Origin of the sequence: Thermaerobacillus caldiproteolyticus (assembly GCF_013761245.1) — a bacterium.
Taxonomy (GTDB): domain Bacteria; phylum Bacillota; class Bacilli; order Bacillales; family Anoxybacillaceae; genus Thermaerobacillus; species Thermaerobacillus caldiproteolyticus.
Genome location: NZ_JACDUT010000001.1, coordinates 57,318 through 172,660, shown reverse-complemented (window position 1 = coordinate 172,660; position 115,343 = coordinate 57,318). Strand labels below are relative to the sequence as shown.

At 41.1% G+C, this 115,343-nt stretch carries 124 protein-coding genes, 3 pseudogenes and 1 other annotated feature (1 of these 128 only partly in view); of the genes and pseudogenes, 102 read left to right on the top strand and 25 right to left on the bottom strand.

Features of this window, described 5'->3' with window-relative positions; all coding sequences use genetic code 11:
* The 3 genes from splB to HNR31_RS00905 form a co-directional block, all read left to right on the top strand.
* Nucleotides 1-243, top strand: the 3' portion of a protein-coding gene (gene splB / locus HNR31_RS00915; protein ID WP_181554372.1) for a spore photoproduct lyase. 783 nt of this gene lie to the left of the window's left edge; 243 of the gene's 1,026 nt are visible here — the last part of the coding sequence; the start codon falls outside the window, past its left edge; it ends in the stop codon at nt 241-243.
* A gap of 92 nt (nt 244-335) precedes the next feature.
* Complete coding sequence (gene mntR / locus HNR31_RS00910; protein ID WP_181554371.1) at nt 336-764, top strand: transcriptional regulator MntR; 429 nt, start codon at nt 336-338, stop codon at nt 762-764.
* Nucleotides 765-851: 87 nt separating this feature from the next.
* Complete coding sequence (locus HNR31_RS00905) at nt 852-1,739, top strand: patatin-like phospholipase family protein (protein ID WP_181554370.1); 888 nt, start codon at nt 852-854, stop codon at nt 1,737-1,739.
* A 17-nt stretch (nt 1,740-1,756) separates the two neighbouring features.
* Here HNR31_RS00905 and HNR31_RS00900 read toward each other — a convergent pair whose 3' ends face one another.
* Nucleotides 1,757-2,104, bottom strand: coding sequence for an SA1362 family protein (locus HNR31_RS00900; RefSeq protein WP_181554369.1), 348 nt, complete (start codon nt 2,102-2,104; stop codon nt 1,757-1,759).
* A gap of 25 nt (nt 2,105-2,129) precedes the next feature.
* Nucleotides 2,130-3,077, bottom strand: coding sequence for a DUF1385 domain-containing protein (locus HNR31_RS00895; protein WP_181554368.1), 948 nt, complete (start codon nt 3,075-3,077; stop codon nt 2,130-2,132).
* 186 nt (nt 3,078-3,263) lie between these two features.
* On the opposite strand from HNR31_RS00895, the gene HNR31_RS00890 reads away from it, so the two are divergent.
* The 31 genes from HNR31_RS00890 (at nt 3,264) to HNR31_RS18500 (ending at nt 28,332) form a co-directional block, all read left to right on the top strand.
* Entirely contained in the window at nt 3,264-3,785 is a 522-nt protein-coding gene (locus HNR31_RS00890; RefSeq protein WP_181554367.1) for a YqhR family membrane protein, read from the top strand.
* Between the two features lie 72 nt (nt 3,786-3,857).
* Nucleotides 3,858-4,316 carry a type II 3-dehydroquinate dehydratase gene (aroQ, locus tag HNR31_RS00885; protein ID WP_181554366.1) on the top strand — a complete coding sequence of 153 codons (459 nt, stop codon included), beginning with the start codon at nt 3,858-3,860 and terminating at the stop codon, nt 4,314-4,316.
* Nucleotides 4,304-5,365, top strand: a complete 1,062-nt coding sequence (gene pepQ, locus HNR31_RS00880; RefSeq protein WP_181554365.1) for a Xaa-Pro dipeptidase — start codon at nt 4,304-4,306, stop codon at nt 5,363-5,365. Before aroQ ends, pepQ begins: the two co-directional genes overlap by 13 nt.
* Nucleotides 5,366-5,392: 27 nt before the next feature.
* Nucleotides 5,393-5,950, top strand: coding sequence for an elongation factor P (gene efp / locus HNR31_RS00875; RefSeq protein ID WP_181554364.1), 558 nt, complete (start codon nt 5,393-5,395; stop codon nt 5,948-5,950).
* 126 nt (nt 5,951-6,076) lie between these two features.
* Nucleotides 6,077-6,358, top strand: a complete 282-nt coding sequence (locus HNR31_RS00870) for a YqhV family protein (protein ID WP_181554363.1) — start codon at nt 6,077-6,079, stop codon at nt 6,356-6,358.
* Between the two features lie 64 nt (nt 6,359-6,422).
* A complete protein-coding gene (spoIIIAA, locus tag HNR31_RS00865) occupies nt 6,423-7,349 on the top strand; it encodes a stage III sporulation protein AA (RefSeq protein WP_181554362.1) in 927 nt (308 codons plus the stop codon).
* Nucleotides 7,346-7,858, top strand: a complete 513-nt coding sequence (gene spoIIIAB / locus HNR31_RS00860) for a stage III sporulation protein SpoIIIAB (protein ID WP_181554361.1) — start codon at nt 7,346-7,348, stop codon at nt 7,856-7,858. The genes spoIIIAA and spoIIIAB overlap by 4 nt, the downstream gene beginning before the upstream one ends.
* A gap of 18 nt (nt 7,859-7,876) precedes the next feature.
* Complete coding sequence (gene spoIIIAC / locus HNR31_RS00855; protein WP_027407755.1) at nt 7,877-8,083, top strand: stage III sporulation protein AC; 207 nt, start codon at nt 7,877-7,879, stop codon at nt 8,081-8,083.
* Nucleotides 8,084-8,101: 18 nt separating this feature from the next.
* Nucleotides 8,102-8,488, top strand: a complete 387-nt coding sequence (gene spoIIIAD, locus HNR31_RS00850; protein ID WP_181554850.1) for a stage III sporulation protein AD — start codon at nt 8,102-8,104, stop codon at nt 8,486-8,488.
* A 20-nt stretch (nt 8,489-8,508) separates the two neighbouring features.
* Nucleotides 8,509-9,684, top strand: a complete 1,176-nt coding sequence (gene spoIIIAE / locus HNR31_RS00845) for a stage III sporulation protein AE (protein ID WP_181554360.1) — start codon at nt 8,509-8,511, stop codon at nt 9,682-9,684.
* A gap of 13 nt (nt 9,685-9,697) precedes the next feature.
* Nucleotides 9,698-10,303 (top strand): stage III sporulation protein AF, encoded by a 606-nt coding sequence (gene spoIIIAF, locus HNR31_RS00840; RefSeq protein ID WP_181554359.1) that lies wholly within the window; start codon nt 9,698-9,700, stop codon nt 10,301-10,303.
* Nucleotides 10,304-10,308: 5 nt separating this feature from the next.
* Entirely contained in the window at nt 10,309-10,920 is a 612-nt protein-coding gene (spoIIIAG, locus tag HNR31_RS00835; RefSeq protein WP_181554358.1) for a stage III sporulation protein AG, read from the top strand.
* Between the two features lie 18 nt (nt 10,921-10,938).
* On the top strand, nt 10,939-11,520 hold the full coding sequence (locus tag HNR31_RS00830; RefSeq protein WP_181554849.1) for a SpoIIIAH-like family protein: 582 nt from the start codon (nt 10,939-10,941) through the stop codon (nt 11,518-11,520).
* A gap of 191 nt (nt 11,521-11,711) precedes the next feature.
* Nucleotides 11,712-12,224, top strand: a complete 513-nt coding sequence (gene accB / locus HNR31_RS00825; protein ID WP_181554357.1) for an acetyl-CoA carboxylase biotin carboxyl carrier protein — start codon at nt 11,712-11,714, stop codon at nt 12,222-12,224.
* A gap of 15 nt (nt 12,225-12,239) precedes the next feature.
* The gene (gene accC / locus HNR31_RS00820; RefSeq protein ID WP_181554356.1) at nt 12,240-13,592 is read left to right on the top strand and encodes an acetyl-CoA carboxylase biotin carboxylase subunit; all 1,353 of its coding nucleotides are present in this window, start codon (nt 12,240-12,242) and stop codon (nt 13,590-13,592) included.
* A gap of 15 nt (nt 13,593-13,607) precedes the next feature.
* Nucleotides 13,608-14,006, top strand: a complete 399-nt coding sequence (locus HNR31_RS00815; protein ID WP_181554355.1) for an Asp23/Gls24 family envelope stress response protein — start codon at nt 13,608-13,610, stop codon at nt 14,004-14,006.
* 213 nt (nt 14,007-14,219) lie between these two features.
* Nucleotides 14,220-14,618: a transcription antitermination factor NusB gene (gene nusB / locus HNR31_RS00810; RefSeq protein ID WP_181554354.1), complete on the top strand. Its 399-nt coding sequence runs from the start codon at nt 14,220-14,222 to the stop codon at nt 14,616-14,618.
* Nucleotides 14,619-14,636: 18 nt separating this feature from the next.
* Nucleotides 14,637-15,503 (top strand): bifunctional methylenetetrahydrofolate dehydrogenase/methenyltetrahydrofolate cyclohydrolase FolD, encoded by an 867-nt coding sequence (folD, locus tag HNR31_RS00805; protein WP_181554353.1) that lies wholly within the window; start codon nt 14,637-14,639, stop codon nt 15,501-15,503.
* Between the two features lie 13 nt (nt 15,504-15,516).
* Nucleotides 15,517-16,872, top strand: coding sequence for an exodeoxyribonuclease VII large subunit (gene xseA, locus HNR31_RS00800; RefSeq protein WP_181554352.1), 1,356 nt, complete (start codon nt 15,517-15,519; stop codon nt 16,870-16,872).
* Nucleotides 16,865-17,098: an exodeoxyribonuclease VII small subunit gene (locus HNR31_RS00795; protein WP_181554351.1), complete on the top strand. Its 234-nt coding sequence runs from the start codon at nt 16,865-16,867 to the stop codon at nt 17,096-17,098. Before xseA ends, HNR31_RS00795 begins: the two co-directional genes overlap by 8 nt.
* 4 nt (nt 17,099-17,102) lie before the next feature.
* Nucleotides 17,103-17,996 carry a polyprenyl synthetase family protein gene (locus HNR31_RS00790; protein ID WP_181554350.1) on the top strand — a complete coding sequence of 298 codons (894 nt, stop codon included), beginning with the start codon at nt 17,103-17,105 and terminating at the stop codon, nt 17,994-17,996.
* Nucleotides 17,997-18,209: 213 nt separating this feature from the next.
* Nucleotides 18,210-20,102 (top strand): 1-deoxy-D-xylulose-5-phosphate synthase, encoded by a 1,893-nt coding sequence (gene dxs, locus HNR31_RS00785; protein ID WP_181554349.1) that lies wholly within the window; start codon nt 18,210-18,212, stop codon nt 20,100-20,102.
* 3 nt (nt 20,103-20,105) lie between these two features.
* Nucleotides 20,106-20,951, top strand: coding sequence for a TlyA family RNA methyltransferase (locus HNR31_RS00780; protein ID WP_181554348.1), 846 nt, complete (start codon nt 20,106-20,108; stop codon nt 20,949-20,951).
* A gap of 53 nt (nt 20,952-21,004) precedes the next feature.
* Complete coding sequence (ahrC, locus tag HNR31_RS00775; protein WP_181554347.1) at nt 21,005-21,454, top strand: transcriptional regulator AhrC/ArgR; 450 nt, start codon at nt 21,005-21,007, stop codon at nt 21,452-21,454.
* A 19-nt stretch (nt 21,455-21,473) separates the two neighbouring features.
* On the top strand, nt 21,474-23,195 hold the full coding sequence (recN, locus tag HNR31_RS00770; RefSeq protein ID WP_181554346.1) for a DNA repair protein RecN: 1,722 nt from the start codon (nt 21,474-21,476) through the stop codon (nt 23,193-23,195).
* Between the two features lie 123 nt (nt 23,196-23,318).
* On the top strand, nt 23,319-24,608 hold the full coding sequence (gene spoIVB, locus HNR31_RS00765) for a SpoIVB peptidase (protein WP_181554345.1): 1,290 nt from the start codon (nt 23,319-23,321) through the stop codon (nt 24,606-24,608).
* A gap of 324 nt (nt 24,609-24,932) precedes the next feature.
* Complete coding sequence (spo0A, locus tag HNR31_RS00760) at nt 24,933-25,715, top strand: sporulation transcription factor Spo0A (protein ID WP_181554344.1); 783 nt, start codon at nt 24,933-24,935, stop codon at nt 25,713-25,715.
* Nucleotides 25,716-26,329: 614 nt separating this feature from the next.
* A complete protein-coding gene (locus HNR31_RS18510) occupies nt 26,330-26,479 on the top strand; it encodes a tyrosine-type recombinase/integrase (protein WP_258560987.1) in 150 nt (49 codons plus the stop codon).
* A gap of 392 nt (nt 26,480-26,871) precedes the next feature.
* Nucleotides 26,872-27,075, top strand: coding sequence for a class I SAM-dependent methyltransferase (locus tag HNR31_RS18505; RefSeq protein WP_258560986.1), 204 nt, complete (start codon nt 26,872-26,874; stop codon nt 27,073-27,075).
* A 24-nt stretch (nt 27,076-27,099) separates the two neighbouring features.
* Complete coding sequence (locus HNR31_RS00750) at nt 27,100-27,774, top strand: class I SAM-dependent methyltransferase (RefSeq protein ID WP_309505573.1); 675 nt, start codon at nt 27,100-27,102, stop codon at nt 27,772-27,774.
* A gap of 354 nt (nt 27,775-28,128) precedes the next feature.
* Nucleotides 28,129-28,332 carry a hypothetical protein gene (locus HNR31_RS18500; protein WP_258560985.1) on the top strand — a complete coding sequence of 68 codons (204 nt, stop codon included), beginning with the start codon at nt 28,129-28,131 and terminating at the stop codon, nt 28,330-28,332.
* A gap of 694 nt (nt 28,333-29,026) precedes the next feature.
* Here the strand turns inward: HNR31_RS18500 and HNR31_RS00740 are convergent.
* The 7 genes from HNR31_RS00740 to HNR31_RS00705 all read right to left on the bottom strand — a co-directional run bounded on the left by HNR31_RS00740 (nt 29,027) and on the right by HNR31_RS00705 (nt 37,464).
* Nucleotides 29,027-29,518: a hypothetical protein gene (locus HNR31_RS00740; RefSeq protein WP_220129347.1), complete on the bottom strand. Its 492-nt coding sequence runs from the start codon at nt 29,516-29,518 to the stop codon at nt 29,027-29,029.
* Nucleotides 29,519-29,778: 260 nt separating this feature from the next.
* A complete protein-coding gene (locus tag HNR31_RS00730) occupies nt 29,779-30,198 on the bottom strand; it encodes a hypothetical protein (RefSeq protein ID WP_181554341.1) in 420 nt (139 codons plus the stop codon).
* 411 nt (nt 30,199-30,609) lie between these two features.
* Entirely contained in the window at nt 30,610-31,593 is a 984-nt protein-coding gene (locus HNR31_RS00725) for a polysaccharide biosynthesis protein (RefSeq protein WP_181554340.1), read from the bottom strand.
* A 172-nt stretch (nt 31,594-31,765) separates the two neighbouring features.
* The gene (locus HNR31_RS00720) at nt 31,766-32,392 is read right to left on the bottom strand and encodes a DUF1796 family putative cysteine peptidase (RefSeq protein ID WP_181554339.1); all 627 of its coding nucleotides are present in this window, start codon (nt 32,390-32,392) and stop codon (nt 31,766-31,768) included.
* A 482-nt stretch (nt 32,393-32,874) separates the two neighbouring features.
* A complete protein-coding gene (locus HNR31_RS00715; RefSeq protein ID WP_181554338.1) occupies nt 32,875-33,798 on the bottom strand; it encodes an NAD-dependent epimerase/dehydratase family protein in 924 nt (307 codons plus the stop codon).
* 1,373 nt (nt 33,799-35,171) lie between these two features.
* Nucleotides 35,172-36,065: a hypothetical protein gene (locus HNR31_RS00710; RefSeq protein ID WP_181554337.1), complete on the bottom strand. Its 894-nt coding sequence runs from the start codon at nt 36,063-36,065 to the stop codon at nt 35,172-35,174.
* Nucleotides 36,058-37,464, bottom strand: a complete 1,407-nt coding sequence (locus HNR31_RS00705; RefSeq protein WP_181554336.1) for a glycosyltransferase family 4 protein — start codon at nt 37,462-37,464, stop codon at nt 36,058-36,060. The genes HNR31_RS00710 and HNR31_RS00705 overlap by 8 nt, the downstream gene beginning before the upstream one ends.
* 2,532 nt (nt 37,465-39,996) lie before the next feature.
* Between HNR31_RS00705 and HNR31_RS00700 the strand changes: the two are divergent.
* From HNR31_RS00700 to HNR31_RS18490, 4 genes and pseudogenes are all read left to right on the top strand, one after another.
* Nucleotides 39,997-40,089 (top strand): annotated as a pseudogene (locus tag HNR31_RS00700) (sporulation transcription factor Spo0A); the annotation flags it as partial.
* 284 nt (nt 40,090-40,373) lie between these two features.
* Nucleotides 40,374-40,823 (top strand): MarR family winged helix-turn-helix transcriptional regulator, encoded by a 450-nt coding sequence (locus HNR31_RS00695; RefSeq protein ID WP_220129346.1) that lies wholly within the window; start codon nt 40,374-40,376, stop codon nt 40,821-40,823.
* 15 nt (nt 40,824-40,838) lie between these two features.
* Nucleotides 40,839-41,504 carry an MFS transporter gene (locus HNR31_RS18495; protein ID WP_258560984.1) on the top strand — a complete coding sequence of 222 codons (666 nt, stop codon included), beginning with the start codon at nt 40,839-40,841 and terminating at the stop codon, nt 41,502-41,504.
* Entirely contained in the window at nt 41,477-42,022 is a 546-nt protein-coding gene (locus HNR31_RS18490) for an MFS transporter (RefSeq protein WP_374058283.1), read from the top strand. The genes HNR31_RS18495 and HNR31_RS18490 overlap by 28 nt, the downstream gene beginning before the upstream one ends.
* Nucleotides 42,023-42,068: 46 nt before the next feature.
* On the opposite strand, the gene HNR31_RS00685 is transcribed toward HNR31_RS18490, so the two are convergent.
* Nucleotides 42,069-42,206 (bottom strand): YycC family protein, encoded by a 138-nt coding sequence (locus tag HNR31_RS00685; protein WP_181554335.1) that lies wholly within the window; start codon nt 42,204-42,206, stop codon nt 42,069-42,071.
* Between the two features lie 133 nt (nt 42,207-42,339).
* On the opposite strand from HNR31_RS00685, the gene HNR31_RS00680 reads away from it, so the two are divergent.
* Nucleotides 42,340-43,074 (top strand): glycerophosphodiester phosphodiesterase, encoded by a 735-nt coding sequence (locus HNR31_RS00680; protein WP_181554334.1) that lies wholly within the window; start codon nt 42,340-42,342, stop codon nt 43,072-43,074.
* 3 nt (nt 43,075-43,077) lie between these two features.
* Here the strand turns inward: HNR31_RS00680 and HNR31_RS00675 are convergent, their stop codons facing one another.
* Nucleotides 43,078-43,335 (bottom strand): DUF2627 domain-containing protein, encoded by a 258-nt coding sequence (locus HNR31_RS00675; protein WP_181554847.1) that lies wholly within the window; start codon nt 43,333-43,335, stop codon nt 43,078-43,080.
* Nucleotides 43,336-43,476: 141 nt separating this feature from the next.
* Here HNR31_RS00675 and HNR31_RS00670 point away from each other — a divergent pair, with 141 nt between their 5' ends.
* The 12 genes from HNR31_RS00670 to HNR31_RS00615 all read left to right on the top strand — a co-directional run bounded on the left by HNR31_RS00670 (nt 43,477) and on the right by HNR31_RS00615 (nt 60,256).
* On the top strand, nt 43,477-45,549 hold the full coding sequence (locus HNR31_RS00670; protein WP_181554333.1) for a sigma-54 interaction domain-containing protein: 2,073 nt from the start codon (nt 43,477-43,479) through the stop codon (nt 45,547-45,549).
* Between the two features lie 135 nt (nt 45,550-45,684).
* Nucleotides 45,685-46,590, top strand: a complete 906-nt coding sequence (gene yqiS / locus HNR31_RS00665; RefSeq protein WP_181554846.1) for a phosphate butyryltransferase — start codon at nt 45,685-45,687, stop codon at nt 46,588-46,590.
* Between the two features lie 27 nt (nt 46,591-46,617).
* Nucleotides 46,618-47,721 carry a branched-chain amino acid dehydrogenase gene (bcd, locus tag HNR31_RS00660; protein WP_181554332.1) on the top strand — a complete coding sequence of 368 codons (1,104 nt, stop codon included), beginning with the start codon at nt 46,618-46,620 and terminating at the stop codon, nt 47,719-47,721.
* Between the two features lie 53 nt (nt 47,722-47,774).
* Nucleotides 47,775-48,902 carry a butyrate kinase gene (buk, locus tag HNR31_RS00655; protein ID WP_181554331.1) on the top strand — a complete coding sequence of 376 codons (1,128 nt, stop codon included), beginning with the start codon at nt 47,775-47,777 and terminating at the stop codon, nt 48,900-48,902.
* Nucleotides 48,903-48,918: 16 nt separating this feature from the next.
* A complete protein-coding gene (lpdA, locus tag HNR31_RS00650; RefSeq protein WP_181554330.1) occupies nt 48,919-50,340 on the top strand; it encodes a dihydrolipoyl dehydrogenase in 1,422 nt (473 codons plus the stop codon).
* 22 nt (nt 50,341-50,362) lie between these two features.
* Nucleotides 50,363-51,358, top strand: coding sequence for a thiamine pyrophosphate-dependent dehydrogenase E1 component subunit alpha (locus HNR31_RS00645; protein ID WP_181554329.1), 996 nt, complete (start codon nt 50,363-50,365; stop codon nt 51,356-51,358).
* A 13-nt stretch (nt 51,359-51,371) separates the two neighbouring features.
* A complete protein-coding gene (locus HNR31_RS00640; protein WP_181554328.1) occupies nt 51,372-52,355 on the top strand; it encodes an alpha-ketoacid dehydrogenase subunit beta in 984 nt (327 codons plus the stop codon).
* Between the two features lie 175 nt (nt 52,356-52,530).
* Nucleotides 52,531-53,847 (top strand): dihydrolipoamide acetyltransferase family protein, encoded by a 1,317-nt coding sequence (locus HNR31_RS00635; RefSeq protein ID WP_181554327.1) that lies wholly within the window; start codon nt 52,531-52,533, stop codon nt 53,845-53,847.
* Nucleotides 53,848-54,020: 173 nt separating this feature from the next.
* On the top strand, nt 54,021-56,069 hold the full coding sequence (locus tag HNR31_RS00630) for a methylmalonyl-CoA mutase family protein (protein WP_181554326.1): 2,049 nt from the start codon (nt 54,021-54,023) through the stop codon (nt 56,067-56,069).
* Complete coding sequence (gene scpA, locus HNR31_RS00625; protein ID WP_181554325.1) at nt 56,062-58,257, top strand: methylmalonyl-CoA mutase; 2,196 nt, start codon at nt 56,062-56,064, stop codon at nt 58,255-58,257. Before HNR31_RS00630 ends, scpA begins: the two co-directional genes overlap by 8 nt.
* A complete protein-coding gene (meaB, locus tag HNR31_RS00620) occupies nt 58,254-59,378 on the top strand; it encodes a methylmalonyl Co-A mutase-associated GTPase MeaB (RefSeq protein ID WP_181554324.1) in 1,125 nt (374 codons plus the stop codon). The genes scpA and meaB overlap by 4 nt, the downstream gene beginning before the upstream one ends.
* 332 nt (nt 59,379-59,710) lie before the next feature.
* Nucleotides 59,711-60,256: a hypothetical protein gene (locus tag HNR31_RS00615; protein ID WP_181554323.1), complete on the top strand. Its 546-nt coding sequence runs from the start codon at nt 59,711-59,713 to the stop codon at nt 60,254-60,256.
* Nucleotides 60,257-60,505: 249 nt separating this feature from the next.
* Here HNR31_RS00615 and HNR31_RS18485 read toward each other — a convergent pair whose 3' ends face one another.
* On the bottom strand, nt 60,506-60,634 hold the full coding sequence (locus HNR31_RS18485) for a hypothetical protein (protein WP_258560982.1): 129 nt from the start codon (nt 60,632-60,634) through the stop codon (nt 60,506-60,508).
* Between the two features lie 311 nt (nt 60,635-60,945).
* Between HNR31_RS18485 and HNR31_RS00610 the strand changes: the two genes are divergently transcribed.
* From HNR31_RS00610 to HNR31_RS00585, 6 genes are all read left to right on the top strand, one after another.
* Nucleotides 60,946-61,383 carry a BrxA/BrxB family bacilliredoxin gene (locus HNR31_RS00610; protein WP_181554322.1) on the top strand — a complete coding sequence of 146 codons (438 nt, stop codon included), beginning with the start codon at nt 60,946-60,948 and terminating at the stop codon, nt 61,381-61,383.
* Between the two features lie 224 nt (nt 61,384-61,607).
* The gene (locus HNR31_RS00605; RefSeq protein ID WP_181554321.1) at nt 61,608-62,399 is read left to right on the top strand and encodes a transporter substrate-binding domain-containing protein; all 792 of its coding nucleotides are present in this window, start codon (nt 61,608-61,610) and stop codon (nt 62,397-62,399) included.
* Nucleotides 62,400-62,471: 72 nt separating this feature from the next.
* Nucleotides 62,472-63,131, top strand: a complete 660-nt coding sequence (locus HNR31_RS00600; RefSeq protein WP_181554320.1) for an amino acid ABC transporter permease — start codon at nt 62,472-62,474, stop codon at nt 63,129-63,131.
* Nucleotides 63,124-63,846: an amino acid ABC transporter ATP-binding protein gene (locus tag HNR31_RS00595; protein ID WP_181554319.1), complete on the top strand. Its 723-nt coding sequence runs from the start codon at nt 63,124-63,126 to the stop codon at nt 63,844-63,846. Before HNR31_RS00600 ends, HNR31_RS00595 begins: the two co-directional genes overlap by 8 nt.
* Before the next feature lie 58 nt (nt 63,847-63,904).
* Nucleotides 63,905-64,939: an aromatic acid exporter family protein gene (locus HNR31_RS00590; protein ID WP_181554318.1), complete on the top strand. Its 1,035-nt coding sequence runs from the start codon at nt 63,905-63,907 to the stop codon at nt 64,937-64,939.
* A gap of 6 nt (nt 64,940-64,945) precedes the next feature.
* Complete coding sequence (locus HNR31_RS00585) at nt 64,946-65,449, top strand: L,D-transpeptidase (protein ID WP_181554317.1); 504 nt, start codon at nt 64,946-64,948, stop codon at nt 65,447-65,449.
* Between the two features lie 247 nt (nt 65,450-65,696).
* On the opposite strand, the gene prli42 is transcribed toward HNR31_RS00585, so the two are convergent.
* Nucleotides 65,697-65,792: a stressosome-associated protein Prli42 gene (prli42, locus tag HNR31_RS00580; protein WP_181554316.1), complete on the bottom strand. Its 96-nt coding sequence runs from the start codon at nt 65,790-65,792 to the stop codon at nt 65,697-65,699.
* Nucleotides 65,793-65,961: 169 nt separating this feature from the next.
* Between prli42 and mce the strand changes: the two genes are divergently transcribed.
* Nucleotides 65,962-66,384: a methylmalonyl-CoA epimerase gene (gene mce / locus HNR31_RS00575; protein WP_181554315.1), complete on the top strand. Its 423-nt coding sequence runs from the start codon at nt 65,962-65,964 to the stop codon at nt 66,382-66,384.
* Entirely contained in the window at nt 66,384-67,934 is a 1,551-nt protein-coding gene (locus HNR31_RS00570) for an acyl-CoA carboxylase subunit beta (RefSeq protein WP_181554314.1), read from the top strand. Before mce ends, HNR31_RS00570 begins: the two co-directional genes overlap by 1 nt.
* Nucleotides 67,935-68,349: 415 nt before the next feature.
* Here HNR31_RS00570 and HNR31_RS00565 read toward each other — a convergent pair whose 3' ends face one another.
* The 3 genes from HNR31_RS00565 to HNR31_RS00555 all read right to left on the bottom strand — a co-directional run bounded on the left by HNR31_RS00565 (nt 68,350) and on the right by HNR31_RS00555 (nt 70,579).
* Entirely contained in the window at nt 68,350-68,847 is a 498-nt protein-coding gene (locus tag HNR31_RS00565) for a GrpB family protein (protein WP_181554313.1), read from the bottom strand.
* Between the two features lie 479 nt (nt 68,848-69,326).
* Nucleotides 69,327-69,734, bottom strand: coding sequence for a GNAT family acetyltransferase (locus tag HNR31_RS00560; protein ID WP_181554312.1), 408 nt, complete (start codon nt 69,732-69,734; stop codon nt 69,327-69,329).
* A 233-nt stretch (nt 69,735-69,967) separates the two neighbouring features.
* Nucleotides 69,968-70,579 carry a transglutaminase-like domain-containing protein gene (locus tag HNR31_RS00555; RefSeq protein ID WP_181554311.1) on the bottom strand — a complete coding sequence of 204 codons (612 nt, stop codon included), beginning with the start codon at nt 70,577-70,579 and terminating at the stop codon, nt 69,968-69,970.
* 189 nt (nt 70,580-70,768) lie between these two features.
* On the opposite strand from HNR31_RS00555, the gene HNR31_RS00550 reads away from it, so the two are divergent.
* The 6 genes from HNR31_RS00550 (at nt 70,769) to HNR31_RS00535 (ending at nt 74,662) form a co-directional block, all read left to right on the top strand.
* Entirely contained in the window at nt 70,769-71,887 is a 1,119-nt protein-coding gene (locus tag HNR31_RS00550; RefSeq protein ID WP_181554310.1) for a tripeptidase T, read from the top strand.
* A 91-nt stretch (nt 71,888-71,978) separates the two neighbouring features.
* The gene (locus HNR31_RS19215; RefSeq protein WP_374058282.1) at nt 71,979-72,113 is read left to right on the top strand and encodes a hypothetical protein; all 135 of its coding nucleotides are present in this window, start codon (nt 71,979-71,981) and stop codon (nt 72,111-72,113) included.
* A gap of 29 nt (nt 72,114-72,142) precedes the next feature.
* Complete coding sequence (locus HNR31_RS19210; RefSeq protein WP_373367362.1) at nt 72,143-72,385, top strand: chemotaxis protein CheW; 243 nt, start codon at nt 72,143-72,145, stop codon at nt 72,383-72,385.
* A 156-nt stretch (nt 72,386-72,541) separates the two neighbouring features.
* Complete coding sequence (locus HNR31_RS18480) at nt 72,542-72,676, top strand: hypothetical protein (RefSeq protein WP_258560981.1); 135 nt, start codon at nt 72,542-72,544, stop codon at nt 72,674-72,676.
* A gap of 150 nt (nt 72,677-72,826) precedes the next feature.
* Nucleotides 72,827-73,069, top strand: coding sequence for a DUF1657 domain-containing protein (locus tag HNR31_RS00540; protein ID WP_181554309.1), 243 nt, complete (start codon nt 72,827-72,829; stop codon nt 73,067-73,069).
* A 111-nt stretch (nt 73,070-73,180) separates the two neighbouring features.
* Nucleotides 73,181-74,662, top strand: coding sequence for an alkaline phosphatase family protein (locus HNR31_RS00535; protein WP_181554308.1), 1,482 nt, complete (start codon nt 73,181-73,183; stop codon nt 74,660-74,662).
* 711 nt (nt 74,663-75,373) lie between these two features.
* Here HNR31_RS00535 and HNR31_RS00530 read toward each other — a convergent pair.
* Nucleotides 75,374-76,480: an MGDG synthase family glycosyltransferase gene (locus tag HNR31_RS00530; RefSeq protein WP_181554307.1), complete on the bottom strand. Its 1,107-nt coding sequence runs from the start codon at nt 76,478-76,480 to the stop codon at nt 75,374-75,376.
* Between the two features lie 178 nt (nt 76,481-76,658).
* Here HNR31_RS00530 and HNR31_RS00525 point away from each other — a divergent pair, with 178 nt between their 5' ends.
* The 6 genes and pseudogenes from HNR31_RS00525 to gndA all read left to right on the top strand — a co-directional run bounded on the left by HNR31_RS00525 (nt 76,659) and on the right by gndA (nt 81,674).
* Entirely contained in the window at nt 76,659-77,219 is a 561-nt protein-coding gene (locus HNR31_RS00525) for a YkoP family protein (protein WP_181554845.1), read from the top strand.
* A 53-nt stretch (nt 77,220-77,272) separates the two neighbouring features.
* Nucleotides 77,273-78,095: pseudogene (locus HNR31_RS18475) on the top strand (metallophosphoesterase).
* A 549-nt stretch (nt 78,096-78,644) separates the two neighbouring features.
* A complete protein-coding gene (locus tag HNR31_RS00520; RefSeq protein ID WP_181554306.1) occupies nt 78,645-79,109 on the top strand; it encodes a chemotaxis protein CheW in 465 nt (154 codons plus the stop codon).
* A 46-nt stretch (nt 79,110-79,155) separates the two neighbouring features.
* A pseudogene (hepT, locus tag HNR31_RS00515) lies at nt 79,156-79,415 on the top strand (type VII toxin-antitoxin system HepT family RNase toxin).
* Nucleotides 79,416-79,742: 327 nt separating this feature from the next.
* On the top strand, nt 79,743-79,916 hold the full coding sequence (locus HNR31_RS00510; RefSeq protein ID WP_181554305.1) for a hypothetical protein: 174 nt from the start codon (nt 79,743-79,745) through the stop codon (nt 79,914-79,916).
* Between the two features lie 345 nt (nt 79,917-80,261).
* Nucleotides 80,262-81,674 (top strand): NADP-dependent phosphogluconate dehydrogenase, encoded by a 1,413-nt coding sequence (gene gndA, locus HNR31_RS00505; protein WP_181554304.1) that lies wholly within the window; start codon nt 80,262-80,264, stop codon nt 81,672-81,674.
* A gap of 107 nt (nt 81,675-81,781) precedes the next feature.
* Here gndA and HNR31_RS00500 read toward each other — a convergent pair whose 3' ends face one another.
* Together HNR31_RS00500 and zwf are read right to left on the bottom strand one after the other, a co-directional pair.
* Entirely contained in the window at nt 81,782-82,399 is a 618-nt protein-coding gene (locus tag HNR31_RS00500) for a cyclase family protein (RefSeq protein ID WP_181554303.1), read from the bottom strand.
* A gap of 22 nt (nt 82,400-82,421) precedes the next feature.
* Nucleotides 82,422-83,900 carry a glucose-6-phosphate dehydrogenase gene (gene zwf / locus HNR31_RS00495; RefSeq protein WP_220129368.1) on the bottom strand — a complete coding sequence of 493 codons (1,479 nt, stop codon included), beginning with the start codon at nt 83,898-83,900 and terminating at the stop codon, nt 82,422-82,424.
* 174 nt (nt 83,901-84,074) lie between these two features.
* Here zwf and rnz point away from each other — a divergent pair, with 174 nt between their 5' ends.
* The gene (gene rnz / locus HNR31_RS00490) at nt 84,075-85,001 is read left to right on the top strand and encodes a ribonuclease Z (RefSeq protein ID WP_181554301.1); all 927 of its coding nucleotides are present in this window, start codon (nt 84,075-84,077) and stop codon (nt 84,999-85,001) included.
* A 152-nt stretch (nt 85,002-85,153) separates the two neighbouring features.
* Here the strand turns inward: rnz and namA are convergent, their stop codons facing one another.
* The 3 genes from namA to proI form a co-directional block, all read right to left on the bottom strand.
* Entirely contained in the window at nt 85,154-86,170 is a 1,017-nt protein-coding gene (namA, locus tag HNR31_RS00485; RefSeq protein ID WP_181554300.1) for an NADPH dehydrogenase NamA, read from the bottom strand.
* Nucleotides 86,171-86,345: 175 nt separating this feature from the next.
* A complete protein-coding gene (locus tag HNR31_RS00480; protein ID WP_181554299.1) occupies nt 86,346-86,885 on the bottom strand; it encodes an alpha/beta hydrolase family protein in 540 nt (179 codons plus the stop codon).
* Nucleotides 86,886-87,193: 308 nt separating this feature from the next.
* The gene (proI, locus tag HNR31_RS00475) at nt 87,194-88,054 is read right to left on the bottom strand and encodes a pyrroline-5-carboxylate reductase ProI (RefSeq protein WP_181554298.1); all 861 of its coding nucleotides are present in this window, start codon (nt 88,052-88,054) and stop codon (nt 87,194-87,196) included.
* A gap of 48 nt (nt 88,055-88,102) precedes the next feature.
* Nucleotides 88,103-88,332 (bottom strand) — a binding site (T-box leader).
* A gap of 188 nt (nt 88,333-88,520) precedes the next feature.
* Here proI and HNR31_RS00470 point away from each other — a divergent pair.
* Complete coding sequence (locus HNR31_RS00470) at nt 88,521-89,489, top strand: MBL fold metallo-hydrolase (RefSeq protein ID WP_181554297.1); 969 nt, start codon at nt 88,521-88,523, stop codon at nt 89,487-89,489.
* Nucleotides 89,480-90,274, top strand: a complete 795-nt coding sequence (locus tag HNR31_RS00465; protein WP_309505598.1) for an SDR family NAD(P)-dependent oxidoreductase — start codon at nt 89,480-89,482, stop codon at nt 90,272-90,274. The genes HNR31_RS00470 and HNR31_RS00465 overlap by 10 nt, the downstream gene beginning before the upstream one ends.
* 25 nt (nt 90,275-90,299) lie before the next feature.
* Here HNR31_RS00465 and HNR31_RS00460 read toward each other — a convergent pair whose 3' ends face one another.
* Together HNR31_RS00460 and HNR31_RS00455 are read right to left on the bottom strand one after the other, a co-directional pair.
* Nucleotides 90,300-90,503, bottom strand: a complete 204-nt coding sequence (locus HNR31_RS00460) for a YqzH family protein (protein WP_228485529.1) — start codon at nt 90,501-90,503, stop codon at nt 90,300-90,302.
* A gap of 3 nt (nt 90,504-90,506) precedes the next feature.
* Nucleotides 90,507-90,716 (bottom strand): CDGSH iron-sulfur domain-containing protein, encoded by a 210-nt coding sequence (locus HNR31_RS00455; RefSeq protein WP_181554294.1) that lies wholly within the window; start codon nt 90,714-90,716, stop codon nt 90,507-90,509.
* Between the two features lie 110 nt (nt 90,717-90,826).
* Here HNR31_RS00455 and HNR31_RS00450 point away from each other — a divergent pair, with 110 nt between their 5' ends.
* The 8 genes from HNR31_RS00450 (at nt 90,827) to HNR31_RS00415 (ending at nt 97,814) form a co-directional block, all read left to right on the top strand.
* Nucleotides 90,827-91,162: an iron-sulfur cluster biosynthesis family protein gene (locus HNR31_RS00450; protein ID WP_181554293.1), complete on the top strand. Its 336-nt coding sequence runs from the start codon at nt 90,827-90,829 to the stop codon at nt 91,160-91,162.
* The gene (locus HNR31_RS00445) at nt 91,155-91,394 is read left to right on the top strand and encodes a DUF2552 family protein (protein ID WP_181554292.1); all 240 of its coding nucleotides are present in this window, start codon (nt 91,155-91,157) and stop codon (nt 91,392-91,394) included. The genes HNR31_RS00450 and HNR31_RS00445 overlap by 8 nt, the downstream gene beginning before the upstream one ends.
* 582 nt (nt 91,395-91,976) lie before the next feature.
* The gene (locus HNR31_RS00440; RefSeq protein WP_181554291.1) at nt 91,977-92,930 is read left to right on the top strand and encodes a sugar-binding transcriptional regulator; all 954 of its coding nucleotides are present in this window, start codon (nt 91,977-91,979) and stop codon (nt 92,928-92,930) included.
* Nucleotides 92,931-93,336: 406 nt separating this feature from the next.
* The gene (locus tag HNR31_RS00435) at nt 93,337-94,518 is read left to right on the top strand and encodes a NupC/NupG family nucleoside CNT transporter (protein WP_181554290.1); all 1,182 of its coding nucleotides are present in this window, start codon (nt 93,337-93,339) and stop codon (nt 94,516-94,518) included.
* Between the two features lie 89 nt (nt 94,519-94,607).
* The gene (locus HNR31_RS00430; protein WP_181554289.1) at nt 94,608-95,912 is read left to right on the top strand and encodes a pyrimidine-nucleoside phosphorylase; all 1,305 of its coding nucleotides are present in this window, start codon (nt 94,608-94,610) and stop codon (nt 95,910-95,912) included.
* 42 nt (nt 95,913-95,954) lie between these two features.
* Entirely contained in the window at nt 95,955-96,605 is a 651-nt protein-coding gene (gene deoC, locus HNR31_RS00425; protein WP_181554844.1) for a deoxyribose-phosphate aldolase, read from the top strand.
* 76 nt (nt 96,606-96,681) lie between these two features.
* Nucleotides 96,682-97,074, top strand: a complete 393-nt coding sequence (locus tag HNR31_RS00420; RefSeq protein ID WP_181554288.1) for a cytidine deaminase — start codon at nt 96,682-96,684, stop codon at nt 97,072-97,074.
* A gap of 524 nt (nt 97,075-97,598) precedes the next feature.
* Complete coding sequence (locus HNR31_RS00415; protein ID WP_228485722.1) at nt 97,599-97,814, top strand: YqkE family protein; 216 nt, start codon at nt 97,599-97,601, stop codon at nt 97,812-97,814.
* Between the two features lie 39 nt (nt 97,815-97,853).
* On the opposite strand, the gene HNR31_RS00410 is transcribed toward HNR31_RS00415, so the two are convergent.
* Nucleotides 97,854-98,774: an aldo/keto reductase gene (locus tag HNR31_RS00410; RefSeq protein WP_181554287.1), complete on the bottom strand. Its 921-nt coding sequence runs from the start codon at nt 98,772-98,774 to the stop codon at nt 97,854-97,856.
* Nucleotides 98,775-99,084: 310 nt separating this feature from the next.
* Here HNR31_RS00410 and HNR31_RS00405 point away from each other — a divergent pair, with 310 nt between their 5' ends.
* From HNR31_RS00405 to HNR31_RS00310, 20 genes are all read left to right on the top strand, one after another.
* Nucleotides 99,085-99,645 carry an NUDIX domain-containing protein gene (locus HNR31_RS00405; protein ID WP_181554286.1) on the top strand — a complete coding sequence of 187 codons (561 nt, stop codon included), beginning with the start codon at nt 99,085-99,087 and terminating at the stop codon, nt 99,643-99,645.
* Complete coding sequence (locus HNR31_RS00400; protein WP_181554285.1) at nt 99,638-100,801, top strand: endonuclease Q family protein; 1,164 nt, start codon at nt 99,638-99,640, stop codon at nt 100,799-100,801. The genes HNR31_RS00405 and HNR31_RS00400 overlap by 8 nt, the downstream gene beginning before the upstream one ends.
* A gap of 136 nt (nt 100,802-100,937) precedes the next feature.
* Nucleotides 100,938-101,585 (top strand): stage II sporulation protein M, encoded by a 648-nt coding sequence (gene spoIIM, locus HNR31_RS00395; protein WP_181554284.1) that lies wholly within the window; start codon nt 100,938-100,940, stop codon nt 101,583-101,585.
* Between the two features lie 114 nt (nt 101,586-101,699).
* The gene (fur, locus tag HNR31_RS00390) at nt 101,700-102,158 is read left to right on the top strand and encodes a ferric iron uptake transcriptional regulator (RefSeq protein ID WP_181554283.1); all 459 of its coding nucleotides are present in this window, start codon (nt 101,700-101,702) and stop codon (nt 102,156-102,158) included.
* Nucleotides 102,159-102,263: 105 nt separating this feature from the next.
* Nucleotides 102,264-102,476 carry a YqzK family protein gene (locus HNR31_RS00385; protein WP_181554842.1) on the top strand — a complete coding sequence of 71 codons (213 nt, stop codon included), beginning with the start codon at nt 102,264-102,266 and terminating at the stop codon, nt 102,474-102,476.
* Nucleotides 102,477-102,482: 6 nt separating this feature from the next.
* Entirely contained in the window at nt 102,483-103,379 is an 897-nt protein-coding gene (gene xerD, locus HNR31_RS00380; protein WP_181554282.1) for a site-specific tyrosine recombinase XerD, read from the top strand.
* Between the two features lie 211 nt (nt 103,380-103,590).
* A complete protein-coding gene (deoB, locus tag HNR31_RS00375; protein WP_181554281.1) occupies nt 103,591-104,772 on the top strand; it encodes a phosphopentomutase in 1,182 nt (393 codons plus the stop codon).
* A 12-nt stretch (nt 104,773-104,784) separates the two neighbouring features.
* Nucleotides 104,785-105,609 carry a purine-nucleoside phosphorylase gene (locus HNR31_RS00370; protein WP_181554280.1) on the top strand — a complete coding sequence of 275 codons (825 nt, stop codon included), beginning with the start codon at nt 104,785-104,787 and terminating at the stop codon, nt 105,607-105,609.
* A 17-nt stretch (nt 105,610-105,626) separates the two neighbouring features.
* A complete protein-coding gene (locus HNR31_RS00365; protein ID WP_181554279.1) occupies nt 105,627-106,928 on the top strand; it encodes a pyrimidine-nucleoside phosphorylase in 1,302 nt (433 codons plus the stop codon).
* A gap of 121 nt (nt 106,929-107,049) precedes the next feature.
* The gene (locus HNR31_RS00360) at nt 107,050-108,222 is read left to right on the top strand and encodes a D-alanyl-D-alanine carboxypeptidase family protein (protein WP_181554278.1); all 1,173 of its coding nucleotides are present in this window, start codon (nt 107,050-107,052) and stop codon (nt 108,220-108,222) included.
* Between the two features lie 140 nt (nt 108,223-108,362).
* The gene (spoIIAA, locus tag HNR31_RS00355; RefSeq protein WP_220129365.1) at nt 108,363-108,701 is read left to right on the top strand and encodes an anti-sigma F factor antagonist; all 339 of its coding nucleotides are present in this window, start codon (nt 108,363-108,365) and stop codon (nt 108,699-108,701) included.
* Nucleotides 108,701-109,141, top strand: a complete 441-nt coding sequence (gene spoIIAB / locus HNR31_RS00350; protein ID WP_181554276.1) for an anti-sigma F factor — start codon at nt 108,701-108,703, stop codon at nt 109,139-109,141. The genes spoIIAA and spoIIAB overlap by 1 nt, the downstream gene beginning before the upstream one ends.
* 13 nt (nt 109,142-109,154) lie before the next feature.
* The gene (sigF, locus tag HNR31_RS00345; protein WP_181554275.1) at nt 109,155-109,907 is read left to right on the top strand and encodes an RNA polymerase sporulation sigma factor SigF; all 753 of its coding nucleotides are present in this window, start codon (nt 109,155-109,157) and stop codon (nt 109,905-109,907) included.
* Between the two features lie 446 nt (nt 109,908-110,353).
* Nucleotides 110,354-110,977 (top strand): stage V sporulation protein AA, encoded by a 624-nt coding sequence (locus HNR31_RS00340; RefSeq protein ID WP_181554274.1) that lies wholly within the window; start codon nt 110,354-110,356, stop codon nt 110,975-110,977.
* Entirely contained in the window at nt 110,964-111,389 is a 426-nt protein-coding gene (locus HNR31_RS00335) for a stage V sporulation protein AB (RefSeq protein WP_181554273.1), read from the top strand. The genes HNR31_RS00340 and HNR31_RS00335 overlap by 14 nt, the downstream gene beginning before the upstream one ends.
* 20 nt (nt 111,390-111,409) lie before the next feature.
* Nucleotides 111,410-111,844, top strand: coding sequence for a SpoVA/SpoVAEb family sporulation membrane protein (locus tag HNR31_RS00330; protein WP_181554272.1), 435 nt, complete (start codon nt 111,410-111,412; stop codon nt 111,842-111,844).
* A 19-nt stretch (nt 111,845-111,863) separates the two neighbouring features.
* Nucleotides 111,864-112,874: a stage V sporulation protein AD gene (gene spoVAD / locus HNR31_RS00325; RefSeq protein ID WP_181554271.1), complete on the top strand. Its 1,011-nt coding sequence runs from the start codon at nt 111,864-111,866 to the stop codon at nt 112,872-112,874.
* A gap of 6 nt (nt 112,875-112,880) precedes the next feature.
* Nucleotides 112,881-113,231 carry a SpoVA/SpoVAEb family sporulation membrane protein gene (locus HNR31_RS00320; protein WP_181554270.1) on the top strand — a complete coding sequence of 117 codons (351 nt, stop codon included), beginning with the start codon at nt 112,881-112,883 and terminating at the stop codon, nt 113,229-113,231.
* Between the two features lie 5 nt (nt 113,232-113,236).
* A complete protein-coding gene (locus tag HNR31_RS00315) occupies nt 113,237-113,848 on the top strand; it encodes a stage V sporulation protein AE (protein ID WP_181554269.1) in 612 nt (203 codons plus the stop codon).
* Nucleotides 113,796-115,268, top strand: a complete 1,473-nt coding sequence (locus tag HNR31_RS00310) for a spore germination protein (RefSeq protein ID WP_181554268.1) — start codon at nt 113,796-113,798, stop codon at nt 115,266-115,268. Before HNR31_RS00315 ends, HNR31_RS00310 begins: the two co-directional genes overlap by 53 nt.
* Nucleotides 115,269-115,343 lie beyond the last annotated feature (75 nt).

Here is a 115,343-nt window from a genome sequence, read left to right as displayed (position 1 = left end):
TTGTCGACCGTCACGTTTGAACTGATTCAACACCGATTTACGAAACCAGCGAAGGCGGTCATTCAAAAGCGTTATCCAAAAACGAAGCTCGATTTAGATGAAAACAAGCGGAAATATAAATGGGGAAGATACGGAATCGGTAAATACGTTTACCCGGATGACGATGCCATGCGGCTCGAAATAACCATGCGTCATTATATTGCACAATTTTTTCCAGGGGCAGAAGTGCAATATTTTACGTAATTCACTCTTTGTCTTGTCATTTCAATGCAGCATGGTATAATAATACTGATTGCTATTTTTGGATAAGTATTGGTTATATGGGAGGGGACGTTATGCCGACACCAAGTATGGAGGACTATATTGAGCAAATTTACATCTTAATTGAAGAAAAAGGTTATGCCAGAGTATCGGATATTGCTGAGGCATTGTCCGTTCATCCCTCCTCTGTTACAAAGATGGTGCAAAAATTGGATAAAGATGAGTATTTAGTATATGAGAAATATCGTGGTCTCGTTTTAACGGCGAAGGGAAAGAAAATCGGCAAGCGACTTGTTTATCGTCATGAATTGCTTGAGCAATTTATGCGCATCATTGGTGTTGATGAGGAAAATATTTATCAGGATGTAGAAGGAATTGAACATCATTTAAGCTGGAATGCAATTGATCGCATCGGGGATTTAGTGCAATATTTTCAAGAAAACCCTGAACGTATTCAAGCGCTTCGTAACATTCAAAAACAAAATGAGCAAAGTGAAGAGTAAGAGGTTCTTACTCTTTTTTATTTTCCGTACTAAATTTGCCTCTTCCCTCTTAAACATATAAAAGAACGGTAATGGAGGGAGAGCAACATGGAGATTGACATCGTGTTTTCCGGAGGTGGAGTGAAAGGATTTGCGCTCATTGGGGCGTATGAGGCGATTGAGGCAAAGGGATTTCGGTTCAAGCGGCTCGCGGGAACAAGCGCTGGTTCGATTGTGGCAGCACTTATTGCTGCTGGGTATACAAGCCGGCAAATGATCGATCTTATCGATGAATTAGAACTGCGCCATTTTTTAGATGAGCGTACACTCGTATCACCGTTTTCATTTATGAAATGGTTGCTGCTTTATTGGCGAATGGGATTGTATAAGGGGCAAGCATTAGAACAATGGATGGAGGATGTGTTAGCAGCGCAAGGAGTGAAAACATTTGCTGATTTGCCAAGCGATTGCTTGTATATCGTTGCTTCGGATGTGACAAATGGGCGCCTTCTCATTTTGCCGGATGACCTGCCATTATACGGCATTGATCCAGGCACGTTTTCTGTAGCGAAAGCGGTACGAATGAGTGTGAGCATTCCGTATTTTTTTGAACCAGTCAAATTGCAGACAGGCAGAGGAAAACATGTTGTTGTCGATGGGGGAGTGCTCAGCAATTTTCCTCTTTTTTTATTCGATGATGAAGAAAAGAAAATGAAAAAGAGGCCTGTGCTAGGAATTCAACTTAGTGCGAAACTGAATGAACGACCAAAAAAGAAAATTAGAAACGCGATTGAATTGTACGAGGCGTTATTTATGACAATGAAAGAAGCTCATGACGCCCGCTATATTTCGCGGCGCCATGAAAAAAATATCGTTTTTCTTCCTGTTCGGCATCTACTTTCGACAGAATTTGTGATTACGAAAGAGGAGAGGGATCGTTTAATAGAGTATGGAAGAACGAAAACCGAACAATTTTTAAGAAAATGGACGTATTAAACAAAGAAAGAATCAAGCTAAAATAAGGCTCGATTCTTTTTTTTTCCTTTTTTTCCTTCGATGACTGTCAAATGCGTCGTTGTCCGTTTTTTTGATAGTCGTTTCGCTTTCAGTTGTGTTTTTCGTCTATGGTCAGGATGTAATTTTTTCGATTGATGGACCGCTTTTAAGTAAGAAGTGTGTTCTTTGTTCATACGGCGTTTGTAAAGTAATTGATATAACGCATAAATGGCGACTATTGCGAAACTGATAAAGAGGATTCTCCGAAACAGTGTAGCTGGATGTTCCCATAGGACGTACACAAAGCCAAAAGCTCCTAAAAAAAGAATAAGCGCAGCAAATGGATGGATCGTGCGGCGACGCAATTTGTGCACCTCCTTCAAGTAATCTTTACCGAATCGCCTCTGTTCTCTCGCTTTCGCCGTTTTCTTCTAAACGAAGTAGCTCTTGAAAAGATGCGATCGCTACTTCGACTTGGTCATCGCTCGGTTCTTTTGTCGTTAATAGCTGTAACCATAAGCCAGGATATCCAAGCCAACGTAAAATCGGAATATCTCTTAATTTATTCGTAAACTGTAACACTTCAAAAGAGATACCAAGCACAACTGGAATTAACGCAAGACGGTCTACCACTCTTAGCCAAAGCGGATCCGTTGGCACAGCCATATAAACGAATACACCGACGATCACAGTGAATAAAATAAAGCTGCTACCGCAACGGTAATGAAGTCGTGATGCCTGTTGCACGTTTTCGACGGTGAGCGGCTGACAACTTTCGAACGCGTTAATCACTTTATGTTCCGCTCCATGATATTGAAAGACTCGTTTCACAAGCGGAGTAAGAGAAATAAAGTAAATGTATGCAAGAAGCAATAATAGTTTAAATGTTCCCTCTACTAAAATTTGTGCTATTTTTGACGGAAAAAGCGGCTTGGTAAATGCAGCCAAGAATACAGGGATAACGGTAAAAAGAAACTTTCCGAATAGAAACGATAAGACCCCAACAATGGCTACACCAAAAACAAGAGACAGCTTGGATGATTCGGTCTTCGTCTCTGTCAGCGCTTGATCGTCTTTCGGATCAAGATCGTAGCGCTCACTAGCAAATTGCAAATGTTTTGCCCCGTTTGCGCTCGCTTCCAAAATCGCAATAATCCCGCGGATAAACGGAATCTTTTTGAGAAATGATAAGGTTGAGTTCGTTTGACGAGGCAAGTGAAAATATTCGATTGTCTGGTCTTTTCGGCGAATCGCGGTGACGGAATATTTTTTGCCCGCAAACATCACACCTTCTACAACCGCTTGGCCGCCATATATCGGTTTTGTCAATTTCTCCATCGTTTACACCAACCTATTTCTATATTTATGATTCTATTCTACAAGAAATCGCTGGAAACCTCTAGGTTGATGCTATGATTATCATTTCCAAAAAATGAAACGTCTAGACATGTTGTCATGATTTTTTTATTTATTCATGAGTTGATGTGTGTCAGGTCATACTAAAAAAGGAGGTGTCAAGCACAAATGGAACAAACAAAAGATAATCATCACCAACTTGAACAAAATAAACGTGAACAACCGATGTCATTATTAATGAAAGTTATGATCACTGGATTTGTTGGTGGTGTGTTTTGGAGCTCATTAGGATATTTAGCGTATTTTTTTCACTTTACAGAACTGAGTCCGAACATGATTTTGCACCCGTGGGCACTTGGCGATTGGAAATATGGGAAGCTTGGTAATTACATCGCCATCTTTTTGATTGGCTTAATATCTATATTAGTTGCATTCATTTATTATGCCTTTTTCAAACAAATGAAAAGCATGTGGGCCGGAATTTTCTATGGAGTTGCGTTATGGTTTATTGTGTTTTACGTATTGAATCCCATTTTTCCTAACCTACAGCCGGTTTCTGAATTAGAGCGAAATACGATTGTAACGACGATTTGCCTATATATTTTGTATGGTGTATTTATCGGTTATTCTATTTCATTTGAAGCGCAAGAAATGAATCGTCAAACGCAAATGCAAGCAACAAATGAGTAGTGAAGAGATGTGCTTTATGGTAAAATATGATTGTTTAAACATTCTTTCGATTTTCTTAAAGGGGTTACAAAAATGGCGCATTTTCTTCTCATTAACGGGCCAAATTTAAATCGTCTTGGCCAGCGTGAGCCGCAGATTTACGGAAGTGAAACATTAAACGATCTAGAGCAACAATTAATTTCTTTTGCAGCGGAGCATAAAGCAGAGCTAACTTGTTTTCAAAGCAACTATGAGGGAGCGATTATCGAACAAATTCATGCCGCGGATGGCAAATATGATGGTATCATCCTTAACGCTGGTGCGTTTACTCATTATAGTTATGCGATTAGGGATGCCATTGCTAGTGTCAATGTCCCTGTGATTGAAGTACATATTTCCAATATTCACGCCCGCGAGCCGTTTCGCCATGTGTCGGTCATTGCGCCTGTTACGATTGGACAAATTGTCGGTCTCGGTTTCACTGGCTACCGGCTGGCGATACTTGCACTATTAGAAAAGATCGAAGGGAGAGCGGAAACGTGGAAAAAATAGAAAAACTACGCGCGTATTTTGATGAGTACGGAATCGATGGAATGCTAATTACAAACGGATACAATCGTCGCTATATGACGGGCTTTACAGGCACGGCAGGGGTGGCAGTCATCGGAAAAACAAACGCGGTTTTTATTACCGATTTCCGCTATGTAGAACAAGCTTCAAAGCAAGTGGAAGGCTATGAAATTGTACAGCATACAGGTCTGATTATAGAAGAAGTAGCGAAGCAAGTGGCTCGTCTCAACATTCAAAAACTTGGATTTGAACAAGAAGATCTTTCTTACGCTATGTTTAAAGCATACGAAAAAGACGTGCAAGCTGAGCTTGTCCCTGTTTCCCATGTGATCGAAAAGTTACGCTTGATTAAGTCCGAGTCAGAGATTAAGATATTAAAGGAAGCGGCGGAAATTGCCGATGCAGCGTTTCAACATATTCTTCATTTTATTCGCCCTGGTGTTACAGAAATCGAGGTTGCGAACGAATTAGAATTTTTCATGAGAAAACAGGGGGCAACTTCGTCATCGTTTGATATTATCGTTGCATCTGGCTATCGTTCAGCATTACCACACGGAGTGGCAACCGATAAAGTCATTGAAAAAGGCGAACTCGTCACGCTTGATTTTGGCGCTTACTACAAGGGATACTGTTCTGATATTACAAGAACAGTGGCGGTTGGCGAGATAAGTGATGAATTGAAAAAGATTTACGATATTGTGCTTCAAGCTCAGCTGCGTGGCATGACCGGCATCAAACCGGGAATGACAGGGCGTGAGGCCGATGCGCTTACCCGTGATTACATCACCGAGCAAGGCTATGGAGATTACTTTGGCCACTCTACCGGTCACGGAATCGGGCTTGAAGTGCATGAAGGACCGGCATTATCTGCTCGTTCCAACGTTGTGTTAGAACCGGGAATGGTCGTGACGGTAGAACCAGGCATTTACATAGCAGGGCTTGGCGGTGTACGCATTGAAGACGACACTGTTGTCACAAAGGATGGTAATGAATCGCTGACTCATTCGCCAAAAGAATTAATCACTTTATAATATTTGCAAGTAGGAGGATATCGGTCAATGATTTCAGTAAACGATTTTCGTACCGGTTTAACTATTGAAGTGGATGGTGACATTTGGCGTGTCATCGAGTTCCAACACGTCAAGCCTGGAAAAGGGGCAGCATTCGTTCGTTCGAAGCTTCGCAACCTTCGTACAGGTGCCATTCAAGAGAAAACGTTCCGCGCTGGTGAAAAAGTAAACCGAGCGCAAATTGATAATCGAAAAATGCAATATTTATATGCAAACGGTGACCAACATGTATTTATGGACACTGAAACATATGAACAAATTGAGCTTTCTTCCAAACAAATCGAGTATGAATTAAAATTCTTGAAAGAAAACATGGAAGTATTCATTATGATGTACCAAGGCGAAACGATTGGTGTCGAGCTTCCAAACACTGTTGAGCTAAAAGTTATTGAAACAGAGCCTGGCATTAAAGGAGACACCGCTTCTGGAGGCTCCAAACCAGCTACATTAGAAACTGGGCTTGTCGTTCAAGTGCCATTCTTTGTAAACGAAGGCGATACATTAATCATCAATACAGCGGATGGCACATACGTATCTCGTGCGTAAATAAGCCCTTTCAGCTCCTTGCTTTTTAGCAAGGAGCTTTTTATTTTTTCCGCATAAATTGCTTCTGAAAATCATTATTTCTGCATACGTTTGTACTAATCATTTTTTTGTATGCAGGAGGAAATTATGAAGCGGTGGTTATTAATTATTGAACCAGCCGTTCTCACGATGGCAGGGATACGCCTTTTGTCGGCAACGATTGAATTGATAGCCGCTCTTGTGATGCTTTCGCTTAACGATGTTAAAAAGGCAGTGGCTGTGAATGCGTTGCTAGCTGTCATCGGTCCGGTTATTTTTATCACCACGATGACGATTGGTCTTCTCTCGTTGACGGACGAGCTTTCATTTTCTAAATTATTGTGGATTGCCCTTGGGATTGCGCTTATTTTATTTGGGATTTATAAGTGAGTCATAATTCATCATGCTGTTCCATAAATATGGAACGAGTCCAATGAGTAAGGAGGAGGAGCAAGTGCAAGGGATATTCGAGGTGTTGCCGAAATCTATAGCGTCTACACTTCAACAATTACCTCCTTCGATGTGTGAGCACATAGAAGAGATTCGCGTTCGGATTCAACGGCCTTTAGAAGTGCTGGAGAAAGGAAAAGCTCATTTTCTTCCGTATCGCGTGACGGCGGAAGATGGCATTCATCTGTTAAATAAATTGAGTCAATATTCCATTTATGCGATAGAAGAAGAACTCAAACGAGGATTTATTACGATCCAAGGAGGACATCGTGTTGGACTAGCTGGAAAAGTCATTACTGATGGAGGAAATGTGAAAGCCATTCGTCATGTTACTTCTTTTAATATTCGGATTGCCAAACAAAAAATAGGTGTGGCCTCTCCGCTTCTTCCATATCTTTATGATGGACGCTGGTGCAATACGATGATTATCGGCTCACCACAAACCGGAAAAACAACGCTGCTCCGTGATTTAGCTCGAATGATGAGCAAAGGTGTGACAGAACGGAACATTCCTTCCAAGAAAGTTAGCATCGTTGATGAACGTTCGGAAATTGCTGGGTGTGTTAAAGGAATTCCGCAATTTGATCTAGGAGACCGTGTCGATGTGCTCGATGCGTGTCCAAAGGCAGAAGGAATGATGATGATGATTCGTTCGATGAGCCCAGATGTGATCATTGTCGATGAAATCGGTCGTGCTGAAGATAGCGAGGCGGTTTTAGAAGCTGTTCATGCAGGAGTATGCATCTGTACGACTGTGCACGGGAGAGAATGGAATGATGTTTCCCAACGTCCGACATTGCGGTCTATTATTGAGCAAAACGTATTTGAACGGTTTGTTGAATTAACGAATGAACATGGTCCGGGAACGATTCGGCGCATCCTCAATCAAACAGGAACGGTATTGTATGAACGAATGGGGGTGGGGCGATGAAACTCGTTGGAGCGTGCCTCATTTTATTGGCAACAACGTGGACAGGTTTTGAAGCATCACGTTTTTTAAGCGAGCGTCCTCTGCAATTACGGCAATTAAAAGCTGCTCTTCAATCATTAGAAGCAGAAATTATGTATGGTCATACTCCTTTAGTGGAGGCAGCTTCTCATATAGCGAAACAGCTTACCCTGCCGCTATCTCGATTATTTGACGAGTTTGCCGCAAATCTTCAAATGGGAGAAGCGAGTGTCAAGGAAGCATGGGAACAAAGCTTAAAAGAGGTGTGGAAATCAACGGCTTTAAAACAGGGTGAATTTGAAATTATGAAGCAATTTGGCGAAACATTAGGGCAATACGACCGAATCGCACAACAAAAGCAGATTGCATTAGCGCTTGTCCATCTTGAACGTGAGGAACAAGATGCGCTGGAAAAGAAAGCACGCTATGAAAAAATGGCGAAAAGTCTAGGGGTACTGACGGGGCTACTGCTCATTATTTTACTGATGTAAACAGGAGGCAAAGCGAACATGGGCATTGATGTTGATATCATTTTTAAAATTGCTGGGGTTGGAATCGTTGTTGCATTTTTGCATACGGTGCTTGACCAAATGGGAAAAAAAGAATACGCCCAATGGGTAACTCTTCTTGGATTTATTTACATTTTATTTATGGTGGCATCCATTGTTAGCGATTTGTTTCAAAAAATTAAAGACGTATTTTTGTTTCAAAGTTAGGAGGGAGCCACGATTGAAATTTTACAAATTGTCGGATTAGGACTCATCGCAACATTTTTAGTGATTTTATTAAACGAACATAAATCGAGTGTCGCTTTTTTACTAACTGTTTTCGTTGGTTGCGTCATTTTTCTTTTCTTAGTCGATAAAATTAGTGACATTCTTCATATGTTACAAAAAATGGCGAATGATACAAAAGTAAATATGGTGTATTTCGAAACGATTTTAAAAATTATTGGGATTGCTTATATCGCTGAATTTGCCGCACAAATTTCCAAAGACGCTGGTCAAGGAGCGATTGCTTCGAAAATTGAACTCGGCGGAAAAATTTTAATTTTAGCGATGGCTATTCCGATTTTAACTGCAATTATCGAAACAGTCATCGGGTTAATCCCTTCCACATAACGCTTAAAGGGGGTGATGGATTGAAAGGAAAATTTGCTTCAGTCTATACTGTTGCGTTTGCTTGTTTCTTTTTTTTATCGCCGCTGATTGTACAAGCTTCTCCCCCGAATGAGCAGCTCATGCAAAAGCAAATTGACGCGCTTGGGATTGATGAAATTCGGCAATATTGGGATGATATTGTGACAAAATACGGCGGATTTTTACCAGAAAGCCAAAAAGGGTCATTCGTGCAATTTCTAAATGGAGAGAAGGAATTGTCGTTAAAAGAGTGGCTCGTTGCTTTTCTGAAGTTTATTTTTTATGAATTACAAACAAATGGAAAGCTTCTCGGCACCCTCATTTTACTTACTGTCTTTAGCATGTTTTTGCAGTCGCTACAAAATGCGTTTGAACAACAATCAGTAAGTAAAGTTGCTTATGCTGTTGTCTACATGGTACTGATCATCATCGCTTTAAACAGTTTCCGATTAGCGATGAATTATGCGCTTGAGGCGATTCAAACCATGAGCCATTTTATGATTGCTCTTATCCCTCTCTTGTTGGCGTTGTTAGCGTCTTCCGGGGGGCTCATATCCGCGGCGTTTTTCCATCCGATCATCCTGTTTTTAATGAATACAACGGGCATGGTTGTTGAATATGTAACGTTACCTCTTTTATTCCTCGCCGCTTTATTAAGCATCGTCAGCACGATGAGTGAACATTATAAAGTGACACAACTTGCCGATTTATTTACGAAAGTAGCGATGGGGACGCTTGGCGTAATCTTAACCATTTTTCTTGGTGTTATGTCTGTCAAAGGAACGACATCAGCAGTTGCTGACGGAATTGCTTTACGGACAGCCAAGTTTGTGACTGGTAATTTCGTTCCGGTTGTTGGGAAAATGTTTACTGATGCGACAGATACTGTCGTGACAGCATCAATGTTACTGAAAAATACAGTGGGCATTGTCGGTGTTGCCATTTTACTGATTATTGCGGCGTTTCCTGCTTTGAAAATTTTCATCATTGCATTTATTTATAAGCTTTCTGCTGCTGTATTACAACCGCTTGGCGGTGGTCCAGTTATTTCGTGTTTAAGTATTATCAGCAAAAGCATTACGTATATTTTTGCCTCATTGGCGATTGTATCGCTCATGTTTTTCTTAAGTTTAACCATCATCATTACCGCAGGAAATATCACAATGATGGTGCGATAGAGGAGGGGAGGACATGCAGCTTATTATCGAATGGGTGACTAATATTATTATCTTCATTTTATTTGCAATGATTATCGACTTATTGCTTCCGGCTACAAATTTTCAAAAATATGTAAAAATGGTCATCGGGTTAATATTAATTCTACTTATGCTATCCCCTCTTTTGCAGCTTTTTTCGATTGATGTCGATCGTCTTCTTGCTACTATTCATATGGAAGGAAGCAATCAACAAGAGACGATGAAAAATGAATTTGAAATGAAGAAAAAAGAAATACAAGCCTCGCAACGTGCATATATTTTAGAACAAATGGCTGTCCAGATGAAAAAACAAGTAGCCGAGGAGTTGATGAAGGATTATGGATTGATGGTACAAAACATTTCGTTCCAAACAAATGAAAAAGAACAGCTGAAAATTCCTGATGATATTAAAACCATTGAAGTAACGTTAAGTGAACAGAATGAGCAAGAAATAGTTCATCCTGTTGTCATCGACGCTTCCAAGCCGCTCAATCAATCATCTCATGATGAAGCACGCAAAAAAGAGATCGCTTCGTTTTTCGCAGCAAAATGGGGAGTGAACGAAGAAAAAATCGCTGTACAAATTGAGGGGAGGGAATAGGGGGGATGTTCCAATTCATTAAACGATGGCTGTTACCATTTGAAAGACAACATAGAGAAAAGAAAGCGACACTTTATGTGTTTCTATTATTGTTACTTGGCATTGTGTTTATGATCATGAGCCATTTGTCAGCAAAGAACGAACAGGCCGTATTCGAACAGGTAGACAAGCAGGCGGAGCCAACATTTGGCCAAAAACAAGAGGCGAAATCAAAAATCATTGCCGATTACGAAGAACGTTACGAAGAACAGTTAAAAACAGCACTTGAGGCGATTGAAGGTGTCGACGATGTAACGGTTGTTGTCAATGTCGACGCGACAGAGACGAAAGTGCTAGAAAAAAATCGTGTTAACCAGCAGCAAACGACCGATGAAACCGACCGCGAGGGAGGAAAAAGGAAGATAGAAAACAATTCTTCAAACGAACAAGTCGTCATTGTCCGGGATGGAGAAAAAGAAACCCCCATTGTGCTAACAACAAAAAAACCGGAAATTCGCGGTGTATTAGTGGTGGCCAAAGGAGCTGATAACCTGCAAGTAAAACAATGGATTGTGGAAGCGGTGACGCGCGTGCTTCATGTACCTAGCTACCGCGTTGCTGTATTACCGAAAAAATGATAGGAGGAATGATGGATGATGTTAAAGAAACAAACTGTTTGGCTATTAACCATGTTAAGCTTAGTCGTTGTATTATCGGTCTATTATGTTACGGCACCAAAAGAAATGAATGACAATGTAGCGTTTACCAACAATGAAAAGGTAAGTGATGTCAAGGATCCCACAGCAGAAAAAGAAGGAGCAGAAGTCGCTGTAGAAGAAACTACAGAAGCAAAAGATGGAAAAGTTACTTCAAGCGTTGCCGATGATGATGTGTTCACAGCGTTACGCATGCAAATTGAGGACGAAAGAAGCCGAGTGCGCGAACAATTAAATGACATTGTTGCTTCAGCCAACGCAACACCGCAACAAAAGAGCGAAGCAATGGATAAAATTCAGCAATTAGAGACCATCGCTGAAAAAGAAGCAACATTAGAAACACTCATCAAATCAAAAGGTGGATATGAAGACGTTCTTGTCCGTGCAGATAGCGATCAAGTAAAAGTGACCGTCAAAGCGAAAAAACTTTCCGCCAAAGAAGCCAATGAAGTTATCCAACTGGTTAAAAGCGAAATGAAAGACGTTGACGATGTAACGGTTGAATTTCAACCAGTGAAATAGCAGATATAGAGGGCAGCTCTCTACGGAGGGCGGCTTATTTTTTTAGTGAAAAAAACAATTTAATTGTATATAATAGGACTAGGTTTTAAAACTACATTTTATTATTTGGCTCTTCTATTGAATATGAGGAAAGATCTTGCTTATCATGGTATTATATGACACATTCATTTCATGAGCGAGAGGTGTAAACAATGTTAAAAATTCAAGAGATTCGTGAACTGATTCGACTCATTGATCAATCCAGTATCGAAGAATTCGTGTATGAACATGAAGGAACAAAAGTGCATATGAAAAAGCCAAGCACGAGCGTTCCAGTCGAAACGGTAGTAAAAACAGTGGCTGAACCAACGGTAAAAATAGTTACACCAGAAGCGCCATCGCAAGCACCAGCGCAACCGACTGCTCCTATTGCAGAAACAAAGCAGGAGGAACAAGCGAAACAAGAAACGGTGAACAAAGAAAACTTACATAAAATTACTTCCCCGATGGTTGGAACATTTTACACAGCACCATCACCAGACGCACCACCATATGTAAAAGTGGGCGATAAAGTCAAAAAAGATACGATCGTATGTATTATTGAAGCGATGAAATTATTTAATGAAATCGAAGCGGAAGTGAATGGTGAAATCGTAGAAATTCTTGTGCAAAATGGGCAACTTGTCGAATATGGACAACCTTTATTCCTTGTGAAACCTGAATAAGGGAGAGAACGAGCGATGATCAAAAAATTACTAATTGCTAATCGTGGAGAAATCGCCGTTCGCATCATTCGTGCCTGCAAAGAACTTGGCATCGAAACGGTGGCTGTATTTTCCGAAGCGGACCGTGAGGCGCTCCACGTTCAGCTTGCCGATGAGGCGTATTGTATTGGCCCAACCGCTTCGAAGGATAGCTATTTAAACTTTACAAACATTATGAGTGTTGCCACGCTAACAGGCTGTGACGCCATTCATCCGGGATACGGGTTTTTAGCGGAAAATGCTGCGTTTGCTGAGCTTTGCCGCGAATGTAACATTACGTTTGTCGGTCCAAGCCCGGAAGCGATTACAAAAATGGGGATTAAGGATATTGCCCGCGAAACGATGAGGGAAGCAGGCGTACCGATTGTTCCTGGTTCAAAAGGAATTATCGAAAGCGTCGATGAGGCGATTGCGCTTGCTAACGACATCGGTTATCCTGTTATTATTAAAGCAACAGCGGGCGGCGGCGGAAAAGGAATTCGCGTCGCAAGAAACGAGCAGGAGCTAATCAAAGGAATTAACATTACCCAGCAAGAAGCCGCCACAGCGTTTGGTAATCCGGGTGTGTATATTGAAAAATATATTGAAGATTTTCGCCATGTTGAAATTCAAGTGCTGGCTGACTCCTATGGGAATATCATCCATTTAGGGGAACGTGACTGCTCGATTCAACGCCGTCTGCAAAAACTCGTAGAGGAAGCACCGTCACCAGCGCTTGACGAAGAAACACGGAAACGAATGGGAGAAGCGGCGGTAAAAGCAGCGCAAGCCGTTAATTATACCGGCGCAGGAACAGTGGAATTTATTTTTGACTATAAAGCAAAAAAATTCTATTTTATGGAAATGAATACGCGCATTCAAGTCGAGCATCCGGTAACCGAATTAATTACAGGAGTCGATTTAATTAAGGAACAAATTCGCGTCGCTTCTGGGGAAAAGCTATCGCTCACACAAGAAGAAGTAACCTTTAACGGGTGGGCGATCGAATGCCGCATTAACGCAGAAAATCCAGAGAAAAATTTTATGCCATCACCGGGACGAATCAATATGTATCTCCCGCCGGGCGGATTAGGAGTGCGCGTCGACTCAGCGGCTTATCCCGGCTATATGATTCCGCCTTATTACGATTCGATGATTGCCAAATTAATTGTGCACGCCTCCACTCGCGAGGAAGCGATCGCGCGCATGAAGAGGGCGCTAAGCGAATTTGTTATCGAAGGGATTCATACCACAATTCCGTTCCACCTAAAACTATTTGAGCATGAAAAATTCGTGCAAGGCGATTTTAATACGAAATTTCTGGAATTATATGATATTATGAAACCATAATGGGAGGTGTGTGCCATGACAGAGCATGTATTCGAAATGGAGCAGGAGCATAGTGGGTTAGGAAAGGTAGAAATTGCTCCAGAGGTGATTGAAGTCATCGCCGGCATTGCCGCAAGCGAAGTTGATGGCGTTGCGCAAATGCGCGGAAATTTCGCGGCCGGTGTCGTTGAACGATTCGGGAAGAAAAATCATGGGAAAGGCGTCAAAGTTGACTTGAAAGAGGATGGTGTGGCGATCGATATTTATTGCCTCATCCAATTTGGCGTTTCCATTCCAACGGTAGCAAAGAAAATTCAAGAAAACGTTCGTCAAGCTTTATTTAATATGACTGGATTGGAAACAAGCGAAATCAATGTTCATGTCGTCGGCATTCAATTCGATACGGCGAAGCAAGAACAAGAAGTTGAGCAGTAAATGTCGTGAAATAGGGGCCATGTGCCCCTTTGTTTTTTTGCAAAAAGTTTGTTATCTTAGTTGACGAGCCAATATTTATCGCTTTTATGAAAAAAACGACCATTTTATGTACTTTGCTAATGATTTGTACGGATTATAGTATTACTTATCGCGAAAGTATGGTATGATCATCACATAAATGTTCGTCAATTTTTTGAAAAAGGAGTGAAAGTGATGAAGCGACATGCAGCGAGGGAAAAAGCGTTACAGGCTCTTTTCCAAATTGATGTAGGGCGTATTACACCAGAAGAGGCAGTTCAAAACGTTGTACATGAAGAAGAAGTTGATCCATTTCTTCAACAGCTCGTTTTTGGCGTTGTGGAGCATCAAGAAGAAATTGATGAACTGCTGCGCAGCAATCTTGAAAAATGGACATTAGAGCGCGTAGCCAACGTCGATCGCGCGATTTTACGAATGGCGACGTACGAAATGAAATACGTCGATGATGTTCCTGTTAAAGTCAGCTTAGACGAAGCGGTTGAATTAGCGAAGAAATTTGGTGATGCAAAATCAAGTCGTTTTGTCAACGGCGTGCTTTCTAAAGTGAAAGATGCTTTGCATATTACAGAATAGAGAAGGGAAGTTGAAACAATGACGGCACAAATCATTAGCGGTACAGAATTAGCAAAAGAAAAACGATTGCAATTGGCAAAGGAAGTTGAGCAGCTGAAAAAGGAGGGAATTGAACCGGGTCTTACGGTTATTCTTGTCGGCGACAATCCAGCCTCCCATTCGTATGTGAAAGGAAAGCAAAAAGCATGTGCTGAAGTCGGCATTCGTTCGACCTTGCTTGCCTTTCCTGAAACCATTACGGAATCATTTTTATTAGAGCAAATCAAACAGCTGAATGAAGATCCGTCCGTTCACGGTATTTTAGTACAGCTCCCGCTTCCAAGCCATATTAACGAATTGAAAGTGATCGAAACAATTGCACCAGAAAAGGATGTTGACGGGTTTCATCCGATTAATATCGGGCGAATGATGGTCGGACAAAAGGCATTTCTTCCATGCACACCATACGGTATTTTATGGATGGTACAATCATTAGGCGTCGAAATTGCCGGAAAACACGTTGTTGTTGTTGGACGCAGCAATATTGTCGGCAAACCAGTAGGACAACTGTTTTTACGCGAACATGCCACGGTGACGTATTGTCACTCAAAAACGAAAAACTTGGCAGATTTAACGCGCCAAGCAGACATTTTAATCGTTGCGGTTGGAAAAGCACGCCTCATTGGTGCAGAACACGTCAAAAAAGGAGCCATCGTCATTGATGTCGGTGTCAACCGCTTAGAAGACGGCAAACTATGCGGCGATGTCAACTTTGAGGAAGTGAAAGAAGTGGCAAGCTACCTTACTCCTGTTCCGAAAGGAGTCGGTCCTATGACGATTACGATGCTGCTTCATAATACGATTGAAGCAGCGAGAGAGTATGCACATCGCCAAGTTCAGCGGTAAGTGAGGGTTATTTGTGGCAGAAGTGAAATATGTAACAGTGACGGCGCTGACGAAATACATTAAGCGCAAATTTGAAGTCGATCCACATTTACAAGATTTATGGATTAAAGGGGAAATTTCTAATTTTACGTATCACTCGCGCGGGCATATGTACTTTACACTGAAGGACGAAAATGCTCGCATTCAAGCTGTCATGTTTGCCGGATACAATCGTTATTTAGCGTTTCGCCCGGAAAATGGCATGAACGTGCTTGTTCGCGGGGAAATTTCTGTGTATGAGCCAAGCGGGAATTATCAAATTTATGTGAAAGAAATGCAGCCGGAGGGAATCGGCAACTTATACTTGGCCTATGAGCAGCTGAAAAAACGACTTGAAGCAGAAGGGCTATTTTCGCCAGAGCATAAAAAGCGGATTCCGTCATTTCCGCGCTATATTGGTGTTGTAACTTCCCCGACCGGTGCGGCGATTCGCGATATCGTCACGACGATTCGCCGCCGCTATCCGATTGCAACGATCATTTTATTTCCAACGCTTGTTCAAGGCGAGCATGCTGCAGATTCGATTGTTCGTTCGATTGAAAAGGCGAATGAGCTAGGCTATATCGATGTGCTCATTGTCGGGCGTGGCGGTGGCTCGATCGAAGAATTATGGGCCTTTAATGAGGAACGTGTCGCACGCGCTATTTTCGCCTCTAGCGTCCCGATTATTTCCGCCGTCGGTCACGAAACGGATTTTACGATTGCTGATTTTGTGGCGGATTTACGCGCACCAACGCCGACTGGTGCCGCCGAATTAGCGGTACCGCATATTACTGAACTTGTTGAGCGAATCTCGCAACGTCAAGTGCGGTTAATCCGGGCAATGAAGGAAAAAATGACGACGGAGTCCGACCGGCTCATCCGTTTGCAAAAATCGTATGCATTTCGCTATCCAAAAAAACTATACGAACAAAAAGAGCAACAATTAGATTCTCTTCTTGAACGGCTGGAGCGGCATACAGAGCGATTGATCGACAAAAAACGCGAACGCTTTGAACAGCTGCAATTAAAATTACAAGCACATCATCCGGCAGAACACCTATCCAGAATGGCTGAAAAACAGCAAACACTTACGAAATCATTAGAAAAAGAAATGCGGGCACTCCTAAAACAAAAGCAGCTTCAATTCAGCTCTCTTCTTTCTCAATTGCATGTGTTAAGCCCACTTAAAATGATGGAGAGAGGCTATAGCTTGGTTTATAATGAAAATAAAGAGCTTGTCAAAAGCATTCGTCAACTTCAACCGGGAGATGCAATTCAAGTGCGCTTGCAGGATGGACGTCTCGATTGTCACGTATGGGGAATAGAGGAGGAGCCTTTACATGAGTGAGGAAAAAGAATTAACATTTGAAGAAGCGATGATGAAATTAGAAGAAATCGTTGAGAAATTAGAAGAAGGAAACGTGCCGCTTGAACAAGCGATTTCCTTTTTTCAAGAAGGAATGAAGCTTTCGAAACTTTGTCACGACAAGCTGCAACATGTGGAAAAGCAAATGGAATATATTTTGCGAGAAGATGGACAACTAGCCCCTTTCTCCATTCAGGAGGAGGAATAAACAGTTGAACAGAATCGAGATTGAGCAATTTTTGCAAGAACATAAACAGCGGATCGAACAAACTTTGCCTGTCTATATCAACACATTGCAAGCACCGCAAACATTGAAACAGGCGATGTCTTATTCGCTTGAAGCAGGTGGCAAGCGCATACGCCCGTTGCTTCTGTTAGCCACACTGCATGCATTCGGCAAAGAAGTCGAAGTAGGAGTGCCGGTCGCTTGTGCCATTGAAATGATTCATACGTATTCCTTGATTCATGACGATTTGCCAAGCATGGATAACGATGATTTGCGGCGCGGAAAGCCAACGAACCATAAAGTGTTCGGCGAGGCGATGGCGATTTTAGCAGGTGACGGTTTGCTGACGTACGCTTTTCAAGTCATTGCTGAGATGAATGCGCCAACAGTGACGGAAGAAATGAAAGTAAAGCTCATTTATGAACTCGCCAAAGCAGCTGGACCTGAAGGAATGGTGGCTGGACAAGTTGCTGATATGGAAGGCGAAGGAAAAGAACTATCGCTTGAGCAATTAGAGTATATTCACCGCAATAAAACAGGGAAAATGCTACAATATAGCGTACTAGCAGGAGCGATATTAGCTGGGGCAAACGAAATACAGCTAGAACAGCTTCATGCGTTTGCATCCCACTTAGGACTTGCGTTTCAAATTCGCGATGATATTCTCGATATTGAAGGTTCAGAAGAAAAAATCGGCAAGCGGGTGGGAAGCGATGTTGAAAATGAGAAAGTGACGTATCCTTCCCTATTGACACTTGATGGAGCAAAAGAAAAACTTTTGTACCATATCAATGAAGCAAAACGTTGTTTACAGGATGCTCGCGTGAATGATGATGTATTATGCTACATTTGCGATTTAGTCGCCACTCGCGACCATTAATTAACCGACAATTGTCCGTTTTTTATTTTGATGTTATAATAAGAAAATAGAGAGTTTTGACTTTACGCCGTTATCACGTCTGTGTTAGCGGCTCTTTTTTCGCTTATGGGCAGAAATCGATTTTTCAACCTGAATCATGTATAATAATAAATAACTTCTGTATTATATCAGCATGATGAAAGCGAATGACAAAACGAAAGCGAGTGATCTCGTTTGGATGTAACAACCATTAAAAATCCGCGCTTTTTAAAATCGATGTCAACAAAAGAACTCATTCAATTAAGCGCGGATATCCGTCAATTTTTGATTGAGAAGCTGTCAAAAACAGGTGGACATATCGGACCGAACTTAGGAGTAGTAGAACTTACGATTGCTCTTCATAAAGTTTTCGATAGTCCAAAGGATAAGCTGTTATGGGACGTAGGTCATCAATCGTATGTTCATAAAATTCTAACGGGACGAGCCTGTGAATTTGATACACTGCGCCAATATAAAGGGCTCTGTGGCTTTCCAAAACGAAGTGAGAGCGAGCATGATGTGTGGGAAACCGGTCATAGCTCCACCTCTCTATCCGCGGCGATGGGCATGGCGATCGCTCGCGATTTAAAGGGAACGAACGAATACATTGTTCCAATTATTGGAGACGGAGCGTTGACTGGAGGAATGGCGCTCGAAGCATTGAACCATATTGGGCATGAAAAAAAAGATATCATTGTTGTTTTAAATGATAACGAAATGTCGATTGCTCCGAATGTGGGCGCCCTTCATAATGTGCTTGGGCGTTTGCGAACGGCTGGCAAGTATCAATGGGTAAAAGATGAGTTAGAATTACTATTGAAGAAAATCCCTGCTGTCGGTGGCAAGCTTGCCGCAACCGCAGAGCGCATCAAAGATAGCTTGAAATATTTGCTTGTTTCCGGCGTTTTTTTTGAAGAGTTAGGCTTTACGTATCTTGGTCCTGTCGACGGCCATGATTTTGACGATTTATTTGAGAATTTGCACTATGCAAAAAAAATTAAAGGTCCTGTACTGCTGCATGTCATTACAAAAAAAGGAAAAGGGTATCGTCCGGCGGAAAATGATAAAGTCGGTACATGGCATGGAACGGGTCCTTATAAAATCGAAACGGGCGACTTTTTAAAACCGGTGGATACCGCACCGTCATGGAGCGAGTTGATCAGTGAGACGGTACGTAAATTAGCTCGTACAGATAAGCGTATTGTCTCAATTACACCAGCAATGCCGGTTGGCTCGAAACTAGAAGGATTTGCAAGCGAGTTTCCTGACCGCATGTATGATGTGGGCATTGCTGAGCAGCATGCCACAACGCTCGCAGCGGGATTGGCAACGCAAGGGATGAAGCCGTTTTTAGCTATTTATTCGACGTTTTTACAACGGGCCTACGATCAAGTTGTTCATGATGTATGTCGCCAAAACTTAAATGTCTTTTTCGCAATTGATCGTGCCGGACTTGTCGGAGCCGATGGAGAGACGCATCAAGGTGTGTTCGACATCGCGTTTTTGCGACATGTTCCTAATATCGTTCTCATGATGCCAAAAGATGAAAACGAAGGTCAACATATGGTCTATACGGCCATTCAATATGATGACGGGCCGATCGCGCTTCGCTTTCCGCGCGGCAACGGTCTCGGCGTAAAACTTGATGAAGAACTGAAACAAATTCCAATTGGCACATGGGAAGTGTTACGCGACGGCCGAGATATTGCCGTTTTAACCTTCGGCACAACGATTCCGATGGCGCTAGAAGCGGCGGAAAAATTAGCGAAAGACAACATTTCCGTCAAAGTCATTAACGCGCGCTTTATTAAGCCGATGGATGAGGCGATGCTTCATGAATTGTTCCGAAGCAATATCCCGATTTTAACGATTGAAGAAGCGGTACTGCAAGGTGGATTCGGTAGTGCGGTGCTTGAATTTGCCCACGATCATGGCTATCATCAGGCAATCATTGACCGCATGGGCATTCCTGACCGCTTTATTGAACACGGCAGCGTCAAAGAGTTGCTAAAAGAAATCGGCTTAACGACAGCACATGTCGTTGAGCGTGTCAAAACGATCATACCAAGAAAACAAAAAAGGGCATGAGACATGAAAGTGAAAAAAGAAAGACTTGATGTACTATTAGTCGAACGAGGATTGGCAGAAACGCGTGAAAAAGCGAAACGCGCGATCATGGCAGGCCTTGTCTATACGAATGAAGCTCGTCTAGACAAGCCCGGAGAGAAAGTTCCAATCGATATTCCGCTGACCATCAAAGGGGAAGCGCTCCCTTATGTGAGCCGCGGCGGTTTAAAGCTTGAAAAAGCGCTACACACATTTAATGTAAACGTAAAAGATAAAATCTTATTAGACATCGGTGCTTCTACCGGCGGTTTTACAGATTGTGCTCTGCAACACGGAGCAAAAATGTCATATGCGCTTGATGTCGGGTATAATCAGTTAGCATGGAAACTGCGGCAAGATGAACGTGTCATCGTGATGGAGCGGACGAATTTCCGCTACGTCACGCCTGCGCATTTCACAAAAGGGCTTCCGGAGTTTGCGACGATCGATGTCTCGTTCATTTCACTCAAGCTCATTTTACCGGTGCTAAAGACGGTGCTCATTCCTGGAAGCGATGTGGTTGCGCTCGTGAAACCGCAGTTTGAGGCTGGAAGAGAACATGTCGGAAAAAAAGGAATTGTTCGTGATGCCAGTGTGCATGAAGCGGTGTTAAACTCGATTATCGAATTTGCGCTGAATGAAGGCTATAATGTCCTTGATTTATCGTATTCACCGATTACGGGTGGAGACGGAAATATCGAATTTTTGCTTCATCTTTGTTGGAACGGGGATCAAGAGTGCGGCGAAAATCGATTGTCTATGCAACCGATGGATGTCGTCAAAGCAGCACATCATGAGCTGCAAGGCCGTTCAAACGCGGAACGGGAATAACATAGCAGTTATTCCCGTTTTTATGCTGAAACTAGTTGTGTGAGGTGTTGAATTTGAATAAAGGGCAAAGGCATATTAAAATTCGTGAAATTATTACCAATCACGAAATTGAAACCCAGGATGAATTAGTTGATATGCTGAAACAAGCAGGTTTTAACGTTACGCAAGCAACGGTGTCAAGAGATATTAAAGAACTGCAGCTAGTCAAAGTGCCGATGATGAATGGACGCTATAAGTACAGCCTTCCTGCTGACCAGCGCTTTAATCCGTTACAAAAATTAAAGCGTGCCTTAATGGATGCGTTCGTCAAAATTGATGGAGCGGGGCATTTGCTTGTTATGAAAACATTGCCGGGCAATGCTCATGCGATTGGCGCCTTGCTTGACAATTTGGATTGGGAGGAAATCGTTGGAACGATTTGCGGAGACGACACATGCTTAATCATTTGCCGTACACCGGAAGACACAGAAACAATTTCTAAACGCTTGTTAGAAATGTTATAAAAAGAGGTGTGATTTCACGGTGTTAGCGGAATTATCGATTAAAAATTTTGCGATTATCGAATCGTTATCGATTTCGTTTGAAAAAGGATTAACGGTGTTAACAGGAGAGACAGGAGCCGGAAAATCGATTATTATTGATGCCATTCATTTGCTTATTGGCGGCCGTGGCTCAGCGGAGTTTGTCCGCTATGGGGAAGAGCGTGCAGAAATTGAGGGCTTATTCTTGCTCGACGACGAAACACATCCATGTTATGAGAAATGCGCGGAAGTCGGCATTGACATTAGCGAAGGGATGGTCGTATTGCGCCGGGAAATTTCCGCTAATGGAAAGAGCGTCTGCCGTGTCAACGGCAAATTAGTGACGATGGCTGTTTTACGCGATATTGGTTCGACGCTTGTCGATATTCACGGCCAACATGAACACCAAGAGCTGATGGATCCAAGCCGACATCTCCCGTTGCTTGATGAGTATGGCGGAACAGAAATCGCTACCGCTCTTGAAGAATATCGTGCTGTATATGAAAAATATGAACAGCTGACCAAACAGCTGAAAAAATTAAATGAAAATGAGCAACAAATGGCACACCGTCTCGATTTGTTAACATTCCAGCTTGATGAAATTCAAAAGGCGAACTTACAGCCGAATGAAGACGAGCAATTGATGGAAGAAAAAGTAAAAATTATGAACTTCCAAAAAATTTACGAGGCGTTAAAACATAGCTACGAGGCCTTGTATGGCGAACAGCGTGGGCTTGATTGGATCGGGCTCGCGATGAGCCATTTAGATGATGTAAGCCATATCGACCAAGCGTTAAAGGAAGCACATGAAACGATTGCCAATAGCTATTATTTGCTTGAGGAAATCGCTTATAAATTACGCGATGAGCTGGAACAATTAGAATATGACCCGGAGCGTCTTGATTTCATTGAGAGCCGCCTTAATGAAATTAACCATTTGAAGCGAAAATACGGACAAACGGTGGCGGATATTTTACAGTATGCTGAAACCATTACAGAAGAAATTGACACGATCCAAAATCGGGAAACACATATCCATCAGCTTCAAAAAGAGCTCCAATCCGTAACGGAAGATTTGCTGGTGGAAGCGAAAAATGTCACGAGTATTCGCATGAAATACGCAAAAACACTTATTGATCACATTCATCAAGAGCTTAAAGATTTATATATGGACAAAACTCAATTTGACATTGTTTTTGAGAAGCGGGAAGGGGCATTAGACGCACCATTGCTTGATGGAGTTCCAGTAAAGTTTCACGAAGATGGTGTTGATCTTGTTGAATTTTACATTTCGACTAACGTCGGAGAACCGTTAAAACCGCTGGCAAAAGTCGCTTCTGGCGGAGAATTGTCGCGAATTATGTTAGCGTTAAAAAGTATTTTTTCCAAACATCAAGGGGTCACGTCGATCATTTTCGATGAAGTTGATACCGGTGTCAGTGGTCGCGTAGCACAGGCGATTGCCGAAAAAATTTATCGCGTCTCTGTCGGTTCCCAAGTTCTTTGTATTTCACATTTACCACAAGTAGCGGCGATGGCTGATACGCACTTATTTATTTCCAAAGAAACGGTAGGAAATCGCACAAAAACATCTGTTAAAGCATTAACCGAAGAAGAAAAAATTAAAGAAATTGGCCGGATGATTTCCGGGGTCGAAATTACGGAATTAACAAAAGAGCACGCCAAAGAATTGCTTGAGCTAGCAACAAAAATTAAAGGATGAAAAGCTATCCATTACGGGTAGCTTTTTTTATCGGCAAAACGATTATATTTATGCCGATTAAGGCAAAATTAAAACTGTAGCCACATTTGAAGGTGTAGGTGGGAGCGAGGAGAGTGAAAAAGTTTGAACGCAGAAACAATCCGAAAAATGATGGGAGTTTTTCTCCTTGTTTTATTGACAGCAATGAGCATGTCGAAACCGGTGCAAGAATATTTTCGCATTCCAAAACAGATCGTCATGTTTGAAGGTGAGACGTTGCATTTTGCCTCTGCACTTCCGGTTCAAGCAACGGTCAAAGACGCTCCCCATTCGATAGAGGTTGAAAAAAAGAACCATTCCCTTTCTGTACAGGCGAAACAAAGCGGTGAAAAACAAATGGTTTTAGAAATGGCAGGAATGCCAATTAAAAAAGTCGATGTCAAAGTACTTCCCAACTTGAAAGTCATCCCAGGAGGACAATCGATTGGTGTAAAATTAAATACATTGGGAGTTCTTGTTGTTGGTCATCATCTTATCGAAACAGAAAACGGGAAAAAATCGCCGGGAGAAATTGCCGGTATTCAAGTAGGAGATATTATTACAAGCATTAATGGGAAAAAAATTGAAAATATGAGCGATTTATCCCCGTTTATCGAAGAGGCAGGGAAAACAGGGAAACCACTTCAATTACAAATTCTTCGAGATCATCGCTCCTTTGCAACCAAACTCGTCCCGTTAAAGGATAAACATGATCATGCCTACCGTATCGGCTTATACATTCGTGATTCTGCCGCTGGCATCGGCACCATGACATTTTACGACCCCGCTTCGAAAAAGTATGGAGCTCTTGGACATGTCATTTCCGATATGGATACGAAAAAGCCGATCGTTGTTCAAGATGGACAAATTATGAAATCAACCGTAACGTCTATTGAAAAAGGAAGCAGCGGAAATCCAGGTGAAAAACTGGCGAGATTTTCAAGTGATAAAGAAGTGATTGGAAACATTACAAACAATAGTCCATTTGGCATTTTTGGAACATTGTCAAAGCCGATTCACAATGAAATGTTTGATAAGCCGATTCCAATTGCTTTATCACATCAAGTGAAAGAAGGGCCGGCAAAAATTTTAACCGTCGTTGAAAACGACAAAGTGGAAGCGTTTGACATTGAAATTGTCAGTACGGTACCACAAAAGTTTCCGGCAACAAAGGGACTTATCATTCGTGTGACTGATCCTCGCTTACTCAAAAAGACCGGGGGAATCGTCCAAGGAATGAGTGGAAGCCCGATCATTCAAGATGGAAAATTGATTGGTGCAGTGACCCATGTATTCGTCAATGATCCAACATCAGGATATGGGGTTCATATTGAATGGATGTTAAATGAGGCAGGCATCGATTTATACGGAAAGTCAACACAAAAAGCGAGCTAGCGAACCATTTCGGCTCGCTTTTTGTGTAAAAAAATACAGAAAAAAGTCAATCATCTTCACGTTTTTGCATAGATATTTGATGAAACATCATATAAAATGGAGGTGTAAAGATTTTTCGACAAGAACGACATAAAAAATATTGTCAAGGCGCTAAATTCGTCGAATACATATGATTCTTGATGAGTTTTCGGAAAATATGTGTTTTTTTATTATTTTTCGAAAAATGAAAGGATTTTTGGTTGTCATGTCGAATTGGTTTGGTTAGTAGAATATTGCATAGAAATAAAATAACGAGACGAATTGGAAGTGGGGAGGAAGATTTTCTTGAACAAGATTAAAGTATGTATTGCGGATGATAATCGTGAATTAGTAAGCTTATTAGAGGAGTACCTTTCCAATCAGAATGATATGGAAGTCGTCGGTGTTGCCTATAACGGGCAAGACTGCTTGTATATGCTCGAAGAAAAGCAGCCAGATATATTGCTGTTAGACATTATCATGCCTCATTTAGACGGATTAGCAGTGTTAGAAAAAATGAGAGTGAAAAGAGAAAAACAACCAAATGTCATTATGTTAACGGCGTTTGGACAAGAAGATGTAACAAAAAAAGCGGTCGATTTAGGAGCAGCATATTTTATTTTAAAGCCTTTTGACATGGAAAACCTCGTTCATCACATTCGCCAAGTACATGGAAAAACAACACCAATTATCAAAAAGTCACCATCTTCATACCAAGTTCGTGAAAATAAACCGAAAAATTTGGATGCGAGCATTACAAGCATCATTCACGAAATTGGTGTACCGGCACATATTAAAGGATATTTATACTTACGTGAGGCTATTTCGATGGTGTATAACGATATTGAGCTGCTCGGTTCCATTACGAAAGTCCTCTATCCAGACATCGCGAAAAAATATAACACCACCGCCAGTCGCGTTGAGCGGGCGATTCGCCATGCCATTGAAGTTGCGTGGAGCCGAGGCAACATCGAATCCATCTCTTCCTTGTTCGGCTACACCGTCAGCATGTCGAAAGCAAAACCTACGAACAGTGAATTTATCGCAATGGTTGCTGATAAGCTGAGACTCGAACATAAGGCGTCTTAAGACTGCTAATATCAACGGTTTTATGGCTTCGAGCAATAAACATTAAGTTGCCGATAAATATTTATGCGTATGCATCAGAAAAGAAAACGCCTCTTATTTACCGGAAAAACAACGGTAAGTAGGAGGTGTTTTATTTTGTCCGATTTTGACATTCAGTTAGACAATTTCATGCTGTATTGTGACGCTGAAAATTTGTCACGGAAAACGAAAGAGAATTACGAACAAACTTTACGCCTGTTCTTTTTATATCTCAAGGAACAGCACAAAATGAAGCAATTCAAGAAAGTAAAGACTTTTCACATTTGAGCGTATATCAAATATTTACCGTGAGCGCGGGAAGTATACGGTGATTTCTAACCTAAATAGTACAAATATAAATTATCCAGCCCATCGTACAGATTACAACAACCCGATTAGCGATACAACTATCGCCAATGATGTAAGGAATATTAAGGTGTTTTTCAATTTTTTGTATAACGGAAAATAAAAGAAAATCCATGCGAAAATATCGAAAACGTTAAGCTGCAACGCAAACAAAAAGTTCTTTTATTCGAGGAAGATATTGTTAAATTGCTGAAAGCCTTTGATGTTACAACCTTTCATGGTTATCGTTCATGGGCCAAACTTGCTTGTTACTCGATACGGGTATGAGGGCAGAAGAATGTTGTGCGCTTCGGCCAGAGCACGTCGATTTTAAAACGAAGCCGATATTAATTGAAAAATCCAAAAAACAGGAAGCAGCGTTACGTCTACTTCTCATTTAAAATGGCAAATGACTTAAAGCGTCGGGTGACTCTGATAGTCCATTTTTGTTTCCAGCAATCCGCGGAACAATGCTTGATGTTAATAATTTTGAACGGATGTTAAAGGAAACGGGGAAAAAGCTGGTGTAGAAGTGACTCCACATCAATTAAGAAATAATTTCGCTAAATATTATTACATTATGAGACTAGAAAAATACTTAAGTACCAGCTCGCTATAAGTATCTAATGAACTATGTCTTTCTTCAGAAAGATACAAAAAACATTGACAAAAATTTATTTTTATGTTAATATTAAAAATTAAATATTGAAATAATATACAGGTTTGGTATACTTCTTTTTAGATGTCATCTCTCAGTTCCTCGGGAGATAGGCTCTAAAAGGAGGATATGCAAATGAAAGAAGACCAAGTCAGTCTTACTGCAATCATGACCGCCTACTTACGCGCCTACCATGCCATGAATGATACCCCAAAAATTTTCGATGACTTTCTCGCTTGTCATTTGATACCAGAGGAAAGACGTGCACTCATTGAACAAGGATTTTCTGAGGCTCTTCAGATTCGTGTTCCTGAAGGCGGATTGGCATGCTCCGACTAGGCGGCAAATCCCCTGCTGTATTTAATGCAGGCCATGGGGTTGCCTCATGTCCTCAGCCGGTCACGATATACGGAAGACAACCTTGATCTGGCGGTAAAACAAGGGGTGGAGCAGTATGTGATACTCGGGGCTGGGATGGATACTTTTGCTTTTCGCCGTCCGGATCTCCTGCGTCAGGTTCAGGTATTTGAAGTAGACCACCCCGCCACACAAACCTTCAAACGTAATCGACTGGCTGAATTGGGATGGGAAATCCCGTCACATCTCCACTTTGTGCCTGTGGATTTCACAAAGGAGAGTTTGGCTGATGCACTCAAGGGAACTTTGTATGACGTGCAGACGAAAAGCTTTTTTAGCTGGCTGGGTGTCACAATGTACTTGACTCGAGACGAAGTGTTCGCAACGCTTCGTTCCATTGCCGAAATTGCTCCCGAGGGCAGTGCGGTGATTTTCGATTACTTTGTACCGGAAGAAGATACGCCGCACATGAAAGAGATGAGGGAGGATTTACGAAAGATCGGTGAGCCGATGAAAACGACCTTTGACCCGTCAACACTGGCTTTTGAATTGGAAAGTTTAGGGCTCCGTCTTCATGAAAACTTAAGTCCATCCGATATCCAAGAACGCTATTTTCAGAGTCGAACGGACGGTTATTATGCGAGTAAACATGTGCGCTTTGCGTGGGCAGTAGTAGAGTAAAAAATGTTCTCCCACGTTAGATGATTATTAACGCCGAGTTGAGTGCTCGGCTTTTTTCATGAGATTCCGGTCCTTAGCGTACGTTTTTAATGCTGGCGGTATCTCATAAAATTGTGCGACTTTCCGTTTTGTATCGTATAGTTTAGTGAAGGTGTCACGAAAAAATTTTTTTCGTCGAAACTGTGCGAAAAGTCCGGTAGCATCATATAGTCAAGTGAAGACGTCAAAAAAAATTTTCGGACAAACTGTGTGATTTTGTCTTGTGCGTCGTATAGTTATATGAAGGCTCGTAAAATTCCGCGGCTTCGGATGCGTTTACATAGATCGATCAATTAATAGAAAAGGGAACGATGTATGAACGAAACAATCGCAAGACCGCAACCGAACAACAAGAAGTCGCTTTTAGAAATGACCAACTACGAAATGTTTAATTGCGATTCATGCGGAAAGTTTTCCCTTGCATTATCAACGAATTTATTGCATTACATGGTCGGAAAGGGAGATTACCGCAAATCCGAGATATTATTGCGCTGTATTTTTACCTACTGTCGTATGTAGATAGAAATGAGTTGCAACCGAATGGCGTTCCAAGCGAACGTTTTGGCGCAAGTGTTCCGTCGAAAGCGAAGATAGCGGCCGATTTGGGTGTCGCGGAAAGTCGCATTAAGCCTCTCGTCGCAATCCTCCAAACACATGGATTGTTACTCGATGTGGTCGACAAGTGGGAAGGGACTAAACGCTACAAATGGTACTATGTTTCTCATTGCCCGCGGAGTAGTGACGATGGCTATGTCGTCAATGATGATGAAAAGATAGTTCCCAACCTCTCAAAATATAAGTAAAACCTCGATACCTTCATTAAATGCATGTTGCCGTACCCTCATTAAATATCTTCTTGCTTACCTTTATCTAATTCCTGAGTAAATATAGCAAATGAAAGATAGCAATATATTCCGAGAGCTTATTCAAAGAAATACTCACTAGCACTCATAAGTTCGTGCTAGTGGCGATTCCTTTATAAAAGAAATCTCAGTCTATTATATACTGGTAATGTATATCTTGTCGGAAGTATTTAATATAAGATAATTCAAAGAAGTGTATAGGGATAAACCAACTGACCAAAACGCAGCCCCAGCCAATCCGCCAAAATGCCACAAGGAGTGAGCCGCGTGATAATTGAAAGCGAAAAAGAACTTGAAGAATATGAACAGCAATAAGACCACTCCATTAGCTTTGGAAGTGGTCATTGTTTTTAATTTATCTGTTTGAACATGTACCAAAGCAGCTCTTTTGCCATTTCTTTGCCTTCTTTAGTTTCCTTGTTTAAAATCAACCAATTGTCATTCTTTTTTCTTAATGTATATAAAACATTAGTTCCATCAGCTTTTTTGTAAAGAATAAATGCTTCGTCACCTTTAATAAATGTCATAGGGTATATCACATTTTTGTATGGCGGTTTAATTTCTTTGTTTAATTCATTAATCACAATATCTTCATTGATTTTGGCTAATTTCATAAACTTCCCTTGTTCAGCTTGATAACGTAGTTGCTCATACTCATACTTTTGGTAAGCATTTAAATCAAGATTGAACGTTTTCTGGATGTCCATGAGAACTTCATTTTTGAACTTCTCCATTTTCTGTTCCCATTCATCACCTTTATGTTCATAATTGATTACCTTAATCCCAGAAGGGGCAACTCCCATAGTTATTGTTTCTATTCCATAGGGGTGGGGCGTGGGCATGTTCAAAAGTTCTTACTTGGACTTTTACAATAAAGGAAAAACCATCTTCTGTTTCTCTTTTGATTTCAATCATTTTAGCGTCATATAGACTATTAATTGTAGACAGCTTTACTTATGTGTGAGGAAAGTGCGGTTAAGAGCGCGTCATGAATCAGTGTTTCTTGTGGTTCTTGCTGTTGGGCTTGGACAACTGATGTGAAAAGGGCAAGAGCGGTAATACAAGCTGCAATAATTGTTGTCTTCATTTCATCACCTTCATTTTATTTATACCTATACCAAGCAATCCAACTTTTTTCTTTATGTTTAGCAAGAAATATTACTCCTTCTGACAGACTTGTGCTAGGCAACAGTTTAGGAAAACGCAATCTAACTATCCATGAACGTTCAGCAACAGCTTCACTACAGAATGTTTTGGCCATCTGAAAATAAGTTTGTTTGATGTTTGGTAGGAAGTGCACATATTCAGCTTTCCATTCGTTGTGTTCCTCATCTGGATAGAGTTTCGGAACGATTGTTCTGAGTGCATGGAGAAGTTCCTGTTCGTCTTTTGAAGAAGTTTGTACCAGTTCAGCAACATTAGGGCATTGTTGATTTGCACAGAAATAAGGCTGCTGTGCATAGGCAGGAATTGAAACAGTAAGGGGCATGAACAGACAAACCATAAGAATCATTTTCTTCATGAAGATCACCTCATGGTTTATACTGCCCAAATGAAGGAAGGGTATGAACCAAAAATCTACCCATCAAGTTGAAAAAAACGCTTGTTTTGGTTAGATACATTCAAAATCAACATTGTTATTGTCTTAGCCTAAATTCGGTATACCTTTAGACATAGAATAGGGTATTCTCTGGACTGTTTGCTTAAATCAGAGATACCCTACTTTTTAGTCTAGAGCCAATGCTTGACTGCATTATCCATAGAAGAACTGCTTCGATTAGTGAGTTAGTAGTCAGAAAACTAGCAGACTTTTTCATCATTTTTTCGTTTTCTTCATTATTTACACCAGAAAAAGGATGTGAGTTCATGAAAGATCTTTTTTTAGCTTAGTAGGCATGCAGCGCTATCCTCCTTTTGAGATAGCGTTAAAGATTTATGTTAAAAACCCGCCTTCAATGAGCAGTTGTTTGATTTCCTCTTTTGTTATTAAAAGATCGCTGGAACAATACGTTCCCTTTTTAACAGGTAAGTGGGCAGAATAAGCTTGTTTTAACCCTGGGATATTGATCTCAGGAAGAACAATTAAAAAGTCTTCATCATAGACGACTGTATTCTGGCTTTCATGATCAGAAATGAGAACTTCATGAAGTTTTTCTCCTGGTCTAGCCCCGTATTCGACAATGCTGACATCCTTCTCTCCGGACGCTTCTATTAAGACTTCGGCTAAATCCAGAATTCTACATGCGGACGATCTCATGACAAAGATTTCTCCACCTTTTCCCTCGTTTGCTGCTTTTAATAAAAGCTGAATGGCCTTCTGCGGGGTTAAGAAGAAACGAGTCATTCTTTTATCGGTAATTCTAATCTCTTTCTTCTTAATTTGATTAATAAATAAATGGAGTACACTTCCATTGCTTCCTAGGATATTGCCGCTTCTTATAGAAATAAATTTGGTATCTGAACTTAGCTGGTTGGCATAAACGATAAGCTTTTCACCGATGGCTTTGGTCATCCCGTAGAAGTTAATCGGATCTGCTGCTTTATCGGTAGATATATTGATGACCTTTTTAACTCCGTTTTCTATTGCTGCTTCAATAACGTTTTGAGTACCTATCACGTTTGTTTTCAATGCCTCGAGAGGTTGTTCTTCACAAACGGGAACATGCTTTAGCGCCGCTAAATGAAACACATAATCTACACCTTCAAAGGCCTTGACTAATGCCTCCCTATCCCGAATATCACCAATGCAAAAGCTCAATCTAGGGTCTTCAATAACTCTTCTCATTTGTACTTGACTGGCTTCGTTTCTGGAAAAAACGATTATTTTTTTTGGATCTAGGGATAATAACTGGAGTATAAGCTCATGTCCCCATGAACCTGTCCCTCCGGTCACTAAAATCACTTCATTATTAAACATATATTTTTCCTCCTGACATATATTTATACGCTCTTGATGGGAACATCTGCTGTTTTAGCCAGCAGTACCTGCAATAAATCTTCTATTCTTTTCATTCACATTTAGGGTAAAAGAATCTCCAAGTTCTTTTGTCGGCAAATTCGTCCTCTTACTTTTCTTTAGTTCTAAGAACCTAAACACTAAGGTGAACCCCATCGAATATCGTTTTCCAATAATGATCATTTGCATTCCATTTGTCATGATTCGGAAGTTCAACGACGCAGACTCTCTCTATAGGCCAATTTTTTTCGACTATGCCGTTTACATTAGAATGATTGACAAGGAGAATTCGGAAATCATTCTTAACCATTTCCGATAAAACCGATTCAAGTTCCAGAACCTCTTCAAAAGTACCTTCTGTTCTTACAAAAAGAATCCGTTGACTGGTTTCCATTTTCTCTAAAAAACGCCGAATCCGTCTGTCGAACTTTTCTTTAACTTCGGGGTAACCGCCCAAATACGAAAGTGTATTTTTTCCTACTTCAAAATCATGATTGGAAACTATTTGATAAGCGTCATCCGATACACAAATAAGCTGATCAGTAGCATAACCTATAATTCGTAAATTAGGCAGGTCCATAAAACCGGCAAATCGATTCCGCAAAAGGCGATTGACATTTGATAAAGAAGGAGATGCCATCCAATCTAACACTCCTGAAAAAGGTCTTAAATTGTTCTTTTTAAGCTGAATGGCTGTCAAACAAAGATCCCCTAAACTAAAAACGGAGTCATAAGTACCTTTTATAACTTCCAAACCCATATTTCCCATCTCCTTAAAAGAATGTTAATTTCTCTCGAAAACTAACCTCCGGTGTTATTTTCTCTTACAACAATGCATCACTGATTATGCTTTGTGAATTCTAAAAATTCACAAACTTTAGATTAACGAATCTATAGCTCTTGGTTTCAACTTGTCATACTTAAAATGGATAGGATAAAAACTTCTCCCCCTTCTTGGTTTGGCTATTTATATTAAATGTAGTAGAAGTAGAAAGTGCTAGGGCTGGAAAACTATCTAACTTAGAAAATGTGCATATTTATGATAGGCTCCTTCAAAAATAGGCAGTATAATAACGAGAAACGATTTATTAGACTTAATATGATGATCGTAAAGTCTAATAAATCGTTTCGTGAATAGTAAAAGCACAAACTAGTGCATCAACATCATTTCTGGATTTGTGATGTAGGTATGCAGAGAATGTCGACCTCCAGTGGAGGATTTTCGACTGACGATGTGAATGATTATAGGAATGTATTCTTGAATGAAAAGTTATAAGTTTCTGTTAATCCATAAAAAATATCAACCTGAGGATGCCATTGCAGCAATTGGCGTGCTTTCTTATTATCAAGGCAGCTGTGTTTGATATCGCCTGTTCTTGCGCGTGTATGGACAGTATCAATTTTGGAGCCGTGAATTTGCGTTAACATTTTTATTAAGTCATTTACTGATGTTCTCTGTGCGGTGCTGACTTGAATAGTTTCCTGATGCCCTTTTTCTATAGCAGCTATGTTCGCTTGAACGACGTCTTTTACATATATAAAATCACGTGTTTGTTCACCGTCGCCGTGAATCGTTAAAGGCATTCCTTTTTTAATTCTATCTAAAAAGATAGCTACTACTCCGCCTTCTCCTTTTGCTGATTGTCTAGGTCCATATACGTTGCCGTAACGGAGAATCGTATAGGAAAGTCCATAAAGCTGATAAAATAAGCGGATATACGACTCGGCTGTCAATTTGGATAAACCGTAGTAAGAAATCGGTATTGTCAAGTCCTCTTCAGAAATTAGATCTTTCTGTAAATTCCCGTAAACGCCGGAGGTAGAGGCAAAGATCACTTTTTTTACAGAAGCTTCATGACAAGCCTCAAGTATATTGATTGTTCCGTTAATATTCACATCAGCATCATATTTCGGTTCACGGATAGACCGCCCTACATCTGCCTGAGCAGCCAAATGGAATACGACATCGGGCTTTTCTCGCAGAATGATTTGTTTGGCCTCTTTACTGCGTATATCTTCGGTATGAATAACAGCATGCGGATGTACATTGTGTAAATGTCCGGATATCATATTATCCAATACATGAACCTCAGCGCCTTTGGAAATAAGTTCTTCAACGAGATGAGAACCGATAAAGCCAGCCCCTCCAGTTACAACAGCCTTCATAGATCATTCTCCTCTTATCTTTTTTATTATCGTATGTTGTATGAATGAGAGTGGTACAAGATAGCTACCTAATGTGGCTTGAAAAATTGCTTTGCGATAGATTTATGCGAAAAAGAAGTTTTTTTGCATGGATGATTTTAAGGGGGAGAAGATGGTCGTTTTTTAGGGCAATGTGGGCTGAATCTACAAAATGTAAATGCTTCATATGAGGTAGAGATGGATGCCTTTGTTGTTAGATTCAGAATTCTTATTTGGTTTCCATTATTAGTATTTATAGCACTCCATCTATAAAAGGAGACCAAAAGAATAGATGTCTGTCTCTAAAATATTGATATGATTTGTTGTCCTTGATGATGCATATGTTTATCTCTCGGTAAATGGAATGATAGTAGAAACGCAAGTCACAGCGTTTTTTCGCCAAGAGATTTTCCTATCAAATCGGAACGATTAAAATGATAAATCCGACTACTATACCAGCCCTATCAATCCCTCATTGCGAGAATAGTATATGATAAGAAATAAGGAATGAAACTATGGAAGGTATATGGGGTTATTTTTATAGTCAAAGCGGTGCTGTAAATTTACATTTGGCTCCTATTCCATCTAAGTGTTTTAGTAACGGTATTAACGAGTTCATTTTCACTGAAATCTGTTAGAAAAATTTAAGGATGAAAATTAGTATAATAATAGGTTTGGAAGAATGGATCGCGCTTTCTGTAGTTCGCCTTTCCTTCGGTCAGGCTCACTACGGGGATACGTTCTCTTCCGATACTACTTCAATCAAAATACTTTCCCTTATCTCTAAAACGAATCTTAAGATGAGATTTTCCCATTATCAACTGTGCTGAAAGGGCTGAAAAGTGGATAAATATTTCCGGACTGGATGGATAAAACTTATCGGACTGAGAGACCAAATTCTCTAGAATACGCATGCATTGAATGAGCCCATTTCAGTGCAGATCAAATTGAGCGAGGAACGGGAGAATGTCGAATCCGATCATTCGCGGGGATTTTCAATAAAGATTTTAGAGAGGTTATCCGTGACATCATCGAGTGGAAAGAAAGTCTCAAATAGATAAAAGAAACTCGTTGATCGTTGTCAACGAGTTTCTTATTTAACTTCCCTAATTTCAATTTGTTAAATAATTGATAGAGGTCAAAATGACCGTCTGAAATCACCTATAAGATGCGTTTAATTTGGCACTCTCTATGTTACTGTATCAAACTGTGCATAGAGCGGAGATTTTCGTCATCTGATGCGGTGTTTTCAGACGTTCATAAAAGTAAATCGAGTTCCAAACAGTACTCAACCTTTGACGAAGGTAATCAATTCCAAAGGGCGTTTACCGCCGTCTTGTCTCATTAGAATTTTACTATTTGTTGATCGAATAAAGGGCATTCATTGTAGCAGGGTCAGGCAGTACGTAGTCTTGAGGCAAGGAATGCTGAATGTGTTTTTCAATCGGACTATCTCCCAATATTTCAGGGATTGATGATGGATTCGAAAGCAAGGGATTCTGCCCATCGCTTACGGGTTGAAAGATATGCATTGTAGCAGGGTCAGGCAGCACGTAGTTTTGAGGCAAGGAATGCTGAATGTGTTTTTCAATCGGACTATCTCCAAATATTTCAGGAGTTGACGATGGATTCGAAAGCAAGGGATTCTGCCTATCGCTTACAGGTTGAAAGATATGCATTGTAGCAGGATCAGGCAGCATGTAGTCTTGAGGCAAGGAATTTTGAATGTGTTTTTCAATCGGACTATCTCCAAATATTTCAGGAGTTGACGATGGATTCGAAAGCAAGGGATTCTGCCTATCGCTTACAGGTTGAAAGATATGCATTGTAGCAGGATCAGGCAGCATGTAGTCTTGAGGCAAGGAATTTTGAATGTGTTTTTCAATCTGACTATCTCCCAATATTTCAGGAGCTGACGATGGATTCGAAGGCAAGGGATTCTCCCCATCGCTTGCTGGTTTAAAGAGATTCGTTGTAGCAGGGTCAGGCAGCACGTAGTTTTGAGGCAAGGCCTCCTGAATTTGTTTCCCAATCTGACTATCTCCCAATATTTCAGGAGCTGACGATGGATTCGAAGGCAAGGGATTCTCCCCATCGCTTACTGATTTAAAGAGATTCGTTGTAGCAGGGTCAGGCAGCACGTAGTTTTGAGGCAAGGCATCCTGAATTTGTTTTCCAATCTGACTATCAATCAATACTTCAGGGATTGATGATGGACTCGAAAACAAGGAGTTATACTCATCACTCATCAGTCGGGACATTCTCCTCATCCTTTTCCTTTGTATTATTAGTTAGGACATTCTCCTCATCCTTTTCCTTAGTATTATCAGTTAGGACATTCTCCTCATCCTTTTCCTTTGTATTATCAGTTAGGACATTTTCCTCGTCTTTTTCCTCTTTATTATCAGTTGGGATATTTTCCACATCCTTTTTCCTTTTAGAAATAGCGCTTTGATAAACATCCAACACATTTTCCAACGCTTTATCTGGAGACCAATAATCTCTTCCCCATTTTTTAGCATTGGAACCAAGAGCTTTCCGGTATTTTTTATTTTCTAGTAATAAATTCAAATTTTTGCATAAAGCCTCTATGTTTCCCGCAGGTGAAATTAACCCTGTAACCCCATGTTCAACAATCTCAGGCAATCCTCCTGCATCACTAACAATTACAGCCTTTCCGGCAATTTGTGCTTCTATTACCGATAAAGGTTGGTTTTCTAGGAGACTTGGAAGAACAAAAATATCTGACTTAGACAACAAATAAGGTATATCATCCCGCTTTCCAAAAAAGAAAATGTCTTCTTCTAAGCCTAAGGCCTTGCTTTGGACTTGTAACTCTGCTTTCTTATCACCATCTCCAACAATCCAACAAACCCAGTCATTTCGAATTGCTTTTAATTGGCTGAGAGCGGATATTAGATGGTGAACCCCTTTAGTTTCAACAAGTCGCCCCGTATAAATGATGACTTTCTTGTCGTCTGGACGTTTAATAGAGGATTTCTTCTCCTCCATTCGTTCAATGAAAGTCTCTATGTCGTATCCATAGTGGAACACTTTGATCTGTTCATCGGGAACACGAAACTCATTCGTTAAAACATTCCTTAACCATTCATTTGCTACTATTGTGAATTCAGCAGATGTAGCTCCAATATGTTCAAGCTCATCAAAGTATGCTCTAGCCATGTAGGAAGTAGGAGATTTATGAATGGTGGTTAATTGATGTCTAATCTCATAAGCTACGGAACCATGTAGGGTAGCTACTAATGCAGGTCCTTTAGGTCTTACTCGATTAATACATGCAGTTGAAATGACATCTTGTGTGTGAATCACATCATATTTTTCCAAACCAAAATAGGCAGCAGCTAACTCATAAAAATAACGTTGAAATTCAGTATATTTCACCAGTTCATTTTCATAAATAGCCGGATAGGCTTCTTTGTTAAGTTTTTCGTTAAGCAAAGGCAGCAGATGATCTTTTTCTAACCTCTGATTTTTATTTACAATGTAAACGTAGCTATTATCCTCACCGTAACCCAGTAAATCTACTTCATGTCCTAAAGACTCAAGCTTTTCTTTAAGTTGCTTCATATAACCCCATACTCCCCCTACATGTGGAACGGCCCAGTACGTAGCAAGTAGTATTCTCATAAATACATCTCCTTCTGTTAATATTTACATGTATAATATATTTAGAGAACTAGTCTATGGTATAGGCGACTGTCCTTATTACACAATATTTTTATATCTAACGATATAATTGAGGTTTTATTTAAATTTTCTGATTTTTATTTTTATGCGGCATTAAGTGAGTCTGTCGAGGCACGTACATTTCCTTAACTGATATGCGAACCTACAAACCGATGCTAGTCAGTCGGTTGAAAACCCCAAACTCAGAGCGGGGTTCGGCTATTAGATGTTCGAACCATGATGGATTGCTCCATCCTGTAGGCATTTTTCCAAGTGTTGACCCCAATCTTTGGCTTGAAATTTCCCTTGGACAGCTCTGTATTTTGTCAGGGGAAGAAAGCATATAATGCGATGAAACGGCCACAGTCTTGTAGACATGAACTCAGCGAAATTCTTTAACCGAGGCAATCATGACATTCCTTAAATTTATCAAGCAATCAAAAAGTGATTGAAGCATTTTATTCTATTTGGCAACTGTTCGATGTGAACAGCATTAATTACAAGGGTTCTGGTGCAAAAAATCTGAAAAGCCGGGACATACGGATACTGTGAATCCTACATAGATCTGAGATTTTTAATACAACATAATGGCTATTCTGTTGCACTTGGTTTGTTAAAGCTTTTTCTTAAAACTTTATAAGTAAGCATTTCAATTTTTGAATTTTCTCTTAGTTTCTTAGTGACAGCAGAAGAAAAATAAGCAATGATTAGACACCATAAATGTAAGACCCAGGATGATAAAAGGGATTAAAGTATTTGTGCCTAATTGAGGGATAAATGCTAAAAAGGACAAGGCGGCTTTCGGATTGGTAATGTTCTTGTATGTAGATTTTTTATATTTCAGTTCTGGAGGTAACGATATCTATGCTCTCTTACGGCGTTTGTTGCTAATAGCACCTTATGACTAGTTTCATTAAAAATGACGAGCAGCAAGTAAAGTATGAACAACTGCTCCCGTAGTAATTCCAAGAGCTGAATAAATCCTTTCTTTTCTGTCTTGAGAAATACTATATATTGTATCTGTACTCGGAGTTAAATTTAGAAGAAATGCCGCGATTAAAAACATTTCAAAGTTAATGATTCCATATATGTTTAACACTCTTATACCATATTTTACATTTTATGTATGTTACATATAAGTTTTGATGATCTATTAGCTATCGTGGAGAAGCGGATGAATAATCGTAAGAGCGCGCTGGCAGCGCTAGTGTTACGATTAACGTCGATAATTTGAATGTACGCTATGAATTTGGCATTCAGAAATAGCCGATGAGTTAGCGGAATTAGTCCAAAGAGAGAAGGAGCGTAGATGGGGGATGCAAAAAGAACATTGTAGAAGGCAGGGGAGCAGTTTGCTTAATCAACTTATATACAACAAAGACGTTGACATTGAACTGATAACGGTCACAAGCGCACCGACCGACATAAAAAATCAATAACATGAAAATCGAATTTCACCGCGAAGACCTTATCGTTGCACAGTATATAACGAAAGCAAGTTAAGATTAACGGGGGACAACGGTAGAAATGGAGTATCAAGACGAATTACAAGTCGGCGACCGTATACTTGTAGCGTCCGTCAAGAATGGCTTGATAAAGCGGTGATGTACTAATGGCGATCTCAACGATTTTTTTAGATTATAGGTCATTCGATGAGAAATTGAACGTTTTTTTGTAAAAATAAATTTACTAAATTTACAGATATATGTTTTTTAAACTTCGGAAGAGTGTTATAATATAATACGGTGCGCCGACACCAAGGTTTAAATCAATCGCACGTCACAAGATGAGCGATTGGCAAAACATCATTGGGACTTTTAAAAGAAGTAATCCACCCTCCGTTCGCCAAACACAGGGTGGGTTACTTTTTTATTTTATCGATTAGCAACACGACCAATGTTATCAATGAGATCATAAACATTGCTGTCGCCATGTCCATCGGTTTCACCTCCTTATTGGAGGCTCAGCCGCCCACCCTGCTCGTACGATTGACTTTAAGTAAATAATACATCAAATTAGGTAAAAAATCGACTTATTTTCCATTATTTCCCGTTATATAGTGTGATAATTTCTTAATTTTCGGTTATGGCAGCCCACAAAATCATGTGCGATTAGCTAAACGAAAAGCAAGGGAAATAGGCGCTAAAAAATGTAGTAATGGTTCGGTCCGCAAAAAGAGAAAGAACTGGAAGGCTATAGCAGCGGGCTTAACTACGTTCCCTATAACTATTTCCTGGCGCATCTACACCGCGGAGAAATGGTGTTAATGAGCGGCGAAGCCGAAGGATATCGTAAGGGGGATTGATGGAGCAACACTGTATGGAGAGCTGCTAATGCGGCTCGTCGATTTTTTCGTACATATTACGAATTATTCAATTTCTATTTGTAAATTTGTTAGAATCAGCGTTAAGAAGTAAACAATTTTTTACTAATGAAAACACGGATAAGAAGCCGGAATGCATATAAATATTGTAAGTTGATATAGCACGGTTTTACACCGTCAGCATGTCGAAAGAAAGACCAATGAACAGCGAGTTCGTCGCAATGGTGGCGGATAAATTGCGTTTGGAGCATAAAGCTTCTTAAAGATGATCTGTTTAATGGTAACCGCGTGGAGAAGGCTAAGAATGAATGAGCGCTCGAAGCAAAATGCTTTATCTGAAGCAGTACTCGTAAAGGCAATTGAGAATCAGAGGAATAAGGTGCCGAGGCGACATTCAAAACATCTGTTTTCTTCCCTATTTATTTGTAAGTCGAACATATCGATCATGAGTGGTGAGCTGAAATATAGTTTGTGTACAAATTATATTTATACATATATTATTTATGTGTATAATAATATAGAGGATTACATAAAAGGAGACCTGATCATGGATATATCAAAAGATAAATCAATTGGATCTGCCTCGGTTCGTGTTAGCAGAAAAATCACTCGTATTTTAAATGTTTATTTAAAGCCTTACAACATTACGGCGGAACAGTGGGGAGTGCTACGAACATTGAATGAGTCGGATAAAATTTCCCAAAAAGAACTGGCCGAGAGAGCGGATAAAGACCAGGCAACCCTTACGAAAATTCTCGACCTTCTTGAAAAAAACGGATTCGCTGAAAGAATTCCGAATCCAACAGATCGGCGCTCTTTCCTTATTACAATTACCGAAAAAGGAACCGAGCTATCTCAACAATTAATTCCATTTATTGAAACCGTTTTCGAAAAATTTGTTCATCAAATCGATGAAGAAAAGTTAGCTATTTATCAAGAAGTATTACGTTCCATCGAAAGAAACATCGATGCTTTGTTGGAAAATCCAAACAATTAGAAAGAAGAGATGGAGATGAATGGGTCTTCTAAACTGTGGACTGCACAATTTGTTGCCATTATTTTAATGGCTTTTTTATTTTTCTGTTGTTTACAGCTGTTGACGGCTGGTTTTCCAGCATTTGTTTCTCACGTGAACCACAATCCTGCTCAAGCAGGAATGATGACTACCGCTTTTATGATATCGGCAATTATTACAAGACCTTTCGTTGGGGGGATAATCCATAAAGCCAATATAAAAAAGGTAAACATCGCGTCTTTGATTTTTCTCGCTGTTACCATCGCTTTAAGTTATCATCAAAAGTCGGTGTCGTTATTGCTCTTTTTAAGAATTTTACATGGAATCGCATTTGGAATTGTCTCTACTATTATTTCAACGATGGCCACGACCGTGATTCCTGTAAGGCGACTTGGTGAAGGAATTGGTTATTATGGAATGGCTACTAGCGTTGGAACAAGCCTAGCTCCGATGTTTGCTCTATCATTGATTCAGTTTTTCTCATTTAATGCGTTATTATTATTGGCTGTTTTGTTAGTGATTGTAACGTTACTTCTTAACATTTTTATTCGCTCTCCTCATTCTAATCGTATGAGAACAAAGGAAGTTTCTTTTATAGAATACGCCTTTGATAAAAAGCATTTTCTCCATGTTTATTGGCATCCTTTTTTACGATTACATTAGGAGGAGTTGTTAGTTTTCTTGGGGAGCTTGGCAAAGAGGTTCAGTTGGGAGGATCTGTTTCATTGTTTTTTCTGATCATAGCGGTCACAATGGCGATTGTGCGTCCTCTTTCAGGTCGGATCTTTGACAGCAAAGGGCATAAGGTCATTCTATACCCTGCGATTGTAAGTGGAATCATCGGGCTGTGTCTTTTAGCGGCCACGCAAGATATATGGACTTTGCTTCTTGCTGGGGTGTTTTACGGAATTGCGTATGGAACTATAACACCGATTCTTCAGACCTTAGCTGTCAGCTTTGTATCAAAAGAGAAACAAGGAACAGCTAATGCGATGTTTTTTTCCTTCATGGACCTTGGAATGGCAATTGGCTCGATTAGTCTTGGTGTTTTAGCCTCTTATACTGGCTACCGCCTTATGTACGGATATTCCATTGTGTGTTTAGTTGTATTGCTTGTCACATATATATTCCTATTCCTTCGTCATAAACGTGCGGTAAATGCAATGGATAAAGTTTCCTGACTGATTACGAAGCAGAAAAAAAGGTAGTCTCACGTGAGCTACCTTTTCATTTTTTCTCTTTTTCTAACTCAACTAGTTTTTGCACTAAAATGTGCTGTGGCATATGCATTACTTGCTCGATCGGGATGCCTAATGCCTTGGCTAATTTTTGTGCTGTTTCCAATGAAATTTGGAGCGGGCGCATTTCAATCACCTCTTTGTTATATTAAACTAGATATGATTTCTTGAATCAATAGTATAGCAAACTTTTGCAACCTTTCGCATATATTTTTATTATCGTGCTTTATTGTTGAAAAGGACGGGAAAGGAGCGGAACGATGACTAAAATTTTTGCTCACCGCGGTTCAGCTGGCACGCATCCAGAAAATACGATGATTGCCTTTTACGAAGCGGAACGAGTCGAAGCGGACGGGATTGAATTAGATGTACAAATGACAAAAGATGGAGCGCTCGTGGTCATTCATGATGAAACGATTGATCGGACAACCGATGGTACAGGATGGGTGAAAGATTTTATATATAAGGAGTTACAACAATTCAACGCTGTTTATAAATTCGCCGAACAATATGATTTCTGTCGCATTCCACTGCTAGAGGAAGTGCTCCAATGGATAGAACCAACTGAGTTATTGCTAAATATTGAATTGAAAAATGGATTGATTGAATATAAAAAATTAGAGGAAAAAGTCATTGACATGGTTAGACATTACCATTTAGAGCATCGCGTCGTCCTCTCATCGTTTAATCATAATAGTATGGCGCTTTGTCATCGACTTGCTCCTGAGATTGAGACAGCGATTCTTTATATGAAAAGCTTATGTCAACCATGGAAATATATGCGTGCCATCGGAGCATCTGGATTGCATCCATACCATGGTACCGTAACAGAATCGTTCGTTCGTCAAGCACACGACCATCGTGTGGCAGTGCGGCCGTTTACGATTAACAAAGCAGGGTTAATGAAAAAAATGTTTCAATATCAAGTAGATGCGATTTTCACTGATTATCCATCAAAAGCAAAACAATTATTAAACAATCAAAAAACGACCTGAACGTTACGAGCTCGGGTCGTTTTTTTGTTTTTTTTGAAACCTTGGTTGAACTTTGTTTCGTTTTTGGTCGCGGTGAAGAATAAATCCGCCGATAAACCCTAAACCGAGTGCGAATAGAAGAAATCCGCACAAGAACTGAAGCCAAAGGGATGGAAGTGGGGCATGCAGAATGCCAAACAGCGTATCGCGCATCCATTTAATTCCTAAAGCTGCCAAAAAACCCGGAATCAGCAAAATTGTAAGAGCGATCATTCGTTGCATTGCGATTCTAATCCTTTCGTTCATCAAAAATCGTTTCACCAAACATCATAAACTTTTGATGAGATTTGTCAAGAAAAGAAAAAATCGGTATGATAGAAGTGTCTGCAAAAAATTGCATAATGTTAAAGAGCGGTGAATGGAATGAAAAAAGTACTAATTGTTGGCGCGGGGAAAGGTGGTACCGCATTATTGCAAATTTTGCAAAAGGCGACGATCATCCAGGTTGTTGCTGTCGCGGATATTAATGAACAAGCGCCGGGAATCCAGCTTGCGCAAAAGATGGGCATTCCCACGGGAACCGATTGGCGTGCCTTTTTAACCGAAGGAATTGATCTTATCATCGAAACAACGGGAGAAAAGCACGTATTTGAAGAAATCCGCAAAAGAAGCGATCCTCATACTGTTGTTGTACCGGGAATGGTTGCCCGTATGATCGCTGAACTCATCGAAGAAAAAGAGGCATTAATCGCGAAGTTAAAAAGTGAAACGACTCGTCGTGATTTAATTTTTAACGCGACTCATGATGGAATGATCGTTGTTGATGAGTTCGCTTATATTACCGATATAAATGACAGTGCAGCCGAGATGATCGAGGTGGATAAAACGAAGGCGATTGGCAAACATATTTTAGAAGTCATTCCGACAAGTAGGCTGCCGAGAGTATTAAAAACGAAGCAAACAGAGTTTCATCAAGAACTAAAGTTAGATAACGGACGAAAAATAATTACGACGCGCGTTCCTATGGTGGATGAATCTGGAAAGCTATTTGGGGCTCTTGCGGTCTTTAAGGACGTGACGGAGTTTGTTCGGCTAGCCGAAGAAATTACTAATTTAAAGGAAATTCGCATGATGTTAGAGGCGATTATTCATTCATCGGAAGAAGCGATTTCGGTTGTTGACGAGCATGGCAATGGCATTTTAATCAATCCCGCTTATACGCGCATCACGGGTCTTACTGAAGAAGAAGTCATCGGCAAACCAGCAACTGCAGATATTGCAGAAGGGGAAAGTATGCATATGCAAGTCTTGAAAACGCGCCGTCCTGTTCGTGGTGTGCGCATGAAAGTGGGGCCGAAAAACCGTGATGTTGTTGTCAATGTTGCTCCGATTATTGTCGATGGCGTATTAAAAGGAAGCGTTGGCGTTATTCATGACGTTTCCGAAATTCAGCGGCTTACCAATGAATTAAATCGCGCTCGACAAATTATTCGCACGTTGGAGGCGAAATATTCATTTGCTGATATTATCGGCACATCCGAAGAAATGACCGTAGCAATTGAGCAAGCGAAACTAGCAGCGAAGACGCCGGTAACGATTTTATTGCGCGGGGAATCGGGAACGGGAAAAGAATTGTTCGCTCACGCCATCCATAATGCGAGCGATCGAAAATATAACAAATTTGTCCGTGTGAATTGTGCCGCCCTTTCTGAAACACTATTAGAAAGCGAATTATTTGGATATGAAGAAGGAGCATTTTCCGGAGCCAAGCGAGGTGGAAAGCGCGGGTTGTTTGAGGAAGCGAATAACGGAAGTATTTTCCTTGATGAAATTGGTGAGCTTTCTGCAAATACGCAGGCGAAATTATTGCGCGTTCTCCAAGAAAGGGAAATTGTTCGCGTCGGGGGAACAAAACCGATTCCAATCAATGTTCGCGTCATTGCTGCGACAAATGTCAATTTAGAAAAGGCGATCTCTGAAGGGACATTCCGGGAAGATTTGTATTACCGTCTTAACCGGATGCCAATTTATATTCCGCCGCTTCGGGCAAGGAAGCAAGATATTCCGGCTTTATGTCATCATTTAATTCAAAAATTAAATCAAGATTACGGACGAAACGTAGAAGGATTAACGGAAGAAGCCATTCATTATCTTTTATCGTATGATTGGCCGGGCAATGTTCGTGAGCTTGAAAATGTGCTAGGTCGCGCGATGATTTTTATGAAATTTCATGAAGTGCTCATTGATGTGAAACATATTCCACCGTTAAAAATACCTCATGCTGAACACGATAGACATGAAGATTCGCTTTTGAATGGAGAGGAGATTCGTCCGCTCGATGAGATGATGGAGCAATATGAAGCGCATTTAATTGAAAGAGCATTACAAAAACATCATGGCAATAAAACGGCAACGGCGAAAGCGTTAGGCATTTCAATTCGCAATCTATATTACAAATTAGAAAAATATGGACTTGCAAAAAAATACATGCAATAATTTGCATATAACGCAAATCATTGCAAACGAGCACGAAAAAAATAAAGCGTTTTCAATATTTTTTGTTTGGCACGATTTTTGCATATTATAAAAGTGCGAGACGAAATGAAAGGACAAAGGGGTTGGATTCATGATATGAAGCTGCAATCGTTAGTCGACCAGGCAACCCAATATGACAATATGACAGTTGCAGTTGCTGCGGCAGAAGATGAAGAAGTAATTGAAGCTGTCACAATGGCGCTGGACAGTAATTTCGGGCGATTTATCTTGTATGGAGACAGTGAAAAAATTTCACAATTGTTAAAACAAAAAAATGAAGACTATGCAAAAAATGGCAGGTTACAATTAGTGCATGCGGATTCTAAAGTTCAAGCGACCGAACTAGCGGTAAAAGCGGTACATTTGAATGAAGCAAATGTACTAATGAAAGGGAATGTTCCGACAGCGACGATTTTAAAAGCTGTTCTGAATAAAGAGTTTGGTTTGCGAACAGGAAAAGTTTTATCACATGTGGCGGTATTTGAAGTGCCTAGCTATGACCACTATATCATTGTTACCGATGCGGCGATGAATATCGCGCCGGATCTGGAGCAAAAAGCGCAAATTGTCTCCAATGCGGTATCGATAGCGAGAGCCATCGGAATCGAAAAGCCGAAAGTAGCACCTCTTGCTGCCGTTGAAGTGGTAAATCCGGCGATGCCGGCAACGCTTGATGCAGCTGCATTAACTATGATGAACAAGCGAGGCCAAATTACCGATTGTATCGTTGATGGCCCATTAGCTCTTGATAACGCAGTTTCAATGCTGGCTGCTGAACATAAAGGAATTGACAGTGAAGTAGCGGGACAAGCTGATATTCTCCTTGTTCCTAACATTGAAACAGGAAATGTATTGTATAAATCATTAATTTACTTCGCCAATGCAAAAGTAGGTGCAGTAATTGCTGGGGCGAAGGCTCCGATTGTCTTAACATCACGCGCAGATTCTGCAGAAAGCAAACTTTATTCGTTAGCTCTTGCGGTTTGCTCCGCATCAAAATAATGAAAATCTTTTGGGGAGGAAATCAACATGGAAATCTTCAAATATATGGAACAATATGACTATGAGCAATTATTATTCTGCCAGGACAAAGAGTCAGGATTAAAAGCAATTATTGCCATTCATGATACAACATTAGGACCAGCTTTAGGCGGTACACGTATGTGGATGTACGAATCAGAGGAAGCAGCAATTGAAGACGCGCTTCGTTTAGCACGTGGTATGACTTACAAAAACGCTGCAGCCGGTTTAAACCTTGGCGGTGGTAAAACAGTTATTATCGGCGACCCGCGCAAAGATAAAAACGAAGCGATGTTCCGTGCGTTTGGCCGCTTCATTCAAGGATTAAACGGCCGCTACATCACTGCTGAAGATGTTGGTACAACCGTTGCAGACATGGACATCATTTATCAAGAAACGGATTATGTAACAGGCATTTCCCCTGAATTCGGTTCATCCGGTAATCCATCTCCTGTAACAGCATACGGGGTTTATCGTGGGATGAAAGCCGCAGCGAAAGAAGCGTTCGGAACAGATTCCTTAGAAGGAAAAGTCATCGCTGTACAAGGGGTTGGAAATGTTGCTTACAACTTATGCCGTCACCTTCATGAAGAAGGCGCAAAACTAATTGTGACAGACATTAACAAAGAGGCGGTGCAACGTGTAGTAGAGGAATTTGATGCAAAAGCGGTGGACCCGAACGATATTTACGGAGTAGACTGCGACATTTTTGCTCCATGCGCACTTGGCGGCATCATTAATGACCAAACCATTCCGCAATTAAAAGCAAAAGTCATCGCTGGGGCGGCGAACAACCAATTAAAAGAAGCAAGACATGGCGACATCATTCATGAAATGGGCATCGTATATGCTCCTGACTATGTGATCAACGCTGGCGGTGTGATCAACGTCGCTGACGAATTATATGGTTACAATCGCGAACGTGCCTTAAAGAAAGTGGAACAAATTTACAACAACATTGAAAAAGTATTTGAAATCTCTAAACGCGACAACATCCCAACTTATAAAGCAGCAGACCGTTTAGCAGAAGAACGCATTGAAAAAATGCGCAAATCCCGCAGTCAATTTTTACAAAATGGCCAACATATTTTGAGCCGTCGCCGCAATCGCTAAATAAAATAAGCGATGAAAGCGAGAACGATCTTTTCTCGCTTTCATCGCAAAAAATGGAGGTTGGAACCTTGCAAGAGGAGAAAGAATTTCGCATTTTAGTCATTAATCCTGGATCCACTTCAACAAAAATTGGCGTATTTGATAATGAACGTTCCATTTTTGAGAAAACAATCCGCCATGATACCGAAATATTACAGAAATATCAATCAATTATTGAGCAATATGAATTTCGGAAACAAACGATTCTGGATGCGCTTGACGAAGAAGGAATAAACATTTCAAAGTTAAGCGCCGTTTGCGGTCGCGGCGGTTTATTGCGCCCGATTGAAGGGGGAACGTATCGCGTTAATGAGCAAATGCTAGAAGATTTACGTAAAGGTTATGCAGGCCAGCATGCTTCTAACCTTGGCGGTATTTTAGCTCATGAAATCGCATCTGCGTTAAATATCCCCGCGTTTATCGTTGACCCGGTTGTAGTCGATGAGCTTGAGCCAATAGCGAGAATTTCCGGTTTTTCCCTCATTGAACGAAGGAGCATTTTCCACGCTTTAAACCAAAAAGCCGTTGCTCGTCGTGTCGCAAAGCAGCTTGGTAAAAAATATGAGGAATTAAATTTGATTGTCACTCATATGGGCGGTGGAATCACGGTTGGCGCTCATAAACAAGGAAGGGTAGTTGACGTAAACAACGGATTAGACGGCGAAGGTCCGTTCAGTCCTGAACGTGCTGGTACAGTGCCGGCAGGCGATCTTGTTTCCCTATGCTTTTCAGGTGAATATTATCGCGATGAAATTATGAAAATGTTAGTTGGTCAAGGCGGATTAGTCGGTTATCTCGGAACGAATGATGCCGTGAAAGTCGAAAAAATGATTGAAGAAGGGGATCAAAAGGCAAAACTAGTTTACAGTGCAATGGCTTACCAAGTAGCAAAAGAAATTGGTGCTGCCAGTGCCGTATTAGCCGGAAAAGTAGACGCGATCATTTTAACGGGCGGACTAGCTTATGGAAAAGAATTCGTTAAAGAAATTGCTGACCGCGTAAAATGGATTGCTGATGTGATTGTTCACCCGGGGGAAAACGAGTTGCAAGCGCTTGCAGAAGGTGCATTGCGTGTCTTACGCGGCGAAGAAGAAGAAAAGGAATATCCGGGAAATTCGGTGAAAACAAAAGTGATGCAATAGGAAGGAGCGGGCATTGATGGCAAAAGAATACGATCTCGTCATATTAGGCGGTGGTACAGGCGGATATGTAGCGGCGATTCGTGCGGCACAACTTGGGATAAAAACAGCAGTAGTGGAAAAAGGAAAACTTGGCGGTACGTGCTTACATGCCGGTTGCATTCCAAGTAAAGCATTGCTTCGCAGCGCGGAAGTATACGCACAAACAAAAGAAAGCGAAAAATTTGGCGTATTTGTTAATGATGTGAAATTGGATTTTGTAAAAGTGCAAGAGCGCAAAGGTAAAATTGTTGAGCAGCTGCATAAAGGTGTTCAACACTTAATGAAAAAAGGAAAAATTGATGTGTATGAAGGAACAGGCCGCATTTTAGGTCCGTCGATCTTCTCGCCAATGCCAGGAACGATTTCTGTTGAATTGAACAATGGCGGCGAAAACGAAATGCTTGTTCCGAAAAACGTCATCATTGCCACAGGATCTCGTCCACGTACGTTACCGGGATTAGACATTGACGGTGAATATGTGATTACATCTGATGAGGCGTTACAATTAGAGAAGCTTCCAGCATCAATCATCATCGTCGGTGGAGGAGTCATTGGTATCGAGTGGGCTTCCATGTTAAATGATTTCGGCGTTGAAGTAACGGTATTAGAGTATGCTGATCGCATTTTACCAACTGAAGACCGCGACGTTTCAAAAGAAGTGGAAAAATTATTAAAACAACGTGGCATTAATATTGTAACGAATGCAAAAGTATTGCCTGAAACACTTGAAAAAAGGAACGGTGTAACCATTAAAGCTGAACATAAAGGCGAACAAAAAGCGTTCACAGCGGAAAAAATGCTTGTTTCTGTCGGTCGTCAGGCAAATATTGAGGGGATCGGTTTAGAAAATACAGATATCATTGTGGAAAAAGGCTTCATTCAAACCAATGAATTCTATCAAACAAAAGAGTCTCATATTTATGCAATTGGCGATGTTATTGGCGGCTTACAACTTGCTCATGTCGCTTCTCACGAAGGAATTGTCGCTGTTGAACATATTGCCGGCCAAAATCCATCACCGATTGACTATACAATGATTTCAAAATGCGTGTACAGCCGTCCGGAAGTAGCAAGCGTCGGTTTAACGGAAGAAGAGGCAAAAGAAAAAGGGTATAAAGTAAAAGTTGGTAAATTCCCGTTCAAAGCGATTGGTAAAGCGCTTGTATTCGGAGAAGCTGACGGATTCGTTAAAATTGTTGCTGATGAAGAGACAAATGACTTGCTCGGCGTTCATATGGTAGGACCTCATGTGACAGACATGATTTCTGAAGCAGGTCTTGCACGTGTGCTTGACGCAACTCCATGGGAAGTTGCCCACACCATTCATCCGCATCCAACATTATCAGAAGCGATGGCAGAAGCTGCGTTGGCTGTTGATGGGAAAGCGATTCATTTTTAATGGATAAAGGGAGGTTGTTTTGATGGCTGAAAATCGTCATCAAGCGTTAGGCTTAAGTGATGAAACAGTATTAGAGATGTATGAAACGATGTTGTTAGCTCGGAAAATCGACGAGCGCATGTGGCTTTTAAACCGTGCTGGTAAAATCCCGTTTGTCATCTCTTGTCAAGGACAAGAAGCGGCTCAAGTCGGAGCTGCATTCGCTTTAGATCGCACGAAAGACTACGTCTTACCTTACTATCGCGACATGGGTGTTGTGTTAACATTCGGTATGACACCAACAGAATTAATGCTTTCCGCGTTTGCGAAAGCGGAAGATCCAAACTCTGGCGGCCGTCAAATGCCTGGTCACTTTGGAAAAAAGAAAAACCGCATCGTTACAGGTTCTTCACCGGTAACAACACAAGTGCCACATGCGGTTGGTATCGCATTAGCGGCGAAAATGGAGAAAAAAGACTTCATTACATTCGTGACATTTGGTGAAGGGTCTTCGAACCAAGGTGACTTCCATGAAGGGGCCAACTTTGCCGGTGTTCATAAGTTACCGGTTATCTTCATGTGCGAAAACAATAAATATGCAATCTCTGTTCCGATAGAAAAACAATTAGCATGCGAAAAAGTGTCTGACCGTGCAATCGGTTACGGTATGCCTGGCTATACGGTAGATGGAAATGATCCATTAGAAGTATATAAAGTCGTAAAAGAAGCGGCTGATCGTGCTCGCCGCGGCGAAGGTCCGACATTAATCGAAACGGTTTCTTACCGTTTAACGGCTCACTCTTCTGATGACGATGACCGCGCTTATCGCACACCTGAAGAATTAGCCGAAGCGCGCGCCAAAGATCCAATTTTTTTATTTGCGAATTACTTAAAAGAATTAGGCGTGCTAACGGACGAGCTAGAAAAAGAAATTCACGATCGCATCACAAAACAAGTAAACGAAGCGACAGATTATGCGGAAAAAGCACCGTATGCGGAACCAGAACACGCATTAAAGTACGTATACGCTGAGAAGTAAGGAGGAACGAAGAATGCCAGTCATTTCATATATTGATGCCGTTACGATGGCGATCCGGGAGGAAATGGAACGAGATTCCCGCGTGTTCGTATTAGGGGAAGACGTAGGAAAAAAAGGTGGGGTATTTAAAGCGACCCAAGGATTGTACGAGCAATTTGGTGAAGAACGCGTCATTGATACGCCTTTAGCAGAATCAGCAATCGTTGGTGTCGGAATCGGTGCAGCGATGTACGGATTGCGCCCAATTGCAGAAATACAATTTGCCGATTTCATCATGCCAGCAGTGAATCAAATCATTTCTGAAGCGGCACGGATTCGTTATCGCTCTAATAATGATTGGAACTGCCCGATTGTCATTCGTGCACCATATGGCGGCGGTGTTCACGGAGCGCTTTACCACTCGCAATCTGTTGAAGCGGTGTTTGCGAATCAACCAGGCTTAAAAATTGTCATGCCATCGACTCCTTATGACGTGAAAGGGTTATTAAAAGCAGCAATTCGTGATGAAGACCCAGTATTGTTCTTCGAGCATAAGCGTGCTTACCGCTTAATTAAAGGTGAAGTTCCTGCGGACGATTATGTATTGCCAATTGGGAAAGCGGACGTCAAACGCGAAGGAGAAGATATTACGGTTATTACGTATGGTCTATGTGTACACTTTGCGCTTCAAGCGGCAGAAAGGGTAGCGCAAGACGGCATTTCTGCTCATGTATTAGACTTGCGTACGGTGTATCCGTTAGACAAAGAAGCGATCATCGAAGCGGCAAGCAAAACGGGGAAAGTGCTTCTTGTTACAGAAGATAACAAAGAAGGAAGCATCATGAGCGAAGTGGCTGCGATTATCGCGGAACATTGCTTATTTGATTTAGATGCGCCAATTATGCGTCTAGCTGGTCCTGATGTGCCGGCGATGCCATATGCTCCAACAATGGAGAAATTCTTCATGGTAAACCCTGATAAAGTAGAAAAAGCAATGCGAGAATTAGCAGCATTTTAATGGAATGTCGGCCATTTTTTGATTGTATTGTCACGCTTATGCGTAGTAAAAGCCGAACAAAGGACGATGATGTGGGCGCAATCATGCCCGCTTTCGTTCTTGTTCGATTTTAATAAGCATGCATCTAGCCACAGCTTTCTTAAACAGCTTTTAATCAAGATAGGAGGTAATCGATGTGGCAATTGAACAAATTACAATGCCTCAGCTAGGTGAAAGTGTCACCGAAGGTACAATTAGCAAGTGGCTCGTTTCCGTCGGCGACAAAGTGAATAAATACGACCCAATCGCAGAAGTGATGACAGATAAAGTCAACGCAGAGATCCCTTCATCTTTTACGGGCGTCATTAAAGAATTAATCGCTAGCGAAGGTGAAACATTACCAGTTGGTGCGGTGATTTGTACAATCGAAGTAGAGGGAGAAGGTACGGGAGCACCAGCAGCGGAAACGAAACAAGAGGAAGCACCGACAGCAGAAGCGCCAAAAGCGGAAGCTGCTCCAGCACCTAAAAAGCCAGCCGGGGCAAATAAAGGCCGTTATTCACCAGCTGTTCTTCGTCTTGCTCAAGAGCACAATATTGATCTTGAACAAGTACAAGGAACAGGGATGGGCGGACGCATTACGCGCAAAGACCTTCTGAAGCTCATCGAGTCTGGTCATATTCCGGCAGCTGATCAAAAACCTGCTGCTCCAGCTCAACCAGCTGCTGCACCACAACCGACTCAAGAAGCGCCAAAAGCGGAACCAGCTGCCGCTCCAAAACAACCAGCGGCACCGAACGTTCCTGTTCAAGCAGGTGATATTGAAATTCCGGTGACACCTGTACGCAAAGCGATTGCAGCGAACATGCTTCGCAGTAAGCACGAAGCGCCACACGCATGGACAATGGTCGAAGTCGATGTCACGAATTTAGTCGCTTACCGCGATTCAATTAAAGACGAATTCAAAAAACGCGAAGGCTTTAACTTAACCTACTTTGCGTTCTTCGTCAAAGCGGTTGCGCAAGCGTTAAAAGAATTCCCGCAAATCAACTCTATGTGGGCGGGTGACAAGATCGTTCAGAAAAAAGACATTAATATCTCGATCGCTGTTGCGACAGACGACGCATTATTCGTGCCTGTTATTAAGCATGCTGACGAAAAATCAATTAAAGGAATTGCACGTGAAATTGCCGAGTTAGCCGCAAAAGTGCGCGCAGGCAAACTTCGTCCAGAAGATATGCAAGGCGGAACGTTCACGGTGAACAACACCGGTTCATTCGGTTCTGTTCAATCGATGGGGATCATCAACTATCCGCAAGCGGCGATTTTACAAGTCGAATCGATCGTCAAACGCCCGGTTGTCAAAGACGGCATGATCGCTATACGCGACATGGTTAACTTGTGTCTATCCCTGGACCATCGCGTACTTGACGGTTTAATTTGCGGCCGTTTCCTCGCACGTGTGAAAGAAATTTTAGAAAATGTATCTAAAGACAATACGCCAATTTATTAATAATGCGAAAAAAATCCACTGCAAACGTTGCGGTGGATTTTTGTTCATTGCTAGAACGTTATCCATATACTACAATAAATATACAGTGAATATTTCTAAAAATTGAAAAGTAAGCGATTTCTTTAAAAAGGATGGGAGAAGTAGCTTTCGGTACATAAAGGGAGGGACGATTCGTGACGGATATTTCTATGATGAAAAATCAGTCGTTTCCGCTTCCAAGTTATGAGGAATGGAAACGAGAAGTAGAGAAGTCCTTAAAAGGAAAACCATTTGAAAAGCTTTATTCAACGACTTATGAAAATCTGCTCATTAAACCAATTTATACGCGTGAAGATGTCGAATCACTTGAGCATATGGAACAATATCCGGGGTTTCCGCGTTACGTTCGCGGGGTTGAGGTAAATGGATACATTCGCGAACCATGGGCAGTCAGCCAAGAAATTTCAGCACGCAGCCCGAAAGAATGGAATGAGATTGTTAAGAACGATCTGGAAAGAGGTCAAACGGAAATACATCTTGTGCTGGATCGGCTAGGTTTTTCTATCCAGTCACTTCATGATATAGAAGAAATGTTCTCAGGAATTTCTCTGATTGATTACTCTCTTCGCGTCGATGCAGGAGAAAATTCGCTTTCGTTTTTTGCTTTGTTAACAGCCCATTTACAAAACCAGCAAATTCCGCTTGGCATTGTACGCGGCACGATTGGTATGGATCCGATTTCTATTCTTGTGGAAAAAGGGCAATTATCCTCTTCCTTATCTACATTATATGATGTCATGGCCGATGTGACAAAATGGGCGAAAAAAGAGAGGGCGTATGTCAAGACGATTCTCGTTCGCGGCGAACCATATCATAATGGCGGAGCGAACGCGGTGCAAGAACTGGCGTTTGTGTTTGCAACGGCGGTGGAATATTTGAACGAGTGTCTAAACAGAGGGTTAACCATTGATGAAGTAGCGCAACGAATCAGCTTTTCATTGGAAATCGGCTCGAATTTCTTTATGGAAATTGCGAAACTTCGTGCAGCGCGTTTGATTTGGTCCAATATTGTGCAAGCGTTTGGCGGCAATAAGGAATCGCAAAAGATGGTCATTCATGCGCGCACATCTCATTTTACTAAGACGATATACGACCCATATGTGAATATGCTTCGCGCAACGACGGAAGCATTTGCGGCAACGGTCGGCGGAGCGAACAGTCTTCATGTATCACCATTCGATGAAGCGATTCAACAAGCGGATGAGTTTTCACGAAGAATTGCCCGCAATACGCAGTTGATTTTGCTTGAGGAAGCGCATATTGGTAGAGTCATTGACCCAGCTGGCGGTTCTTACTATGTGGAGACATTAACGGTACAAGTAGCACAGGAGGCGTGGAATCTGTTCCAACAGATTGAGGCAAAGGGCGGCATCACAAAAGCGCTCGAAGAAGGTTTTGTGCAAGCCGAAGTGGAAAAAGTCGCCGCATTACGAAAGAACAATGTGAAAACGCGCAAAGAAAAAATTGTCGGCACGAACTTCTATGCAAACTTGGCGGAGCCAACGGTGCAAAAAGCTGAAGGAAACAATAATGCAAGTATATCTTTTGATTTACCGCTTAATGAAGAGAATATTGCGCAATTAAAAGCAGGGTTCGATGCGAAAAAATTTACAGAAACAGCGATTGCCATGGTTTCCTGTCGAGCGTCCGCTCAAGAAATCAACCAAGCATTAGCAGCAACCGGCCCATCCATCGCGATTCAGCCAATTCCGCAATGGCGGTTAGCTGAACCGTTTGAGCAGTTACGAAAAGCGTCGGAAGTTTATTCGGAAAAACATGGAAGACGTCCAACGGTGCATCTCATCAACCTCGGACCGATTCCGAACCATAAAGCGAGAGCCGACTTTATTACGGGCTTTTTTGAGGCTGGCGGCTTGGAAGTGGTGAAAAATAACGGCTATATGTCAGCCGAAGAAGCAGTACAAGGAGCGCTTTCTTTTCAAGGTACGCATTATATCATTTGCGGTTCAGACGAAAGCTACACGGATACTGTTCCGACGATTGCAGCGGAACTGAAAAAAGCGAATCCTCATTTGAAATTATATGTTGCAGGTAAACAATCTCCTGAAATCGAGAAAACATTTGTCCAATCAGGCATCGATGGCTTTATTCATATCGGTTCCAATTGTTATGATACGCTGGCGGAATTTATGAAAGACATGGGGGTGGCTCTCGATGAATAGAAAGGTTGATTTTACGAACGTACCTTTGCATATGTCAAGCAAAAACATAGACGAACAACGGTGGAAGCAAGCAATCGAAGAAAAGCTGAAAGCGTCGATCGACGACCTTTTGTTCCAAACGAATGAACAAATTGCGATTAAGCCTTTATATACGAAAAAAGATATCGAAGGATTTGATTTTCTTGATTATATGCCGGGAATCCCCCCATATTTACGAGGGCCTTATCCGTCGATGTATATCAATCGTCCGTGGACGATTCGACAATACGCCGGTTTTTCGACAGCAGAGGAAAGTAATGCCTTTTATCGCCGCAACTTAGCGATGGGGCAAAAAGGGCTGTCTGTCGCCTTTGACCTAGCAACGCATCGCGGCTACGACTCCGATCACCCGCGTGTTGTCGGTGATGTCGGAAAAGCAGGGGTAGCGATTGATTCGATTTTAGATATGAAAATTTTGTTTGACGGCATTCCGCTTGACCAAATGTCGGTGTCAATGACGATGAACGGTGCCGTTTTACCGATTATGGCGTTTTATATTGTGACAGCCGAAGAACAAGGAGTGACACAAGATAAGCTTTCCGGAACGATTCAAAACGATATTTTAAAAGAATACATGGTGCGCAATACGTATATTTATCCGCCGGAAACGTCGATGCGCATTATCGCTGATATTTTTGAATATACGTCGAAGTATATGCCAAAGTTTAACAGCATCAGTATTTCGGGCTACCATATGCAAGAAGCGGGGGCACCGGCCGATATTGAATTGGCGTATACGCTGGCGGACGGGTTAGAGTATGTGCGCACTGGATTAAAAGCGGGAATTGATATCGACTCATTCGCTCCAAGACTTTCGTTCTTCTGGGCAATCGGCATGAATTATTTTATGGAAGTCGCAAAAATGAGAGCAGCGCGCATCATGTGGGCGAAAATAATGAAAACGTTTAACCCGAAAAATCCGAAATCGCTCGCTTTACGGACGCACTCGCAAACATCGGGCTGGAGCTTGACCGAACAAGATCCATTCAATAATGTTGTGCGCACATGCATTGAAGCACATGCTGCAGCGCTCGGCCATACGCAATCGCTACACACGAACGCCCTCGATGAAGCGATTGCTTTGCCGACTGATTTTTCCGCACGCATTGCCCGCAATACACAGCTTTATTTACAAGATGAAACGGGAATTTGTAACGTGATTGATCCATGGGCAGGCTCGTACTATGTAGAAACATTAACGAATGAATTAATGAATCGATCGTGGAAGCATATTGAGGAAATTGAAAGTTTAGGGGGGATGGCGAAAGCGATTGAAACGGGGCTGCCAAAAATGCGGATCGAAGAAGCCGCCGCGAGACGTCAAGCGAAAATTGATTCCGGAGCCGAAACAATTATCGGTGTAAACAAATATCGGCCGGAAAAAGAAGAGCCAATTGATATTTTAGAAGTAGATAATACAGATGTCCGTCTACGGCAAATTGAAAAGTTAAAACAATTGCGCGCTTCCCGCGATGAGCAAAAGGTGCAAGAAGCGTTAGAGGCCATTACAAAAGCAACAGAAACGGGAGAAGGAAACTTACTTGAGCTTGCTGTGCAGGCAGCACGCGCTCGCGCTACATTAGGGGAAATTTCTTATGCGATTGAAAAAGTGGCGAAACGTCATAAAGCGGTCATTCGCTCAATTAGCGGAGTCTATAGCTCCGAATTTACAAATGAAGAAGAAATTCAGCGCGTCAAGAAGCTGACTGATGAATTTTATGAGCTGGAAGGTCGTAGACCGCGCATTATGGTTGCAAAAATGGGACAAGATGGACATGACCGCGGCGCGAAAGTTATTGCGACGGCATTTGCCGATTTAGGATTTGATGTTGATATTGGACCGTTGTTTCAAACACCGGAGGAAACGGCGCGTCAAGCAGTAGAAAACGACGTTCATGTCGTTGGGATAAGTTCGCTTGCCGGCGGACATAAAACGTTATTGCCACAGTTAGTCGAGCAATTGCGTAAACTAGGTCGCGAAGATATTATTGTTATCGTTGGAGGTGTCATTCCACCGCAAGACTATGAATTTTTATACGAACACGGTGCCTCAGCCATTTTTGGTCCGGGAACCATCATTCCAGCCGCTGCAGAAAAAGTGCTTGAGGAAATTTATAAGCGCCTCGGGTATGAGGAAGTGAACCAATGAGCAACGAACGAACATATCGCCCGGAGTGGGTGCCAGAAGAACGAGCCGATGACTTTGCGACTGCTTATGTAAAAAAGCAAGAGGAATCTACTTCCTCACCGCAGCCAACAAAGCGATGGGTGAAACGAAAAGAACGGTCGGTAGCGGAATATGTCAAAGGAGTATTAAACAATGATCGAACGATTTTGGCGCAGGCGATTACGCTTGTCGAAAGCAATGCGGCAAAGCATATGGAAATGGCACAACAAATGTTGAATGAATTGCTTCCTTATGTCGGAAAATCGATTCGCATCGGCATTACCGGTGTGCCGGGAGCAGGAAAAAGCACGTTTATCGAAGCGTTCGGAAAATTTTTATGCGAAAACGGCCATCGCGTTGCCGTTCTTGCGGTAGATCCGAGCAGCTCCATTACAGGCGGGAGCATTCTTGGTGATAAAACAAGGATGGAAAATTTGTCGCGTGATCCGCGGGCGTTTATTCGACCGTCTCCATCCGGCGGTACGCTTGGCGGCGTTCATCGTAAAACGCGGGAAACGATGCTTTTATGCGAGGCGGCAGGTTATGATGTCATTTTGATTGAAACGGTTGGTGTCGGGCAAAGTGAATTCGTAGTTCGCAGCATGGTTGACTTTTTCATGCTTCTTGCTCTGACGGGAGCAGGAGACGAACTTCAGGGCATGAAAAAAGGAATTATGGAACTAACGGACGCGATTATTATTAATAAGGCCGACGGCGGCAATAAACCGAAAGCGTTAGCCGCCAAAGAAGAATACAACCAATTTCTTCATTACTTGCGGCCGGCAACGCCAGGATGGGAAACAAAAGCTTATACATGTTCCGCTTTGTTAGGGGAAGGAATCCCTGAAATTTGGCAAGTTATTGAGAAATTTGTGGAAACGACAAAAAACTCAGGCGTATTTGAGATGCGTCGGCGAAATCAGCTGAAAGACTGGATTTACTCGATGATTAAAGATTATCTAGAATCGAGCTTTTTCTCACATCCGCAAATTAAAGAAAAGCTACCGATGATCGAAAATAATGTAATCGCTGGCACGCTCTCTGTAACGAAGGCAGTACAACAGTTATTGCGGATTTATGAAAACAAAAAGGAGTCTGAATAAATTTATTAAGACGTAAAACAAACAGCCCTAAAAAATAAAAGCTTTAGATTCTATCGAATCTAAGGCTTTTTTGATGCAACATAATGACTATTGTTGCATTGGGAATAAAATCTTATGTTTTGTCTCGCTTCGCTATCGAACCTCGAAGCATCAATAGTGGGAACAATACATAAACTTGTTTGCTGTGCAAATGGTTTTTCCTACAGAGGTAAAAAGGAAAACACTATTTTGCTGATGAGGGCAAAAGAAATATGTATAAAATGGTCACATAAAAAAAGAAAGATTGTTGAACAATAGTAACGCTTAATAAAGATATATCATGAGGTGATGGAATGAAAGTATGGTCTAAGTTTTTCATCTGCATATATTTGCTGTTTACGTTTCATTTACCTGTTGAGGCGCATAATAATGCTATTCCAAAACAAGCAGTAAATATCAAGCGTGCCGCAAACATAAAGGATTTAGTAAGCGGCTCAGTATTCATTGCTTATGGTTGGTTCGATACTTCACATCAGAAACGGCCGTTAGACAAATCTGTGCAAGGTGGGCAGCTCGTCAATTTTGTACAAAGCTTTCATGTCGACAAATATTTAAAGGGAAACGGCGGCAAAATCATCAACGTGTTATCGACCGGAATTGAACCCCTTCCTGCTCCTTTAAATCCTATCAACAAAGTTTATCCAGGACCGATGGCTGAGGGTCGATATGTTTGCTTTCTAAAACCTGTTTTAGGAACAGAATTTTATACCATTGTCGGGGGATGGCAAGGAGTCTACCCTGTTTACGAAGGAAAAATAATTTCCTTGGAAGGAGAAGGTTTTTCAGAGTTTAACCAGTTAACGCTCAGACAATTGGAAGCAAAAATCAAATCGTACTAATATACTGAACACAGAAAAGATAGGCGGTAAGCCTATCTTTTCACAATAGATGTAGCAATAATCAAACAGAAATAAATAAAAAGGATGACTGTATAACCTATTCATTTTCAATTTACATCATTCAGCTAAGGAATAAAAATTACTTGAAAGCCAGAGATATTCATTATAACTAAAACTGAAATTATTGATTATTTCTTTTATAGGAAGATGTTCTTTCTTCTTTTTATCTCCTCAATTGAATTAACATAATTATTTTTTTTTGTTCATTTCTTCGTAAGCCTTTTCATAATCAAATTCAACTAACGCCACGATCATTTGGTTTATATTTTCAATCATCCCCTTTATGAATTCAATTATCATCTGTTTTAAGCGTTCCATTTCCTTTTACTCCACCATCCCCAAACAGCATTTACATTTACTTTCATATCAGCCATGTTTGACACTCCTTCAAAAAATCATTTACATTCATATCATGCTCATTCATGTATGCTTTTATTGTACGAGTACCGCAAATAGTTCACGGAAAGTGAAAGTACGATACAAAATAATTGATTCTGTGCAATTAAGACTGAATTTCGTGCCATGATTGTTGGTTCGATACCAATCCAAAAGTTTAAACACGTCATATTAATTGAAACACTGCTCATCTTATTGGTATGATGAAAAAAAAGAGAGAAGGAGCGAATCATATGCAATTTAACTTTCAATTTTTTATGAATGACATCGTCGAACAAGCACGTAAAGAAATAGTTGAGGCGGGATATGAAGAATTGCGTACGCCGGAAGAGGTAGACGCAGCGCTACAGCGAAAAGGAACGACATTAGTAATGATTAACTCCGTATGCGGCTGTGCCGGTGGCATTGCCCGTCCAGCGGCGTCGCAGGCGATCCATTACGATAAGCGTCCGGATTATCTTGTCACTGTGTTTGCCGGCCAAGATAAAGAGGCAACCGCTCGAGCGCGTGAATATTTTGAAGGATATCCTCCTTCTTCGCCATCATTTGCGCTACTAAAAGACGGAAACATTTGCACGATGATTGAGCGCCATGAAATTGAAGGGCATGAGCCGATCGAAGTCATTCAAAAGCTGCAAGCGGCTTTTGACAAATATTGCGACGAAGTGTAACGAAGCCGGGTAAACCGGCTTCGTTTTTATGATTTATTATTTTCCGAAAATAAAAACATTTTATCTATAATTAAAAATTACATTGCATATTTATAAATACTCGTGTTAATATACAAAACATAGAATATATATTCAAAAAATATCTATTGCCAAGAACAAAAACTTATTTCACGATATTGTAACAATTATTTTGAATTTTCTGGTCTATGAAAGGGAGGCACGTCATGAAAAAGTGGCTATTATTACTTGTTTCTAGCATTCTATTTATTGGCTTACTTTCTGCATGCGGAACGGGGGGGAAAGAGCAAGGAAAAGAGAGCAGCGGAGAGCAAGAGAAAGTATTAAAAATGGGGACATCCGCTGATTATGCGCCGTTTGAATATATTGATACCGCTAAAGGAAATGAAGTTATTGGCTTTGACGTCGATTTGGCAAAAATGATTACGAAAGAATTAGGATACAAGTTTGAAATCGTCGATATGGACTTTACTGGTTTAATCCCGGCGTTGCAATCTGGGAAAGTAGACTTTGTATTAGCGGGGATGACACCGACGGAAGACCGGAAGAAAAACGTTGATTTCTCCGATGTGTATTATGTAGCGAGAAATATGATTGTGTCGAAAAAAGGAAGCGGTATTAAAACCGTAGAAGATTTAAAAGGAAAAACGGTTGGTGTCCAAACTGGTTCGATTCAAGAAGGGGAAGCGAATAAAATTGCTAAAACCGTCAGCATGAAAATCGAAAGCCGCAACCGCATTCCAGATTTGATTCAAGAAATTCAAGCAGGACGTTTTGACGCTGCAATTATTGAAGATACAGTAGCAAAAGGCTATTTGAAAAACAGCAGCGGCAAATTAGAAGGCCATACGATTCCAACAAGTGAACAAGAAGCCGGTTCCGCGATCGCCTTCCCGAAAGGAAGCAAGTTAAGAGACGAATTTAACAAAGTCTTACAAGAAAAAATGAAAAATGGCGAAGTGGACAAGCTCATTAAAAAATGGTTTGACCAACAGTAATGCGCTTACGTTCAAAAAGGTATTGCCTTTTTGGACGTTTTTCACTATTGATGAGGAAGGATGGGGTTTGGAGTGAACTTGAATTTCTCCCAAATCATTCCGTCAATCCCTTTTATTTTGCAAGGGGTTGGTGTAACGCTGAAAATTGTCGTATTCGCGGCGTTGCTTGGATTTGTATTCGGCGTTATTTTAGCATTGTGTAAAATTGGCAGAATTAAAGTATTAACATGGCTCGCTGATGCATATACATCCGTATTTCGCGGTACGCCACTTGTGTTGCAGTTAATGATTATCTATTTTGGTTTACCACAACTTATCGGCTTTGAAATTGAAGCGTTTCCTGCGGCGGTCATCGCCTTCGGTTTAAACTCTGCCGCTTACATTTCTGAAATTATTCGCGCTGGGATTTTAGCCGTTGATAAAGGGCAGCGAGAAGCGGCAATGGCACTTGGTGTTCCGTATAAACGCATGATGCGCGATATTATTTTGCCGCAGGCATTAAAAAATATTTTACCTGCGTTAATGAATGAATTTATTACGTTAACGAAAGAATCGGCGGTTGTCACCGTCATCGGGGCGATGGATATTATGCGCCGCGCCTATATTGTCGGTGGTCAAAAATATGCGTATTTTGAACCGCTTTTAATTGCTGGTTTGATTTATTATATTTTGGTCATCATCCTCACTCTGCTCGGCAAAGCGGTTGAAGGGAGAATGAGAAAAAGTGATTAAAGTAGTAGACCTTCATAAATCATTTGGTAAGTTAGAGGTATTAAAAGGGATTACAACAATGATCAAGCAAGGAGAAGTGGTCGCAATCATCGGTCCTTCGGGATCGGGAAAATCTACATTTTTGCGATGCCTTAATTTACTAGAAGAACCAACGAGCGGGAAAATCTGGATTGGTGATCAGGAAATTACGAATCCGAAAACGAATATTATGAAGGTGCGGCAAAATGTCGGCATGGTGTTTCAACATTTCCATTTGTTTCCGCATATGACCGTACTGGAAAATTTAACGTATGCGCCGATGAAAGTAAAGGGCATGACGAAAGTGGATGCCGAAGCAAAAGGGCTCGAGCTGCTTCAAAAGGTCGGATTAGCGGAAAAAGCGAACGAATATCCAAACCGTTTATCGGGAGGGCAAAAACAGCGCGTAGCCATTGCTCGGGCATTGGCGATGTCGCCGGACGTGATGCTGTTTGACGAACCGACGTCAGCGTTAGACCCGGAAATGGTCAAAGAAGTACTTGAGGTCATGAAATCGCTCGCTCATACAGGCATGACGATGGCGATTGTCACCCATGAAATGGGATTTGCTCGCGAGGTTGCTGATCGCGTACTATTTTTAGATGGCGGACAACTCGTCGAAGACGCGCCGCCGAGCGAATTTTTCTCTGCACCAAAAAGTAAACGGGCTCAAGAATTCCTTGAAAAGATGCTATAATAAAAAAAGATGGTCGTTTTTTGATCATCTTTTTTATTTTGAAATAGGGGATTGAGTTATGTTTAAAATTGGATATCGGACTGCAAAGACGGCTATTGGTACGGCACTTTCGATCAGTCTTGCGCAATATGTTGGGCTTCATAACTTCGTATCGGCCGGCATTATTACCCTCTTATGCATTCAAGTGACGAAAAAGAAGTCATTGCAAACCGCGTGGGCGCGTTTTGTCGCATGCATGACAGCCATGCTCTTTTCCTTCATCTTTTTCGAAGGAATTGCTTATCATCCTCTTACGATTGGATTGTTATTGCTCTTTTTTATTCCAACGACGGTACGGCTAAAAGTGACAGAAGGAATTGCCACAAGTTCTGTCATTATTCTTCATTTTTATGCCGCGAAACATTTTACATGGGAAGTGGTCATCAATGAATCATTGCTCATTATCATTGGCATCGGTGTCGCTCTGATTGTTAATATGTACATGCCAAGCGTGGAAAACCAATTAAAGGAATATCAGCGCATTATTGAGGATTTATTTCGGATTATTTTTAAAGAAATCGTCAAATACTTACGCACAAACGGGAGCAATTGGGATGGAAAAGAGTTGACATTGGCTGCGGAGATATTGCAAAAAGCGAAGCTGGCTGCACTACGAAATGTCGAGAATCATTTTTTACGAAATGAAGAAGGGTATTATCATTATTTTCGCATGAGGGAAAAGCAACTGGAAATTATTGAGCGAGTGCTGCCGCTTGTGACGTCCCTCACATATACAGTTGAGCAGCGAAAAGTAGTCGCAGATTTCATTGATAAGCTTAGTGATGCCATCCACCCGGGAAATACAGCGTATCGATTTATTCGCCAACTTCACGATATGAAAAAGCAGTTTGAGGCGCTGCCGCTGCCAAAAACGCGCGAAGAGTTTGAGGAACGAGCAGCACTGCTTTACTTGATGAAAGAGCTCGAACAATATTTAATTATTAAGAGCCAATTCGGTACAGAGGGAAGAAAAAAAAGGAAAAACAAGCTTCATGATGTTATGTATGCCGTTCACCGCTTTGCTTCACACTATAAAAAACGAAGTAAAGGGTGAAATCAGATGCGCCTGTTATTAGCCATTATGCTTATACTCTCTTCCTTTTATCCAGCTTCTGCTTCTGGATTGGCGGCCAATCAACCGTTTATTATCATCAATAAAGGGATCAATAAGCTTGCTTTTATTCAAAATGGAAAAATTGAAGCGGTATATCCAGTCGCGACCGGTGTAACATCGACATTAACACCGGAAGGATTGTTTACTGTGAAAGTGAAAGCGAAAAACCCATATTACCGAAAAAAGAGTATTCCGGGGGGCGCAACGAATAACCCGCTCGGTACGCGTTGGATTGGCCTTGATGCATACAGAACAGACGGTCGGACATACGGCATTCACGGAACGAATAACCCGCAGTCGATCGGAAAATATGTGACACAAGGGTGTGTGCGCATGTATAACCGCGATGTCGAGACATTGTTTGAAAAAGTTCCAATCAACACAAAAGTGTTGATTATTCGAAGTAATGAATCATTTTATGCCATTGCAAAACGGTATGGAGCGTTATAATTAAGAAAGGATCAAGATGCCTATCTATCGGCGACAAACGCTGGGGACTAATCGAGGGTGCCTAATTCGACTTTTGTCATGTCCTGTGACACGCTGAGTGTCCGGATATCGTGTCCTCTCTCCACTGCAGTGTAAGTCGAAGAGCCTTGAGCAGATGGCGTCTGAAGCTAGACAGTTTCGAAACGTTATACTTTATTTAACAAATAACAAAAGGGCGACTTCGCAAAAACGAAGGTCGCCCTTTTTATCAAAACCACATGCTGATGCCAGTTAAAAGCGTTGTAATTAACATCGAACCAAGCATTAAATAAACAACTAGTTTTTGTGTTTTTTTGCGGGACATCACGCTTCCTCCCTATCAACCGAATATCCCTGTTTATCATTGTACCGTTATTTATGAGGAGGGACAAGCGAAAAATTCGTCCATCATTGTAGGCGGTCAGCAGGATTTTTTGTCGAAATAGCGAAACATACATATGTTCACGATATTATACAGCAAAGGGGATAGGGTGATGGAAGTGAAAAATGTTGACCATATCGGCATTGCAGTGAAATCAATTGAGAAAGCGCTGCCATTTTATGTAGATATATTAAATTTAACATTGCTTGCCATCGAGGAAGTCGAGTCGGAAAAAGTAAAAGTCGCATTTTTAAAAATTGGCGATACAAAGTTAGAATTGCTTGAGCCGACAGCACCTGATAGCGCGGTAGCCGCTTTTATTGAAAAGCGTGGCGAAGGTATTCATCATGTGGCATTAGGCGTTGATGACATTCAAGGGCGTATTGATGAATTGAAAGAAAAAGGGATTCGCATGATTCAAGATGTGCCGAAAATCGGTGCAGGCGGTGCGCTTGTTGCGTTTATGCATCCGAAATCAACCGGCGGTGTTCTCTATGAGCTTTGTGAGAAAACGGATGCGGAGGTGCGCGAATAATGATAGACATGTATGATAAAATTAACGAGTTATATGACCGACGCCGCGAAATTGAGTTGGGCGGTGGAGATGAAAAAATCGAAAAGCAACATGCGAAGGGGAAATTAACTGCTCGCGAACGAATTGAATTGCTCGTCGATGAAGGAACGTTTGTTGAGCTGAACCCGTTTATCGAACATCGCTGTACCGATTTTGGCTTAGAGGGGAAAAAAGGGCCGGGAGATGGCGTTGTTACCGGATATGGCAAAGTCAATGGGCGGATAATCTTTTTATTTTCCCAAGATTTTACGGTGTTTGGCGGAGCGCTAGGCGAAATGCATGCCAAAAAAATTGTGAATATTATGGATTTGGCGGCGAAAACAGGAGCCCCCGTCATCGGTTTAAACGATTCGGGGGGAGCGCGCATTCAAGAAGGCGTTCTTTCGTTAGACGGATATGGCCATATTTTCTATCGAAATTCGATCTATTCCGGAGTGATTCCGCAAATTTCTGTCATTATGGGGCCGTGTGCAGGCGGAGCTGTGTATTCGCCGGCGATTACCGATTTTGTATTCATGGTCGAAAAGACGAGTCAAATGTTTATTACAGGTCCAAAAGTGATCGAAACGGTGACAGGAGAAAAAATTAGTGCAGAAGATTTAGGAGGGGCGCGAGTGCATAATACGATTAGCGGTAACGCTCACTTTTCAGGAGCGACCGAGGAAGAAGTGCTTGCCCAGGTCCGGCAGTTGTTGAGCTATTTGCCGCAAAACAATCAAGAAAAACCGCCGTTCGGTCCGATTCCTGATGGCGATGATTACCGATCGGATTTAGCGGATGTGATTCCGATCGATGCAGTGCGCCCGTATGATGTACGGAACGTCATTTTGCAAGTGGTAGATGAAGATTCGTTTATGGAAGTGCAAAAAGGTTTTGCGAAAAATATTGTCGTTGGATTTGCGCGAATCAAAGGAGAAGTGGTAGGGCTTGTTTGCAACCAGCCGAAGTTTATGGCGGGCGGCCTTGACATTGATTCATCCGATAAAGCGGCCCGGTTTATTCGTTTCTGCGACTCGTTTAACATTCCGATCATTACGTTCGAAGACGTGACCGGCTTTTTTCCAGGCGTCAAACAAGAACATGGTGGCATCATTCGCCACGGAGCGAAAATTTTATACGCGTATTCCGAAGCGACCGTGCCGAAAATAACAGTCATTTTACGGAAAGCCTATGGCGGAGCTTATGTCGCCCTCAACAGCAAGTCGATTGGTGCTGATGTCGTCTATGCATGGCCGAATGCGGAAGTTGCCGTCATGGGACCTCAAGGAGCGGCAAATATTATTTTTGCAAGTGAAATCGAAAATAGCTCAAATCCGGAAGAAACACGGGCGCAAAAAATCGAAGAATATCGCGAAAAATTTGCGAATCCATACGTCGCAGCAAAATACGGCATGGTCGATGACGTCATTGACCCGCGTGAAACAAGAATCAAGCTCATTCAAGCGTTAGAGATGCTTCGCAACAAATACGAAGAACGTCCAAAGAAAAAGCATGGAAATATTCCGTTGTAATGATTTCTTCGTCGAACAATAGAAATCGCCGTCACGGTGATCAGTGGCGACGATTTTTTCTTGGCTTGTGTTTATCTTAATAACTACAATTTCCTTATGAATGCTATTTTGAGCAAAAGACATTTTTTAATGATCATTAGATCATTATATTGGCATTTGAATTTTGTTGTCGTTCATTTTTACTCGGCATAGATTTTCCGTATTTCCAGTGATAGATATTGGCCATGAACCAAAAAGTCGTTTAAAATTCAAACCGCAAACGCGCATAACACTGTTCGATGATCCGAACGGCGTTAAAAACAGCTGTTTAATTTCTGAGTTAATCCCTCAATAATTCGGAAAACAGTAACAAAGAAATTGTTGAAATTTAACTATTCCCACTCGTTAGTAGAATAACTAACTTCATTATAGCATCTCATAACTTTTTAAATTCTGGGGTTTCCATCAACCTTTCAAAAAACTTGTTTTTAGCATTCCTATATTCATCCATACTTTTTCCTTCGTACTTCTTTTTTAATTGGTCGTATTCCACTCTATACGTATCGTTTAATAACAGAACATCGCGAAATTTCCAAAATAAATCTAACTCTGAACCAATCACTGTTAATTGAACTCCTAAAGGTGGAACTGTTAAATCATCTTTGAATGCTCTAAAATATTCAGTTTTTATACTTCCTTCATTCACAGAATATAAGGTTGACAGTTTTTGAACAGCCATCAAAAAAAGGTCTTGAGTTACACGAACTTGGATATCTAGATCGCCTTTTGTAAGGCTTTTAGGAATTGCTGTACTTCCAACGTGTTGAACATCTGCTTCTGGCAAAAGACTTTTAATCTTTGCTTTGTGTAATAAAAATGTTTTTTCTGCTTGTTCGTGGAAGTTACTTTGGTCAAAAAAATGAACCTGCTCCATGTTCCCCTCCATACAATATTATCATTGAAGAAGCCTGCCCGTTAGTACAACAAGAAAATTAAACATGAATATCTATAATAACGATTCGCGTTCCATTTTTACTTCTGTTTGTTTCAATGCAGTGTGCTCTTTATTTGGTTCCTCTTTCTACATTACTACTAAATAAAAAGGCGCTCATAAAGTTGATGTAACAAAACACTTTTTCATCTGAGATTAACTTTTACTTACACAACTTAAAACAAGCGGTATACAATTATGTTTTTCATTACAAAAAATATCTTAACAAAAATGTTACGGGAGTGCTAAGCGTTCGGTTTTGTAACTTCTAGAAGTATCTATAATGTTTCACTTAGTAAGCGCATCAGCTGCAATATATTTCTCTTTAGCCATTAGCCTCCTTATTCAATCAGACAAAAAGATAACGCTCTATTGAGATATCGCCTTCGTTAGCACAATAAAAATTTTTTGACGAAAGATAGCTAAATCCACTTTTCCATAAATATCAATTCATCCGTTTTAAAACCCATGTTTTCGTAAAACCCTTGAACTTTACAATTATTTTTCTCGATCAATAGATTTACTTTCTCACATCCGAGTTTTTTAAACCGCTTTTCAAGTTCCTTTATGATTGCCTGCCCTATATTTCGCCCTTGATATTCCGGGTCCACAGCTAAATGATTGATCCATCCTCTTCTACCATCGTAACACCCCATTACGGCGCCTATAATTCGTCCATCTTCCTCTGCGCAAAAAAATAATTCGGAATCTCTTTTTAATTTTTTCTCAAGCCCTTCAATTGTATCAGAACGCGATAAGATTAAACCCGCTCTTTTCCATAGATCGATTACCGAATCGAAATCGTCCAATGTAAAGTCACGATATTTCATAAAACATCTCCCGCTTCACTTTTTTGCGCAAATAAACAACATTTTGACAGCGATATTATAAAAATATTGTTTTTTACATGAAAGCCCCCCATGTTCTTTAAAAATCGCCTTATTATGCATAAATAGCAAATTCATTAAAATCAAGCTTTTTAGTTATTTTAATCTCGTTATAAACAATACCGAAATGGATGTTGATCATTTGATGAAACTAGTTCCTTTTATCTTTGCTTTTTTTACTCTAAATTTTCTGGTAAATAATATTTATACATTTGTAACGCATTTGTATGTTCCTTTAAAACTGCCATCGTTTTTCGGTTCGGTTTCGTATAAATGATGGGGAAATCTTTTTCATCAAACTCTTCTTGGATTGGAAATGCCAATATTTCTTTATCAATAGAAAATTCCGCCTGTACTCCTGGCTTGTTTCCGCGAGCATCTAAACGAATCCACAGATTTAATGATTGAAGAAAAACGCCATTTAATGCATGAAGGCAATAACCCTTGTCAGGGGTATCGAAGATCATGAGTCGTTGATAACAAAAACCAGTTGGGATTCCTTGGGATCGTAATAAAGCGGCTAATAGATTCGCTTTTGCATAGCAAATTCCTTCTTTATACTTAAGAACCTCAGAAGCTTTACAGGTCACTCTTGTGCTTTGTATATCCCATGAGTGTGAAATCTTATCTCTTACAAATTCAAACGCTAGTTTTACCTTTTCTATTTTTGACTGCTCGTCATGAAACAATTCATGAATTTTTTCCTGAATGAAAGGATGGGAAAAATCAACAACTTCTAGTTCTTCCAGATAGTCTGTTAAATTAGCTGACTCAGGAATTAGTTCCATTAAAATTCCTCCTTGGTAAGTATGTTTTAAATAATTATACAGAAATTTAAATAAAAATACACAAAATAACTTCGACTATGCTAATTTTTCGTTATGGCAACCGATCCTTTTTTAAAAACAATCTTTCGCAATCATTGACAAAATCGGTTATACTTTTAAGTGAGTACATAAGTGGGAGGAAAGACATAAATGATTAACGAACAACGCTTAGTGGACGAATTTTTAGAACTTGTGCAAATCGATTCGGAAACGAAATACGAGGGCGAGATTGCCAAAGTTTTGAAGCAAAAGTTCGAGGCGCTTGGCTTGCACGTCATCGAGGATGATACGACAGCGCAAACCGGTCATGGCGCTGGCAACTTAATTTGTACGTTAGAGGCGACAAAAGAAGGAGTCGATCCGATTTATTTTACTTCACACATGGATACCGTTGTACCTGGTAAAGGCGTAAAGCCTTCCATTAAAGACGGCTACATTGTGACGGATGGAACAACCATTTTAGGCGCTGATGATAAAGCGGGCTTGGCAGCGATGCTGGAAGCGATTCGCGTGTTAAAAGAGCAAAATATCGCGCACGGCACGATTCAATTTATCATTACTGTTGGCGAAGAGTCCGGTCTTGTCGGAGCGAAAGCGTTAGACCCATCTCTTATTAAAGCGAAATTCGGCTATGCGTTAGACAGCGACGGCAAAGTTGGTAATATCGTCGTTGCAGCGCCAACGCAGGCAAAAATTAAAGCTGTTATTCACGGAAAAACAGCCCATGCCGGCGTGGCACCGGAAAAAGGAGTTTCCGCAATTACGATTGCCGCTAAAGCGATTGCGCAAATGCCGCTTGGCCGTATTGATGAAGAAACAACAGCGAACATCGGTCGCTTTGAAGGCGGCACGCAAACGAACATCGTTTGCGACCGTGTCGATATTTTAGCGGAAGCTCGTTCGTTAGTTCCAGAAAAAATGGAAGCACAAGTAGCAAAAATGAAAGAAGCATTTGAAACTGTTGCCAAGGACATGGGCGGTCGTGCCGAAGTAGACGTTCAAGTGATGTATCCGGGCTTTAAGTTTGCTGACGGAGACCACGTTGTGGAAATCGCAAAACGCGCGGCTGCAAAAATTGGACGTCCATGCGAGCTTCTTCACAGCGGTGGCGGCAGCGATGCGAATGTCATTGCTGGTTTTGGCATTCCGACGGTCAACTTAGCTGTTGGGTACGAGGAAATTCATACAACAAACGAACGCATGCCAATTGAAGAACTCGTCAAAGTGGCGGAAATGGTCGTTGCGATTGTGGAAGAAGTCGCGAAATAAAAGAACGTTCATAAAGAGCATCCTGTTTTTGGATGCTCTTTTTTCTGCATAATAAGAAAATTATGTGATAGTAGACGAGGAGCAATGGAAGATGACACTAAATAAAGTGGTTGTTTGCCAAACTGCTAATGAACAATACGGCATTCCGGTTGAAAATGTGATTTCCATTGAGAAAATGAGCTGCCGCCCGTCATTCTGCAAATGCCTGATTACATGGTCGAAGTAGTGCATATTCGCGGTGAATGAGTGCCGGTTTTGGATACACTGAAAATATTGTACAATCGACCATTTCAAGAAAATGACAAAACGCGAATGATCGTTGTTATTACCGAAGATCTTTCTGCTGCCTTAATTGTCGATGATGCAAAAGAGATTATTGATATACCTTCCAAGTCGATTAAACAAGGAAATATGTTGGCTTATCGTCAAACGCCATATTTCATTGGAGTTGCCAGCCTGCCTGAGCGCTTAATTACATTAGTTGAACCGAGAGTTTAGAGAGTGTAAAAGCGATTAAAGAACACATTCAAAGCCACCGATAAAGGTGGTTTTCTTTATAGGATGATATGCAGATGAAGTTGTTAGAAAGAATATGTGAAATTAAACGAAGAACACAATGTCATTCTCGAACAAATTAGGAAAAGGGAACAGTTTATGATTAGTGACATGATTCCCAATGAAATGAGCACAATTGAACGTTGCGTAAGAGGATTAGTGAAGACCATGCAAATGATTATTGAAAAGCATTTAGGTGATTTTCAGCAATATGCAAAGCAAGTTTTGGCATGAGAACAGGAATTTAAAGAAAGTAAAAGGTATTATATGGAATATCAATGGTTTTTCTAATATGTTAATTTTTACATATAATGATTAAAAAAATTAGGACCAACTTAAATGATGTACCCTACATTACAACATCATTTAAGGAGGAATTTTGGGATGACCGTTATCAATCAAGTTCAGCAGGCATTAGCCGGTTTAAAAAGCGCTCAAGCAAGTTTTGAAACCTTTGCTTTACAGACAGAGAATCAACAAGCAAAACAAGCTTACCAGCAAGCTGCACAGCAAGCGCAACAACTTGTTGACACGGTAAATCAACGTTTACAACAAATTCAGCAAGAGGAACCACAGTATAGTCAAAGCCAGCAACAACAGCAACAACAACAAAAGCAACAGCAGTAACGAACTAATAATACCCGCCAACTTAAGTGGCGGGTATTATTAATGATCGTTATTGTTTGTTTCCTTTACCGATTGGTTAATATAAATGATACAAACAACAATGGGTAAAGGATGGGTCAAATTGTGTCAACATATGCGAACAAGAAACGCGTAATAATGCTGATGATTGATTCTTTAATGTATCCGCCTCTGGAAAAGGCAGTAAAAGAGGGATACGCTCCTGCATTCAAATTTTTTATAGAAAATGGAAAGGTTTTTCCGAACATCGTGAGCCCTTTTCCGACTATGTCTGTAACTGTAGACAGTTCGCTGCTAACGGGTACGCATGCTAATATTCATAAAATTCCTGGGTTAGTATGGTTTCATGATGCAGAAAAGCGGCTAATTAATTACGGAAGCCACATAAGAGAACTTATCAAGCTTGGCATCATCCGATCAATCAAGGACATTGTATATCATATGAACAATCATCATTTAAGCAAAGAAATTAAAACCATCCATGAAGAAATGTCTATGAGAGGAAAAGGAACTGCTTCCATTAATGCTCTCATTTATCGTGGAAATACAGAGCATTCTCTAAAATTGCCAAGGATACTGACACTTTTTACATCATTGAATCATGAGCTGAAGACAAAAGGGAGCCAGCTATTTACATACGGATCCTTTTCTAAACTCAGTCCTTTGAAACGAAATGGGTATTTCTGGCAAAGGTATGGATTTAATGATCGATTTTCTGCCCAAGAGTTAAAACACCTTATTGAAACGGATTCTCTACCTTCTTTTACCATTGTTTATTTTCCTGATATGGACAAAATCGTCCATAAAAATGGTCCGATGACTATAAAAGGAATCCGCAAAGTAGACAGGCAGCTGCAAAGCATTTTAGATTGTTATGATTCTTGGGAGGAAGCTTTAAAAGACAATTATTGGATTATAATGGGAGATAACGCTCAAGCTCCCATTGATTCTGACCGGAACAAAGCTTTAATTGATTTAAGACAATCCCTTCGTTCTTATCAAATAATGACATTAAAAGATGGGGTTAAAGATGGCGACGAAATTGTGCTTGGTGTTAATGAACGCATGGCCTTTATTTATACATTAAATCCTGAACGTGCGGCACTTCCGGATATCGCGAAAACGTTACAAAAGGATGACAGGGTTGATGTAATTGCTTGGATGGAAAAAGAATCTGTTCACGTCATATCTGGGGTTCAACAGGGAAAGATCATTTTTAAACCGAATGGAACATGGGTCGATGAATATGAACAATCGTGGGATATAGAAGGAGATGTAGGAATTTTGAATCTTACGGTAAAGAACAATAAGATTTTTTATGATGAATATCCGGATGCATTGGCCCGATTATACAGCTCACTAACTTCTCATGAAGGGAATTATCTTGTTGTAAGTGCCAAACCAGGGTTTGAATTTATCGGTGAAGGTTCCCCGACTCATGTAGGGGGAGCAAGCCACGGAGCGCTTCATAAACAAGATTCACTAGTGCCGATGATTGTAACGGGTACTGATTCGTCGCCAAAACATTTACGCATGATTGATTTAAAAGATTGGATTTTAACGCTTCTTGATTGATGTACATGGACAATACAATTACATTCGCAATTATCCATAAAATAACACCTGGATTAAAACCAGAGTGTTATTTTTAACGTAATTCCGAAAGAAGTCTCCTACTTCAAATTTGTGTTAGCCAATTAAGAGGTGAGAGTTCACCATTAAAGATGTTTCCTTTCACTGGTAAAGTAGTGTTGCTTTTAATGGCAAATGATCGGAGGAATTTAGCGTTTTTGCGATGGTTTCTGCTAAATGGCTATAGTCTAGCCTTACTCTTGGACGAAGGGATGGATAAGTTATGTCCTGCTCCTATACCAGCAAATACCAAGCATTATGAGCTATAACCACAGAAAAGAGAGGATACTTTCATATCGTCTGCAATTTTGCAAAAAGATTTTTTATCATGACGATCTTTAAGTAAGATGGCGGGAGAAATGCACTCCCTCGTTAAATCAGTTATATGACTAAAGTGAAATCATGCCGCTGCGAAAATGTCAGATGATCTTGGGATGAAAAAGGGTGAGATGCTGCTGTGCCTATTAGCTTCTCACCTTTTTGTAAAAAATTTTTTCACCAAGACAAACGAACACATCCATTATTGGTTTATTGCTTTTGCGAGGATGTAAAAAGCTATGTTGGAACGTGAAATACTTGACAAATGTTTATTGAATCGTAGTTGCTTTTTTTCCGAACGCTTCAATTTTACACAACTTCCTGCAACTTTTTATCTTACTTGACTAAATGATAAATAAGTTTTGCTGGTGCTACTGGAGACAGGTTTTTGTGGTACTCATCAAGTTTTGTAAAATAATTGGATAAATGCTCAGAATGTAGGGTGCGAATTAGCTGTTCTGAGATGTTTTCTGTTTTATTCCAATGTTGAAAATCAAAAATCATTCCCCATTCTTTTAATTGCTGAAGATTGATTTCTTCCTGGCCGGGAAGAGCATGGTAAACAAAAATTGGTATCTTTTTAAATAAGCATTCACTAACTGTAACTCCGCCTGGTTTTGTAATAATGAAATCAACTTGATTGTACAAATCGTTCATCTCTTCTCTTGAAGAGATGTAAGGAAAAGGTGTAATTTTGGGATGATTCATATTGATCAATTGTTCATATATACGTCTATTTTTACCACATAGTACGTAATAATCAATTCGGTCATCTAGTGAGATTTTTTCGATTAGTTTTGCCAAAGCCCCAGCTCCTAAGCTCCCTCCGGAGATTAAGCCACAGTACAATCGTTTGGTGTATCGATATTTATTTATGTTTTTCGTTATTTTCGGATGAATGGGAATACCAGTTACGAAAATGCGGCTTTCATGAACCCCTTTTTCCCGTAAAAATTCCTTCATATGCGGATGCCCAACAAGATGATAGTCAATCTCCTCAATTCCCCAAAGGTCATGAATAAAGTAGTCTGTATATACATTAATGACCGGTATCTTTAATTCTCCGCCTGCTTTCAACTTGCTCAGCAAATAGGAAGGAAGGGCATGAGTGCATATAATGACATTCGGATTTGTTTTGGAAATCACCTTTTTCAAATGATTAAGAAAAAGAACCTCATATTGGGGAAACTTTTTGGTTTTACCTAATTCGCGAAACACCGATTGACGGTACAATAGGCTGTATGTTTTTGGAAATTGGTCGATCCATTGTAGATAAAATTTGGAAATAAAAGATTCCACTTTTCCGAATTTCGATGATAATAATTCAATTTTTTCACATTGTATATGCGGGTCAAGCAAAAGTAACCCCTCTTTTAAGGCATCAGCAGTTTGGTGATGACCTGATGGGATTTGTAGTAATGGAAGAAAAAGAACTCTCTTCATAATGCTCACCTAAAACCTAAATATATTATATATAGTTATTTAAAAGTGTTTGTTGTTTTTGAATGGTTATACGAATGAACTAAATCCTTTTTTTTCTATTAATAAAACGGACTTTAGTGCTAAACACTTTAAATGTTGATGAAAGGAAGAAAAGGAGAAGGATGTTGTAATGGTAAAGATGAGACAATGTTTTCTTACCATTTGGGGTATGTTAGATCCGATTTATTATTTTTGTTCACGGCTTGAATACGTTGAGGACAAAACAAAAAATCGAGATATTTTTCGGGTTCGGCTGATGAAGTATAAAGGAAGGGACATAGTGCTTTCTGACGGTACGGAGATCAAAAAAAATGATCTTCTTTTAAAAATTCATTTGCATAACGTTCGTTTAATTAAAGAACTTATTCATTTGGATAGTGAAATTAAGAAGGGGAGACTCATCTACGAACAGGTAAAAAAAGGGTTACCGAACCTTACAGAATATTTACAACGTCATGAACAATTTGCCAATATTAAGGGGATTGTAGGAATTACGATTTTAAATAAAGGTTGCGAGCGTTTGGGATTTGAAACATTTTTCATTATTAATTCTTTTTATAGATGGTATAAACAAATGACGTTTGCTCCTATGTATCTTATTTCTCAATTCCGTTTAGACGGCTTCAGGAGACCGCCAAAATATTTGTTTATGTCAAAAGATAAATTGATCAAATTATACGGTTGCCAATCTGATCAGTAATTCCCGCTTTCATCTCTCTTCCCGTTTACTATAATTGTCAAAAGGGAGGAGATATATATGTTTTTATTTGTTATGATTCTTTCATCTATGATTATTTTTTTATTTATAAGGCAAACCGCAATACGCATGAGGCGGTTGTACATAGATTAACCGTTGTCCATCATGTTTTATTCATATTCTCCATTTATCCGACCTCCATTCAGAAAACCTACGATTTCACCTCAATATTTATATGACAAATTACAGGATGAGAAAATCGATTTAATTGCCTTAACAGGAGATGTTCTTGAGCGAAAGAGAAGTATTCTAAAATTTGTTCCTTATTCAGAAGTTTTCTAAAAGTTGTAACCTGTCTATGGAGTGTATGCGGTATTGGAAAATCATGATTATATGCTTAGAAAAAAGAACTTCCAAATGTTAAAGGAGACGCTTGAGAAATATGGATGTATCCCCCTTCGAAACAAAACATAAACGATTCATCATATTAAGAGGGAAACGGTTACTATCATCGGTGTGGGTGGTTTCAGTACAAAACGAAGCGATTTGCAAAAGGCATATGGAAAGGTAAAAAACGGTTTAAACCTTGTTTTAACTCATGGTCCGAACATTGTTCTTCATATGAAAGACCATCATTTTGACTATCTATGTCCAGTCATTTTCATGGTGGACAAATTCATTGGCCGAAGCTATATGATTTTGTAAAGATGGGCAAACTAGTGTGTTTGAATACAATGGTTACCACGAAACAGACGGGAAGCCATTTTACATAGTGAAGGGCTAGGACAGACAGATGTAAATATTCGTGCTGGAAGTACACCTGAGATTACCATTCATGCTCTGGCACTTACATCTATTTCTAAACAGAAAAACAAGTGATTTAAGCGAAAAGCTCCTAAATGGAGCTTTATTTTTTATCGCGTGTGCCTGCTAAGACGTTATCTGCTAGTTGGTAAAAGTCCAACTCGTCGATTTCATGTCTTATACGATAAAAGCTATGGCCCTGATATTCTGGCGGAAGAATGGCATAGAGTAAAAGTGAACAGCGGGAGTTGCGGAGTGGACGAGGAACCAATTGAATACATTGTCCACCACTATGGGGGAGAGAAACTTTCTCAATGAATTATATCTTGAACGGTGGTGAAGGCAGGAAAGGCCTTCCCAAGTAGTCAGCTTTATTCTTGTTGAGGGTATCGACATAAAGAGATGAAAGATTTAAAATTAAGAAAGTAGATATCCCCATCGTACGAGACAGGTCATAACCGAGATGTGAACGCAAGCAAAAATATCCTTCAAGACTTCGGTAGTTAGCAGAAGCTAACTCAACTGCTGGAACGGCAGAGATCGCCTGGTTATCTTCGCTTCATAGAAGTAAGTGGCGGGAGTGTTCAATTATTAAATGTAGTTTGCATGAAGGAGGTGCGGTGAATGGAAGTCAGTAAAGTAGTCGTGTTCCAAGTCGATAATGAACAATATGCGGTTCCCGTTGAAAACGTTATTTCCATAGAAAAAATGAGCTCACCGACGGTTATTCCGCAGATGCCTGATTACATGGTTGGAGTAGTGAGGATTCGCGGGGAATTAGTTCCTGTATTAGATACAATGAAAATTTTGTACCGCCGTCCATATGTAGAAACAGAAAAAACGAGATTAATTGTCGTCGTTACCGAAGACATTTCCGTTGCTTTAATCGTGGATGACGCGAAAGAAATTATCGACATCTCGCCAGAATCGATCAAACAAGTGAATATGCTCGCTTACCGACAAACATCGTATTTTATCGGAGTCGCAAGTCTTCCAGAACGGCTGATCACACTCATTGACCCGAACCAACTTTTCGAAAGTTTAGAAGGCGCAAAAACGATTAAAGAGCACATGCAAAACCACCAGTAAAGGTGGTTTTTTTCTTGGAATCCGAAGAATTTAGAAACAAGATTCGATTATTTTGAATATACAATGAGCGTGTGAGGCAAGCATTGATATAACGATGCACATTGTTGTGGAAAAATGGGCATTCCGCAAACAAGCCGTGATTCGTTTGAATTGCTTGACAAAAATAATATCATCACGGAATTCGTTATGGTAAAGATGAAGGCAATGGCCGGTTTTTGCAATATTGCCGTTCATGATTATCAAACGATCAATTTGGATCTTGTTCGAATGATAATGGAAAAGCATTTAGATGATTTCCAAGAGTGAAGGTTAAATTGATTCACGAACGACAATAAGGAGCTGCATATCCAGTGATTCACACGTCTCTACTTTCGTAAAAATGATAACGAATAAACATTAATTATAAGAAAAAATGTAATAGGCTTTTTACATTTAGTGATTTCGCCTATACATTTAAAAATAAAATACATATCCTAGATAGCGGAAAGGGAATCAGAGGGGGAGATGAGAAATTTTTAAAGGCATTTTTCTTACCCCAATGCAAATCTCTTCACCATCATATGTGGCGCTTTAAAAAGGCGGCACAGCATCTGCCTAAAAAATATGTTTTTAAATCAGAGGGAGGAATAAAAAATGGAGAGACAACAATACGGAACATATCCAGGCTATGGAGGTTATTATCCGTCTCACCATCACTACCCATATCATCATCATTATCCACATTATCCGCATTATCCATATCACCATCATTATCCACACTATCCGCATTATCCGCACTACCCATATGGTCATTATAGAGAATATTGATAAGCATATTAGGGGGCATGACGTGGTGAGTACAAGAGGAGATTTTTAAGGCGAAAGAGTCCTGTTTCGGGACTCTTTTTTTACTTTGGCGCTTCTTGATATATCAACGAGTTGCTATGAGCGAAGAGAAACGACATCATGATGATGATGAGGTAGCAGCTCATTCGAACAAGAGAGGGCATTTTAACACTAGATCGTCGATTTTCCAAGAATGAGTTCAGCAATGTCCAGTATTAGCCTAACTTTGACAAAATGCGATCACAGCACTTGATATTCTCAAATGTACTATGGTATGTTCTTTCATGAACAAACAAAATATCAAAGTATAGAAAGGGACGTTTGATAATGGCAAAACAACAAATTGGCGTGATTGGGTTAGCTGTCATGGGAAAAAACCTCGCGTTAAATATTGAAAGCAGAGGGTATTCCGTTGCGGTGTATAACCGTTCGCCTGAAAAGACAGATGAATTTTTAAAAGAAGCGGAAGGAAAAAATATTGTCGGTACATACAGCATTGAAGAGTTTGTCAATGCACTTGAGAAGCCGCGGAAAATTTTATTAATGGTAAAAGCAGGAGCGCCGACGGATGCGACGATTGAACAGCTGAAACCGTATTTGGAAAAAGGTGATATTTTAATTGACGGTGGAAATACGTATTTCAAAGATACACAGCGCCGTAATAAAGAACTAGCGGAGCTAGGCATTCACTTTATCGGTACGGGCGTTTCCGGCGGTGAAGAAGGCGCATTAAAGGGTCCGTCCATCATGCCTGGCGGTCAAAAAGAAGCGCATGAGTTAGTACGTCCGATTTTTGAAGCGATTGCAGCAAAAGTGGATGGCGAGCCTTGCACAACGTACATCGGTCCGGATGGTGCGGGACATTATGTGAAAATGGTGCATAATGGTATTGAATACGGAGATATGCAGTTAATCGCTGAGGCGTATTTCTTGTTAAAACATGTGCTTGGTTTAGGAGCACAAGAGCTTCATGAAATTTTTGCTGATTGGAATCAAGGAGAACTCAATAGCTATTTAATTGAAATTACGGCCGATATTTTTACAAAAATCGATGAGGAAACAGGAAAACCGCTTGTCGATGTCATTTTAGATAAAGCTGGTCAAAAAGGAACAGGAAAATGGACAAGCCAAAATGCGCTTGATTTAGGGGTACCGCTACCAATTATTACAGAATCGGTATTTGCGCGCTTTATTTCGGCGATGAAAGAAGAGCGTGTCAAGGCAAGCCAACTTCTTTCTGGTCCGCGAGTGAAGCCGTTTGAAGGCGATCGTGCGCACTTTATTGAAGCAGTGAGACGTGCGCTTTATATGAGTAAGATTTGTTCGTATGCCCAAGGATTTGCACAAATGAAAGCTGCTTCTGATGAGTATAACTGGAACTTACAATACGGCAATATCGCGATGATTTTCCGCGGCGGTTGCATCATCCGCGCGCAATTTTTACAAAAAATTAAAGAAGCGTACGACCGCGATCCAGAGCTTCCGAATTTATTGTTAGACCCTTACTTCAAAGACATTGTCGAAAACTATCAAGAAGCGTTGCGCGAAATTGTCGCCATTGCGGTAACGCGCGGCATTCCAGTTCCGGCGTTTTCAAGCGCTCTTGCTTATTACGACAGCTACCGGATGGAAACATTGCCGGCGAATTTAATTCAGGCGCAGCGCGACTACTTCGGTGCGCACACCTATGAACGCGTCGATAAAGAGGGCATCTTCCATACGGAGTGGTTGGAGAAATAATGAAAATCCCCTTATTGCACTATGCAATAAGGGGACTTTTTGTTTATAAGAATCTAATTCGTCTTACGAAAACAGAATAAAAGATAGATAGGATGGCAATGAGCATCTTACTGCACATTCTCCAACAACAACACTCGCGCTGGAGCAGCGTCCGTGCCAACGAGTTTTAACGGAGCTGCCACCATGAAGTATTGCCCTTCTGGAACGTCTTTGAGACGTAATCCTTCGATAACGATGACGTTGGCTGCGAACAATGTTTTATGGGTTGGATGTCCCGGTTGATTTCGTTCCACGCCTAATGCGTCAATGCCGACACCGCGCACCTTTTTCTCAGCAAGATACCGCGCCGCATCTTCGGCAACATAAATGAACTCGAAATTGAACGCATCTTCAAGGGAGTTTTTCGTTTTGAATAACACAAAATCTTGTTCTTGAATATCAAGGTTAGCGATGTTTTCTTTCGTAATTTTATCGTTTACATGAGTGAGATCGAACACTTTGCATGCTCCGACAAGATTTTCAAGGGGAATTGTTTCAAATGTTTCCCCGCCTTTTACCATATGAAGAGGGGCATCGATATGCGTTCCTGTATGTACGTCCATATCGATGCGGGATTCTGTTACATAGTCATTAGTAACAGTGGCTAATCTCGGTTGTTTTTCCGGCTTGTTTTTATATACTGGCATTCCTTCAAAAATCGGCGCGGTTACATCATATAGTTTCATTTTCGCTTACCCCTTTCGCCTTTTACTCATGATAGTGGATTGGCCACCAATGGAAGCCGTCTTTATGCAACAGTTCGTCAGCCGCTTTTGGCCCCATCGAGCCGGCTTCATAGTTCGGGAAGTCGACAGCTTTTGTGTTTTCCCATACTTCGGAAATCGGGTCGACAAAGCTCCAAGAAGCTGCGACTTCATCCCAATGCGTGAAATTCGTTGCATCGCCGCGCATGCAATCATACAATAGTTTTTCATACGCTTCCGGAGTGTTGATGCCGTCGATGCAGTTGTTGCAGTAGTCGAGCTTGATAGGTGATGCTTTCATATTTTCGCCGCTTTTTTTCCCGTTTAAATGAAGCGTGATGCCTTCGTCCGGTTGAATGTGGATGACGAGCAAGTTTGGCTGAATGGTCTCGCTTGTCCGATAATACAAATTCATCGGTACATCCTTAAATTGGACGACAATTTTCGTTGACTTTTCCGTCATTCGTTTGCCGGTACGAATGTAAAATGGCACACCGGCCCAGCGGAAATTGTCGATCATCAGTTTCCCGGCGACGAACGTTTCTGTGTTCGAATTTGGATCGACATTATTTTCTTCGCGATAGCTGATCACTTCATTTCCTTTTACAATTCCTCTTCCATATTGACCGCGCACAAAATATTGATCGACTTCATCATGAGAAATCGGACGAAGCGCGCGAAGCACTTTCACTTTTTCGCTGCGAATGTCGTCAGTCGTCAATTTAATTGGCGGTTCCATCGCAAGAAGTGCCACCATTTGCAGCATATGGTTTTGTACCATATCGCGCAGCGCTCCTGAATGGTCATAGTAGCGTCCTCGATCTTCGACTCCGAGTGTTTCGCTTGATGTAATTTGGATATTTGAAATGAACCGGTTGTTCCACAGCGGTTCGAAAATCGCATTGGCAAAGCGAATAACTTCGATGTTTTGCACCATTTCTTTGCCGAGATAGTGGTCGATACGGAAAATCTCGCTTTCGGAAAACGCTTGACGAATTTCTGTGTTGAGCTGTTGTGCACTTTTTAAATCATGACCGAACGGTTTTTCGATGACAAGACGTTTCCAACCGTTTGTTGCGGTTAGTCCTTCCGATTTTAAACGGGAGGTAATCGTCCCGAAAAATTCTGGTGCCATCGCTAAGTAGAAAATGCGATTACCAGGGATGTTGTATGTCTTGTCTAAACGTTCAAGCAATGCTTTTAATTCTTGATAAGAAGCGGTGTCTGTCACGTCAAAAGGATGATAATAAAAATGAGAAATAAAGTGTTGGTCGCTCAATTCCTGCTTGGTAGAATCTTCGACCGATTGTTGGACATAATTCCGAAACTCATCATGGGATAGCGGGCGACGTGCTACTCCGACAACCGCAAACTCTTCAGACAATTTTCCTTTTTCGTATAGTCGATAAATGGAAGGAAATAGCTTGCGTTTCGCTAAATCTCCGGTAGCGCCAAAGATAACGATCAATGACTTCGGATTCATGTTGTTCACGATATGTACCTCGCTTCAGCTAAATTTATCTCTTCAAGTATTTAATTGTAGAGATTTCTGATGCTGAACGCAAACATTTTAGCACTAAATTGCAAAAGGATGTTGAAATTGTTCTATAAACATTGGTACGCTAACAACAGAAAAAACGGATAAGGAGTGGACGCGTTGGAATTGTTGTTTTTAGGAACGGGCGCAGGAGTGCCGGCAAAAGAGCGAAACGTGTCAGCGATTGCGTTGCAACTGCTTGAGGAGCGAGGAGCAACGTGGCTATTTGACTGTGGAGAAGCGACACAACATCAAATTCTGCATACATCGATTCGTCCGAGACGAATTGAAAACATTTTTATTACTCATCTTCATGGAGATCATATTTTTGGATTGCCTGGTTTGCTTGGAAGCCGCTCGTTTCAAGGGGGAGATACGCCGCTAGTGGTCTATGGCCCAAAAGGAATTCAATCGTTCATCGAAACAGCGTTAACGGTGAGTTCAACGCACATAAAATATAAATTGCATGTGGTGGAAATCGATGAAGGAGTTATTTTTGAAGACGAGCGGTTTATGGTCATTGCTAAGCGATTGGATCACGGGATGCTTTCGTATGGATTTCGCGTCGTCGAAAAAGATTTGCCGGGTACGCTTTTGGTTGACAAGCTACAGCAACTAGGCATTCGTCCTGGACCAATTTACCAACAAATTAAGCTCGGTAAGACGGTGGAGCTTGATGATGGAACGGTAATCGATGGACGTGACTTCGTTGGTCCGCCGCAAAAGGGGAGAATTGTCACTATTCTGGGCGATACGCGTTATTGCGAAGCGAGTATTGAACTAGCACAAGAAGCGGATGTTCTCATTCATGAGGCGACGTTTGGCGCAAGGGATGGAGAGTTAGCGTACGACTACTATCATTCCACGACAGTCCAAGCGGCAGAAGTGGCGAAGCGTGCCGGAGCGAAAAAATTGATTTTGACGCATATTAGCTCGCGTTATCAAGGAGCGATGTGCGATGAATTGCTCAATGAAGCGAAAGCAATTTTTCCAAACGTAGAACTGGCACGCGATTTTGCTTCGTTTTCCGTGCCTCGAAAAAAATAGAGCTGCCGATTGTTCGGCAGCTTTTTCAATAAAGATACTGTCTAGCTAGGCAGCTATCCTCTCACAATACTTCAGTTTTACTGCGGACTTTGTTCGTCCGTTCCCAGATCCTTCAGTGTGCGTTCGAGGATAGACGCCCCCGCTTTTTTTCATTACCAGCCGCGTTCATATTGTACAGGTGCTTTAATCTCGACTCCGAGCTCTTTTGCAGCAGTGCGTGGCCAGTACGGGTTGCGCAACAATTCGCGTCCGATAAAGATTAAATCAGCACGCTCGTTACGAAGGATCTCTTCTGCTTGCAATCCAGAAGTAATGAGACCGACCGCACCTGTGGCGATGTCAGCGCCATGGCGAATAGCTTCCGCAAACGGAACTTGATAGCCCGGATAGACGTTGATTTTTGCCGGGACCACAGCACCTGAGCTAACGTCGATTAAGTCTACGCCTTGCGCTTTCATCCGTTTTGCGTACTCAACATAGTCTTTTACCGTTAATCCTTCTGGATGATAATCGGAAGCCGATACGCGAACAAAGAGAGGACCATCCCATACTTCGCGTACCGCGTCAATGACTTCGCTTAAAAAGCGATAGCGGTTTTCAGCAGTGCCGCCATATTCATCTTGTCGCTGGTTCGTTAGCGGAGATAAAAATTCGTTAATTAAATAACCGTGCGCAGCGTGGATTTCGATGATATCAAATCCCGCTTCTTTTGCGCGGCGTGCGCCGTTTTGGAATGCTTGAATCGTTTCTTCGATGTCTGATTTTGTCATTTCTTTTGGTATGCGCATTCTTTCGTTAAAGGCAATCGCCGAAGGAGCGAGAATCTCCCCAGTGACCTCAGCTTTTCGACCGGCGTGAGCGAGTTGAATCGCGGTTTTAGCTCCATGCTCTTTCATGAGAGATACTAATTCTTGAAAACCGCTAATATGTTCATCGCTCCAAATCCCTAAATCGCGCGATGAGATTCTTCCTTGGGCGGTGACGGCCGTTGCTTCGACGACGATTAATCCAACTTGGCCGACTGCGCGCGTAGGATAATGAATTTTATGCCAATTTCCTACTTTACCATCTTCAGTTTCGCAAGAGTACATACACATCGGTGACATGACAATCCGGTTTTTTAATGTGACTCCTCGTATTGTGTACGGTGAAAAGAGCAAGGTTTCCATTGTTTTCCCTCCAATGTATATCGGTTTTTCAGTTTGAATGATAACACGTCTAATTGGAAAAGAAAAACAATTTGCACTATTGATGAGTTCGCTCACTGCAAAAGCTGATCTTTCAATCGAAAGGGATTTTAAGCGGTTTGATAAATCTTTTTTCAGTGAATCAAGTGTAGGGGCATTACGACATATGGTTGACGTACCATCTAGTGGCCAAGTCTTTCAAGAGCTCTAAATGTTCTAAAAAACTATGTGTTGCTCCGTCGATCACTTTTAATCGAGAATCTTTAGACAAATACTGCATCCCTCGTTGCGATCTTTCTAAAAGAAGTAATTCTTCTTCATCCTTTTTATTATTTCCGTGGATGATGAGCACAGGGCACGTCACACGTTGCAGTAATTCAGGCTGGCGAATGTCTTCGAAATCCCTCAACATTTGCTTGTCAACAACGATAGTATGTCTCCATGTTCCTGTTCTTTGTATCGTGATATATCCTTTTTCTTTCAGTTCCTTCATTTGTTCTTTCATAAAGTACTGCTCCCAATCATATTTCATTGCGTTCGTTAACGCTCCGGATAACACCATTGTTTTGATGTCAGATGTATAGCTTTTTAAACAGATGAGACTACCAAGACTATGACCATAAAGACCGATTGTTTGATAGCCTCTTGATTTGACAAATTGAATGGCACTTTTTAAATCATCCACTTCTTTTTCCAAGTTAAGCGGTCGTCATCGCTTTCGCCACAACCGCTAAAATCAAAGGTGAGTACAGAAAATCCAGCTTTGGTAAACGCGTTAGCTAATATGTTAAATCTTCCATTTGAATTTTTATCTGAGGTAAACCCGTGCGCCATGACAATGATGGAAGTGGAAGAGGATCGATAAAAATGACCGACTAATGTTTGATTTCTTGAGTTGAGGAAACAAACGCGCTCTATCGTTTTTGTTCACTTCCTTCCATCAGCATCGAAATGTTGTTGATTTGAAAATGAAAGATAATTAACAATCCATCGACGTTGTTTGTTTTAGCGTGATGAGGAAGCGCTGGTGCGGTTGATCGCTGTCGGAACAAGCGCTTTTCCTAATTCCGCCGATCGTTCGGTTGCACGCTTAATGCAGGCAATGACGGCTTCTTGATAATGATACTGTTCCAATACTTGAATGCCAGCTTCTGTTGTTCCCCCAGGGCTTGTTACTTCTTTGCGCAATACGGAAGGGGGTTTATTCGTTGTTTTTAACATTTGCGCCGCGCCGATGATCGTTTGTAAAATAAGCTCTTTAGCGATAGAACGATCAAGCCCGATTTCATTTGCTGCTTTTTCCATCGCCTCGACTAAATAGTACACATAGGCAGGTCCACTTCCGGAAAGCCCAGTGACAGCATGCAGGTCGTCTTCGGAAACGACGGTGACGATGCCGACGGTACGAAAAAGTGTTTCGGCGATTGCTAAATGTTCTTCATTTGCAAAGCGCCCTAATGCCAGTGCCGTAGCCGATTGACCGATCGTTGCCGATGTGTTTGGCATCGCCCGAACAATGGAGACTTTTTTTCCGATAAGGGACATGATCGTATCTGTAGATACTCCCGCTAACACGGAAATAACGAGATGATGTTCAGAAACGTCAGTGGCAATAGATACAATCCCTTCCATCGCATCTTTTGGTTTCATTGCCAAAATGATGATGTCAGCTGCTTTTAGTGCTTTTTCTTTATTTGTTTCAATTTGTACCCCATATGTCTCTTTCATGTATCGAAGTCGTTCCTGATTACAGCGATTCGTCACGATAATTTGTTCAGGCCGGTACAATGTTTTCGTCATCCCCGCAATTAGTGCTTCTGCCATTGAACCGGCACCAATAAAGGCGATCGTCGTTTCTTTTTTCATGGTGACTCCTCCTTGTTCATGTTCAAATAAAAAAGACCTTTCGTCCTAGAAAAGGACGGAAGGTCTTATATTTCCGCGGTACCACCTTTTTTGGCTTTAACGGTATGAGTTGACCGTCGAAAGCCCGTCTTTGACCGATAACGCCGGTTTCGCGTTTAGGTTTTCCTAACAGCTCATGGGATAGGTTCAACCATCAAGAGGGTAATGAAACCTTCCAGCCTATGGGTTTCACTCTCTGATACCATTCATGGTTTACTGGTCCCACTCATCGCCAATTTGCAATCTTTAGTTTGTTTGCAATTATGCACTGAAAAAGGTAGTGTTGTCAATAGAAAGTTTCTTGATTTTCGCTGATTTTTCACGAATTATTCGAAAAAAATGACAAATGAAAGAAATCGGTGTAAACTGTAAAATACATATCGAAAAAAATGTTATTACGATATAATGCTAAAAGGAGAATCGACAAATGGAAAATGAAGATATTTATCGTTTCGTTGTCCCGACACCATTTTCGGTCGGGAATGTGAACATGTATCTCATTAAAGGAGACAGTTTGACGCTTGTCGATGCCGGTGTGAAAACGGAAGAGGCGTGGCAATCATTCAAGAAACAATTGCATGAGCTCGGATATGAGCCGTCCGATATTGATCAAGTCATTGTAACGCACCATCATCCTGACCATGTCGGATTGCTCGATTATTTGCCTGAGGGAGTACCTGTGATTGGTCATGAAAAAGCGGATCGCTGGATTCGGCAAGATCCTGTCTTTTTTGATGAGCATCAGCGGTTTTTTGAGCAATTTTTTCTTGAATGTGGCGTGGAGCGTGCGTTTTTGGAAGAGATTCCGAATTGGCGCCGTTCTCTTCGCTATTCGTGCCGTCGTTCGCTGTCAGGAACGGTGAAAGAAGGAGATTCGCTTCCGGGACTGACGCATTGGAAAGTAATTGAAACGCCCGGCCATGCGCAAAGTCATATTGTGTTTTATCGAGAAACGGACGGATTGATGCTTGGTGGCGATCATTTGCTGCTGCATATTTCGCCCAATCCGATGTTAGAGCCGCCTTTCGAAGGGGAAGCGGAGCGGCCGAAGCCATTATTACAGTACAATGCTTCGTTACTCAAAATGCGCAATTACGAGATTACAAGGGTAATGACTGGCCACGGGGAAGATGTACAAGATGTGAATTCACTCATTGAGAAACGGCTGGCGAAGCAACGAGAGCGCGCTGAACATGTGTTAGACATGCTAAAACAAGAGCCGCTCACCCCATTTCAAGTATGCCAACGACTTTTTCCAACCGCCTATGAACAAGAATTTATGTTAACGATGTCAGAAACAATTGGACAGCTTGATTATTTGGAGGACGTTGGGGCGGTCATAAAACAGAAAATCCAAAACCAATATGTATACGAGGCGGTGGAGGGATCGCATTGAGGCTAGAAGGGAAGCATATTGTCATTACCGGAGCGTCCAGCGGAATCGGGGAGCAAATTGCGTATGAGGTTGCCCGGCAAAAAGCGATTCCGATTTTGGTGGCGAGAAACAAAGAAAAGTTGGCAAATATGGCCAAACAGATTGAAACAGCATATCATGTTTCTTGCCGTTATTATTGCTTGGATGTGAGCGATATGGCGGCGGTGGAAACGGTGTTTCAGCAAATTTTTAACGATATTAAAACGATCGATGTGTTAGTGAACAATGCTGGGTTTGGCGTGTTTAGAAACGTGGAAGAAATTGATTTGCAAGAGATGAAAGACATGTTTGAAGTCAATGTGTTCGGTTTAATTGCGTGTACGAAAATGGTGTACCCGCATATGATCAAACGAGGAAGCGGACATATTATCAACATCGCTTCACAAGCGGGAAAAATCGCGACACCAAAGTCAAGCGTGTATTCCGCTACTAAACATGCGGTGCTTGGATTTACGAACAGTCTGCGCATGGAAGCTGCACAACATGGAGTGTTTGTCACCACTGTAAATCCCGGGCCGATTCAAACCAACTTTTTTACGATTGCTGATGCGTCAGGAGATTATGTCAAAAACGTCGAAAGATGGATGCTTTCTCCTGAACATGTGGCTCGACGCGTCGTTGAAGTAATGATGACACCGACTCGTGAAGTGAATATGCCTATCTGGATGAATCTCGGCAGCAAAATGTACCAACTGTTTCCAACACTGGTTGAAAGGCTTGGCAAAAACGCCTTCTTCAAAAAATAAATCTCCTTGCGCACGGCAAGGAGATTTATTTTGTAAGATAATCATAAACGACATCGTGAACGATCTCATATAAATCTAGATTGGGCTGTTTTTGTTTTTCTAACATAATAGTCTGACAGAATTCGTACCATTCCGAGTTCGTAAGTGGAAAGGTCTCGATGTCATGACCATAATGAAGAAAACAGTTACGAATCAGTTTTTTGAGCCATTTTTCGTCCAAATGGTCCACTTCCTACTGTTGTAATGGGTTTGCGCGAACGACCGATTGAAAATTTCCTTTATGCAAGCCGTCACAGAACGGCATGTTTTGTGACAAACCACATCGGCATAAAGAAAATGTTTCTTTTGTTTCAAATTTATTGCCTTCTGCGTCGATTAATTCAACGTCACCTGTCACGTGAAATGAACCGTTGTCATTGACTTTAATTTGTACTTTCGCCATGTACATTGTCCTCCTTTATTCACTTATTCATTTTTGATAGTATAAATGGTGCGTATGTGAAATTCAATAAGCCATGACAAAATACGAAATAAAAGGGAGTAGACATCAACGTGAACATTGCATTTACAGATAAGGCAATCGAAAAACTGAAACCGATTTTAACAAGTACGAATAAACAGTTAAAATTAAAGTATGATACAGATGGTTGCGGATGCGTTGTCAGCGGGGTGACGGCGCTGTGGTTAGTCAAGCAAGCCGATGCAGACGATGTTGTCGTTGAGACGAATTACGTTCCGGTTTTGCTTGAAAAATCGCGCCTCGTATTTTTCGACGATGAAATGACGATCGATGTCGTTGAAGGAGCGGGATGCTTTCAGTTAAAAAGCCCAAGCCAAATTCTCAATCCGCGCATGTCGTTAGTAGAAATGAGTGAAAGCAATGAGTGATAAATTAAAACAAGTTGCCAATATTGCCAAACAGAAAACATGGGTATCGTTTTTGTACGGAAACGATCCATACAGTTTGCTTCATTGGTCGATTGCCGGCATATACCAAGAGCCAAAAGATGTATGGCTCTTGCAAGATGAGATGACATTTGAAACTAAAGAGTTTGCTACTCTTGATGAAGCGATTGAATGGATGGAAAAAAATATGAAAAACATTACGGAAATTCTATGATAAAACCGTAACCATTTTGGTTACGGTTTTTGTACATAAGGGTATTAAAAATTTCCTCTCTTCCTTGGATTGATCTACTTTTTTAAGGTACAGCTCAAACACTTGAACGGTCTGTTCTTCCTATATTCCTCGCACTCATATACTTTCTTTGGCGGCTCAAGCAAAATTTCCGCTGGACTTTGCATCATGCTCTCATTTCTCTTGACTATATACTAAGAGTTTGAAAATTATGTTATAATTAACTGCGGTATATTCGGAACATTATGTTGTTAAATTTTTGTAAGCGAATTCAAAATTGGTTATTTTATTCTTCTTTCACGTTAGGCATCGTTCGCATAATTGTCGCTTCCTGTTCATCCATTTGCTGTCCGCGCTCAAGACAAACTGTTTTGAATGATTTGTATTAAAGCTTCGATCTAAAAAATTTCTTTTCTAGGATAATAAATTTAATTAAAATGTTTAAAAACTTGGTTTCTTTTTTTTAGTTTTCTGACTATAATAATGAATGAGAACATTTTTTCATATTTAAATGAAATTTTGAAATATCATAATGAGATTGAACAAATATAACAGGGTGAAACTATGGAAAACAATAAATTATCACAAATCATTGAGGCGGCCAAGTTATATTACCAGCTTGATTACAATCAGCAGGACATTGCTAAAAAGTTGGGGATTTCTCGTCCCACAGTGTCCCGGTTGCTTCAGCAGGCAAAAAAGATGGGGATTGTCAAAATTGAAATTATAGATCCATCGGAAACGATGGAGGAATTGGCAGAACAATTGAAAGAAAAATATCAGCTAAAAAAGGCTTTTGTCGCTGCTGCATCACAAAATGAAGACGCGGCCGTTAAAACAGCGATAGGAAAACGAACGGCCGATTTTTTACATGAAATCGTAAGCGACGGTGACATCATCGGCGTGACGTGGGGGAGAACCCTTTACAATGTTGCGCTGGAATTAAAACATAAACCGGTCAAAGATGTCAAAGTGGTCCAATTAAAAGGAGGAGTAAGTCACTCCAAGATCAATACATATGTTTCGGAAATTGTTTATTTATTTGGGAAAGCGTTTGATACCATTCCACATCAACTACCTTTACCGGCCATTGTCGATCATGTGGCGGTCAAAAAAGCGATCGAAGCAGATCGACATATCCAAAAGTTGTTGGAATTAGGGAAAAGATCTAATATCGCCCTTTTTACAGTTGGAAGTGTGGACTTTAACTCTTTGCTGTTTCAATTAGGATATTTTAGTGATGAAGAATTGGAAATGCTGTCGAGGGAAGCGATAGGAGATATTTGTTCCCGATTTTTTGATAAAGATGGAAAAATTGTGAGTGAAAGTTTAAATAATCGAACAATTGGAATTGATTTAAGTGAATTGCAAAAGAAAGAGCATTCCATTCTTGTTGCTGGAGGAAAAAACAAAATTAAAGCGATTAAAGGAGCATTAAAAGGAAAATACGCCAATATTCTGATTACGGATCAATACACAGCCAGAGCATTGCTAGATGAAAAACATCAACTTGTATAATTGGACAAAATCACCCGTACTTAGTTTGTGCGGGTGGTTTATTTTTTAATGGGTATGCTGAGCGTTAGTTCTGAAAATACCGTTTCGAACATCACCAGATCGGTCGAAGTTCCAATTTCTTTCTTAGTGTCCGTTTTCGATTGGCCTGCCTTATCAAAATTTGAATGAAATTTTGATAAATTAATTAAGAAAAATAGTTTATTTTTTGACGGAATTAGAAAAATTAATGAAATCGTTTTACTTTTTTTCAAAAATATATTCACATTTGTTCAAACACCTGATATAGTTATGGTGAACGCGATCGCGAATAAATCAAAAAAGGCTGGCAGCGACATGCAAAAGGTTTACTGATCCAGTGATCTGTTTGAAAGCGTTGTCACCGTTTCGTTTGGAGGGAAATGACATCATGAGATTTTTGTTTTTTGCCACTGGTTTGCTTCTTGTATTTATTTTGTCTTATCTTGTAAGTAATGACAAAAAGAATATTCGTTATCGGGCAATTTTATCTATGCTCGCCGTTCAAATCATTCTTACGTTTATATTGCTGAATACGAAAGCAGGTATTTTAATCATTAGTTTTATTTCAAAAATGTTTAATAAACTCATCGAGTTAGGCATAGACGGCGTGAACTTTGTTTTTGGTGGTTTGGAAAATAAAGGATCGTCCACGTTTTTCCTTAATGTTTTATTGCCTATTATTTTTATCTCGATCCTTATTGGAATATTGAATTACTTAAAAATATTGCCTCTTATTATTAAATACGTCGGTATGGCATTAAGCAAATTGAACGGAATGGGGAAATTGGAAAACTATATTGCTCTTTCATCCGCCGTATTAGGACAGTCGGAAGTTTTTTTGACAACCAAAAAACAAATCGGACTAGTCTCGAAAAAGCGTCTTTATACTTTATGTACTTCTGCCATGAGTGCGGTTAGCATTGCCATCGTTGGTTCGTATATGACGATGCTTGAGCCAAAATATGTTGTCATTGCCATCATGCTGAATATCCTTTCTGCTTTAATCGTTGCTAATATTGTGAATCCTTACGAAGTCACGGATGAAGAAGATCTATTAATCGTAGAAGAAGATCATAAAATGAGCTTTTTCCAAATGATCGGCGAAAGCGTAATGGATGGATTGAAAGTCGCTGTGATTGTAGCGGCGATGTTAATAGGATTTATCGCTTTAATTAACCTTATTGATTATTTATTCACGATCATTTTCCATATTTCGTTCCAGACGATATTAGGATACATCTTTGCACCAATTGCCTTTTTAATGGGGATTCCTTGGGACGAAGCAGTCAAAGCAGGCAGCATTATGGCGACAAAATTAGTGACCAATGAATTTGTTGCGATGTTGAATTTTAAAGATATCGCTGGAACATTATCCGAGAAAACTGTTGGAATTGTATCTGTATTTCTTGTGAGTTTTGCTAATTTTAGCTCCATCGGGATTATCACAGGCTCCGTCAAAGCTCTTGATACAAAACAGGGAGATGTCGTAGCCAAATTCGGTATGAAACTTTTATATGGTTCAACACTCGCTTCGATGTTATCGGCAACGATTATGGGATTATTTTTATAAAACCGGTTTGTTTGTATCCTGCCATATTCGAGTTCGTTCGGCATGGAAGTTTTATATTTACACATTCATCTAATGGGAGGCACCTCTTTATGCGAATGGTCGATTTAATTGAAAAAAAACGCGATGGGAAAGAACTAACAAAAGAAGAAATAGATTTTATGATAAAAGGTTACACTGATGGTACCATCCCTGATTATCAAATGTCCGCCTTCGCGATGGCCGTATTTTTCAATGGAATGACACCTGATGAAATCGCGAACTTAACGATGGCAATGGTCGAATCCGGAGATCAGGTCGACTTGTCGGCCATAGAGGGAATAAAAGTGGATAAACACAGCACTGGAGGAGTAGGGGACACCACTACTTTAGTGTTGGCACCGTTAGTGGCATCATTGGGGGTTCCCGTTGCCAAAATGTCCGGACGCGGTCTTGGCCATACGGGAGGAACATTAGATAAACTTGAATCTATTCCTGGTTTTCATATTGAAATTAGCGAGCAAGAATTTTTTGATTTAGTCAATAAAAATAAAGTTGCAGTAATTGGACAGACAGGCAATTTGACTCCTGCGGATAAAAAACTATACGGATTACGGGATGTTACCGCTACCGTCAATTCCATTCCTCTTATCGCAAGTTCGATCATGAGCAAAAAAATTGCTGCAGGCGCTGATGCGATTGTGCTGGATGTTAAGGTAGGAAGCGGAGCATTTATGAAAGATCTAGATTCCGCACGAAAATTGGCGAAAACAATGGTGGAAATCGGAAATAATGTGAATAGAAAGACAATGGCTGTTATATCCAATATGGACCAGCCTCTCGGATATGCGGTCGGCAACGCTCTAGAAGTAAAAGAAGCGATCGACACATTAAAAGGGCAAGGACCTGAAGACCTGTACGATCTATGTTTAACATTGGGCAGTCAAATGGTTGTATTGGCTAATAAAGCAAAAACGATTGATGAAGCAAGACAAATGCTAGAAGAATCCATTCGAAGCGGAAAAGCGCTCGAAAAATTTAAAACTTTTGTAGCAGCTCAAGGGGGCGACTCATCTGTTATTGATGATCCATCCAAATTGCCGTCTGCAAAATTCACGTTCGAAGTACCGGCAAAAGAAGACGGTTATGTTTCAAAAATTGTTGCAGAAAGTATTGGAACAGCCGCTATGCTTTTAGGAGCAGGAAGAGCCACAAAAGAATCAACGATTGATTTAAGCGTCGGTCTCGTGCTGCGGAAAAAAATCGGTGATAAAGTGGAAAAAGGCGAATCACTTGTAACTATTCACAGCAATACTGAATCAGTCGATGAAATCGTGAACCGGATTTATCACGCTTATACGATATCAAAAGAATTTGTAAAACCTGCTACGCTTATATATGACGAAATAACCGAATAAAAGACAAGGAGTTGACATAAATTGTTAAGAGAAAAAGCGAGAATGATTGATCACACTCTTTTAAAACCGGAAGCTACAAAAGAACAAATTGTAAAGCTTGCCGAAGAAGCCAAGGCCTATCATTTTGCTTCTGTTTGCGTTAATCCAACATGGGTTAAAACCGCTTATGAGATATTAAAAGATACGGATGTGAAAGTGTGTACGGTCATTGGTTTCCCTCTTGGGGCAACGACACCGGAAGTAAAAGCCTTTGAAACAAAAAATGCGATTGAGAATGGCGCGAGCGAAGTTGATATGGTTATTAATATCGGAGCGCTAAAAAGCGGGAATGATGAATTAGTCGAAAAGGATATTCGTGCCGTAGTAGAAGCTGCTAAAGGAAAGGCTTTGGTCAAAGTCATTATTGAAGCATGCCTTCTTACTGATGAAGAAAAAGTTCGTGCTTGTCAGTTAGCAGTGAAAGCTGGTGCAGATTTTGTCAAAACTTCGACAGGTTTTTCAACAGGAGGGGCTACTGTCGAAGATGTTGCATTAATGAGAAAGACAGTTGGACCAAACTTTGGCGTTAAAGCTTCTGGCGGAATTAGAACCGCAGATGATTTGTTGGCAATGGAGAAAGCAGGGGCCAACCGTATCGGGGCAAGCGCAGGTGTTCAAATTATAAATGGGGAAACAAGCACATCCAGCTATTAAAATTATTCATTGAGTGAGCAAATGGAAGCAGAATCATGATTGAAATGACAACTTCAAACAGAAGGGTCGGAACGAAATGGATAAAAATCAATTAATCAATGAAGCACTTTCCGGAAGAGAAAAAGCTTATGTTCCTTATTCCCGCTTTCAGGTAGGAGCAGCTATTTTAACAAAAGAAGGAAAAATTTATAAAGGGTGCAACATAGAAAATGCTTCTTATGGACTAACCAACTGCGCTGAACGCACTGCCATTTTTAAGGCCGTATCAGAAGGACAAAAAAAATTCGCCATGATGGCTATCGTTGCTGATACTGATGGTCCGGTATCTCCATGCGGAGCCTGCCGGCAGGTGATCGCGGAATTTTGTGACCCTGATATGCCCATCATTTTAGCTAATCTGAAGGGGAACATTCAAGAAACAACCGTTAAGGAATTACTTCCATTTGCCTTTTCATCCAAAGATATATAAGAAAAAACTGGACTGACCTACTTTTTTGCAATCAAACACCTAAGCTGCCTGTTTCCTGATTTTTACAGGAGACGGGCAGTTTCATTTTTGCTGAATTCGCATTGGATGATCATCATGAAAATCGCCTTGTACCGTTTGTTTTACAATAGAGTTAATGAGATTTTACTTTTCTTGTGAATCGAATCATGAAATGCTTCGATGTTCCCATAAGAAAAACACCTCCAAACATTGATTTAGCTATACGTTCGATTCTGGAGGTGTTTTTCCTAGTTTCATTTTATGGGGCATTTCACCTTATTGAGGAGAGTTTTGTCTTTTCGTAGGATGGGCCGCTTTTTCCAATTCTTCTTTTGCGATGACCGGATTGACTGTATCGGCATTCGGTTTGCCTTTTTGTCCGCGATTTTTCGCCATAATGCTTAATCTCCTTTACATATTTGGATTTTTGCTATTATCATGAAGAAAAAATCATGTTTTTATTCATGGAGGGAATATCGTTGCAAAAACGTAAACAACAACCCGAAATGCAAAATAACGATAAAATGACATTAATGGATCACTTAAACGCTGATTTGTTTGCACAGCTCAAGGCGAAAAAGAAAGAGTTAGAAGCAGAACAACAGCGGAAAAAAGAAGAGGAAGAAGCGCGTAAACGCGAAGAGAAGCGGCGGCGCGAGGAACAAAAAACGTTTGAAGAGCTATTCAATGAAAGCAACTTAGATTGGCGGAAGTTTAAATAATCGAGATAGCCGCTGAATAAACAGCGGCTTGATCTATTTTTATCGATGCAGTTCATAAATAGAAGATTTCGTATGTTGTTTTAACCATTCGTATTCTTCGGCTGTTAAGCTTGGAGAAGAAGCGGCCTCAACATTTTCAGCTAATTGCTCTACGCTGCTTGCGCCCGGAATCACTGCAGCGACAACCGGGTCGTATAAGCAAAATTGCAGTGCTGTCGCTGTAAACGAGCGGTTTTTGGCAGCTCGTTCTTTTAATGTTGGAAGAAGCGTCTTTAACTCCTCATATGTATAGTCAAGATAGCCGTTTTCTTTGATTGGATTGCTTGCGGCTTCTAACGGTCGTTCGGTAAGTAATCCTTTAGCGACAGGACCGCGGGCGATCACGCTAATTTGATGTTCGCGCAAAAGCGGAAACAACTCTTCCGGACGGCGGTCTAAAAGGCTATATTGCATCATGACGCTGACGATATTGGAACGTTTTACATATTCGCGAATAACATTGGGGCGAATGGAAGAAATACCGTAATAGCGAATGACTCCTTCTTGTTTTAACTCCTCAAATGCTTCAATCGTTTCATCAATCGGATCATCGATCGTTCCGCCGTGCAGCTGGTATAAATCAATGTAATCGGTTTGCAGGCGGCGTAAGCTTTCTTTGACTTCCTTTTTAATGTACGCTTTCGACGGGTCCCAAAACCAGCCATCTTTTCCTTCTTCCCAACGATTTCCAACCTTTGTAGCAACGATGACTTGGTCGCGCTTTCCTTTGATTGCCTTGCCGACAAATTCCTCGTTCAAGCCGCGGTCGTAAAGGTCAGCGGTGTCTAGATAGTTAATGCCGCGTTCTAGTGCCTCATGAATGATGCGAATCGCTTTGTTTTCTTCTGTTCCGAGTGACATGCAGCCGAGCCCGATTTCGCTGACATATAAATCGGACGAACCGATGCGCCGTTTCTTCATTATTTTTTCCTCCTTGAAAAAAGTGTTTTTTAAAAACTAAGAAAGGATAAATTTTAAAGGATAACTACTAGAGCAAGCGCCTAGATCTCTTGTGCCAAATAACTTTCCTTCTTCAAATCTGCGGGGGAAGAAGCATTTGCCCATGGAGGGAGCCAGGATGGCGGCATTTCGCTGGTTGCTCACAAGACATGGGCAGTTTTTAGGCGGAATTAGGGCGCTTTTGCTTTTCTTAATTTTACAACGAAATGTAAAATTGTCTCAAACAATGTAGTACAATAAAGAGGAATTAATGTAGATGGGAGAGAGATGAATGGAACATTTAATCGAAAAAACGTTAGCGAAAGAAAAGATTTTTAGCGGCAAAGTCATTGAAGTGTATGTCGAGGATGTGCAGTTGCCGAACGGAAAAACGAGCAAGCGGGAAGTTGTGAAGCATCCGGGGGCGGTGGCGGTCATTCCTGTAACGAATGAAGGAAAAGTCGTGCTTGTGCGCCAATATCGAAAAGCGATGGAGCGCGTATTAGTTGAAATTCCAGCGGGAAAATTAGAAAAAGGGGAAGAACCGCTGGCGACCGCACATCGAGAACTAGAGGAAGAAACAGGATATCGATGCGGCCCAATGCGTCATGTTGTTTCGTTTTATACCTCACCAGGTTTTGCTGATGAATTGATCCATTTGTATGTAGCGGAACAGTTAACGAAAGTCGAGAACGCGGCATCGCTGGATGAAGACGAATTTGTTGATGTATTAGAAGTGACGTTAGAGGAGGCATTGGCATTGCTAGAGAGACAGGAGATTTATGACGCAAAAACCGCCTATGCACTGCAATATTTACAACTGCAACGAGCGTTAGGAGCAAAGCATGAATAACTATTATGTTGATTTACATATTCATATTGGTCGCACCGCTTCAGGCAGACCAGTAAAAATTACGGGAGCGAAAACATTGACACTTGCAAATATTTTACGGGAAGCTTCCGAAGTAAAAGGATTGGATGTCATCGGCGTCATCGACTGTCATGTGCCGGAAGTTCTGGATGAGTTGGAGCATGTAATGGCGGCCCAAGGATGGACAGAGCATCGGGAGGGAGGCGTTTTCGCTGACAATGTGACGCTCATATTGGGAAGCGAAATCGAAGTATATGATGAGCATTGTCAAGGACCGATTCACGCGCTTGCGTTTTTGCCTACCATAGAGGCGATGCGCGCTTTTTCCGCATGGCTGCATAAGCGTGTCAAAAATATTTCGCTCAGTTCGCAACGAATGTACGGGACAGGACGCGAGCTGCAAGCGATAGTGAAGCAATTGGGTGGGTTATTTGTGCCGGCCCACGCCTTTACGCCGTTTAAAAGCCTATATGGAAAAGGTGTGAAGAAAAGCCTAACCGAAGTGTTTGACGCCGACTTCATCGATGCGATTGAATTAGGATTAAGTGCTGATACCGCGATGGCTGACCAAATTGCCGAATTGCATCGCTATCCGTATTTATCTAATTCAGATGCTCATTCGCTTCGCAAAATGGCGCGGGAATATCAAGTGATGCGCATGGATGCTCCGACGTTTATGGAGCTAAAAAAAGCACTACAATACGAGAATGGACGCGCGATCATCGCAAATTACGGATTGAACCCGCGACTTGGAAAATATCATCGAACCACGTGTGAAAATTGTTTTTATCCAGTTCAGCCAAATGATGAGCGCTGTCCGGCATGCGGACATCACAAACAAATTAAGGGAGTGTTTGACCGCCTGCAAGAGCTTAAAACGAGCGATAGAGCCCCGCGCAGGCCTCCTTATATTTATCAAGTACCGCTTGAGTTTATTCCGGGACTTGGGACGAAAACGTATAAAAAATTGCTCGCCCACTTCGGCATGGAAATGTATGTATTGCACAAGGCATCAGAGGAGGAGCTAACAGAAGTCGTCGGAGAAAAGATTGCGAAACTCATTGTTCTTGCGCGGCGCGGCGAGCTCTTGATTCATGCGGGCGGCGGCGGAAAATATGGAAAAATCGCTTCTGAATAAGGAGCGATTTTTTTGTTTATGTCACCACTATCATCACTCATTCAAACGGCTTTTTTCTCTCTTTTCTCGTAAATGTGTCATAGATGCAATATTCTTTCATACAATCTACTAAGAGCATGATAGGAGGACGGAAAAGATGAGAAGACAGCCATTATTGAAATCAGCGCTTGCGTCGCATATGCGTGAACATGCTTCGATTTATTTATTTATCATTGTTTTATTTTTAATGGGTGTCATTTTTGGAGCGGTTGTTGTCAATAGTTTAAATTTTAGTCAAAAACAAGACCTATACTACTACTTGATGCAATTTTTTGGACAAGTATCAAAAGGAAATCTCGCCAGTGCCTATGATATGTTTCAACAAAGTTATTTTCATAACTTGAAATACGTAGGACTAATGTGGGTGTTAGGCATTTCGATTATTGGACTACCGATTATTTTAATCTTATTGTTTTTAAAGGGGATTGTTATCGGGTTTACGGTCGGATTTCTTGTTAATCAAATGGGATGGCAAGGATTTGTATTATCGTTTGTTTCGGTCATGCCCCAAAACTTCATTATTATCCCTGCTTTTATTATCATGGGAGTGGCTTCCGTTACATTTTCGTTAAAAATGGTGCGTAACCAATTTATGAAGCGAACGCATGAACCAATTTTTCCAATGATTATGCGCTATGCTTTGGTGATGGTGATAATCAGCGTTTCTTTACTCGCCTCCGCGTCCTTAGAAGCGTATGTATCTCCAGTATTTATGAAACAAGTCATTCAAATGGTTAATCACTGATAATTATTATCATTTAGTAACCATTTTATTTATTTTCTAATAATGATTTTACTTTGATACTTCCCTCTGTCTTTTGTTATAATGGTAGTTGAATGACGAGGGGAGGGAATAAACATGGAAGATCGAGTAGAAAGAATCAAAAAACTATTGCATACCGCTGGCTATAAATTGACACCGCAACGCGAGGCGACGGTGCGAGTCCTTTTAGAACATGAGGAAGATCATTTAAGTGCGGAAGATGTCTACCTCCTCGTTAAAGAAAAGTCTCCGGAAATCGGGTTAGCGACGGTCTATCGGACACTTGAGTTATTAACGGAGTTAAAAATCGTCGATAAAATTAATTTTGGGGATGGTGTATCGCGATATGACCTTCGACAAGAAGGAGCAGCCCATTTCCATCATCATTTAGTTTGTATTGAATGTGGATCGGTAGCGGAAATTCAAGAAGATTTGTTAGAGGAAGTAGAAGCGATTGTCGAGCGGGATTGGAAGTTTAAAATTAAAGATCATCGGCTAACATTTCATGGAATTTGTTACCGTTGTCAAGAAAAAAAGGATCAACAAGAGAAATAAAAAAACCTTTTCCAACGGGAAAGGTTTTTTTATGTATAAAATGAAAAAATTATGGCATATCCTCATACTAAGTACGTATCGTTAACGGACGGAGGAGAGCCGATGGTGAAAACATTATGGCAAGCGATTAAAGTGTTTCTTTTATTTACGGGCTGTACGATTTTATTTTATTATAGTATTATATGGATCAATAAAGAGTACGAGAACTATCATCGTTACGATGAGCCACAAGGATCAGCGATAAAAGTATCTACGGTAGAAGAGCCGCAAAATGAATGGCTTGATAGGTTACTATTTTTTTATCGCGATGGGGAGTAGAGAGCGTTGGAACATGAGATGAAAGATTTTCTTCATTATTTAACAGTGGAACGAAATTTGGCGAAAAATACGATTGTTTCGTATGAGCGCGATTTGAAAAAGTATGCCCATTACTTAATCCATGTTGAACAAGTTTGCTCGTGGAACGAAGTGTCACGCCTTCACATTATGCAATTTTTAAAGTTTTTAAAAGAAAAAGGAAGTTCCGCGAAAACGATCGCAAGGCATATTGCATCGATTCGCTCGTTTCATCAATTTCTTCTTCGTGAAAAAGTGACGGAACAAGATCCTTCCGTTCATATTGAATCACCGCAAATGGAGCGGACGTTGCCCAAAGTTCTATCAATGGAAGAAGTCGAGGCGCTGTTGGAGACGCCGAAAACGAATACGCCGTTTGGCATTCGCGATAAGGCGATGCTTGAGCTGTTGTACGCAACGGGCATGCGCGTCAGCGAGCTCGTTCATCTCAATGTAGCTGATGTACATTTGACGATGGGATTTGTCCGCTGTTACGGAAAAGGAAATAAGGAGCGAATTGTCCCGATCGGTAGCATGGCGCTAGACGCATTAAAGACGTATATCGAAACGGCGCGCCCGAAACTCATCGATCCGAAAAAGCGAGCGACCGATGCCTTGTTTTTAAACCATCATGGTGAACGCTTAACACGGCAAGGTTTTTGGAAAATTTTAAAAAAGTTAGCGAAGGAAGCCAACATTGAAAAAGAGCTAACACCGCATACGTTACGTCATTCGTTCGCAACCCATTTGCTAGAAAACGGCGCCGATTTACGCGCTGTGCAGGAACTATTGGGACATGCCGATATTTCCACGACGCAAATTTATACACATGTCACAAAAACGCGCTTAAAAGATGTGTATAAGATGTACCATCCACGCGCGTAATTCTGTTTCATCGTTTTTGAGGGAAAAGTCCGCTGTTCAAGAAAGGAGCGGGCTTTTTTTTGACAAAGTAAGTTCTTTGTTGCTTCTTACTATGAAACCGTTTTATAATGAGGTTGTCAGACTTCTGACCAATGAATCATTTGCGTGTTTCCATGAAAGTTCGGGAATGATAGTAGGAGACATGACTTTTAAAATGGCAGGAGGAATTTACGTGAATCATACATATAAACGTGTGTTTTTAATTGTGATGGATTCGGTCGGAATTGGTGAAGCGCCAGATGCCGAAAAGTATAACGATAAAGGGGCAGATACGCTCGGACATATTGCTGAATATCGCGGTGGCTTGAACATGCCGAATATGGCGAAGCTTGGTTTAAGCAACATTCGCGAAATTAAGGGGATTCCAAAAGCGAAACAACCGCTTGCCTATTATACGAAAATGCAGGAAGCTTCTGCTGGAAAAGATACGATGACCGGACATTGGGAGATTATGGGGCTCAGAATCGATACGCCATTCCAAGTGTTTCCGAACGGTTTTCCGAAAGAACTTATCGATGAACTCGAAAAAAGAACAGGCAGAAAAGTGATTGGGAACAAACCAGCGAGCGGTACAGCGATTATCGAGGAGCTTGGAAAAGAGCATATGGAAACGGGGGCCCTTATTGTCTATACATCGGCGGACTCCGTATTACAAATTGCCGCTCATGAGGATGTTGTTCCGCTTGACGAGTTATACAGCATTTGTAAAATCGCTCGCGAGCTGACATTAGACGAAAAATATATGGTCGGTCGCGTTATTGCTCGCCCGTTCATTGGAAAGCCTGGTCAGTTTCAACGTACGGCAAACCGTCATGACTATGCGTTAAAACCGTTCGGTCGCACCGTGATGAACGAGTTAAAAGATGCCGGCTATGAAGTGATTGCGATCGGGAAAATTTCCGATATTTACGATAATGAAGGCGTAACGACATCGTTGCGGACAAAGTCGAATATGGATGGCATGGATAAACTTGTCGATACATTGCGTATGGATTTTACTGGTCTTAGCTTTGTAAATCTTGTTGATTTTGACGCACTTTACGGCCACCGCCGTGATCCAAAAGGATACGGCGATGCGTTAGAGGAATTTGATGCTCGCCTTCCTGAAGTGTTTGAATTGTTAAAAGACGATGATTTGCTGATCATTACTGCTGACCATGGGAATGACCCAGTGCATCATGGAACGGACCATACGCGCGAATATGTGCCGCTTCTTGTGTATAGTCCAAGCATGAACGGGGGAAATGAGTTACCGATTAGAAAAACGTTCGCTGATATCGGTGCGACGATTGCCGATAATTTCCGCGTGACGATGCCGCCACATGGCACAAGTTTTTTAGCGGATTTGAAATAGGGAGGAGTATCAATGAATAAGCAAGCGATTGACAAAGCAGCGACGTATTTACAAGAAAAGTTTCCGACACCTCCTCAGATTGGCTTGATTCTTGGATCTGGACTGGGGGTGTTGGCGGAGGAAATTGAACAAGCGATCAAAATCTCATATGAACAAATTCCGGAATTTCCGGTTTCGACAGTGGAGGGGCATGCCGGTCAGCTTGTCTATGGTCAGCTTCAAGGAGCGACTGTCGTGGCGATGCAAGGTCGCTTCCATTACTATGAAGGGTATAGCTTTGATAAAGTAACGTTTCCGGTGCGAGTTATGAAAGCGCTAGGGGTCGAACAACTCATCGTGACCAATGCGGCTGGGGGAGTGAATGAACGCTTTCAACCGGGAGATTTAATGATTATTACCGATCATATTAATAACATGGGTAGCAATCCGCTCATCGGTCCAAATGATCCTGATTTAGGAGTACGTTTTCCTGATATGACCGAGGCCTACAGCAAGCGGTTACGGCAGCTTGCGAAAGACGTAGCTGATCGTTTAAACATTCGAGTGCAAGAAGGCGTTTATGTCGCCAATACCGGTCCATCATATGAAACACCGGCGGAAATCCGCATGATTCGCACGATCGGCGGTGACGCTGTTGGAATGTCGACCGTGCCAGAAGTAATTGTGGCGCGGCATGCACAGATGGAAGTATTGGGGATTTCCTGCATTTCCAATATGGCGGCAGGGATTTTAGATCAACCGCTTACCCATGATGAGGTCATCGAAACGACGGAAAAAGTAAAAGCGGACTTTTTGCGTCTTATAAAAGCAATCGTGGCGGAAATGGCGAAAAAATAGAAAAAAGGTGATAGCGTATGAGAATGGTTGATTTGATTGCGAAAAAACGCGATGGTTACGCACTTACAAACGAAGAAATTCAATTTATTATTAATGGGTATACAAATGGTGATATTCCTGATTATCAAATGAGCGCGTTTGCGATGGCTGTTTTTTTCCAAGGGATGACCGAAGAAGAAACAACTGCGCTGACGATGGCGATGGTTCATTCCGGAGATGTGATTGACTTATCGAAAATTAACGGCATTAAAGTTGATAAACATTCCACAGGCGGTGTCGGGGATACGACAACGCTCGTACTCGGTCCACTTGTTGCTTCCGTTGGTGTGCCGGTCGCAAAAATGTCGGGGCGCGGGCTTGGTCATACAGGAGGTACGATTGATAAATTAGAGTCGGTGCCGGGATTTCATGTGGAAATCGATAACGATGAATTTATTCAGTTAGTGAATAAAAACAAAATTGCTGTGATCGGGCAAACGGGGAACTTAACACCGGCTGATAAAAAGCTGTATGCTCTTCGTGATGTAACTGCAACGGTCAACAGCATTCCGCTTATCGCTTCCTCGATCATGAGCAAAAAAATTGCCGCAGGCGCTGATGCGATTGTTCTCGATGTCAAAACAGGTGCCGGGGCATTTATGAAAGAGTTAGACGGAGCGAAACAATTAGCGAAAGCGATGGTGGAAATCGGGAAACGTGTCGGGCGGAAAACGATGGCGATTATTTCCGATATGAGTCAACCGCTTGGATACGCCATCGGCAATGCGTTAGAAGTGAAAGAAGCGATCGATACGTTAAAAGGACAAGGTCCAGATGATTTAGAAGAATTATGCTTAACATTAGGTAGCCATATGGTGTATTTAGCGGAAAAAGCGTCTTCATTAGAAGAAGCGCGCGCCATGTTAGAAAAAGCAATCAGAGACGGCGATGCACTTGAAACGTTCAAAACATTTTTACGCGCTCAGGGAGGCGATGCGTCGGTTGTGGACGATCCTTCGAAATTGCCGCAAGCGAAGTATCAGTTTGAGTTAGAAGCAAGCGAAGATGGTTATGTAGAGGAAATCGTTGCCGATGAAGTCGGAACGGCGGCAATGCTTCTCGGAGCGGGACGGGCAACAAAAGAATCGACGATCGATTTAGCAGTTGGTTTAGTATTGCGGAAAAAAGTCGGTGATGAAGTGAAAAAAGGAGAGTCGCTCGTGACCATTTACAGCAATACTGAACATGTCGATGAAGTCAAACAAAAGCTAATCAACAGCATCCGCATCTCACCGAACCGAGTCACACGACCAACGCTCATTTATGATAAAATTTCGTAACAAAGAGGCTGATAGCAGCCTCTTTTTTTTATGGTCAAAATCCAATGAATTTATTTCATCTATTGTATAAAAATATATCATTTGGAAAAAATGGCATGTATAAAGAATGGAGGTTTGGGAGATGAAGAGATTATTCATTCGTTTATTTGTGCTTACATTTGCCTTTGCGCTTACGATTTCTGTCAATGTGCATGCGGAGGAAAAAGCCAAAAACGTTGACCTTGTTACGAGTGCTCGGTCAGCCGTTCTCATTGAGCGCGATACAGGAACGATTTTGTATGAAAAAAACGCGCATGAAAAACTACCGCCAGCAAGTATGACAAAAATTATGACAATGTTACTAATCATGGAAGCGATTGATAAAGGGGAACTCACCTTCAATGAAAAGGTGCGTACCAGTGAATATGCGGCTTCGATGGGGGGATCGCAAATTTTTCTAGAACCCGGCGAGGAAATGACCGTCGATGAGTTGTTGCGCGGTATTGCGATTGGTTCTGGAAACGATGCCTCGGTTGCTATGGCGGAGCGAATTGCCGGGTCTGAGGAAGCATTTGTGGACATGATGAACAAAAAAGCGAAGGAACTAGGATTAAAGGACACATCATTTAAAAACGCAACCGGCTTGCCAGCTCAGGGGCATTACAGTACCGCCTATGATATGGCGATGATGGCAAGAGAATTACTGAAATATGACAAAATTACAAAGTACACTGGAAAATATGAAGATTATTTGCGGGAAAATACGGACAAAAAATTTTGGCTTGTTAATACGAATCGACTTGTAAAGTTTTATCCGGGAGTGGACGGGCTGAAAACAGGATTTACTAATGAAGCAAAATACTGCCTAACTGCTACGGCGAAAAAAGATGGCATGCGAGTCATTGCTGTTATTTTTGGTGCTCCGACGTCAAAAGAGCGCAATGCCCAAATTACGAAAATGCTAGATTATGCGTTTAGCCAATATAAAACCCATCCGGTCTACAAGCGAAATGCAGTCATTACCAATGTCAAAGTAAGTAAAGGGAAGAGAAAAGAAGTTGAACTAGTGACGGCTGAACCAATCTCTGTTTTAACGAAAAAAGGAGCGTCCGTCGATCAAATTAAAAAAATTATTAAAGTGAAAGAAAACGTTAAGGCACCGATTCGAAGAGGGGACGAGCTCGGAACACTGATTTTAAAACAAGACGGTAAAGAGCTGTTGAAACGTCCGCTTGTGGCGAAAGAAAATGTAGCCGAGGCAAGCTGGTGGGATTTATTTAAGCGGACGTTACAATCATTTACGAAATCAGCGTAAGTGCTGTCAGTTTTTGTAGCCTGATTTCTACTTTTAGCGAATCGTCACTAGTTTTGTCACGAAGCAGGACTTCCAGCGCTTTTTAGCGAAACATTTCCCTATCCGAATGACAAGAGGGGGAAAGTGCAGTGAGTCTTGTAATGGACTTTGAAGTGAGACATGATGTATTGCTCATTCGACTTTCAGGAGAGTTAGATCACCATACTGCTGAAGAACTTCGTGCAAAAGTGACCGATATGATTGAAAAAGAACAAATTCGCCATATCGTGTTAAATTTAGAACATTTAACATTTATGGATAGCTCTGGCCTAGGTGTCGTTTTAGGGCGGTATAAGCAAATTAAAAACCTCGGCGGAGAAATGATCGTTTGCTCGATTTCTCCGACGGTGAAACGCTTGTTTGAAATGTCAGGACTGTTCAAAATTATCCGCCTTGAAAGCGATGAACAATTCGCATTAAAGACATTGGGGGTGGCGTAATGAGAAACGAAATGCACCTCCAATTTTCCGCACTCAGTCAAAATGAGTCATTTGCTCGTGTTACGGTTGCCGCTTTTGTCGCTCAGCTCGATCCGACAATGGATGAGCTAACTGAGATTAAAACGGTGGTGTCCGAGGCGGTGACAAATGCAATCATTCACGGCTATAACAATGACCCAAACGGTGTTGTGTACATTTCTGTCGTCATTGATGATGGAGTTGTCCAGATGACGATTCGAGATGAAGGTGTAGGAATTGCCAACATTGAGGAAGCACGTCAACCATTATTTACAACAAAGCCTGAATTAGAACGATCAGGAATGGGCTTTACGATTATGGAAAATTTCATGGACGAAGTTGTTGTTTATTCCGAAGTGAATAAAGGAACAACGATTCATTTAACGAAATACTTAACTAAGAGCAAAGCGCTATGTAATTAAGGGAGACATGCCTATGGATGTCGATGTCAAGCAAGATCAGACTCAGGTGAAAGATCATGAAATGAAGGAGCTTATCCGCCGTAGCCAAGAAGGGGACCAAGAAGCGCGAGATGAAATTATTGAAAAAAATATGCGGCTTGTATGGTCGGTTGTGCAACGGTTTCTCAATAGAGGCTATGAACCGGATGACTTATTCCAAATTGGCTGCATTGGTTTGTTAAAGTCTGTCGATAAATTTGACTTATCGTACGATGTAAAATTTTCCACGTATGCAGTGCCGATGATTATTGGTGAGATTCAGCGGTTTATCCGTGATGATGGAACAGTAAAAGTGAGCCGTTCACTAAAAGAAATGGGAAATAAAATTCGCAAAGCCAAAGACGAATTATCAAAAAAATACGGCCGCGTTCCGACTGTAACGGAAATTGCCGCCTATTTAGAGATTTCCCCTGAAGAGGTCGTTCTTGCTCAAGAAGCAAGTCGCTCGCCTACTTCCATTCATGAAACGGTCTACGAAAACGATGGCGACCCGATTACGCTTCTTGATCAAATTGCCGATCAAAATGATATATCATGGTTTGATAAAATCGCGTTAAAAAAAGCGATGGAAGAACTTGATGAACGGGAGCGGCTTATTGTGTATCTGCGCTATTACAAGGACCAAACGCAATCAGAAGTGGCATCTAGATTAGGCATCTCTCAAGTGCAAGTATCGCGGTTAGAAAAAAAGATTTTACAACAAATGAAAGAGAGAATGGATGGATAGCATCCATTCTTTTTTATTTTTATGAAACTATTGGTAATCCTTTGATGTCCGTATGATTGCTTTTTTGTCCAAACATACTAAAGAAAAGCGGAGGGCGCTGGTTTATCTTTATTGGTAAAACTCGCTGGTGGGTCCTCGAGGAGGCTGTTGTCGCCGCAGCGGGATTGAAGCGCCGCGATCCGATAGCGCCCTAGAGCTAGACAGTAAGAAAAGCGGAATTGGTCCGATTTCGCCTCTTGCCTACAGGACGTAGGCAAGAGGCGAAATGTCACCATTCTAGCTCCCCTGAAGCCAAATGGTCTTCAACTTGCAGAGGTGCTTGTCACTTCAAGCGGAAGGGGGATTAGGCAAAAGAGAGCTAGATAATCCGAAAAGCGGAGTCATACAGTTTGGATTAAATGAAATTCTTGTCTTACATAAAAACTAACAGGCAGGATGTGATGCAGATGGAAAAAACCGTCTTTGTCAAATTGCGCCATCGCGTTCAAGTAAAACCAAATGCGACCGTCTCAATCGGGGATATTTCCCAACTTATAGGAAATGACCGTCACACGATTGAACGATTAAAAGAGATTCCTTTATATCGAATTCAACCGAGTGACAAAAATATTGTCATCCTTGATGTGATGCGAGTCGTCGATGCTATTGTTCACACGGATGCGTCTTTAGAGGTGCAAACGATTGGTCCTGCGCAAACGATTATCGAAGTCATCTATAAAAAGCGGAAATTTTCACTTGTTTATTTTTTGCTTGTCTGGTTGCTTCTTTTTATCGGCTCAGGAATGGCAATTATGAATTTTCACGAGGATGTCAGCATGCAGCAAGTGCACCAACGTCTTTATACGATGATTACTGGTGAGAAGATCGATAAACCATTGTTGCTTCAAATCCCGTATTCACTTGGGTTAGGAATAGGGATGATTTTATTTTTTAATCATGTGTTTCGCAAGCGGATTAACGAAGAGCCTAGCCCCCTAGAAGTCGAGATGTTCAACTATCAACAATCGCTGGATCAGTACGTCATTTTACATGAAAACAAAGAGAGTATGAGGAGAATTGCCGACGATTGAAGCTATTTTTGTCATATTTATCGGCTTTGCAGGAGGGCTAGCAGTCGGAACAGGTTTTATCGCCTTTTTAGTTGTTCTTGGCGTCATCCCCCGCTTAACACAACTGACAAAAACAATGAAGTGGATTCACGCCTACGAATGGAGTGCTGTATTGGGGGCAGTCGTCGGCGGTTGGATGAGTTTGCGCAATTCCGTTTTATATACCTCGAAATATTGGCTTATTCCGATTGGGTTATTTCATGGTGTGTTTATTGGAATGTTAGCAGCCGCATTAACAGAAGTATTAAATGTATGGCCGATCTTAGCCAAACGGATCGGTGTCGCTGATAAAATCGTCGTTTTATTAATGGCCATTGTGTTTGGAAAAGTGTTTGGCTCGTTATTTCATTGGATTTATTTTATTGATCATTAATGATCAAGGAGGGATGCACGATGAAGTTAAAGGAAAACTACCAGCAAGCAGTCAAGGTGTTTCAGCCTAAACCGCCATATGTTTTGAATGGGATAAAAGCGTTTTTCATCGGTGGTTTGCTTTGTTTAGCAGGAGAGGCGTTGCAAAAAGGGTATGTTTTCTTATTTGATATGTCGTTACTAGAGGCTCAGCATCTTATGCTCCTTACCTTCATTTTTCTTGCTATTGTACTTACAGGTATAGGGACATACGACAGTTTTAGTCAATTTGCTGGTGCAGGGGCAACGATTCTCATCACAGGTTTTGCGAATGCTTTAGCTAGTGCAGCTCTGGAGCATCGAAGTGAAGGATGGATCACAGGAGTGGCGAATCATATGTTTAAAATTGGCGGTGCTGTTATTGTCTACGGGATCGTTGTGGCCTATCTCTTTGGAACGATTCATTTGATTTTTTAATGTGAAAGAGGGAGTTCCGATGAGGCTTGCCGGAAAACAAACATGGGTGTTTGAAAATGATGTCTATATTCAAGCAACTGGAACGGTAGTTGGTCCATTTGAAGCGGAGGGACCGCTCGGTTCTCAATTTGATGTAACCTATCGTGATTTGTATTGTGGTGGAAAAACATGGGAACTGGCAGAGCGTCGCTTAATGAAAGAAGCGATTGACATTTGCTTGCAAAAAGCAAACGTAACGGCCGATAATGTTGACTTTTTTTTAGCAGGGGATTTGTTAAATCAAAATGTGACGTCCAATTATACCGCTCGTGACATTCCCGTTCCATTTTTATGTATGTTTGGTGCCTGTTCCACCTCGATGGAAACACTGGCGGTAGGAGCGGCATTAGTAGATGGAGAATTTGCACGAACGGTCTTGACAGCGACAAGCAGCCATAATGCGACGGCAGAAAGGCAGTTTCGCTATCCGACAGAGTTAGGCGTTCAAAAACCGAAGACGGCCACATTTACAGTTACAGGAGGAGCTGCTGCACTGATAGGTCGTGAAAAAAGTTTATTTCGTATTTCTGCTGCAACAATTGGGAGAGTGATCGATGCCGGAATGAAAAATCCATTAGACATGGGCTCAGCGATGGCTCCCGCCGCTGCCGCTACCATTGAGCAGCATTTTTTAGATTTAGGTGCTTCCCCAGATGATTACGATTTAATTGTGACCGGCGATTTGTCGAAGGTAGGCAGCGTCATTGTAAAGGAACTGCTTAGCGAATCCGGCTATGATGTAGCGACTAATTACAATGATTGCGGTTTGATGATTTACCGACCTACTCAAGGAGTATTTGCTGGAGGCAGCGGGTGCGCTTGCTGCGCCGTGGTGACATACGCCCACTTATTAAAAGAAATGCAGCAAGGGAGATTTCAAAAAATATTGGTCGTTGCAACAGGAGCGCTTTTAAGTCCAACAATGATTCAGCAAAAACAATCAATTCCAGCGATTGCCCACGGAGTAGTCATTGAAGCGGTAAGGGGGTAAAAAAGCATGGATTATTGGATGGCGTTTTTGATCGGCGGTATGATTTGTGGAATCGCTCAACTAGTTATGGACATCGGGAAATTTTCACAAATTCATGTGATGAGTGGGCTTGTAATTGCTGGGGTCATTCTCGGAAGCATCGGTGCATATGATTCTCTTATCGACATCGCTGGAGCCGGCGCATTATTACCCATTAGCGGATTTGGCTACTTATTGATTAAAGGAATACTGTCTTACAAGATGGAAAATGGGTGGATGAGTATTGGATCCGGTATCTTCCAATTGGCGGGACTAGAGCTTTCGTTTACTATCGTTCTTTCCTTTTTCATCGCACTGATTTGTAAGCCGAAAGGATAATCAAGATGAAGCAAAGACGTGTCATTTTAGTCACAGACGGTGATGAGTTTGCATGGCGAACGATTCAATATATTGCTAAACAAATCGGTGGGCGCTGCATTTGTCGCTCGCACGGAAACCCGACAAAGTTAACAGGAGAACAATTGGTCGATCTCATTTTGCAAACCCCGTACGATCCAGTTTTTGTCATGTTCGATGATTGTGGGGCCATTGGAGAAGGAGCGGGGGAAAAAGCGCTCAAATATGTTGCAACACATGAACAAATCGAAGTGCTGGGAGCGATTGCCGTTGCATCTAATACGCATAAGCGTGAATGGACGAGGGTAGATGTCAGCATTGATTGTGACGGAATTTTAACTGAGTACGGGGTAGATAAAGACGGAGTACGCGAATGGGAAGTGGGGCGCATTAACGGAGATACCGTTTATTGCTTAGATCAACTCAATATTCCGATTATTGTCGGCATTGGTGATATTGGCAAAATGGGATATCGCGACCATGTGAAATACGGTTCCCCCATTACACGCAAGGCGGTGGAAATTATCCTAGAAAGGAGTGGATATGATGACAGCACAAACAAACAGCATTCCGATTTTCGAGAAACTTGTCGAGAATGAAAATTTTTTAAAACAAAAAATCGGGATTGGAACGAGTTTTGATTTGGGAATACGGAAAGTGAAAGTATTAAAAAAAGAAGTACATATTTATTATTGCACCGGTTTGTGTGATACGCAGTATTTGGTTGAATTGTTAAAACAGATAGTTCTCATTAATGACCATGAAAGACAAACGGCGCAAGCAAAACAAATTATTGAAAATCGTCTCGTTCACCAACAAGTCAGTCCGGTTGAAAATTTAGATGAGGCTGTTGATAAGTTATTGTCCGGGTTAATTATTATTTTAATCGAGGGAGAAGCGAGCGGATTTGTTGTCGATGTGCGCAGTTATCCTGGACGGCAGCCGCAAGAACCGGATACGGAAAAAGTCGTTCGTGGAGCCCGTGACGGATATGTCGAAAATATTATTGTGAATACGGCTTTAACGCGGCGGCGCATTCGTGATGAACGGCTTCGCTTTGAAATCATCCAAGTCGGAGAACGCTCGAAAACAGATATATGTATTGCGTATATTAAAGATGTGGCTGACCCGGGACTTGTGGAATTAGTGAAAAAAGAACTTCAACAAATCAAAATTGACGGTCTTACGATGGGCGATAAGACGGTAGAAGAATTTTTAGTAAAGCAAGGGTACAATCCTTACCCGCTCGTCCGTTACACGGAACGGCCGGATGTTGCGGCAACCCATCTTTTAGAAGGGCATGTCCTTATTATGGTTGATACGTCTCCTAGTGTCATTATTACGCCTACCACTTTGTTTCATCACGTTCAACATGCAGAAGAATATCGGCAAAATCCTGCTGTCGGGACGTTCGTGCGCTGGGTGCGCTTTTTAGGTATTTTAGCATCGCTATTCCTTTTACCACTTTGGACTTTATTTGTCATTGAGCCATCGTTATTACCAGATAAATGGGCATTTATTGGACCAAATAAGCATACGAATATTCCTGTCATCGTTCAAATATTTATTGCTGATTTTGGGATTGAGTTTTTGCGAATGGCAGCCATTCATACACCAACACCGTTATCGACTGCGATGGGCTTGATTGCAGCTGTGTTGATCGGGCAAATTGCCATTGATGTTGGATTATTTGTGCCCGAAGTCATTTTGTATGTGTCTGTTGCTGCCATTGGCTCATTCGCCACGCCAAGTTATGAATTAAGCATTGCTAATAAAATTGCTCGGCTATTACTCGCATTAGCCGTTGCTTTATTTAAAGTACCGGGGCTTATCATTGGTACAACGATTTATTTGCTTTTTTTAATCCGCACTCGCTCGCTCAATACACCGTATTTATGGCCGTTTATTCCGTTTGATCCGGCAGCGTTTATGCAGATTGTTGTTCGACGCTCTGCTGCCGGTTCAAAAGTACGACCGAGCATTGTTCATCCGCAAAACCGCCAAAAACAGCCGACATAAAATTGTAAAAATAAGTTGAAACTTTTGCAGAATTATGGTAAGTTATACGTAATCTTTTTTCCGCAGAAAAGGCAG

Excerpts from the sequence above, each read along its gene's own strand:
- HNR31_RS00360 (WP_181554278.1), top strand. The coding sequence starts at position 107,050 with ATGAAGAGATTATTCATTCGTTTATTTGTGCTTACATTTGCCTTTGCG.
- HNR31_RS00310 (WP_181554268.1), top strand. The coding sequence starts at position 113,796 with ATGACAGCACAAACAAACAGCATTCCGATTTTCGAGAAACTTGTCGAG.
- HNR31_RS00730 (WP_181554341.1), bottom strand. The coding sequence starts at position 30,198 with ATGAAGAAAATGATTCTTATGGTTTGTCTGTTCATGCCCCTTACTGTT.
- sigF (WP_181554275.1), top strand. The coding sequence starts at position 109,155 with ATGGATGTCGATGTCAAGCAAGATCAGACTCAGGTGAAAGATCATGAA.
- spoIIIAB (WP_181554361.1), top strand. The coding sequence starts at position 7,346 with ATGAAACTCGTTGGAGCGTGCCTCATTTTATTGGCAACAACGTGGACA.
- namA (WP_181554300.1), bottom strand. The coding sequence starts at position 86,170 with ATGGAAACCTTGCTCTTTTCACCGTACACAATACGAGGAGTCACATTA.
- HNR31_RS00555 (WP_181554311.1), bottom strand. The coding sequence starts at position 70,579 with ATGGAACTAATTCCTGAGTCAGCTAATTTAACAGACTATCTGGAAGAA.
- HNR31_RS00330 (WP_181554272.1), top strand. The coding sequence starts at position 111,410 with ATGAAGTTAAAGGAAAACTACCAGCAAGCAGTCAAGGTGTTTCAGCCT.
- HNR31_RS00570 (WP_181554314.1), top strand. The coding sequence starts at position 66,384 with ATGATAGACATGTATGATAAAATTAACGAGTTATATGACCGACGCCGC.
- HNR31_RS18485 (WP_258560982.1), bottom strand. The coding sequence starts at position 60,634 with ATGGAACGCTTAAAACAGATGATAATTGAATTCATAAAGGGGATGATT.
- HNR31_RS19215 (WP_374058282.1), top strand. The coding sequence starts at position 71,979 with ATGACACTAAATAAAGTGGTTGTTTGCCAAACTGCTAATGAACAATAC.
- HNR31_RS00715 (WP_181554338.1), bottom strand. The coding sequence starts at position 33,798 with ATGAAGGCTGTTGTAACTGGAGGGGCTGGCTTTATCGGTTCTCATCTC.
- meaB (WP_181554324.1), top strand. The coding sequence starts at position 58,254 with ATGAGCAACGAACGAACATATCGCCCGGAGTGGGTGCCAGAAGAACGA.
- HNR31_RS00830 (WP_181554849.1), top strand. The coding sequence starts at position 10,939 with ATGTTAAAGAAACAAACTGTTTGGCTATTAACCATGTTAAGCTTAGTC.
- deoC (WP_181554844.1), top strand. The coding sequence starts at position 95,955 with ATGATTGATCACACTCTTTTAAAACCGGAAGCTACAAAAGAACAAATT.
- HNR31_RS00725 (WP_181554340.1), bottom strand. The coding sequence starts at position 31,593 with ATGTTTAATAATGAAGTGATTTTAGTGACCGGAGGGACAGGTTCATGG.
- HNR31_RS00705 (WP_181554336.1), bottom strand. The coding sequence starts at position 37,464 with ATGAGAATACTACTTGCTACGTACTGGGCCGTTCCACATGTAGGGGGA.
- HNR31_RS00535 (WP_181554308.1), top strand. The coding sequence starts at position 73,181 with ATGGGTCAAATTGTGTCAACATATGCGAACAAGAAACGCGTAATAATG.
- HNR31_RS00780 (WP_181554348.1), top strand. The coding sequence starts at position 20,106 with ATGAAAGTGAAAAAAGAAAGACTTGATGTACTATTAGTCGAACGAGGA.
- HNR31_RS00680 (WP_181554334.1), top strand. The coding sequence starts at position 42,340 with ATGACTAAAATTTTTGCTCACCGCGGTTCAGCTGGCACGCATCCAGAA.
- HNR31_RS00365 (WP_181554279.1), top strand. The coding sequence starts at position 105,627 with ATGAGAATGGTTGATTTGATTGCGAAAAAACGCGATGGTTACGCACTT.
- HNR31_RS00685 (WP_181554335.1), bottom strand. The coding sequence starts at position 42,206 with ATGCGCCCGCTCCAAATTTCATTGGAAACAGCACAAAAATTAGCCAAG.
- HNR31_RS00520 (WP_181554306.1), top strand. The coding sequence starts at position 78,645 with ATGGAAGTCAGTAAAGTAGTCGTGTTCCAAGTCGATAATGAACAATAT.
- zwf (WP_220129368.1), bottom strand. The coding sequence starts at position 83,900 with ATGAATCCGAAGTCATTGATCGTTATCTTTGGCGCTACCGGAGATTTA.
- HNR31_RS00695 (WP_220129346.1), top strand. The coding sequence starts at position 40,374 with ATGGATATATCAAAAGATAAATCAATTGGATCTGCCTCGGTTCGTGTT.
- HNR31_RS18510 (WP_258560987.1), top strand. The coding sequence starts at position 26,330 with ATGGGCCAAACTTGCTTGTTACTCGATACGGGTATGAGGGCAGAAGAA.
- HNR31_RS00420 (WP_181554288.1), top strand. The coding sequence starts at position 96,682 with ATGGATAAAAATCAATTAATCAATGAAGCACTTTCCGGAAGAGAAAAA.
- spoVAD (WP_181554271.1), top strand. The coding sequence starts at position 111,864 with ATGAGGCTTGCCGGAAAACAAACATGGGTGTTTGAAAATGATGTCTAT.
- HNR31_RS00895 (WP_181554368.1), bottom strand. The coding sequence starts at position 3,077 with ATGGAGAAATTGACAAAACCGATATATGGCGGCCAAGCGGTTGTAGAA.
- HNR31_RS00550 (WP_181554310.1), top strand. The coding sequence starts at position 70,769 with ATGATTAACGAACAACGCTTAGTGGACGAATTTTTAGAACTTGTGCAA.
- HNR31_RS00510 (WP_181554305.1), top strand. The coding sequence starts at position 79,743 with ATGGAGAGACAACAATACGGAACATATCCAGGCTATGGAGGTTATTAT.
- HNR31_RS00320 (WP_181554270.1), top strand. The coding sequence starts at position 112,881 with ATGGATTATTGGATGGCGTTTTTGATCGGCGGTATGATTTGTGGAATC.
- HNR31_RS18495 (WP_258560984.1), top strand. The coding sequence starts at position 40,839 with ATGAATGGGTCTTCTAAACTGTGGACTGCACAATTTGTTGCCATTATT.
- HNR31_RS00315 (WP_181554269.1), top strand. The coding sequence starts at position 113,237 with ATGAAGCAAAGACGTGTCATTTTAGTCACAGACGGTGATGAGTTTGCA.
- prli42 (WP_181554316.1), bottom strand. The coding sequence starts at position 65,792 with ATGTCCCGCAAAAAAACACAAAAACTAGTTGTTTATTTAATGCTTGGT.
- spoIIAA (WP_220129365.1), top strand. The coding sequence starts at position 108,363 with ATGGACTTTGAAGTGAGACATGATGTATTGCTCATTCGACTTTCAGGA.
- mntR (WP_181554371.1), top strand. The coding sequence starts at position 336 with ATGCCGACACCAAGTATGGAGGACTATATTGAGCAAATTTACATCTTA.
- HNR31_RS00905 (WP_181554370.1), top strand. The coding sequence starts at position 852 with ATGGAGATTGACATCGTGTTTTCCGGAGGTGGAGTGAAAGGATTTGCG.
- HNR31_RS00405 (WP_181554286.1), top strand. The coding sequence starts at position 99,085 with ATGGAACATTTAATCGAAAAAACGTTAGCGAAAGAAAAGATTTTTAGC.
- folD (WP_181554353.1), top strand. The coding sequence starts at position 14,637 with ATGACGGCACAAATCATTAGCGGTACAGAATTAGCAAAAGAAAAACGA.
- fur (WP_181554283.1), top strand. The coding sequence starts at position 101,700 with ATGGAAGATCGAGTAGAAAGAATCAAAAAACTATTGCATACCGCTGGC.
- HNR31_RS00795 (WP_181554351.1), top strand. The coding sequence starts at position 16,865 with ATGAGTGAGGAAAAAGAATTAACATTTGAAGAAGCGATGATGAAATTA.
- HNR31_RS18480 (WP_258560981.1), top strand. The coding sequence starts at position 72,542 with ATGATTAGTGACATGATTCCCAATGAAATGAGCACAATTGAACGTTGC.
- HNR31_RS00720 (WP_181554339.1), bottom strand. The coding sequence starts at position 32,392 with ATGGGTTTGGAAGTTATAAAAGGTACTTATGACTCCGTTTTTAGTTTA.
- HNR31_RS00615 (WP_181554323.1), top strand. The coding sequence starts at position 59,711 with ATGAAAGTATGGTCTAAGTTTTTCATCTGCATATATTTGCTGTTTACG.
- HNR31_RS00750 (WP_309505573.1), top strand. The coding sequence starts at position 27,100 with ATGCAGGCCATGGGGTTGCCTCATGTCCTCAGCCGGTCACGATATACG.
- proI (WP_181554298.1), bottom strand. The coding sequence starts at position 88,054 with ATGAAAAAAGAAACGACGATCGCCTTTATTGGTGCCGGTTCAATGGCA.
- yqiS (WP_181554846.1), top strand. The coding sequence starts at position 45,685 with ATGAAGCTGCAATCGTTAGTCGACCAGGCAACCCAATATGACAATATG.
- spoIIIAG (WP_181554358.1), top strand. The coding sequence starts at position 10,309 with ATGTTCCAATTCATTAAACGATGGCTGTTACCATTTGAAAGACAACAT.
- HNR31_RS00455 (WP_181554294.1), bottom strand. The coding sequence starts at position 90,716 with ATGGCGAAAGTACAAATTAAAGTCAATGACAACGGTTCATTTCACGTG.
- HNR31_RS00670 (WP_181554333.1), top strand. The coding sequence starts at position 43,477 with ATGAAAAAAGTACTAATTGTTGGCGCGGGGAAAGGTGGTACCGCATTA.
- efp (WP_181554364.1), top strand. The coding sequence starts at position 5,393 with ATGATTTCAGTAAACGATTTTCGTACCGGTTTAACTATTGAAGTGGAT.
- HNR31_RS00400 (WP_181554285.1), top strand. The coding sequence starts at position 99,638 with ATGAATAACTATTATGTTGATTTACATATTCATATTGGTCGCACCGCT.
- HNR31_RS00740 (WP_220129347.1), bottom strand. The coding sequence starts at position 29,518 with ATGCCCACGCCCCACCCCTATGGAATAGAAACAATAACTATGGGAGTT.
- lpdA (WP_181554330.1), top strand. The coding sequence starts at position 48,919 with ATGGCAAAAGAATACGATCTCGTCATATTAGGCGGTGGTACAGGCGGA.
- spoIIIAF (WP_181554359.1), top strand. The coding sequence starts at position 9,698 with ATGCAGCTTATTATCGAATGGGTGACTAATATTATTATCTTCATTTTA.
- HNR31_RS00590 (WP_181554318.1), top strand. The coding sequence starts at position 63,905 with ATGTTTAAAATTGGATATCGGACTGCAAAGACGGCTATTGGTACGGCA.
- spoIIAB (WP_181554276.1), top strand. The coding sequence starts at position 108,701 with ATGAGAAACGAAATGCACCTCCAATTTTCCGCACTCAGTCAAAATGAG.
- HNR31_RS00605 (WP_181554321.1), top strand. The coding sequence starts at position 61,608 with ATGAAAAAGTGGCTATTATTACTTGTTTCTAGCATTCTATTTATTGGC.
- HNR31_RS00870 (WP_181554363.1), top strand. The coding sequence starts at position 6,077 with ATGAAGCGGTGGTTATTAATTATTGAACCAGCCGTTCTCACGATGGCA.
- HNR31_RS00340 (WP_181554274.1), top strand. The coding sequence starts at position 110,354 with ATGGAAAAAACCGTCTTTGTCAAATTGCGCCATCGCGTTCAAGTAAAA.
- spoIIM (WP_181554284.1), top strand. The coding sequence starts at position 100,938 with ATGAGAAGACAGCCATTATTGAAATCAGCGCTTGCGTCGCATATGCGT.
- gndA (WP_181554304.1), top strand. The coding sequence starts at position 80,262 with ATGGCAAAACAACAAATTGGCGTGATTGGGTTAGCTGTCATGGGAAAA.
- HNR31_RS00815 (WP_181554355.1), top strand. The coding sequence starts at position 13,608 with ATGACAGAGCATGTATTCGAAATGGAGCAGGAGCATAGTGGGTTAGGA.
- HNR31_RS00610 (WP_181554322.1), top strand. The coding sequence starts at position 60,946 with ATGCAATTTAACTTTCAATTTTTTATGAATGACATCGTCGAACAAGCA.
- HNR31_RS00560 (WP_181554312.1), bottom strand. The coding sequence starts at position 69,734 with ATGAAATATCGTGACTTTACATTGGACGATTTCGATTCGGTAATCGAT.
- HNR31_RS00640 (WP_181554328.1), top strand. The coding sequence starts at position 51,372 with ATGCCAGTCATTTCATATATTGATGCCGTTACGATGGCGATCCGGGAG.
- HNR31_RS00470 (WP_181554297.1), top strand. The coding sequence starts at position 88,521 with ATGGAAAATGAAGATATTTATCGTTTCGTTGTCCCGACACCATTTTCG.
- HNR31_RS00565 (WP_181554313.1), bottom strand. The coding sequence starts at position 68,847 with ATGGAGCAGGTTCATTTTTTTGACCAAAGTAACTTCCACGAACAAGCA.
- HNR31_RS00585 (WP_181554317.1), top strand. The coding sequence starts at position 64,946 with ATGCGCCTGTTATTAGCCATTATGCTTATACTCTCTTCCTTTTATCCA.
- HNR31_RS00675 (WP_181554847.1), bottom strand. The coding sequence starts at position 43,335 with ATGCAACGAATGATCGCTCTTACAATTTTGCTGATTCCGGGTTTTTTG.
- HNR31_RS00435 (WP_181554290.1), top strand. The coding sequence starts at position 93,337 with ATGAGATTTTTGTTTTTTGCCACTGGTTTGCTTCTTGTATTTATTTTG.
- accC (WP_181554356.1), top strand. The coding sequence starts at position 12,240 with ATGATCAAAAAATTACTAATTGCTAATCGTGGAGAAATCGCCGTTCGC.
- spoIIIAC (WP_027407755.1), top strand. The coding sequence starts at position 7,877 with ATGGGCATTGATGTTGATATCATTTTTAAAATTGCTGGGGTTGGAATC.
- accB (WP_181554357.1), top strand. The coding sequence starts at position 11,712 with ATGTTAAAAATTCAAGAGATTCGTGAACTGATTCGACTCATTGATCAA.
- bcd (WP_181554332.1), top strand. The coding sequence starts at position 46,618 with ATGGAAATCTTCAAATATATGGAACAATATGACTATGAGCAATTATTA.
- HNR31_RS18500 (WP_258560985.1), top strand. The coding sequence starts at position 28,129 with ATGAACGAAACAATCGCAAGACCGCAACCGAACAACAAGAAGTCGCTT.
- HNR31_RS00530 (WP_181554307.1), bottom strand. The coding sequence starts at position 76,480 with ATGAAGAGAGTTCTTTTTCTTCCATTACTACAAATCCCATCAGGTCAT.
- HNR31_RS00410 (WP_181554287.1), bottom strand. The coding sequence starts at position 98,774 with ATGAAGAAACGGCGCATCGGTTCGTCCGATTTATATGTCAGCGAAATC.
- HNR31_RS00645 (WP_181554329.1), top strand. The coding sequence starts at position 50,363 with ATGGCTGAAAATCGTCATCAAGCGTTAGGCTTAAGTGATGAAACAGTA.
- HNR31_RS00415 (WP_228485722.1), top strand. The coding sequence starts at position 97,599 with ATGCAAAATAACGATAAAATGACATTAATGGATCACTTAAACGCTGAT.
- HNR31_RS00525 (WP_181554845.1), top strand. The coding sequence starts at position 76,659 with ATGAGACAATGTTTTCTTACCATTTGGGGTATGTTAGATCCGATTTAT.
- HNR31_RS00500 (WP_181554303.1), bottom strand. The coding sequence starts at position 82,399 with ATGAAACTATATGATGTAACCGCGCCGATTTTTGAAGGAATGCCAGTA.
- scpA (WP_181554325.1), top strand. The coding sequence starts at position 56,062 with ATGAATAGAAAGGTTGATTTTACGAACGTACCTTTGCATATGTCAAGC.
- mce (WP_181554315.1), top strand. The coding sequence starts at position 65,962 with ATGGAAGTGAAAAATGTTGACCATATCGGCATTGCAGTGAAATCAATT.
- HNR31_RS00445 (WP_181554292.1), top strand. The coding sequence starts at position 91,155 with ATGAGTGATAAATTAAAACAAGTTGCCAATATTGCCAAACAGAAAACA.
- aroQ (WP_181554366.1), top strand. The coding sequence starts at position 3,858 with ATGGCGCATTTTCTTCTCATTAACGGGCCAAATTTAAATCGTCTTGGC.
- nusB (WP_181554354.1), top strand. The coding sequence starts at position 14,220 with ATGAAGCGACATGCAGCGAGGGAAAAAGCGTTACAGGCTCTTTTCCAA.
- HNR31_RS00540 (WP_181554309.1), top strand. The coding sequence starts at position 72,827 with ATGACCGTTATCAATCAAGTTCAGCAGGCATTAGCCGGTTTAAAAAGC.
- HNR31_RS00440 (WP_181554291.1), top strand. The coding sequence starts at position 91,977 with ATGGAAAACAATAAATTATCACAAATCATTGAGGCGGCCAAGTTATAT.
- HNR31_RS00890 (WP_181554367.1), top strand. The coding sequence starts at position 3,264 with ATGGAACAAACAAAAGATAATCATCACCAACTTGAACAAAATAAACGT.
- HNR31_RS00710 (WP_181554337.1), bottom strand. The coding sequence starts at position 36,065 with ATGAGTGATGAGTATAACTCCTTGTTTTCGAGTCCATCATCAATCCCT.
- HNR31_RS00370 (WP_181554280.1), top strand. The coding sequence starts at position 104,785 with ATGAATAAGCAAGCGATTGACAAAGCAGCGACGTATTTACAAGAAAAG.
- buk (WP_181554331.1), top strand. The coding sequence starts at position 47,775 with ATGGAGGTTGGAACCTTGCAAGAGGAGAAAGAATTTCGCATTTTAGTC.
- HNR31_RS00430 (WP_181554289.1), top strand. The coding sequence starts at position 94,608 with ATGCGAATGGTCGATTTAATTGAAAAAAAACGCGATGGGAAAGAACTA.
- HNR31_RS18505 (WP_258560986.1), top strand. The coding sequence starts at position 26,872 with ATGAAAGAAGACCAAGTCAGTCTTACTGCAATCATGACCGCCTACTTA.